At 32.7% G+C, this 115343-nt stretch carries 106 protein-coding genes and 3 tRNA genes (2 of these 109 cut by a window edge); 49 read left to right on the top strand and 60 right to left on the bottom strand.

Going from position 1 to position 115343, the window contains the following annotated elements; genetic code table 11:
- Window positions 1-237 carry the beginning of an ABC-F family ATP-binding cassette domain-containing protein gene (locus FA046_RS11355; RefSeq protein WP_136826644.1) on the bottom strand. Its footprint begins 1680 nt before the window's first position, so the window shows 237 of its 1917 coding nt (coding positions 1-237); the start codon lies at window positions 235-237; the stop codon falls past the left edge of the window.
- Between the two features lie 236 nt (window positions 238-473).
- Here FA046_RS11355 and FA046_RS11350 point away from each other — a divergent pair, with 236 nt between their 5' ends.
- The 8 genes from FA046_RS11350 (at window position 474) to FA046_RS11315 (ending at window position 9061) form a co-directional block, all read left to right on the top strand.
- Entirely contained in the window at window positions 474-1499 is a 1026-nt protein-coding gene (locus tag FA046_RS11350) for a quinone-dependent dihydroorotate dehydrogenase (RefSeq protein WP_136826577.1), read from the top strand.
- 247 nt (window positions 1500-1746) lie between these two features.
- Entirely contained in the window at window positions 1747-4308 is a 2562-nt protein-coding gene (locus FA046_RS11345; RefSeq protein WP_136826576.1) for an FtsK/SpoIIIE family DNA translocase, read from the top strand.
- Window position 4309: 1 nt separating this feature from the next.
- Window positions 4310-4969 (top strand): LolA family protein, encoded by a 660-nt coding sequence (locus FA046_RS11340; RefSeq protein ID WP_136826574.1) that lies wholly within the window; start codon window positions 4310-4312, stop codon window positions 4967-4969.
- A 67-nt stretch (window positions 4970-5036) separates the two neighbouring features.
- Complete coding sequence (locus FA046_RS11335) at window positions 5037-5312, top strand: hypothetical protein (RefSeq protein ID WP_136826572.1); 276 nt, start codon at window positions 5037-5039, stop codon at window positions 5310-5312.
- Window positions 5309-6070 carry an MBL fold metallo-hydrolase gene (locus FA046_RS11330; protein WP_136826570.1) on the top strand — a complete coding sequence of 254 codons (762 nt, stop codon included), beginning with the start codon at window positions 5309-5311 and terminating at the stop codon, window positions 6068-6070. The genes FA046_RS11335 and FA046_RS11330 overlap by 4 nt, the downstream gene beginning before the upstream one ends.
- Window positions 6071-6112: 42 nt before the next feature.
- Window positions 6113-6196: transfer RNA gene (locus FA046_RS11325), tRNA-Leu, on the top strand.
- A 209-nt stretch (window positions 6197-6405) separates the two neighbouring features.
- A complete protein-coding gene (locus FA046_RS11320) occupies window positions 6406-6915 on the top strand; it encodes a nicotinate-nucleotide adenylyltransferase (RefSeq protein ID WP_136826568.1) in 510 nt (169 codons plus the stop codon).
- Between the two features lie 160 nt (window positions 6916-7075).
- Entirely contained in the window at window positions 7076-9061 is a 1986-nt protein-coding gene (locus FA046_RS11315; RefSeq protein WP_136826566.1) for a S9 family peptidase, read from the top strand.
- A 5-nt stretch (window positions 9062-9066) separates the two neighbouring features.
- Here FA046_RS11315 and FA046_RS11310 read toward each other — a convergent pair whose 3' ends face one another.
- Window positions 9067-9435 (bottom strand): hypothetical protein, encoded by a 369-nt coding sequence (locus tag FA046_RS11310; protein ID WP_136826565.1) that lies wholly within the window; start codon window positions 9433-9435, stop codon window positions 9067-9069.
- 419 nt (window positions 9436-9854) lie between these two features.
- Between FA046_RS11310 and FA046_RS11305 the strand changes: the two genes are divergently transcribed.
- Window positions 9855-11072: a DUF2264 domain-containing protein gene (locus FA046_RS11305; protein WP_136826563.1), complete on the top strand. Its 1218-nt coding sequence runs from the start codon at window positions 9855-9857 to the stop codon at window positions 11070-11072.
- Between the two features lie 203 nt (window positions 11073-11275).
- On the opposite strand, the gene aroC is transcribed toward FA046_RS11305, so the two are convergent.
- The 4 genes from aroC to FA046_RS11285 form a co-directional block, all read right to left on the bottom strand.
- Window positions 11276-12370 carry a chorismate synthase gene (aroC, locus tag FA046_RS11300; protein WP_136826561.1) on the bottom strand — a complete coding sequence of 365 codons (1095 nt, stop codon included), beginning with the start codon at window positions 12368-12370 and terminating at the stop codon, window positions 11276-11278.
- A 213-nt stretch (window positions 12371-12583) separates the two neighbouring features.
- Window positions 12584-13831 carry a 3-phosphoshikimate 1-carboxyvinyltransferase gene (gene aroA / locus FA046_RS11295; RefSeq protein WP_136826559.1) on the bottom strand — a complete coding sequence of 416 codons (1248 nt, stop codon included), beginning with the start codon at window positions 13829-13831 and terminating at the stop codon, window positions 12584-12586.
- On the bottom strand, window positions 13831-14934 hold the full coding sequence (locus FA046_RS11290) for a chorismate mutase (protein WP_136826557.1): 1104 nt from the start codon (window positions 14932-14934) through the stop codon (window positions 13831-13833). The genes aroA and FA046_RS11290 overlap by 1 nt, the downstream gene beginning before the upstream one ends.
- Window positions 14935-15064: 130 nt before the next feature.
- Window positions 15065-15895: a prephenate dehydratase gene (locus FA046_RS11285; protein ID WP_205943639.1), complete on the bottom strand. Its 831-nt coding sequence runs from the start codon at window positions 15893-15895 to the stop codon at window positions 15065-15067.
- A 550-nt stretch (window positions 15896-16445) separates the two neighbouring features.
- Here FA046_RS11285 and FA046_RS11280 point away from each other — a divergent pair.
- Both FA046_RS11280 and FA046_RS11275 read left to right on the top strand, forming a co-directional pair.
- Window positions 16446-17807, top strand: coding sequence for a 3-keto-disaccharide hydrolase (locus FA046_RS11280; protein WP_136826555.1), 1362 nt, complete (start codon window positions 16446-16448; stop codon window positions 17805-17807).
- A 12-nt stretch (window positions 17808-17819) separates the two neighbouring features.
- Complete coding sequence (locus FA046_RS11275) at window positions 17820-19178, top strand: Gfo/Idh/MocA family protein (protein ID WP_136826553.1); 1359 nt, start codon at window positions 17820-17822, stop codon at window positions 19176-19178.
- Between the two features lie 375 nt (window positions 19179-19553).
- Here the strand turns inward: FA046_RS11275 and aroB are convergent, their stop codons facing one another.
- A complete protein-coding gene (aroB, locus tag FA046_RS11270) occupies window positions 19554-20621 on the bottom strand; it encodes a 3-dehydroquinate synthase (RefSeq protein ID WP_136826551.1) in 1068 nt (355 codons plus the stop codon).
- On the bottom strand, window positions 20618-20824 hold the full coding sequence (locus FA046_RS11265; protein WP_136826549.1) for an RNA-binding S4 domain-containing protein: 207 nt from the start codon (window positions 20822-20824) through the stop codon (window positions 20618-20620). The genes aroB and FA046_RS11265 overlap by 4 nt, the downstream gene beginning before the upstream one ends.
- A 71-nt stretch (window positions 20825-20895) precedes the next feature.
- On the opposite strand from FA046_RS11265, the gene FA046_RS11260 reads away from it, so the two are divergent.
- The gene (locus FA046_RS11260; RefSeq protein WP_136826547.1) at window positions 20896-22101 is read left to right on the top strand and encodes a proline dehydrogenase family protein; all 1206 of its coding nucleotides are present in this window, start codon (window positions 20896-20898) and stop codon (window positions 22099-22101) included.
- Between the two features lie 73 nt (window positions 22102-22174).
- On the opposite strand, the gene FA046_RS11255 is transcribed toward FA046_RS11260, so the two are convergent.
- From FA046_RS11255 to FA046_RS11220, 8 genes are all read right to left on the bottom strand, one after another.
- Window positions 22175-22804: an HAD family hydrolase gene (locus FA046_RS11255; RefSeq protein WP_136826545.1), complete on the bottom strand. Its 630-nt coding sequence runs from the start codon at window positions 22802-22804 to the stop codon at window positions 22175-22177.
- 306 nt (window positions 22805-23110) lie between these two features.
- Window positions 23111-23647 (bottom strand): DUF3347 domain-containing protein, encoded by a 537-nt coding sequence (locus FA046_RS11250; RefSeq protein WP_136826543.1) that lies wholly within the window; start codon window positions 23645-23647, stop codon window positions 23111-23113.
- Window positions 23648-23723: 76 nt separating this feature from the next.
- On the bottom strand, window positions 23724-24932 hold the full coding sequence (locus tag FA046_RS11245) for an efflux RND transporter periplasmic adaptor subunit (protein ID WP_169303352.1): 1209 nt from the start codon (window positions 24930-24932) through the stop codon (window positions 23724-23726).
- Between the two features lie 2 nt (window positions 24933-24934).
- Complete coding sequence (locus FA046_RS11240) at window positions 24935-26194, bottom strand: HlyD family efflux transporter periplasmic adaptor subunit (protein ID WP_136826542.1); 1260 nt, start codon at window positions 26192-26194, stop codon at window positions 24935-24937.
- Window positions 26172-27443 (bottom strand): TolC family protein, encoded by a 1272-nt coding sequence (locus FA046_RS11235; RefSeq protein ID WP_169303351.1) that lies wholly within the window; start codon window positions 27441-27443, stop codon window positions 26172-26174. The genes FA046_RS11240 and FA046_RS11235 overlap by 23 nt, the downstream gene beginning before the upstream one ends.
- Window positions 27409-29334, bottom strand: a complete 1926-nt coding sequence (locus tag FA046_RS17545; protein ID WP_136826538.1) for an efflux RND transporter permease subunit — start codon at window positions 29332-29334, stop codon at window positions 27409-27411. The genes FA046_RS11235 and FA046_RS17545 overlap by 35 nt, the downstream gene beginning before the upstream one ends.
- Entirely contained in the window at window positions 29327-30628 is a 1302-nt protein-coding gene (locus FA046_RS17540) for an efflux RND transporter permease subunit (protein WP_136826537.1), read from the bottom strand. The genes FA046_RS17545 and FA046_RS17540 overlap by 8 nt, the downstream gene beginning before the upstream one ends.
- Before the next feature lie 81 nt (window positions 30629-30709).
- Window positions 30710-31150 carry an HYC_CC_PP family protein gene (locus FA046_RS11220; protein WP_136826535.1) on the bottom strand — a complete coding sequence of 147 codons (441 nt, stop codon included), beginning with the start codon at window positions 31148-31150 and terminating at the stop codon, window positions 30710-30712.
- Between the two features lie 196 nt (window positions 31151-31346).
- Here FA046_RS11220 and FA046_RS11215 point away from each other — a divergent pair, with 196 nt between their 5' ends.
- The gene (locus FA046_RS11215; RefSeq protein WP_136826533.1) at window positions 31347-31607 is read left to right on the top strand and encodes a low affinity iron permease family protein; all 261 of its coding nucleotides are present in this window, start codon (window positions 31347-31349) and stop codon (window positions 31605-31607) included.
- Between the two features lie 23 nt (window positions 31608-31630).
- On the opposite strand, the gene FA046_RS11210 is transcribed toward FA046_RS11215, so the two are convergent.
- The 9 genes from FA046_RS11210 to FA046_RS11170 form a co-directional block, all read right to left on the bottom strand.
- Window positions 31631-32065, bottom strand: coding sequence for an SRPBCC family protein (locus FA046_RS11210; protein ID WP_136826531.1), 435 nt, complete (start codon window positions 32063-32065; stop codon window positions 31631-31633).
- A 138-nt stretch (window positions 32066-32203) separates the two neighbouring features.
- On the bottom strand, window positions 32204-34237 hold the full coding sequence (locus FA046_RS11205; RefSeq protein WP_136826529.1) for a S9 family peptidase: 2034 nt from the start codon (window positions 34235-34237) through the stop codon (window positions 32204-32206).
- Between the two features lie 277 nt (window positions 34238-34514).
- Window positions 34515-34886, bottom strand: a complete 372-nt coding sequence (locus tag FA046_RS11200; RefSeq protein WP_136826527.1) for a methylglyoxal synthase — start codon at window positions 34884-34886, stop codon at window positions 34515-34517.
- Window positions 34887-34908: 22 nt separating this feature from the next.
- Window positions 34909-36141: a nucleoside recognition domain-containing protein gene (locus FA046_RS11195; RefSeq protein ID WP_136826525.1), complete on the bottom strand. Its 1233-nt coding sequence runs from the start codon at window positions 36139-36141 to the stop codon at window positions 34909-34911.
- A gap of 42 nt (window positions 36142-36183) precedes the next feature.
- A complete protein-coding gene (locus tag FA046_RS11190; RefSeq protein ID WP_136826524.1) occupies window positions 36184-37365 on the bottom strand; it encodes a M14 family zinc carboxypeptidase in 1182 nt (393 codons plus the stop codon).
- A gap of 105 nt (window positions 37366-37470) precedes the next feature.
- The gene (locus FA046_RS11185) at window positions 37471-40299 is read right to left on the bottom strand and encodes a S9 family peptidase (RefSeq protein WP_136826522.1); all 2829 of its coding nucleotides are present in this window, start codon (window positions 40297-40299) and stop codon (window positions 37471-37473) included.
- Window positions 40300-40375: 76 nt separating this feature from the next.
- Window positions 40376-40732 carry a hypothetical protein gene (locus FA046_RS11180; RefSeq protein ID WP_136826520.1) on the bottom strand — a complete coding sequence of 119 codons (357 nt, stop codon included), beginning with the start codon at window positions 40730-40732 and terminating at the stop codon, window positions 40376-40378.
- A gap of 64 nt (window positions 40733-40796) precedes the next feature.
- On the bottom strand, window positions 40797-41966 hold the full coding sequence (locus FA046_RS11175) for a glycosyltransferase family 2 protein (protein ID WP_136826637.1): 1170 nt from the start codon (window positions 41964-41966) through the stop codon (window positions 40797-40799).
- Window positions 41967-41968: 2 nt separating this feature from the next.
- The gene (locus FA046_RS11170; RefSeq protein WP_136826518.1) at window positions 41969-42880 is read right to left on the bottom strand and encodes a glycosyltransferase family 2 protein; all 912 of its coding nucleotides are present in this window, start codon (window positions 42878-42880) and stop codon (window positions 41969-41971) included.
- A 40-nt stretch (window positions 42881-42920) separates the two neighbouring features.
- Between FA046_RS11170 and FA046_RS11165 the strand changes: the two genes are divergently transcribed.
- From FA046_RS11165 to FA046_RS11125, 9 genes are all read left to right on the top strand, one after another.
- Window positions 42921-43463, top strand: coding sequence for a hypothetical protein (locus FA046_RS11165; protein WP_225870921.1), 543 nt, complete (start codon window positions 42921-42923; stop codon window positions 43461-43463).
- Window positions 43464-43466: 3 nt separating this feature from the next.
- A complete protein-coding gene (locus FA046_RS11160; RefSeq protein WP_136826517.1) occupies window positions 43467-44591 on the top strand; it encodes a PP2C family protein-serine/threonine phosphatase in 1125 nt (374 codons plus the stop codon).
- A gap of 1 nt (window position 44592) precedes the next feature.
- Window positions 44593-44931: an STAS domain-containing protein gene (locus tag FA046_RS11155; RefSeq protein ID WP_136826515.1), complete on the top strand. Its 339-nt coding sequence runs from the start codon at window positions 44593-44595 to the stop codon at window positions 44929-44931.
- Entirely contained in the window at window positions 44931-45479 is a 549-nt protein-coding gene (locus FA046_RS11150) for a hypothetical protein (RefSeq protein WP_136826513.1), read from the top strand. Before FA046_RS11155 ends, FA046_RS11150 begins: the two co-directional genes overlap by 1 nt.
- Before the next feature lie 70 nt (window positions 45480-45549).
- The gene (locus FA046_RS11145) at window positions 45550-46443 is read left to right on the top strand and encodes a glycosyltransferase family 8 protein (RefSeq protein WP_136826511.1); all 894 of its coding nucleotides are present in this window, start codon (window positions 45550-45552) and stop codon (window positions 46441-46443) included.
- A 113-nt stretch (window positions 46444-46556) separates the two neighbouring features.
- Complete coding sequence (locus FA046_RS11140; protein ID WP_136826509.1) at window positions 46557-47438, top strand: glycosyltransferase family 2 protein; 882 nt, start codon at window positions 46557-46559, stop codon at window positions 47436-47438.
- A gap of 3 nt (window positions 47439-47441) precedes the next feature.
- Entirely contained in the window at window positions 47442-48410 is a 969-nt protein-coding gene (locus FA046_RS11135; protein ID WP_205943638.1) for a hypothetical protein, read from the top strand.
- Window positions 48410-49771: a flippase gene (locus FA046_RS11130; protein ID WP_136826507.1), complete on the top strand. Its 1362-nt coding sequence runs from the start codon at window positions 48410-48412 to the stop codon at window positions 49769-49771. The genes FA046_RS11135 and FA046_RS11130 overlap by 1 nt, the downstream gene beginning before the upstream one ends.
- On the top strand, window positions 49771-50592 hold the full coding sequence (locus FA046_RS11125; RefSeq protein ID WP_136826506.1) for an alpha-1,2-fucosyltransferase: 822 nt from the start codon (window positions 49771-49773) through the stop codon (window positions 50590-50592). Before FA046_RS11130 ends, FA046_RS11125 begins: the two co-directional genes overlap by 1 nt.
- A 24-nt stretch (window positions 50593-50616) precedes the next feature.
- Here the strand turns inward: FA046_RS11125 and FA046_RS11120 are convergent, their stop codons facing one another.
- From FA046_RS11120 to FA046_RS11090, 7 genes are all read right to left on the bottom strand, one after another.
- Window positions 50617-51717 carry a glycosyltransferase family 4 protein gene (locus tag FA046_RS11120; RefSeq protein WP_136826503.1) on the bottom strand — a complete coding sequence of 367 codons (1101 nt, stop codon included), beginning with the start codon at window positions 51715-51717 and terminating at the stop codon, window positions 50617-50619.
- Window positions 51718-51721: 4 nt separating this feature from the next.
- Window positions 51722-52933, bottom strand: coding sequence for a glycosyltransferase (locus FA046_RS11115; protein ID WP_136826501.1), 1212 nt, complete (start codon window positions 52931-52933; stop codon window positions 51722-51724).
- Window positions 52934-52936: 3 nt separating this feature from the next.
- On the bottom strand, window positions 52937-53554 hold the full coding sequence (locus tag FA046_RS11110) for an acyltransferase (RefSeq protein WP_136826500.1): 618 nt from the start codon (window positions 53552-53554) through the stop codon (window positions 52937-52939).
- On the bottom strand, window positions 53555-55033 hold the full coding sequence (locus FA046_RS11105; protein WP_136826498.1) for an O-antigen ligase family protein: 1479 nt from the start codon (window positions 55031-55033) through the stop codon (window positions 53555-53557). It lies immediately after the preceding gene.
- A 144-nt stretch (window positions 55034-55177) separates the two neighbouring features.
- A complete protein-coding gene (locus FA046_RS11100; protein WP_225870920.1) occupies window positions 55178-56272 on the bottom strand; it encodes a glycosyltransferase in 1095 nt (364 codons plus the stop codon).
- 84 nt (window positions 56273-56356) lie between these two features.
- A complete protein-coding gene (locus FA046_RS11095; protein ID WP_136826494.1) occupies window positions 56357-58555 on the bottom strand; it encodes an exopolysaccharide transport family protein in 2199 nt (732 codons plus the stop codon).
- A complete protein-coding gene (locus FA046_RS11090) occupies window positions 58555-59238 on the bottom strand; it encodes a TolC family protein (protein WP_136826492.1) in 684 nt (227 codons plus the stop codon). Before FA046_RS11090 ends, FA046_RS11095 begins: the two co-directional genes overlap by 1 nt.
- A 415-nt stretch (window positions 59239-59653) precedes the next feature.
- On the opposite strand from FA046_RS11090, the gene FA046_RS11085 reads away from it, so the two are divergent.
- The 3 genes from FA046_RS11085 to FA046_RS11075 are packed head-to-tail and all read left to right on the top strand — an operon-like array spanning window position 59654 to window position 65282.
- Window positions 59654-62203, top strand: coding sequence for a T9SS type B sorting domain-containing protein (locus FA046_RS11085; RefSeq protein WP_169303350.1), 2550 nt, complete (start codon window positions 59654-59656; stop codon window positions 62201-62203).
- 5 nt (window positions 62204-62208) lie between these two features.
- On the top strand, window positions 62209-63147 hold the full coding sequence (locus FA046_RS11080) for a PorP/SprF family type IX secretion system membrane protein (RefSeq protein WP_136826489.1): 939 nt from the start codon (window positions 62209-62211) through the stop codon (window positions 63145-63147).
- A gap of 11 nt (window positions 63148-63158) precedes the next feature.
- On the top strand, window positions 63159-65282 hold the full coding sequence (locus tag FA046_RS11075) for an OmpA family protein (RefSeq protein WP_136826487.1): 2124 nt from the start codon (window positions 63159-63161) through the stop codon (window positions 65280-65282).
- 296 nt (window positions 65283-65578) lie between these two features.
- Here FA046_RS11075 and FA046_RS11070 read toward each other — a convergent pair whose 3' ends face one another.
- From FA046_RS11070 to FA046_RS11055, 4 genes are all read right to left on the bottom strand, one after another.
- Window positions 65579-66661: a sugar transferase gene (locus tag FA046_RS11070; RefSeq protein ID WP_136826485.1), complete on the bottom strand. Its 1083-nt coding sequence runs from the start codon at window positions 66659-66661 to the stop codon at window positions 65579-65581.
- Between the two features lie 3 nt (window positions 66662-66664).
- Window positions 66665-67060, bottom strand: a complete 396-nt coding sequence (locus FA046_RS11065) for a response regulator (protein WP_136826483.1) — start codon at window positions 67058-67060, stop codon at window positions 66665-66667.
- 470 nt (window positions 67061-67530) lie between these two features.
- Window positions 67531-69333 (bottom strand): membrane protein insertase YidC, encoded by a 1803-nt coding sequence (gene yidC / locus FA046_RS11060; protein WP_136826482.1) that lies wholly within the window; start codon window positions 69331-69333, stop codon window positions 67531-67533.
- Between the two features lie 23 nt (window positions 69334-69356).
- Window positions 69357-70970 carry a CTP synthase gene (locus tag FA046_RS11055; RefSeq protein WP_136826480.1) on the bottom strand — a complete coding sequence of 538 codons (1614 nt, stop codon included), beginning with the start codon at window positions 70968-70970 and terminating at the stop codon, window positions 69357-69359.
- Window positions 70971-71204: 234 nt separating this feature from the next.
- Here FA046_RS11055 and FA046_RS11050 point away from each other — a divergent pair, with 234 nt between their 5' ends.
- Window positions 71205-71636 (top strand): hypothetical protein, encoded by a 432-nt coding sequence (locus FA046_RS11050; RefSeq protein ID WP_136826478.1) that lies wholly within the window; start codon window positions 71205-71207, stop codon window positions 71634-71636.
- Between the two features lie 18 nt (window positions 71637-71654).
- On the opposite strand, the gene FA046_RS11045 is transcribed toward FA046_RS11050, so the two are convergent.
- Window positions 71655-72578, bottom strand: coding sequence for a LysR family transcriptional regulator (locus tag FA046_RS11045; protein ID WP_136826476.1), 924 nt, complete (start codon window positions 72576-72578; stop codon window positions 71655-71657).
- Window positions 72579-72661: 83 nt separating this feature from the next.
- On the opposite strand from FA046_RS11045, the gene FA046_RS11040 reads away from it, so the two are divergent.
- From FA046_RS11040 to FA046_RS11025, 4 genes are read left to right on the top strand one after another with little or no spacing between them, the layout of a single operon-like run.
- Complete coding sequence (locus tag FA046_RS11040; protein ID WP_136826474.1) at window positions 72662-72931, top strand: hypothetical protein; 270 nt, start codon at window positions 72662-72664, stop codon at window positions 72929-72931.
- 3 nt (window positions 72932-72934) lie between these two features.
- Complete coding sequence (locus FA046_RS11035) at window positions 72935-74626, top strand: peptidase domain-containing ABC transporter (RefSeq protein ID WP_136826472.1); 1692 nt, start codon at window positions 72935-72937, stop codon at window positions 74624-74626.
- A 6-nt stretch (window positions 74627-74632) separates the two neighbouring features.
- A complete protein-coding gene (locus FA046_RS11030) occupies window positions 74633-75997 on the top strand; it encodes an HlyD family secretion protein (RefSeq protein WP_136826470.1) in 1365 nt (454 codons plus the stop codon).
- Window positions 75994-77382: a TolC family protein gene (locus FA046_RS11025; protein ID WP_136826468.1), complete on the top strand. Its 1389-nt coding sequence runs from the start codon at window positions 75994-75996 to the stop codon at window positions 77380-77382. The genes FA046_RS11030 and FA046_RS11025 overlap by 4 nt, the downstream gene beginning before the upstream one ends.
- 7 nt (window positions 77383-77389) lie before the next feature.
- Here FA046_RS11025 and FA046_RS11020 read toward each other — a convergent pair whose 3' ends face one another.
- The gene (locus tag FA046_RS11020; protein ID WP_136826465.1) at window positions 77390-78319 is read right to left on the bottom strand and encodes an AraC family transcriptional regulator; all 930 of its coding nucleotides are present in this window, start codon (window positions 78317-78319) and stop codon (window positions 77390-77392) included.
- Window positions 78320-78475: 156 nt separating this feature from the next.
- Here FA046_RS11020 and FA046_RS11015 point away from each other — a divergent pair, with 156 nt between their 5' ends.
- Together FA046_RS11015 and FA046_RS11010 are read left to right on the top strand one after the other, a co-directional pair.
- Window positions 78476-79978, top strand: a complete 1503-nt coding sequence (locus tag FA046_RS11015) for an aldehyde dehydrogenase family protein (protein WP_136826463.1) — start codon at window positions 78476-78478, stop codon at window positions 79976-79978.
- 123 nt (window positions 79979-80101) lie between these two features.
- Window positions 80102-80476: a DUF779 domain-containing protein gene (locus FA046_RS11010; RefSeq protein ID WP_136826462.1), complete on the top strand. Its 375-nt coding sequence runs from the start codon at window positions 80102-80104 to the stop codon at window positions 80474-80476.
- A 67-nt stretch (window positions 80477-80543) separates the two neighbouring features.
- On the opposite strand, the gene FA046_RS11005 is transcribed toward FA046_RS11010, so the two are convergent.
- From FA046_RS11005 to FA046_RS10985, 5 genes are all read right to left on the bottom strand, one after another.
- The gene (locus tag FA046_RS11005; RefSeq protein ID WP_136826460.1) at window positions 80544-82094 is read right to left on the bottom strand and encodes a M20/M25/M40 family metallo-hydrolase; all 1551 of its coding nucleotides are present in this window, start codon (window positions 82092-82094) and stop codon (window positions 80544-80546) included.
- Between the two features lie 279 nt (window positions 82095-82373).
- Window positions 82374-82820 (bottom strand): GIY-YIG nuclease family protein, encoded by a 447-nt coding sequence (locus FA046_RS11000; protein WP_136826458.1) that lies wholly within the window; start codon window positions 82818-82820, stop codon window positions 82374-82376.
- A 50-nt stretch (window positions 82821-82870) separates the two neighbouring features.
- Window positions 82871-82955, bottom strand: a tRNA-Leu gene (locus FA046_RS10995).
- A gap of 14 nt (window positions 82956-82969) precedes the next feature.
- Window positions 82970-83045: transfer RNA gene (locus FA046_RS10990), tRNA-Gly, on the bottom strand.
- A gap of 178 nt (window positions 83046-83223) precedes the next feature.
- Window positions 83224-83703, bottom strand: a complete 480-nt coding sequence (locus FA046_RS10985; RefSeq protein WP_136826456.1) for a regulatory protein RecX — start codon at window positions 83701-83703, stop codon at window positions 83224-83226.
- Window positions 83704-83751: 48 nt separating this feature from the next.
- Between FA046_RS10985 and FA046_RS10980 the strand changes: the two genes are divergently transcribed.
- On the top strand, window positions 83752-86205 hold the full coding sequence (locus tag FA046_RS10980) for a bifunctional UDP-N-acetylmuramoyl-tripeptide:D-alanyl-D-alanine ligase/alanine racemase (RefSeq protein ID WP_136826454.1): 2454 nt from the start codon (window positions 83752-83754) through the stop codon (window positions 86203-86205).
- A 9-nt stretch (window positions 86206-86214) separates the two neighbouring features.
- Entirely contained in the window at window positions 86215-86808 is a 594-nt protein-coding gene (locus FA046_RS10975; RefSeq protein ID WP_136826452.1) for a DUF502 domain-containing protein, read from the top strand.
- On the opposite strand, the gene FA046_RS10970 is transcribed toward FA046_RS10975, so the two are convergent.
- The 4 genes from FA046_RS10970 to FA046_RS10955 form a co-directional block, all read right to left on the bottom strand.
- Window positions 86805-87773, bottom strand: a complete 969-nt coding sequence (locus FA046_RS10970; RefSeq protein ID WP_136826450.1) for a hypothetical protein — start codon at window positions 87771-87773, stop codon at window positions 86805-86807. The two genes, FA046_RS10975 and FA046_RS10970, sit on opposite strands and share 4 nt — an antisense overlap.
- A gap of 36 nt (window positions 87774-87809) precedes the next feature.
- Window positions 87810-88472, bottom strand: coding sequence for a VTT domain-containing protein (locus tag FA046_RS10965; protein WP_136826448.1), 663 nt, complete (start codon window positions 88470-88472; stop codon window positions 87810-87812).
- Window positions 88473-88558: 86 nt separating this feature from the next.
- Window positions 88559-89266 (bottom strand): LOG family protein, encoded by a 708-nt coding sequence (locus FA046_RS10960; RefSeq protein ID WP_136826446.1) that lies wholly within the window; start codon window positions 89264-89266, stop codon window positions 88559-88561.
- Between the two features lie 27 nt (window positions 89267-89293).
- The gene (locus tag FA046_RS10955; RefSeq protein WP_136826444.1) at window positions 89294-90793 is read right to left on the bottom strand and encodes a sodium:solute symporter; all 1500 of its coding nucleotides are present in this window, start codon (window positions 90791-90793) and stop codon (window positions 89294-89296) included.
- A gap of 75 nt (window positions 90794-90868) precedes the next feature.
- Between FA046_RS10955 and recR the strand changes: the two genes are divergently transcribed.
- The 9 genes from recR (at window position 90869) to trpA (ending at window position 98614) form a co-directional block, all read left to right on the top strand.
- Window positions 90869-91486 (top strand): recombination mediator RecR, encoded by a 618-nt coding sequence (gene recR, locus FA046_RS10950; RefSeq protein ID WP_136826442.1) that lies wholly within the window; start codon window positions 90869-90871, stop codon window positions 91484-91486.
- Between the two features lie 3 nt (window positions 91487-91489).
- Window positions 91490-92266: a glycosyltransferase family 2 protein gene (locus FA046_RS10945; protein WP_136826441.1), complete on the top strand. Its 777-nt coding sequence runs from the start codon at window positions 91490-91492 to the stop codon at window positions 92264-92266.
- Between the two features lies 1 nt (window position 92267).
- Window positions 92268-93080 carry an SDR family oxidoreductase gene (locus tag FA046_RS10940; RefSeq protein WP_136826439.1) on the top strand — a complete coding sequence of 271 codons (813 nt, stop codon included), beginning with the start codon at window positions 92268-92270 and terminating at the stop codon, window positions 93078-93080.
- Between the two features lie 10 nt (window positions 93081-93090).
- Window positions 93091-93927, top strand: coding sequence for an alpha/beta hydrolase (locus FA046_RS10935; RefSeq protein ID WP_136826437.1), 837 nt, complete (start codon window positions 93091-93093; stop codon window positions 93925-93927).
- 107 nt (window positions 93928-94034) lie between these two features.
- Window positions 94035-94694, top strand: a complete 660-nt coding sequence (locus tag FA046_RS10930; protein WP_136826435.1) for an MCP four helix bundle domain-containing protein — start codon at window positions 94035-94037, stop codon at window positions 94692-94694.
- Between the two features lie 271 nt (window positions 94695-94965).
- Window positions 94966-95964: an anthranilate phosphoribosyltransferase gene (gene trpD, locus FA046_RS10925; protein WP_136826433.1), complete on the top strand. Its 999-nt coding sequence runs from the start codon at window positions 94966-94968 to the stop codon at window positions 95962-95964.
- Window positions 95965-95966: 2 nt separating this feature from the next.
- Window positions 95967-96596: a phosphoribosylanthranilate isomerase gene (locus FA046_RS10920; RefSeq protein ID WP_136826432.1), complete on the top strand. Its 630-nt coding sequence runs from the start codon at window positions 95967-95969 to the stop codon at window positions 96594-96596.
- A 10-nt stretch (window positions 96597-96606) separates the two neighbouring features.
- Window positions 96607-97788, top strand: a complete 1182-nt coding sequence (gene trpB, locus FA046_RS10915) for a tryptophan synthase subunit beta (protein WP_205943637.1) — start codon at window positions 96607-96609, stop codon at window positions 97786-97788.
- A 52-nt stretch (window positions 97789-97840) separates the two neighbouring features.
- A complete protein-coding gene (gene trpA / locus FA046_RS10910; RefSeq protein ID WP_136826430.1) occupies window positions 97841-98614 on the top strand; it encodes a tryptophan synthase subunit alpha in 774 nt (257 codons plus the stop codon).
- A 69-nt stretch (window positions 98615-98683) separates the two neighbouring features.
- Here trpA and nhaA (FA046_RS10905) read toward each other — a convergent pair whose 3' ends face one another.
- The 3 genes from nhaA (FA046_RS10905) to FA046_RS10895 all read right to left on the bottom strand — a co-directional run bounded on the left by nhaA (FA046_RS10905) (window position 98684) and on the right by FA046_RS10895 (window position 102113).
- The gene (gene nhaA / locus FA046_RS10905; RefSeq protein WP_136826429.1) at window positions 98684-99937 is read right to left on the bottom strand and encodes a Na+/H+ antiporter NhaA; all 1254 of its coding nucleotides are present in this window, start codon (window positions 99935-99937) and stop codon (window positions 98684-98686) included.
- Window positions 99938-100191: 254 nt separating this feature from the next.
- A complete protein-coding gene (nhaA, locus tag FA046_RS10900; protein ID WP_136826629.1) occupies window positions 100192-101376 on the bottom strand; it encodes a Na+/H+ antiporter NhaA in 1185 nt (394 codons plus the stop codon).
- 116 nt (window positions 101377-101492) lie between these two features.
- Window positions 101493-102113 (bottom strand): L-threonylcarbamoyladenylate synthase, encoded by a 621-nt coding sequence (locus FA046_RS10895; protein WP_136826427.1) that lies wholly within the window; start codon window positions 102111-102113, stop codon window positions 101493-101495.
- A 202-nt stretch (window positions 102114-102315) separates the two neighbouring features.
- Here FA046_RS10895 and FA046_RS10890 point away from each other — a divergent pair, with 202 nt between their 5' ends.
- Window positions 102316-102807, top strand: coding sequence for a VOC family protein (locus tag FA046_RS10890; RefSeq protein ID WP_136826425.1), 492 nt, complete (start codon window positions 102316-102318; stop codon window positions 102805-102807).
- A 213-nt stretch (window positions 102808-103020) separates the two neighbouring features.
- Window positions 103021-103251, top strand: coding sequence for a hypothetical protein (locus FA046_RS10885; protein WP_136826424.1), 231 nt, complete (start codon window positions 103021-103023; stop codon window positions 103249-103251).
- Between the two features lie 79 nt (window positions 103252-103330).
- Here the strand turns inward: FA046_RS10885 and asnS are convergent, their stop codons facing one another.
- On the bottom strand, window positions 103331-104779 hold the full coding sequence (asnS, locus tag FA046_RS10880; protein WP_136826423.1) for an asparagine--tRNA ligase: 1449 nt from the start codon (window positions 104777-104779) through the stop codon (window positions 103331-103333).
- Window positions 104780-104891: 112 nt separating this feature from the next.
- Window positions 104892-105344, bottom strand: coding sequence for a hypothetical protein (locus FA046_RS10875; protein ID WP_136826422.1), 453 nt, complete (start codon window positions 105342-105344; stop codon window positions 104892-104894).
- Between the two features lie 130 nt (window positions 105345-105474).
- Between FA046_RS10875 and FA046_RS10870 the strand changes: the two genes are divergently transcribed.
- The 3 genes from FA046_RS10870 to rpmA all read left to right on the top strand — a co-directional run bounded on the left by FA046_RS10870 (window position 105475) and on the right by rpmA (window position 107131).
- Window positions 105475-105936 (top strand): hypothetical protein, encoded by a 462-nt coding sequence (locus tag FA046_RS10870; protein WP_136826421.1) that lies wholly within the window; start codon window positions 105475-105477, stop codon window positions 105934-105936.
- 376 nt (window positions 105937-106312) lie between these two features.
- Window positions 106313-106624, top strand: coding sequence for a 50S ribosomal protein L21 (gene rplU, locus FA046_RS10865; RefSeq protein ID WP_136826420.1), 312 nt, complete (start codon window positions 106313-106315; stop codon window positions 106622-106624).
- 51 nt (window positions 106625-106675) lie between these two features.
- Window positions 106676-107131 carry a 50S ribosomal protein L27 gene (gene rpmA / locus FA046_RS10860; protein ID WP_136826419.1) on the top strand — a complete coding sequence of 152 codons (456 nt, stop codon included), beginning with the start codon at window positions 106676-106678 and terminating at the stop codon, window positions 107129-107131.
- 67 nt (window positions 107132-107198) lie between these two features.
- Here rpmA and bioD read toward each other — a convergent pair whose 3' ends face one another.
- From bioD to FA046_RS10840, 4 genes are all read right to left on the bottom strand, one after another.
- Entirely contained in the window at window positions 107199-107810 is a 612-nt protein-coding gene (gene bioD, locus FA046_RS10855) for a dethiobiotin synthase (RefSeq protein ID WP_136826418.1), read from the bottom strand.
- Entirely contained in the window at window positions 107803-108912 is a 1110-nt protein-coding gene (locus FA046_RS10850) for an aminotransferase class I/II-fold pyridoxal phosphate-dependent enzyme (RefSeq protein WP_136826417.1), read from the bottom strand. Before FA046_RS10850 ends, bioD begins: the two co-directional genes overlap by 8 nt.
- Before the next feature lie 71 nt (window positions 108913-108983).
- Window positions 108984-109373 (bottom strand): DUF4890 domain-containing protein, encoded by a 390-nt coding sequence (locus FA046_RS10845; RefSeq protein ID WP_136826416.1) that lies wholly within the window; start codon window positions 109371-109373, stop codon window positions 108984-108986.
- A 60-nt stretch (window positions 109374-109433) separates the two neighbouring features.
- A complete protein-coding gene (locus FA046_RS10840) occupies window positions 109434-110210 on the bottom strand; it encodes an XRE family transcriptional regulator (RefSeq protein ID WP_136826415.1) in 777 nt (258 codons plus the stop codon).
- A gap of 193 nt (window positions 110211-110403) precedes the next feature.
- Here FA046_RS10840 and FA046_RS10835 point away from each other — a divergent pair, with 193 nt between their 5' ends.
- Window positions 110404-110745: a GIY-YIG nuclease family protein gene (locus tag FA046_RS10835; RefSeq protein WP_136826414.1), complete on the top strand. Its 342-nt coding sequence runs from the start codon at window positions 110404-110406 to the stop codon at window positions 110743-110745.
- A 77-nt stretch (window positions 110746-110822) separates the two neighbouring features.
- Here FA046_RS10835 and msrB read toward each other — a convergent pair whose 3' ends face one another.
- From msrB to FA046_RS10820, 4 genes are all read right to left on the bottom strand, one after another.
- Complete coding sequence (msrB, locus tag FA046_RS10830) at window positions 110823-111329, bottom strand: peptide-methionine (R)-S-oxide reductase MsrB (protein ID WP_136826413.1); 507 nt, start codon at window positions 111327-111329, stop codon at window positions 110823-110825.
- Window positions 111330-111400: 71 nt separating this feature from the next.
- Complete coding sequence (locus FA046_RS10825; protein ID WP_317130545.1) at window positions 111401-114166, bottom strand: basic secretory protein-like protein; 2766 nt, start codon at window positions 114164-114166, stop codon at window positions 111401-111403.
- A gap of 14 nt (window positions 114167-114180) precedes the next feature.
- Window positions 114181-114549 carry a hypothetical protein gene (locus tag FA046_RS17585; protein WP_317130544.1) on the bottom strand — a complete coding sequence of 123 codons (369 nt, stop codon included), beginning with the start codon at window positions 114547-114549 and terminating at the stop codon, window positions 114181-114183.
- Between the two features lie 112 nt (window positions 114550-114661).
- Window positions 114662-115343: the 3' portion of a penicillin-binding protein 1A gene (locus tag FA046_RS10820; protein ID WP_136826412.1), read on the bottom strand. The gene runs 1760 nt beyond the window's last position; the window shows 682 of its 2442 coding nt (coding positions 1761-2442); its start codon lies off the right edge, out of view; its stop codon occupies window positions 114662-114664.

The raw sequence follows: 115343 nt of genomic DNA, 5'->3' as shown, positions 1-115343 counted from the left end.
ATGAGAATCATAAGATAACAAATCCTGATTCAGGTAACCAATTTTTAAATCCTTAGACATGGAAATAGTTCCCTGAGAAGGGGCGTATTCGCCAACAATAATTTTAAGGAGTGTAGATTTTCCGGTACCATTAGCACCAATTAAACCAATTTTTTCGCCTGGTTTTATGTGCCAGTTAGCTTCTTCGTATAAGGCTCTAGAGCCAATTAAGAAAGTTAAGTCGTTTATTGCAATCATTTGGGCGCAAAGGTAGCAATTTTGAATCAGCATTTAAGACCCAAAAAAGCTTAAGATTTGTAAGGTTTTTGAAAAGCAAATGCAGCACATTTTTGTTCCGCCAGTCGTGTGTTCTGCTATATCTCCCGTAAAAAAACGGGAGGATGCCGCTGCCACCCACGTTTATTTTACGCAGGGTTGTGGGAGAAAAATCCTCACCATCACTCATGTCAGTAATAAAATTTTAAATTTGCAACATGTATAAACTCTTGAAACCTATTTTCTTTCAATTTGATCCAGAAAAGATACATTATTTTGTAACGGGTACTTTGCAAAATGCGCAAAGAATGTGGGTGATTCCAAAATTAATTCAGTCTACTTTTAAGTTTGAACATAAAAGTTTAGAGCGTGAAGTTTTTGGATTAAAGTTTAAAAACCCAGTTGGTTTGGCAGCTGGGTTCGATAAAAATGGAGAATACATTGAAGAGCTAGCTAATTTTGGTTTCGGTTTTATAGAGGTAGGTACGGTAACACCTTTGCCGCAACCAGGTAATGATAAACCTCGAATGTTTAGGCTTCCACAAGATGAAGCTTTAATTAACAGAATGGGTTTTAATAATAAAGGAGTAGATGTTTTAGCTAAAAAGTTAGAATCGGTAAAAAGAGACGGACTAATTATTGGTGGAAATATTGGTAAAAATAAAAACACACCTAATGAAGAAGCGGTAAACGATTATATTAAATGTTTTGATCGTTTGTTTGATGTGGTAGACTATTTTGTGGTGAATGTAAGTTCGCCAAATACGCCTGGTTTACGCGAGTTACAAGAAAAAGAACCTCTTAAAAATATCTTAAATACACTGCAAATAAGAAATTTAAAGCATAGCATTTCTAAACCAATCTTATTAAAAATTGCACCAGACTTAACCAATTCTCAGTTAGATGATATTGTGGAGATTATAACCGAAACTAAAATTGCTGGTGTAATTGCTACCAATACCACTATTTCTAGAGAAGGATTAGCATCGGGCGAAAGCCAAAAAAAGGAAATGGGTGGCTTAAGTGGAAAACCATTAACCAAGCGATCTACAGAAGTGATTAAATATTTAGCAGATAAATCTGGAAAGTCTTTCCCAATTATTGGGGTAGGAGGGATTCACAATGCTAAAGATGCTCAAGAAAAATTAGACGCTGGTGCGGCATTGGTGCAAATTTATACTGGTTTTGTATATGAGGGCCCGGGTTTGGTAAAGGAAATATTAAAAGGATTGGTGAAAAAGTGATTTTTTAAAAATAAAAAAGGGTGTCAAACCTCAAATGACACCCTTTAGAAACATCAAAACTCAAAACATCATCTAGAAAATCTGAAACGATTACATCAACTAACGATGTTTTTATTTCTTTAGATTTTAAAAATTTAAATAATTTCAAAAACGTTCATCATCTTTTTTATGCTTAGTGAATTATCCTAATTATTTTTAGCATCTACTTAAGCATTAAATTATATTTGTTCGGATAATTAAAGAGCTAATGCCCGTAAAAGGAAATCAATTTAGAACCAATACTTTCAGAGAAGATTCTAGTAATGACTCTGCACCTTTCAAAAAAACAATAATTAAAGAGAAAGGAGAGGGTTTTCCGCAATTTAACTTTAGTAATGATAGAGCAATAAAAATTGTAGGTCTGTTTTTGCTACTGCTTGCTTTGTACTTTTTAATGGCTTTTACATCCTATCTTTTTACTTGGGAAGATGATCAAAGCTATGTGATAGATGCAAATGGAGGTTGGAGTAACCTTTTTAAAACATTACAAGAGTTAAAATCTAACGGCGCCATTGATCCTAATATTCAGAACTGGGCTGGTAAATTGGGCGCTTTACTATCACATCAATTTATTTATGAATGGTTTGGTATTGCCTCTTTTCTATTCGTATTTGTATTTATTGTTTTAGGCTATCGCTTGTTATTTAAGGTACAATTGTTTTCTATCCCAAAAACATTAGCTTATAGCTTCTTTCTGTTAGTTTTTACCTCCATTACTTTAGGTTTTGTACATGCTTTAATAGCCGAATATCCTCATTATTTAGAAGGCGAATTTGGTTTTTATACTAATCAGCTTTTGCAAGCGCAAATTGGGGCAGCCGGAGTTGGTTTTATATTGGTATTTGCTGGCTTAACCTGTTTAATTATTGCTTACAACATTGATTTCAAAATTCCGGAAAGAAAAGTAAAAGAAATTATACCAGTAAACGAAGAACCAGAAACAGAAGACGAACCTATTTTAGAAGAAGAATACCCTTCAAAACCTGTAGAATTTCCATTAAGAAATAGAGTGGCAAATCAACCCCTTCCAGTTCCTTTAAAAACCAGTTTTGAGGTTGAAAACACTTTAAACAAAGAAATTGAAAAAGAAGAAGAGCCAGAAGTTTTTGCGCCAGAAAAAGAGCAGGAGTGGACAGAAATTGCACATGCAAAGCCAGAGCCTAAAGTTGAGGAACAGGAAGCGCCACTAGAATTAGTGATAGAGAAAACAGAGGAGGAAGTAAAATCAGAAAGTTTGGTAGAGCAGTTTGGCGCTTTTGACCCTACTTTAGATCTTTCTTCTTTCCAAAACCCAACTATTGAATTATTAGAACAATATGGTTCTAATAAAGTATCGGTTGATACAGCAGAACTAGAAGCCAACAAGAATAAAATTGTAGAAACGCTTAATAACTACAATATTGAGATTGATAAAATTAAGGCTACCATTGGTCCAACCGTTACTTTGTATGAGATTATTCCTGCTCCGGGAGTTAGAATTTCTAAAATTAAAAACCTAGAAGATGATATTGCTTTAAGTTTAGCGGCTTTAGGAATCAGAATTATTGCACCCATGCCGGGTAAAGGAACCATCGGTATAGAAGTTCCAAATCGTAATCCAGAAATGGTTTCTATGCGTTCTATCATCGCTACAGAGAAATTTCAAAACACCACTATGGATTTGCCAATTGCATTAGGTAAAACCATCTCTAATGAAGTTTTTATTGCCGATTTAGCTAAAATGCCACACATGTTGGTAGCAGGGGCAACCGGACAAGGTAAATCTGTCGGTATCAATACCATATTGGTTTCATTGCTTTACAAAAAGCATCCATCGCAATTAAAATTTGTATTGGTCGATCCCAAAAAGGTGGAACTTTCTGTCTTCAAAAAAATAGAAAGACATTACTTGGCAAAATTACCCGGAGAAGATGAAGCCATTATTACCGATACCAAAAAAGTAATTAATACGCTAAATTCTTTATGTATTGAGATGGATCAGCGTTATGATTTGTTGAAAGATGCAGGCGTAAGAAACCTAAAAGAATACAATGAGAAATTCATCAAGCGTAAGCTAAACCCTAATAATGGACATAAATTTTTACCGTTTATTGTATTGGTTATTGATGAGTTTGCCGATTTAATGATGACAGCCGGTAAAGAAGTAGAAACGCCTATCGCTCGTTTGGCACAATTAGCCAGAGCAATTGGTATTCACTTGGTTTTAGCTACGCAAAGGCCATCAGTAAATATTATTACGGGAACAATTAAAGCTAATTTCCCAGCTCGTTTAGCGTTTAGAGTAACCTCTAAGATAGATTCTAGAACGATTTTAGATTCGGGCGGGGCCGATCAATTGATTGGAAAAGGAGATATGTTATTATCTACAGGTAGTGATTTAATCCGTTTGCAATGCGCTTTTGTAGATACTCCTGAAGTTGACAGAGTGACAGAATTTATTGGTAGTCAGCGAGGTTATGCTTCGGCGTATGAATTGCCAGAATATGTAGGTGATGATGGCGATGGCGGAAGCATTAAAGATTTTGATCTATCAGATCGTGATCCTATGTTTGAAGATGCTGCCCGTTTAATTGTGATGCATCAGCAAGGTTCTACGTCCTTAATACAGCGAAAGCTGAAACTTGGATACAACAGAGCAGGTAGAATTATAGATCAATTAGAAGCCAGCGGTATTGTTGGAAAATTTGAGGGAAGTAAAGCCAGAGAGGTTTTAATTATTGATGAACACGCTTTGGAACAGTTCTTGTCTGACATGAATAAAAAAGCATAAAATGATAAATAAAAACAGAAAAATAGGATTATTGGGTTTGATATTATTGCTTACTTTTTCTGATATATATGCTCAAACAGATGCTCAGGCTAAAGCCATTTTAGCAGGTGTAAGTAAAAAATATCGTTCTTACGATATGGTAAAAGCTGATTTTAGTTATGGAATTAAAAATCCTCAGGCTAAAATTAACGAAACACAAAACGGTACTTTGTACATCAAATCCAAATTAAACAAATACAAAGTTTCGGTAGGTACGCAAGAGTTAATTTCTGATGGTAAAGTACAATGGACTTATTTAAAAAACGATAATGAGGTACAAGTTAGTGAAATAGATAACAGTGCTTCAGCACTTAATCCGGCTCAAATATTTACCATTTATGAAAAAGGGTTTAAATCCGTTTATCTTGGTGAAACTAAATTGAACAATCGTGTTTATCAAAATATAGAATTGGCTCCTTTGGCCGAACGTTCTTTCTCAAAAATTAAATTGAGAATAGATAAGGTGAATAAGCAAATCTCAAATATTGTGGTTTATGATAAAAACGGAAATGTTTATACTTATTTAATAAAAACCTTTACTCCAAATGTGAAAGTTAGCGAGTCTATGTTTTCATTTGATGCCAAAAAATATCCAGGCGTAGATGTGGTAGATTTAAGATAAGAAAATAGAAATTTTTTAATTGGGAGACTTTATTTAAGGTCTCCCTTTTTTTTTGCAAATTTGAGGCATGTCTATTTCTATTACCAACCATACTTTAGAAAAGCTAGAAAAGCTCTTAACCGATTTGGGTTATAGCGTAAGGTATGAGAAAGGCAATTTTAAAACAGGTTCTTGCTTAATGGAAAGCAGTAAAATTGTGGTGGTCAATAAATTTTCTAATCTCGAGAGTAAAATCATTGCTTTAATAGAATTGATTAAAGTATTAGAAGTAGACGAAACCCTTTTATCAGATAAACAAAAGCAATTTTATTATTCACTTCTTCAAACTAGCATCTCGTTTTGAAAGTTACTTTTTTAGGTACCGGAACTTCACAGGGTGTGCCTGTAATTGCTTGTAATTGCGAGGTTTGTACTTCTGTTAATCAAAAAGATAAACGCTTAAGAAGTAGTATTTTGATTGAATCTGCTAATAAAACGGTGGTGATTGATACCGGGCCAGATTTTAGGTATCAAATGCTTAGAGCCAATGTGCAAAAGTTAGATGCGGTGGTTTTTACTCATCAACACAAAGATCATATTGCAGGTTTAGATGATATTAGAGCTTTTAATTATAAGCAAAAAGCGGTGATGGATATTTACGCCACTTTAGCAGTGCAAGAATCGCTAAAACGTGAATTTTATTATGTTTTTTCAGATTTTAAATATCCGGGAATCCCACAAATTGATATGCATGAGATTCACTCAGAACCTTTTTCTGTTGGAGATATTGAGCTTACACCAATAGAAGTCATGCATTTTAAAATGCCAGTTTTAGGGTTCAGAATTAATGATTTCACCTACATTACTGATGCAAAAACCATTAGCGAAAGCGAAATTGAAAAAATAAAAGGAAGTAAAACACTGGTGATTAATGCTTTGCAAAAAGAGAAGCATATTTCACATTTTACTTTAGAAGAGGCCATAGCTTTTGCACAAATGATAAACGCCGAGACTACTTACTTTACTCACATTAGCCATAAATTAGGAAAACATGAAGATGTTGCTGCTTATTTGCCAAAAGGCATTCAACTGGCTTATGACGGACAAGAAATCCATATCTAAAAATTGATTGTTTGTGCTTTTAAAATTTATATTTGCAAATATACCCAGGTGGCGAAATTGGTAGACGCACCAGCTTGAGGGGCTGGCGCCTGTATGGGTGTGGGAGTTCGAATCTCCTCTTGGGTACAAAAAAACATATAAAAACCGCCTTTAAATATATTTAAAGGCGGTTTTTTTGTTTCCTATCAACCTGCGTTTTGAGTTTGATTGACAAAAATCACTTCCTATAACAATCCTAATCAACGCTTTAATAAAGACTAATTTACAATTTTGTTTAAATGTTAATCGTCATATACATGGTTAATTAACTATTTATAACCTTAAAATTGAAAATCATGAAACAGTCAAAATTAATGCTAAGCCTTGGTGTTTTTATTTTTGGATTCACCGCTCTAGCTTTTGCACAAGACACTTTACCCGAAGTAAAAGTAGTTGCTTTCAATTATAGGTATCTCAATTCGGTAGATAACAAAGAATTGGCAATACCTGTAAAACGACTGGAAATGGAAGCGGCTGCTTTTGATCTCAAAAATTCTGAGTATTACGAAGATGTATATGATAATTATTTTATTTCTTTTTACATTCCAGAAGGCTCTATATTAGCTGTTTATGATAAAGAAGGAAAGCTTTTACGTACAGCAGAAAAATTTAAAAACATAAAAATACCAACTCCTGTAGCTGAAGCTGTGGTCAAAAAATATCCCGATTGGAAAATTGCAAAAGATGTATATCTGGTCAGTTATTTTAGTGCAACTGATGAATCAACCAAAACCTATAAACTCTTATTAGAAAAAGATAATAAAAGGCTAAGGGTTAAGACTAATGAAAAGGGTGAATTTCTTTAAAAACAAAAAAGACTGAACAAAAAGCTGCTTGAAAAAGTGGCTTTTTTTATGCAAAAGCAATTCTGCTTGTATAAACCAATTTCTATTTCACTAAAGTGTTACACAGCAATTTTTATTTCTCATCATATTTCTTTTACCTTAAACTCTTATTTTAATCAATATGAAAAAATCAATACTTTTTTGTTCTTTGATAGCATGTTTGGGAGTGGCTCAAGCTCAAAATGCGAAAAGAAAACTCCATCCAAATGATGTTTACCGTTTACAGTCTATCGCAAATCCGCAAGTTTCACCAGAAGGAAAATGGGTTTTATATAGTGTTTCTACGCCCGATTCTGCAAAAAATAAAAAGCAATCAGATCTTTTTATGGTAAGTTGGGATGGTAAAGATAATTTTCAATTGACTTATTCTGAAGAGGGCGAAGGCGCTGCTACTTTTAGTCCTGATGGTAAATACATTTCTTACCTATCGTCTAAAAAAGTAGATTCTGTAGAAAACAGTCAAATTTGGTTAATGGATAGAAGAGGTGGCGAAGCAAAACAATTCACTAAAGTAAAAGGAGATTTGCAAAGTTATTTATGGTCGCCAGATGGTTCAAAAATAGCTTTAGTAATTAAAGATGAAGATTTAGCCGCAAAAAAGAAATCACCAACCAAAGCGCCTATTGTAGCCAATAGATACAATTATAAACAAGATATACAAGGTTATACAGACAGCCGTCCAACGCATCTTTACGTTTTAGACGTTGTTTCTCAAAAATTGACTCAAATTACTACGGGTAATTATGATGAAGGTCAGCCTACTTGGTCGCCAGATTGCTCAAAAATAGCTTTTGTAAGCAACAGAACAGCAGATCCTGACAGAAACGATAATGATGATATTTATGTTGTAGAGGCAAAAGCTGGAGCGCAAATTCAACAATTAACCACCTGGAAGGGTAGAGATAGCCGACCATCTTGGAGTAAAGACGGAAAGTACATTGCTTATTTACGATCAACTTCTGATGAAACTTTCATCAATTATGATCAAAACATTTTAGCCATCATGAATCCAGATGGTGCTAACTCCAAGTTATTAACTAAAGAATTAGACCGCCCGGTTGGTAATCCAAAATGGGATAATGATAGTAAAAGTATTGCTTTTTTAGTAGATGATGACAGGCAATCATATATTTCTTCGGTAGATTTAGCTACCGGAAAAATCACTAAAGTTATTGATGGCGAGCGTAGTTTTTCAGGTTTAGAAAGCCATTCTGCAGGTAAGTGGTTAACCAGCATGAGCGATCCTCAGCATCCGGCAAACCTTTTTACTTTAACCAATGGCGTATTAAATCAAATTACTCATGTGAATGAAAAATGGTTAAGCGGTATTGATTTAGCAACAGTTACAGGTTTTAAATCTAAAAGTAAAGACGGAACCATAGTATCTGGCTTGCTTTTAAAACCATCTGATGCAGGGATTAAAAAATTACCATTGATTTTGTTTATACATGGCGGTCCGGTTTCTCAAGACGAATTTTCTTTTGATCTCACCCGTCAGGTTTTAGCAGCTGGTGGTTATGCCGTTGCAGCGGTAAATTATAGAGGAAGTAATGGCAGAGGCATAGCTTTTAGTAAAGCCATTTATGGCGATTGGGGAAATTTAGAAGTACAAGATTTACTAGGTGCTACAGATTATTTGGTAAAACAAGGTTTGGTTGATGGTGATAAATTAGGCATCGGCGGTTGGAGCTATGGTGGTATTTTAACTGATTATACCATTGCCACTGATACCAGATTTAAAGCTGGAATAAGCGGTGCTGGCAGCGCAATGCAACTTTCTATGTACGGAATTGATCAATACATGTTACAATGGAATGAAGAAATTGGTTATCCTTGGGTAAAGAAAGATTTAGAAAGATATATGAAAATTTCTTATCCATTTACACATGCAGATAAAATTAAAACACCAACTTTATTTATGGTGGGCCAAAATGATTTTAATGTGCCATCAGAAGGAAGCGAGCAAATGTACGCAGCCTTAAAAACTTTAAATATCCCAACAGAATTAGTGATTTACCCAAATCAGTTTCATGGAATTGGGATTTTAAGTTACCAGGCAGATAGATTGAAAAGATATTTAGATTGGTACGCTAAATATTTAAAATAAATAATTTATACAGCGCTTAAAGGAAACCTTTTAACCGGCCAATCTTTTGGCTGGTTAAAATATTCATAAGCTAACTGATTTGCAGCTATTTCAACAGGATGAAAAGCATGTTGATGATGATTAAAAATACTTTGTTTAGCGGCACTACATAAGCTTTTAATCGCAATTTGAGTGTAGAATTTGAAATGGCCATATTTTGCTTTTTGTAGAATATGGCCATATTCATGTTTAATTAACCAAGGATCTTTGTTTTTAGAGAAAATTTCTTCTCCCACAATAATCCCAATTCCAGGAATAGTTAAACCCGTCCCTTTTCCAAATAATTTAGTCTCATAAATGGCTGTTTTCTCAAATTCACCTTTAAATTTAAACATGTGTGAAAGCTAAGTATTCATTTTAAAATTTAAAGTAAAAACGACTGAATAGTATATTTATTTGGGCGTTCGGGCGGGCTTTACACTATATTTTTTTGGCAGAAAAAGCCAAAAAAGATGCCGTTCCAATCCCTAACGCAAAACCTTGTAATGGGTATTTAATACTATAAAATTTAAATCCATAAAAAAGCACAAGTTTTTTCCAGCTATTGAATTGCTTCTCAAGATTTGCGTTAGTGAATTTTTTTTATTTAAAGATTTGTCAACTCTCTTGCGTTTTTATAAAAGAGTTGACAAATCTAAAACAGATAGCTTAATCAAGCTTAAATTCATCGTATTTTGAAGTATTAAAATAATTGTTCAAAATGTGATTGATATTCAATGAAAAATAAATCAATAGAAAACATAAATTTGATTCAATGAAAAAGATATTTTCCCTTATTATTTTATTTCTGCTAACCTTTAATGTTAACGCTCAGGATTTGGATAATCCTGCAGCACAAAGAGCTTATATGGTACAAACCATGTTGCGCATTGCCGATCCGGTTTTAAGTGCTTTAAGTAAAGGTGAGTTAAGAAAAACAATGCCGATAGAGGCTAAAACTTCAAACGCCGTAAAGTATACTCATCTTGAAGCTTTTGGGAGAACTTTAGCAGGTATATCTCCTTGGCTAGCACTAGGAGTTGATGAAAGCCCCGAAGGAAAACTCAGGAAAAAATATATTGAAATGTCTCAGTTGGCTCTTAAAAACGCAACCGATAAGACTTCTCCAGATTTTCTAAATTTTAATAAAGATGGAGGTCAGCCATTAGTTGATGCAGCTTTTCTTGCTCAAGCATTATTAAGAGCACCAAATCAGTTATGGAAACCACTTGATGAGCAAACAAAAAATAATGTAATAGCGGCATTAAAATCCACCAGAGTAATTAAACCTGGTGAAAGTAATTGGCTTTTGTTTAGTGCAATGGTTGAAGCTGCTCTTTTAAAATTTGATGGAACTTATGATAAAACCCGAGTTGATTATGCCATTAAACAACATTTAATTTGGTATAAAGGGGATGGTGCTTATGGCGATGGTGCAAATTTTCATTGGGATTACTACAATAGTTTTGTGATACAACCCATGTTTTTAGAGGTGTTAAAAACTTTAAAAGAAGAAGGGATTAATGATTTTGAAGATAATGGTTTAGCATTAAAAAGAGCCATTAGATATGCCGAAGTGCAAGAGCGTTTAATAGCAAGTGATGGCACTTATCCGCCAATTGGCAGATCACTAGCTTATAGATTTGGAGCTTTTCAGCTGCTTTCTAAAATAGCATTAATGGGAGTTCTTTCAAAATATATACAACCTCAACAAGTAAGATACGCCCTATACACCATGGTGAAAAAGCAAGTAGAAGCGCCCAATACCTTTGATAAGAATGGATGGTTAACTATTGGTTTTTATGGACATCAACCCGAAGTTGGCGAAAGCTACATTTCCACAGGAAGCTTGTATTTATGCACTCAGGTTTTCTTAATTCTAGGATTGCCCGATACCGATCCTTTTTGGGTAGCACCAAATGAGGATTGGACAGCTCGTAAAATATGGAATGGAAAAACTACACTTATAGATAAAGCGTTAAAAGACAATTAATAGCTGATTAATTATTATTTTCTTAACCTAGGTTTATGTACTCATCGATTGAAACAAAAAAATGGTCTGTGAGGACACAGACCATGGAAAAAAATGTTTTTATTGTTGATATAACCATGCTTCGGTCTGTGTACTCATAGATCGAAATACAAAATAAAAATGGTCTGTGAAGACACAGACCATGGAATTAAGGTTTCTTAATCTTATGAATTTTGATACAACTGGTTTCTTAAATAGTGATCTATAATTACCAAAGCAGCCATAGCCTCTACAATGGCAACTGCTCTTGGTACCACACAAGGATCATGTCTGCCCTTGCCTTTAATTTCTGCCGCTTCACCATCTTTATTTACCGTTTCTTGGTTGCTCATAATGGTAGCAACGGGTTTAAAAGCCACTCTAAAGTTAATGTCCATTCCGTTAGAAATACCACCTTGTACACCACCAGAAAAATTGGTTTTAGTAGAGATTTTTCCGTTTTCATCAGATGAAAAAATATCATTATGTTGAGAACCTCGCATGGTTGAACCATCAAAGCCAGAACCATAATCAAAACCATGTACGGCATTAATGCTCAACATAGCTTTTCCTAAATCAGCGTGAAGCTTATCAAAAACAGGCTCACCTAATCCCACAGGGCAATTTTTAATATAACAAGATATTTTGCCGCCTACGGTATCACCTTCTTTACGGATACCGTCAATCAATTCAATCATTTCTACGGCTACGGCCGCATCAGCACATCTTACAATATTTGCTTCTCTTAAATTGATAAATTCTTTTGCCGAATTAATGGTAATTTCTGGGGCATCTATTTTTCCAACGCTACTTACATGGGCTAAAACTTCAATTCCTTTTTGTTGAAGAAATAATTTTGCAATGGCGCCAGCTGCTACTCTTGCCGCAGTTTCACGAGCCGAAGAACGGCCTCCACCTCTGTGATCTCTTATCCCATATTTAGCTTGGTAGGTATAATCAGCATGTGAAGGGCGAAAAGTATCTTTATTATGATCATAATCTTTTGATTTCTGATCTTCGTTTGGAATAATAATAGCAATTGGAGTTCCTGTTGTTTTACCTTCAAAAACACCGGATAAAATTTGAAAAGTATCTGACTCTTTGCGTTGTGTGGTGATTTTAGACTGACCAGGTTTGCGTTTATCTAACTCATCCTGAATGAAATCTAAATCTATAGAGATATTAGAAGGACAGCCATCAATAATTACACCTATGGCTGCGCCATGAGATTCTCCAAATGTGGTGATTTTAAATATTTGTCCGAAGGAATTTCCTGCCATGTTAAAGTATTAAGTAGTGAGTATTAAGTAGTGAGTATCAAGTATCAAGATCTACCTACCATACATTATTTAATTTTATTTAATGATTAGAGCTATTGATAAAAATTTTGACGTATTAAGTATTAGTATCGAGACTTAATTCCAACTCAAACATAGTTTTTTAAGTTCTTGATACTTGATACTAATATCTTGCTGCTTAACACTAATATCTTGTTACTTAATTGAAAACCCTATCTTTTTAAAATCTTCCCAAAAATGTGGGTACGATTTTTCTACTACTTGGGATTCTTCTATTTTTACTTCCCCAATAATCATTGCCAAAGGTGCAAAAGCCATTGCCATTCTATGATCTTCGTAGGTTGTAATGCTAATTTCTTCGGGTATAACCATATCCAAACAATCTAACTGATAAATGTCTGCTTGTGTTTCAATTAATTTTACGCCAATTTTTGCTAGCTCTGTTTGTAGGGCAAAAATACGATCGGTTTCTTTAATTTTTAAGGTTTCTAAGCCTGTAAAACTAAACTCTTTTCCTAAAATAGCAGCGCAAACAATAACAGTTTGAGCCAAATCGGGACATTCCCTAAAATCTAATAACTGAGGTTTAATTTCTTGATGAATTTTCTCAATCACAATTCCGTCTTGCTCAAAAGTGGTATGCACTCCAAATAAAGTCATGATTCCAGCAACAGCGCTATCACCTTGTAAACTATCTTTTTTAAGGTTTGGAAGATGAATTTTAGCATTTTCTGCTAAAGCTGCCACACTGTACCAATAAGAAGCGGCACTCCAATCTGGTTCTATAGTAAGCGTTGTAGGTCTAAATTCCTGAGGTTGAATAGAAATAATATCGTTCTCCCAAGTATGGTTTATGCCGCATTGTGCCAACATGGCCAAAGTCATGTCTACATAAGGTTTTGAAGTTAATTCATCAATAATTTCTAATTCTAAGCCTTTTGGCAGCGAACTGGCTAATAAAAGCAAAGCGGTTAAAAATTGAGAACTAATGTCTCCTCTAATGGCAACACGAAGGTTTTTTTGCTCAAAAGGACCGTTAATAAAAACAGGAGGGAAGCCGTCGGTTTCTAGATAAGATAGATCGGCTCCTAAATTGGTTAAAGCATTTACTAAGGTGCCAATTGGGCGCTGCTTCATCCTGTCAGAACCGGTAATCTCTACTTGCTCTCCTTTAAAAGAAAAATAGGCGGTTAAAAAACGCATGGCAGTACCCGCTGGCCCAACGTTAATTACTTTTTTATCAGATTTAGATTCCCTATCCTGAGTTAAAATTTTATTCAGGGTCACCGTATCAGCAGCAGACGAAAGATTATTGATCATCACTTTTCCTTGGCTCAAAGCCGATAGAATAAGCGCTCTGTTACTTTCGCTTTTAGAGCCGGTTAAATTAATAACCTGCTCTTCTTTAAAATCTGATTTCTTTATAACAATAGCAGCAGACATTAGCTTAATGTAGCTTTAGTATTCATAATTGCTGTTTGTTTGCGGATAGATTCGCTGTGAATTAATTCCAGAATTTTTTCTGTAAACTCTTTTTCTAGTTTTAAAACAGAACCGTAAGCTGTTCTTTTATGTAAAATTTCATCCCATCTAGAAACCTGAAGAATGGTCACATCATTATCTCTTTTGAATTCTCCAATTTGCTCAACAATTTTCATTCTCTCGCCTAATTTTGTAAAAATCTGATCATCAAGCTTGTCAATTTTTTCTCTTAAAGAAGCCAGTTTATCAGTAAATTCTGGGTTTTTAGATTCGGGTTTACGTAAAACAAAACCGTCAATCATTTCGCTTAAAGCGGATGGGGTAACTTGTTGCTTAGCATCTGTCCAGGCTACAGAAGGATCTATGTGAGATTCAATCATTAAGCCTTGCATATCTAAATCTAATGCTTTTTGAGAAATGAAAGGTAATAATTCTCTATTTCCACAAATATGACTCGGATCATTAATAATAGGCAAATCAGGAACTAAAGTTTTTAAGCTGATGGCTAAATCCCACATTGGCTCATTTCTAAAAGCAGATTTTTCAAAAGAAGAAAATCCTCTGTGAATAGCTGCCAATTTAGTAATACCAGCTTGGTTAATACGCTCTAAAGCACCAATCCATAAAGAAAGATCAGGATTAATTGGGTTTTTAACCATTACCGGGATATCAACACCTTTTAAAGCGTCAGCAATTTCTTGTACTGTAAACGGGTTTACGGTAGATCTTGCACCAATCCAAAGAATATCAACACCAGCAGCTAAGGCTTCTTCCACATGTTTTGCAGTAGCAACTTCAACCGCAATAGGCAAACCGGTTTCTTGCTTAGCTCTGTTTAACCATTGCAAACCAATACTTCCAATACCTTCAAACTCTCCTGGGCGAGTTCTTGGTTTCCATATTCCGGCTCTTAAAACGCTTACTTTTCCGGTAGCTTTTAATAAATGAGCGGTGGCTACTAATTGCTCTTCGGTTTCGGCACTACATGGGCCAGAAATAATAAGTGGCTCATGAGTTACTTTAACCCAGCTACTTAATGGTTGTATATTTAGATTTAGTTTCATACTAGTTTGATTTGATCTTTGTTGATTTGTTGATTGTTAATTTGAAAATTTGATGATTAACCTATTTATCTTTTCTTTTTTTATTCATTCAGACTGCCGTCTGCGGACTACACACTGTGGACTTCTTAAATTAAACCTTATCATTCTTTACATATTCGCCCATGATGCTAAAGTTGATAGTGTGCTTTACAATTCTACGGATGGCATCTTCGTAATTTTTGGTGTCGTTCCATTCTATGTCAACATAAAAGTTGTATTCGTTTCTTCTACCTAAAACGGGCATAGATTGAACTTTACTCATATTGATATCTAACTCGGCTAAAATATTTAATACTTTAACTAAAGAGCCTGCATCATTTGTAACTTGAAAACATAATGAAGCTTTATTGAAATTTTCTACCTCCGTTTGTTTATCTGTTAAGATTAAAAAACGGGTATAATTTTTTTTGTTTGATTCTATTCTTCTCTCCAGAATTTCTAAACCATAAAGTTTAGCGGCTAAAGTGTTGGCAATGGCAACGGTATCAGTTAATTGCTCTTCTTTTATTTTTTTAGCGCAGGCTGCGGTATCGCTACTTTCAACCACTTTTAAATGTGGAAATTCATCTAAAAAATCATTACACTGGCGTATCGCAATAGGGTGTGAGGTTACTGTTTTAATGTCCTCAAACTTTACTCCGGGTAAAGCCATCAAATGAAGTTGGATAGGTAAATATACCTCGCCAATAACAGGGAAATTATATTCCCTTAGTAAAGTGTAATTGGGTAATAAGCTGCCGGCAATACTATTTTCTATAGCCATTACCACAAAATCAGCTTCTTGTTGTTCTAATTTTTGAAAAGTTTGTTTAAAAGAATTGCATTCTATGGTTTCTATATCCTCTCCAAAAAATTTAAAAGCAGCTTCTTCGTGAAATGAAGCTCTAATTCCTTGAATGGCAACTCTTTTTTTTATTTCCATTTTTTTATACAAAAAAACCCGGCCTGTTGGGCCGGGTTCGTTAATCTTTTATATTTTACAACATAAATCCCCGGCTCTTATTTTTTATAATAAAAGTAACCGAAGTAATATGTAGTGTTTAATTTCATTTTTGTTTTCTTGTTGTCAAATGTACACACTTATCATTAACCTACAAGTAAAAAGTAAATTTTTTTTATATTTTTTTAATAAGTGCAAATTTCAATTTGAACATAAGTTGCTTTTAATAGTATTTATTGAAAGAATTTAGACTTTTTTCTAATAGGGTTTTGTGTATAAAAAATGAGATTAACTTATTTTATTGACTGAAATTTTATTGAAAAATGGATGCTTTATATTGAAGCTGATTTATTTGATTTAGTTTCAATTAAATGCTTTTTTAAGTTTCGCAAAGGGTTGCGTAGAAAACAAGGATTTAAATAGCTATAACAGAAACTTTTTATTTTATTTACTTTATTAATAACCAATTATTCACAAAAACGATAACCTTATCATTTTGTGTTAAAAACAAAACAAATTATTTATATAAAACATGACGAAATTTAAATCGGTAACAAGCATTTTATTCTTGTTGTTTTGTGTGTCAGTATCGGCACAAGGCCAAGTAAAATGGCAAAATCTTTTCAACGGCAAAGATTTACAAGGTTGGAAACAACTTAATGGTAAAGCCAAATATGAAGCAAAAAATGGCGAAATCATTGGAACAACAGTGAGTAATGAGCCTAATTCTTTTTTATCTACAGAGAAAACTTACGGCGATTTTATTCTTGAATTTGAGCTATTGGTTGATAATTCTATGAATTCTGGCGTACAGTTTAGAAGTTTAAGCAAAGCTGATTATAGCAATGGAAGAGTGCATGGTTACCAAGTAGAAATTGATCCATCAGACAGGGCTTACAGCGGTGGTATTTATGATGAAGCCAGAAGAGGCTGGTTGTACACCATGGATATTAATCCAGAAGGGAAAAAGGCTTTTAAGAAAGATACATGGAATAAATACAGAATTGAATGTATTGGAACCAGTATTAGAACATGGGTAAACGGCATTCCAACGGCACATGTAATTGATGATGTAACTACTGAAGGTTTTATTGCTTTACAAGTTCACTCGATAGGTAAAACTGATGTACCCGGAAAGCAAATTAAATGGAGAAATATTAGAATAGCTACAGAGAATTTAAAATCATCTCCATTAGATCATATCGCGGTAGCAAATTTTGTAACCAATGATTTATCAGCACAGGAAAAGAAAAATGGTTATAAATTTTTATGGGACGGAAAAACCACTAAAGGATGGAGAGGAGCTTATAAAGCTACATTTCCAGAAAAAGGATGGGAAATTAAGGATGGTATTTTAAGTGTTCAAAAATCTGGTGGAGCCGAATCTACCAATGGAGGAGATATTGTAACAGAAAAAGAATACAGTGCCTTTGAAATGAAGTTTGATTTTAAATTAAGTGAAGGTGCAAATAGCGGGGTGAAATTTTTTGTAACAGAAGCTGAAGGAAATAAAGGATCGGCAATTGGGTTAGAATATCAAATTTTAGATGATGCCAAACATCCTGATGCTAAATTAGGTAGAGATGGCAACAGAACTTTAGCATCATTATATGATTTGATGACGGCTAAAAAACCAGGGAATGGAATAAAACAAATTGGGCAATGGAACCAAGGAATTATTAGGGTTAACCCCGATAATAAAGTGGAATATTTTTTAAACGGATTTAAAGTTTTAGAATTTGTTAGAGGTTCTAAAGAGTTTTTAGATTTAGTAGCGATTAGCAAATATAAAGATTGGCCAAACTTTGGAATGGCATCAAAAGGACGAATCCTTTTACAAGATCATGGAGACAGTGTAGCTTTCAAAAGCATCAAAATTAAAGAACTTAATTAAGCCTTTATATTAATGGAAAATTCAAGAAGAAAATTTATCAAGCAAACGGCTGTGGCATCAGCAGGAGTTTATTTAGGGAGTTTAGGATTTAGCGCAAAAAGTTATGGTAGAATTTTAGGCGCAAATGATAGGGTAAGGGTAGCTGCAGTTGGTTTTTCTGATCGTTTTAAACAAACCTTATTACCTTGTTTTTTAAATCATAACAAAGAATTAAATTTTGACATGGTAGCAGTTTCAGATTTATGGAAACTAAGAAGAGAAGAGGGGCAAGCTTATTTAAAAGAAAAAACTGGCAACGATATTAAAGCTTTTAGAAACAATGATGAGCTGTACCAAATGAAAGATTTGGATGCCGTTATAGTCAGCACTGCCGATTTTCAACATGCTTTACATGCCATAGAAGGGGTGAAAGCAAATTGTGATGTTTACTGCGAAAAGCCTTTTGCAGAAACTATGGATGATAATAAAGCTGCTTTTAAAGCCATTAAAGCATCAGATAGGATTGTTCAAATTGGTTCTCAAAGAAGAAGCGGCAGTAATTATATGGCGGCTGAAAAATTCATCAAAGAAGGAAAATTTGGAGACATAACCATGGTAGAATTAACTTGGAATGTAAACCAACCCGGCAGATGGCGAAGACCTGATTTAGTAGCAAAATGTAAGGAAGAAGATACTGACTGGAAACGTTTTTTAATGAACCGACCTTATGAAGCTTGGGATCCTAGAAAATATTTAGAATATAGATTGTTTTGGCCATATTCATCAGGAATGCCTGGGCAATGGATGTCGCACCAGATTGATACCGTACATTGGTTTACAAACTTGCAACATCCAAGAAGTGTGGTAGCTAACGGTGGAATTTATCAGTGGAAAGATGGACGAAGAAATTGGGATACCACAACCGCAGTATTTGATTATGGTCCACAAGATGATTTAACCAAAGGTTTTCAGGTAACTTTTGGGTCTAGAATGCATAATGGTGATGAGCGCCCAGCAGAGATTTATTATGCTAACGGTGGTGAATTAAATCTTATTACCAATAAAGTTTCTCCTTTAGGTGGATTGTCTGAAAGACATGCATCAGCAATGGGAATGAAACCTAATTTGCTTCCAGAACTAAATTTGACCGAAAAAGTTGAAAAAGTTGTGGCATCAGCAAACACAGGTGCTGATCCTTTAACTTCTGGTCATGTGCGTAATTGGATGGAATGTATAAGAAGTAGAAAACAGCCTAATGCGCCTGTAGAAGCTGGTTATTACCATTCTATTGCTAATATTATGACTAATGCGGCGGTTAGAACCGGCGCTAAAGCTACTTTTGATGTTAAAACGCAGGAAGTAATTGCTAATGGTAAGGTTTTTAAATATTAATTGATTACTAAGTTATTTTTTGCCACGAATTTCACGAATGAACACTAATCTGGGTATAATCAGATGTAAATGTGTCATCTGTTTTTATAGGTAAAGTTTAAAACACAAAGGACGCAGAGCGTAAAATCTTTGCGTCCTTTGTGTTTCCCTCCGCGTTCTTTGCGTGAAATCAAAAATTTTGTTGTTTTTCTTTTATAACAAAGAGTAAAAATTTTTTTGCCACGAATTTCACGAATGAACACTAATCTGGGTTCAGACCTAGTGAAATTGAGAAATTTTTTCTTATAGGCAAAGTTTAAAATAAAAGGACGCAGAGAGTTAAATCTTTGCGTCCTTTGCGGTTTAATTCTTAGCGTTCTTTGTGTTAAACAGAAACTAAAACTCTAGATTTCTATAAAACTCTAAACTTTCTTTAATCAAATTGTTATCAACCAACAAATTAATTTGGCAGTTGCCAATTTTATTAGGTAAAGAGAAATTGATGTTTCCAGATGTGTTTTTCTTGTCTTGTTTCATGATTTCTAGCAGTTGCTCATCAATACCTTGTTTCATTTTATAATGATCAAAATACTTTAAGAAAGCAGCACTAATAGCTTCTAAATCAGTTTCGGGTAAACCAATTAATTCTTTAGCTAAGTAAGCTTCGCAAATCATTCCAATGGCAATAGCTTCGCCATGTAAAAGAGAATTTTTCTCGTTACTTAACGACCATGATTCTATGGCATGACCAATGGTATGACCATAATTTAAGGTTTTTCTGATTCCTTTTTCAAAAGGATCTTCTAATACAACCTTATTTTTAATGGCTATAGATTTTTGTATTTGATCTTCAGATATTTCACGAGCATTTTCTAATTGAATAATCTCTTGAAAGAAATCTGCATCAGCAATAATTCCGTGTTTAATGACCTCGGCAAAGCCAGAAGTAATTTGTCGGTCTGAAAGTGTTTTTAAGAAATCTGTGGCAATAATTACAGCTTGGGGTTGTGCAAACGTACCAATCACGTTTTTCACATTTTCCATATCTATACCTGTTTTTCCGCCAACAGAAGCATCAACCTGAGAAAGTAAAGTGGTTGGAATTTGTAAAAAATCTATTCCTCTTTTAAAAGTAGAAGCGGCAAAACTTCCCATATCAGTCACTACTCCACCACCTAAATTAATTAATAAAGCGCTTCTATCAGCTTCAAAATCCAGCAACATTCGCCAAATTCCTATGCAAAAATCAATGGTTTTATTTTCTTCGCCATTAGGCACTTCTATAATGTCGAATTCGGTTAAATCTGGTAATTTAGCTTGTAAAACGGGTAAACAATGTTCGCCAGTTAACTCATCTGTCAGAATAAATATTTTAGAATAGTTTCTTTCAGCCAATAAATCAGTTAAGCTTTGTAAGCTATTATCAAAATATATAGTGTAATTATTGCTTTCTATGGAGTTCATATTACTTTGATTTTCTGATTGTTAAATTCAATGATGTCTCCTTTTCTAACTTTTAGTCTTTTACGGTAATCGGTAACACCATTGTATTTTACCATACCATCTAAAACTACCATCTGTGCTTCTCCACCAGATGAAACCAAATCAGTAGCTTTTAAAAGCTGAATGAGGGGGATAAATTCTCCTTCTAAAATAAATTCTATCATGTTGGGCAAACTTACAAAAAACAGAAACGTTGTATGCTATATTGAGAAATGATTTTATAATTTTACCTTTTATGTCTAATCCAATTATAGTGAATTCAGTAAATAAAGCAAACTTATCATTTGATGATACAGCCATCGCGTTTAAGCATCAAAATAATAAAGATTTAAAGCAGTCTTTTTGGTTATTTAAATTGATTAGCAATAACCTCTTGGTAAAAATAGGTCCGTTTTTTACTAAAGCGGCTTTGGCCATTAAATTGCCAATTTCTGGGTTAATTAAGGCTACCATTTTTAAGCAATTTTGTGGTGGAGAAACCATTGCCGAATGCACTCAAACCATAAAAAAGTTAGCTGATGCAGGTGTAGGAACTATTTTAGATTATTCGGTAGAAGGTGAGGATGAGGAATTAGTTTTTGATTTAACGGCGCAAGAAATTATTAATACCATAAAAAAAGCTGTAGAAATGCCAACGGCTATTCCCTTTTGTGTGTTTAAAGTTACCGGAATTGCTAGGTTTGGATTGTTGCAGAAAATAAATGCCAAAGAAGAGCTTAAAGATTATGAAAAATTAGAGTGGGAAAAGGCTTTAAGCCGAGTGGAAAATATTTGCAAAACAGCTTATGATGCGCAAAAACATTTGATGATAGATGCCGAAGAAAGCTGGATTCAGGAAGTAATTGATGATTTGGCTTTACAAATGATGCGAAAGTTTAATAAAGAGAAAGCCATTATTTTTAACACTTATCAGTTATACAGACATGATAAATTAGCCGATTTGATTAGCGATACCACTTTAGCCCAAGTAGAAGGTTTTTTATTGGGTGCAAAACTAGTACGTGGGGCTTATATGGAAAAAGAGCGTAGAAGAGCAGAAGAGATGGGTTATTCTTCTCCAATACAGCCTGATAAAGCCAGTACAGATAGAGATTATGATTTGGCAGTAGCTTTTTGTGTGGATCATTTAAACCAAATTTCTTTTGTTGCCGGTACACATAACCAACACAGCTGTTTGTTATTGACTGAAAAAATGGAGCAACAACAAATTCCGCATCACCAAAGCCAAGTTTATTTTTCTCAGCTTTTAGGCATGAGTGATAATTTGAGCTTTAACCTTTCCAACGCTGGTTATAATGTGGCTAAATATGTGCCTTATGGGCCAGTTAAAGCTGTTTTACCTTATTTGTTTAGAAGAGCGGAAGAAAATACCGCCATTGCAGGGCAAATGGGAAGAGAGTTGAGTTTGATTGCTAAGGAAATGAAAAGGAGAGGTTTGTAGGGATAATCCTTGGATTATCCTTAAATATATAAGCAGGTAAACAAATAAAAAAGGGATAATCCGAGGATTATCCCTACGAAATTTTGTCTTTAAAGAACTCCTGTATAGTATCAGGATACGTCATTAAATAAGTTTGAATTCCCATGTTTGTGGCAGTTTCTAAATGTTGCGGACTATCATCGATAAACAAGGTCTCTTGTGGATCAAGATTGTTTTCGCTAAGTAACTGTTCAAATATTTCTTTGTTTGGTTTACGTTTGCCAACTAAATGAGAGTAATAAATCTTTTCAAAAAAGACTTCATTTCCATCTATATTAAATTGTCTTTTTAGATAATTATTGATGTAATCTAAGTGAATTTCATTAATGTTACTCAATAAGAAAGTGCGGTATTTTTGCTTGACTTGAAGTAATAATTCATGGTTTCCTTTGGGAACGCCAATTAATAAAGAATTCCAAGTATGGTCTATTTGTTCATCAGTGAGGTTAGGATGTTCGGAGATTTCTCTAATTCCATCTCTAAATTGTGCAGCTGTAATTTCTCCTTTTTCAAACTGATTAAATATAGGATGCTGTGTTTTATGCGCATAAAAACTCTCTACATTATTAATTCCCAAAGCATTGAAAGCAGCTTGAGTACGTTTAAAATCAATAGTAAAAATTACGTTTCCGTAATCAAAAATTACGTTTTTAATATTTTGCATTAATGTTTTGTTTTAAACCACAAAGTAAACAGAGAAATTCACAAAGTACGCAGAGAGATAAAATCTTTTACATTTCTTAATTCTCCAATAATCTGTCAAATCCTTATAATCCGAGTTAAAAATTAGTGAAATTAGCTTAATTCGTAAAATTCGTGTTAAACCACAAAGTAAATAAAGAAATTCACAAATTACACAGCGTTAAAAGTTAACTGAAATTCAACTGTGTAATCTGTGAAATCCTTATAATCCGTGTTAAAAAATTCGTGGAATTCGGTTAATTCGTGAAATTCATGTCTAAAATTCGTGTTACTTAATTTCTTCTTCTACACTTCCACATTTTAACATAGAAGCACCATAATAAGGATTGTTAATTTTACTTTCGCTAGCTAACCAATAACCGCCTTTACCATCATTTGCCATTGGGCAAAATTGCTTGTAAACCACTCCAGATTCTATTTTTGCCTTCTTTAAAGTCTCGGCTAAAGCAATAGATAAAGGATTTAATTTTTCTCTTTTAGATTTAACATCAGCAGCCTTAGTTAATTGACTGGCTAACGCAGCTTCAGTTTTCATACCTGCATCCGTTAAAGCTTTTTCTAACATTTTAGCACCCATATCAGCTTCTTTAGCATCGTTATTTACTAAAGCAGTTTTTAAATGGATATAATGCTGATAAACTTCATTCACTTTTGCATCAGCAAATTTAGGATTGATACTCTGTTCAGCGCTTTCTTCAGTTGCATCTACTTGTTTGTTTTCTGCTGTTTTATCAGTTGCATTAGTGCAACCAACCGCTGTGTAAACCATACTTGCCAGGGCTAAACCCATTACGTAATTTTTCATTTTTCTATTATTTATTAGTTAGTTATTTTTTGGTTTGTTAGGTGTCTTCAAATCAACACATCATCAAATTTTCAAATCAATTCAGCTCTAATTCAGCTATGCCACCTTTTTTTAATATCAATTCACTGCTCAATAAATATGCCCCAGTTATTACTACTTCATCACCATTTTTTATTCCGCTTTTAACGATTACAAATTTTTCATTTTCTGAACCAATTTCTATCATCCTAATTTCAAAAGTGTTATTTCCGGTTTTTACCCAAATATAATTTCCTTTTTCGTCTCTTAAAACAGCATCATTAGGTAAAGATATGATGTTATTTTTACTGAAATAAGGTAAACTTAAATTAGCCTGCATGCCAGGTTGAAACTTGTTTCCCAAATTATTGATATTGGTTCTTATAGTAATAATTTGACTGTTACTTTCTAATTGCGGACTAATGAATTCTATTTTTGATTTGATAGGCTCGTTTTCATATCCCAAAACACTAATATTAATGCTCTGACCAATTTTTACATCTGCAATTTCTGATGGATAGATATCAGCTTCTACCCAAAGTTGATTTAAATTTTCGATTTTAAAAACCGGAGAACCTTCTGCAACATATTGCCCTTCGCTAATGTTTATTTCTGAAATTACGCCACCAATTGGAGCAAAAACCGTGATATAAGGATTGGTTTGTTGGTTTACAGATAATTTATTAATTTGATTTTCTGAATAACCATAAAGCTTTAGTTTATTTTTAGAAGCACTGAGTAGGTTTCCATAAATATTTTCTTGAGGAAAAGCTTTTTGCTGCTTGATATTTAAGATATAGTCTTTTTGCAGCGTCAGTAATTCCTCACTATAAATCTTATAAATAGGCTGGCCTTTATTAATTTTTACGCCAGCTTCCTGGTAGAAAAGTTGATCCACTCTACCTGCAAATTTACTTGATACAATAGCTGTATTTAAAGGATTAATCACCAAACGGGCATTAATTAATTTAGCATTTTCAAAGTTAGAGCCGCCAATTTTTTGAGTTTTAATATTGGCTAGTTTAATTTGAGCATCGCTTAGCATCAAACCTTTACTTTTTCCTTGAGCGTTTACTTTTACTAAATCCATTCCGCAAATAGGGCAAGTGGCCGGATGATCTTCCACAATTTGAGGATGCATTGGGCAAGTGTAAGTTTCTTTTGCTTCGGTTGTTTTAGCTTCATCAGTTTTCTTCTTTTGATCATTAGAGCAAGCCAAAAAACTCAGAAATAATATCGAAAACAAAATATATTTTAAAATTTTCATCTCTAGTTGGTTTGAATAAAACTTTCGGTATCAATTAAATAACTGGCATTAACTGCAATCTCATCACCTTCCTTTAACCCAGTTTTTATTAAAAAATGAGTTCCTGCTTTTTCTGAAATACTTACTTCTAAAGGTTTTAAAGTATTTCCATTTTTAATGAATACAATATTTTTTTCGCCAAGCTGATAAACTGATTTTGCAGGAATCCAACGGCCAAAAACTTGAGGCTTTACAATGGTTGCTTTTAATAATTCGCCAATTCTGAATTCATTAGCCATGTTTTTAAGATAAACTCTAATAACACTATAATTTTGTCCGTCGTTATAAAAAGGCTGAATTAAATCTATTCTAGCATTCGTTGTTTTTCCGTTTTTACTGGAAATTTGAATAAGGTTTTTCTCTTTAATAAGATGAGATTCATCAGGATTGCTATAAAATTCGGCCCAAACTTCTTGCTGGTTAAATAGTTTAAATAGCACTTGTCCTAAACTCACATATTGCCCTTCTACCATATTTACAGGCTTGTTGTCTACAATTGTTGCGCTTGTTTGTTGCCCCATTTCATCAGAAGAAATCGCTTTTGTTGTTGATGAAATAGATGCAGGATTTACTAAATAACCCGAAGCAGGACTGTAAACTGCAATTTTATAATTGGTTTTCCCTGATCTTAATACCTCGTTAATTTGATTTTCTGAAACACCTAATAAACGAAGTTTTGTTTTAGCTTGTTCTAAAAGCGATAAATCTCCTTTTGTTTTTAAGTACAATAATTCTTGTTGGGCAGCGGCTAAATCAGGACTATAAATTTCCATAATTTTTTGGCCTTTACTCACCATTTGATAATTATACTTCACATATAATTTTTCAATTCTGCCGTTAATACGAGAAGAAATTGTTTTCATATTATTGGTGTTATAACTCACCACACCATTTAAAATTAAAGTGTCACTAACTGTGGATGAACTAACTTTAAAGGTTTTTATATTACTCACTACTGCTTCATCAGAAGGTTGAAGCAAAGCGGCTAAGTTGGTATCTACCTCTAATTTTAAATCTTGCGAATGCATAGGCACTAAATCCATTCCGCAAATAGGGCAGGTGTCAGGTTGGTCCTTTATAATTTGCGGGTGCATTGGGCAAGTATATTGTTGTGCATCCTTGTTTTCTGAAGTTTTTTTATCCCCATTACAAGCTATCAAAACAAAAGTTGCCAGGCATAAAATTGCGATGATGTTGAATCTATCTTTCCACATTTTTTTCATATTCGGCTAGTGTTTGATAATAATTGTTTAGCAACATCAGGTATTCTAACTGGCTGTTGTTAATCTCTTTCCAAGAATCTAAAACCATGGGTAATTCTTCTTTATTTTCTTGATAGTTGAGCAAAACCACATCGTAGCTTTTTTGCAAAGCAGGTATTAATTTACCTTCAAAAAGCTGAAGTTGGTGCTGAATATTTGCTAATTTTTCTTCCTGACTTTTAATCATTCCGGTTAAATTATTCATTAAACTTTCCTTTTGTAATTGCATGGCGGCAACATCAAATTGGTTGGCTTTTAGTTTTGATTTGTAAGATTTAGCCGCCCAAGGTGCAATTGGAATACTTACGCCTCCCATTAATGAAAACTGGTTGGGCATGGTATTATTATAAGTAATCATGTGGTCAAACTGAATGCTAAACTCTGGTTTTGCCTCGCTGGCAATCATTTTATTTTCTAATGCTAAGCTTTTAATTTGTGCATCAACTTGTTTTACATTACTTCTGTTCTCAACTATGTCGCTCACGTTTTTATTGAGCTCATTTAAACGGTAATCTTTAAGGCTATCTAACTTAAAATCAATGTTTTTAGGCCTGTTCATTAAGGTGTTTAATTTTATTTTTCCTATCTGGATATTAGCCTCCGTATCACTCAACTTATTTTGAAGTTCAAAAATTCGAGCTTCCATCATAAAAATCTGACTTAAACTAGCCTTGTTATAAGCATATCTTATTTCGGCCAATTTTTTTAGGTTTTGGAGAATTTGAAGATTTTTTAAAAAATAATTCAACTGCTTTTGAGCTATTAAAACATCAAAATAAGTAGAACGAGCCATTGCTCTTAATTCGTTAAAATTCTCGGCTTTAGCCTCTGAGGTAATTGCCGATTGCGTATTTAAATAATTTTCAAAAGCTTTAATTTTTGCTTTACTTGGGATTTTTTGTTCGGCGGTAAGCATAAAAGAACCGTCTTGCTGATTTCTAGGTTGTGAAAAATTATTATAAGGAGTCATAAAAGTAGAAACGCCAACCATGGGCGCCATCCAAGCTGATGCACCACTTACCAAAGCATTCTGACTATTAATTTGTTGATCATACATTTTAAGTTCAGGATTATGCTGTTGAATTTTACTCAAAACAGAGTCTAGAGTCAACACTTCTTGCCCAAAACTAATTGCCGATATGCAAATCATCAGCGTAAGCGAAAAAAGAGATTTTTTAATGTTTAACATCCAACACCTCCAGCTTTCCATATTTTTTAAGTTCATATTCTTTGTTCATTAAAAATATTAAAGGGGTCACCAATAAAATATGAGTAGACGAGGTTAAAACTCCGCCAATCATTGGTAAAACAATGGGTAGCATCACATCGCTTCCCACACCGTTACTCCATAAAACAGGAATTAAACCAAATAACGCAACACAAACGGTCATAATTTTTGGCCTTAAGCGTTTAGCTGCACCCATAATTACATATTGTTTAAGATCTTCTTTGGTAATGGTTTCTTTAGAATTTCCTTTCTCTTTAACCAATTGTTGCATGGCATCATTTAAATAAATGACCATTACCACGCCGGTTTCTACGGCTATTCCAAAAAGGGCAATAAAGCCAACTGCTACCGCGATGGATAAGTTTACACCATAAAAGTAAACCATGTAAGCCCCGCCAATTAAAGCAAAAGGAATGGTGATTAAGCTTAAAAACGCTTCTCTGATAGATTTAAAGGCTAAATAAAGGGCTAAAAAAATGATGATTAAAACAATGGGCAAAATCATTAATAATGTTTTTTCTCCTCTGATCAGGTTTTCATACTGGCCGCTCCATTCAATAAAATAGCCTTTTGGCAGGTTTAATTCACTGTTTAAAACATCAATAGCTTCTTGAACGGTAGTTCCTAAATCTCGATCTCTTACATTAAACATCACTGCGCCTCTTAATAAAGCGTTTTCAGAAGTAATCATTGGTGGGCCATCGGCAAACTTAAAATCTACAACCGATGAAAGCGGAATAATACCTGCATCTGGCGAGTTAATGGGAATACGTTTTAGTTTCTCTAAACTGTTTCTGTAATCTTGCCCCAATCTCATAGAAATGCCAAATCTTTGTCTGCCTTCTATGGTATTAGCAAAAGGAACGCCTCCAATTGCAGCTTCTACAGTCTGGTTTACATCATCAATATTTAAACCGTAGCGAGATAGTTCATCTCTTTTGATGTTGATTTCTAAATATTTCCCTCCGGTAACTGGTTCTACATATAAATCTTTTACTCCGGTAATATTTGCTAATTGCGCTTTAATTCTTTCTTCAACCTGGTAAATACTATCTAAATTTTGTCCGTAAACTTTTACGCCAACATCTGTTCTAATACCTGTTGAAAGCATGTTTATACGATTAATGATGGGTTGAGTCCATCCGTTTACCACCCCCGGGATTTGCAGTTTGGCATCTAACTCCTCAATAATTTTTTTCTTAGTCATGCCTTCACGCCATTCATTTTTGGGCTTAAGCATAATAATGGTTTCAATCATACTAATAGGAGAGTTGTCTGTAGCGGTATTGGCTCTGCCAGCTTTTCCTAAAACCTGTGCAACTTCTGGTGTGTTTTTAATAATCTTATCCTGAACCTGCAATATTCTTTTGATTTCGGCATTAGAAACATCAGGAAGGGTGACAGGCATAAATAAAATAGATTGCTCGTCAAGCGGGGGCATAAACTCTCTTCCCAAACTAAATAATAGAGGAATACTGATTAATAAAGCCAAAATATTGATTCCTAAAGTGGTTTTTCTATATTTTAAACAAGCTTTAATTGCAGGCTCGTAAATACGTTCTAAAAACCTGTTGATTGGATTTTCATGATCTGATTTAAATTTTCCTTTCATAAAAAAGGAAATTAAAACCGGCGCTAAAGTGACCACTAAAAGCGCATCAACCAAAAGAATAAAAGTTTTGGTGTAGGCTAAAGGATGAAATAGTTTTCCTTCTTGTCCACCCAATAAAAAGACAGGTAAAAAGGATGCTATAATGATGATAGTTGAATAAAAAACACCTCTTGAAACTTGTTTACAAGCCCTTTCTATGATATTTAAACGTTCTTGATTGTCAAGTTTAACGTAATCTTTATTTTTTGATTTCTTAAACATCGCTCTTATTCATTAAGTGTTCCTGATTTAATTCTGCTTGTCTTACAGCCAGTTGTTTGTAAGCATTTTCTGCCATGATGATTCCGTTGTCAACAATAACACCAATAGCCAAGGCAATTCCGGTTAAAGACATAATGTTAGAACTGATATCAAAAGCATTTAAGAAAATGAAACTTGCCGCAATGGTAATTGGAATTTGAATGATGATGCTGATGGCACTTCGCCAATGCAATAGAAATATGATAACGATGAGTGAAACCACTATCATTTCTTCAATTAATGTGTTTTTGATACTGCTGATAGATTCTTTAATTAATCCGCTGCGGTCGTAAACAATATTAAAATTTACGCCTTCTGGTAATCCTTTAGCTGCCTCCGTCATTTTTGCTTTTACATTGGTAATTACTTCATCGGCATTTTCGCCATAACGCATTACCACAATTCCGCCTACGGCTTCGCCTTTTCCATCTAAATCAAAAATTCCTAACCTGCTTTCGCCAGCCATCTGAACATTGGCTATGTCTCTTATTTTTACAGGGATGCTATTATTAGTTTGGATAGGAATATTTTCTATCTCTTCGATAGATTTTAGGTAGCCTGATGTTTTAATGATATAGCCCATATCACTCTGCTCAAATTTTCTTCCACCGGCTTCGTTATTATTGCTGTTTACGGCATTCATTACTTGCGGAATTCCTAATTTGAAATAGGCCAATTTATTTGGATCTAAAGTAATTTGATATTGCTTTTGAAAGCCACCAAAAGAAGCAATTTCACTTACGCCTTCAACATTTTGCAGGGCAAATTTTACATACCAATCTTGAATGGCTCTTTGTTCGCCTAAATCCATTCCGTCTGTTTCTAAAGTGTACCAAAGAATGTGGCCAACGCCAGTACCATCAGGACCTAAAGAAGGTGCAACATCTTTTGGAAGCGTACTTTTTACGGTACTTAATTTCTCTAATACTCTAGATCTTGCCCAATAAGTATCCACATCATCTTTAAAAATAACGTAGATAAAGCTCATTCCAAACATAGAATTGGCTCGTACATATTTCACCTGCGGAATACCTTGTAAGCCGGTAACTAAAGGATAAGTGATTTGGTCTTCAATAATTTGCGGACTTCTACCTTGCCATTCTGTAAACACAATCACTTGGTTTTCAGATAAATCAGGAATAGCATCAATCTTGTTGTTTTGGATAGCAAAAATTCCGAATCCAAATATGATGGCGGCTACCAACAGTACCACAAATCTATTGCGAAGTGATAGTGAAATCAGTTTCTCAATCATTTTAAAAAAATAAAGTAAAAAATAAATGGAGGATAAACGCTAAGGAATTAGCTATTATCAGTAATATAGAATAGGTGAAGTCTAATTACGAAATTGTTGGAATAAGATATAAAGGCCTTTTTGAAGTAAAGGAAAGAGGGAATAGTCGTTTTCTTGATCATCAGATTCTTCTTCGTTACCAAAAGAAAACAAGGAGATGAAATAACTTTTTAAGAAGGTTATAGAAGTTAAAATTGAGCCTTCTTTTTTTGCTTTGGTATCAGTAATTTTAATTTCTGATTTAGCTTTAATTTGCTGGTTTTGGCAGCAGGTATCAACCTTTTTTAGAGAGGTTTTTTGAGCTTTCTCATCGCAAGCAACTTTAGAAGTTGGCATTGCCATCATACAATCTGAAGCATCTTGCTTCATGCTCACATTTTGTAATTGCCCGGCACAATAATGTAAATTCACTGTTAACCCAGATGATGTGGTAAACACCATCAAGCAAAGCAGAAGAATTAAACTGTGACGAAAAATTTTCATTGTTACAAAAATAAACTAATTTATTTTATTTAACACAATTTTTTATTTAGAACAGGTGTTAAAAATTGTTAAGCATTATTATGGCACATTAAATGCATGGTGAACGTTAAATTAATGTTAATTCTTAGTGGTAATTAAGTTATTGTTAAGGATATGTTAATTAGCGTTCTTGTTTTATGCAACCTATTTTTGTCAAATGCCATCAACAAACATCCATTTAGATGCTTTTAAGAATGATCTTATTTATTTAATTAAAAAGGTTAAAGATATTCAACCAAATTTAGGTGCTTATATAGAGCATTTCCATTATAATGAAAATGTGATTATTATTAAGTTAACCAATGGCTTTTTAAAGGTTAATGAATTGATTTTACAAAATCACCAAATTGGAATAGAAGATATTACTGAAAAGGAATTGGTTCAAATTGGCGCAACTTTTGAAAAAACCTTGTTGTAAAGAAACCGAAGGTTTCTTTTTTATCATCTCTCCATAATTAGTTTTATACTTTCTATAAACTCGTCCATTCCACTTTTAGAATGCTGATAAACTTCCTCATTAGCATATCCTTCTTGAATCCAAGTAAATTCTGTTTGATTGTTTCTCTTGTCGGCTAATAAGTAAGTTACTTTTGAATAGTTTTCGGGTTTATCTTCCATTCCAGAAAAGCCACTCCAATAGCTATAACTCAATTTTGTTGTTGGAATGTTTTCAGTAATTACCCCATGATCTTTGTATTGGTGACCATCATAATCTCCTTGGAAAATAATTTCACTCCCAACTTTCCAATCAGTGATGGTCTCTGTCCCAAATAAATATTCCTTTATAATTTGAGGGTTTGTTAATACCTCCCAAACTCTATTTCGGTTGGCATATACAATTACAGATTTTGATACTACTAAGTTGTGATTCATCATTTATTTAAATTTTATGGAAGCGTTATTTCTAACTATATTTTTAGACTTAAAGCTTAATTATACCCAATTTCATTTATTGTTTGCATAAAAAACGCTGCCAATATTCAAGAATTTGGCAGCGTAAATTAATATTAAAAGTTATAAAGTTTCTTTTAACCAGCTAAAGAATTCTCGTTGCCAAACTATTCCATTCTGACCGCTTAAAACCCAGTGGTTTTCTTCGGGTAAATAAAGCAATTTACTTTTGATTCCTTTGAGTTGAGCTGCCTGAAAAGCTTCTAAACCTTGTTCAATAGGTACACGATAGTCTATCCCGCCTTGTACAATCATAATTGGAGTGTTCCAGTTTTTTACAAATTCCATTGGATTAAAATCTTTGTATGATTTTGGAGAATTATCACCCCAGTAAGGTCCACCAATGTCTTTATTTGCGAAAAATAATTCTTCAGTAGTACCATACCAGCTTCTTAAATCAAATAATCCATCGTGAGAAATAAAGGTTTTAAATCTGTTTTGGTGAATTCCGGCTAACATAAAAACCGAGTAGCCTCCATAACTTGCACCCACACAACCTAACCTGTTTTTATCTACATAAGGTTCTTTTGAAATCTCGTCAATTGCAGATAGGTAATCTTTCATGGCTTGGCCACCCCAATCTCCACTAATTTGTTTATTCCATTCAACTCCATTTCCTGGCATTCCTCTGCGGTTTGGCGCTACAACAATATAACCTTGAGCAGCCATTAATTGAAAATTCCATCTAACAGAATAAAACTGAGATAAGGCAGATTGCGGCCCACCTTGGCAATATAAAAGTGTTGGATATTTCTTAGCAGGATCAAATCCAGGAGGGTAAATTACCCAAGTTAACATGTCCTTACCATCTGTAGTTTTAATGGTTTTGGCTTCAATTTCACTCATGGCCACACCCGCATAAGTTGCTTCATTTACTTTGGTTAAGGCACTGAGGTTTCCGGTTTGTAAATCAACTTTAAATAATTCTGCGGCATGGTTCATATCTGTTCTAGAAACTACCATAGTGTTTCCACTTTGCCCAACAATTCCGTTAATGTCCCATCTGCCTTGTGTTATTCTCTTAATGTTGGCGGCTGTATTTCTAGAAAGGTCTTTGTTTAAAGTGATCTCAAAAAGTTGTTCCGTACCTTTTTCTACAGCTAAAAAGTAAATTTTAGATTGATCTGTACTCCAAACAAAACTAGCCACCGTTTCATCCCAATCTTTGGTTAAATTATGGCAAACATTGGTTTTGTAATCAAAAACCATAATGTCGTTTTTATCTGCTTCGTAACCATCTTCTACCATACTTGTCCAAGCTAAACGAGAACCATCTTTATTAAAAAGTGGTTGCGTATCATAGCCCAACATTCCATCAGTTAGGTTATAAGTTTGTTTATTGGCAATATCATATTTGTAAATATCTGTATTGGTGCTTTGTGCATAAGCTTTGCCATATTTCTTTTTGGAAACATAAATAATCGATTTTCCATCTGGCGACCAAGTGATATCTTCAATTCCTCCAGAAGGTTTTTGAGGTGTATCATAAGGCTCATCTTTCATAATATCTACAGCTTCGCCAATATTTCCATTATTAAAAGGAGCATAAAACACATGTGAATACTTTCCATCTTCCCAAGTATCCCAATGGCGATAATTTAAATCTTCGTAAATTAAAGCGTTGGCTTTAGGTAAATCCGGATATTTCTCATTTCCTACATTTTTGATAATGGGAACATCTTTTGTGAAAAGGATATAATCTTTATTTGGCGAAAGTATTACATTTTCTAATCCTTCTTTTTCATTAGTCAATTGTTTAATGGCAGAGCCATCAGCGTTCATATCAAAAAGCTGACCTTTGTAGGTGTAGATTAATTTACCAGTTTTTTGATCTACCGTCAAAATTGATTCACTTCCTGCGGTTGTTGTAATTTGTTTAGCTACGCCTCCAGTTAATGGAATGCTGTATAAATTTCGTTCACTTTTGTTGGCCGCTAAATCATAATTAGAAACTCCAAAAAGTACATTTTTTTGATCGGCAGTTAAGGTTTCACCACTTACTCGTCCTAATTTCCATAACAACTCTGGTGTCATGCTTTTTTGTGCCCAGCTTTGTTGGGAAAGGAGGAGTAAACCTGCAAAAAGTATTTTTTTCATGTGATTTTAATTTGAGTTAGCATTTAAAATGGTGGAAATAAAGTTAAGGCTTAATTTTAACTAATCTTTTAAAATGATTTTTGTAATCTTTTAACCACTGATTAAGGGTTAAAAATAATGCCAATAATGGTTTGTGATAATTGATGAATGTGGTAAATAGCAGTGCCGCGGCCCGGATAGTAAGGGCAGCCATGCAATGGCTGGTTAAGCTTTTTTTCAAAAAGCTTAACGGCACCCCTGAACAGCCGGTTAAGCCGCCCAAATATTTATTTAAAATTTATTGCTGCGCTAAACCATATAATAAAAGTGCTGCAGTTGCAGGGTTAGTAGCTAAAGGGACATCGTGGGCATCGCATATTCTCATCAGCATTTGAATATCTGGCTCATGCGGATGTTTACCCAAGGGATCTCTAAAAAACAAGATGGCATCTAACAAACCTTCGGCTGCCATGGCTGCAATTTGTGCATCGCCACCGTTAGGGCCGCTTAATTTTTTATTTACCTGCAAACCAGTTTGTTCAATAAGTCCTCCTGTAGTGCCGGTTGCGGTTAATGCCATTGTTGAAAAAATCTCGAAATGCTCTTTTACAAAGGCAACAATTTCGGCCTTTTTACCATCATGAGCAATAAGGGCAATTCTTCTTTTCATTTCTTTATTCTTTTAATATTAACTAGCCAAAAAACATATATGATATGGCTATGGCAGCGGTTACTCCGGCTAATTCTGCCAAAAGAGCTGCTGGTAAAGCATGTCGGGTTTTTTTGATGGCTACCGAACCAAAATAAATAGCTAAAACATAAAAAGTAGTTTCTGTAGAACCTTGAATTACGCAGGCTACTCTTGATGGAAAACTATCAGCCCCGGTGGTATTCATTAATTCTACCATTAAGCCACGGGCACCACTACCACTTAAGGGCTTCATAAATGCGATGGGTAGTGCAGGTACAAAACCGGTATCGAAACCTAAAAAAGCTACAAAAGAGCCAATTCCCTGCACTATAAAATCTAAAGTTCCTGATCCTCTTAAAACACCAACAGCAACCAATATTCCAACCAAATAAGGAATAATTTTTACCGAAATTTCGAAACCTTCTTTTGCACCGTCAATAAAGGTTTCAAACACATTTATTTTTTTGAAAAGTGCCAAAGTAATAAAGGAAATGATGATACTGAACAACATGACGTTGCCAACAACGCCAGAAACCACGTTAATTTGATCTGGTGATAGGGTAGTGAAATAGTATAATGTACCACCAATAATTAATGCTGCTGTGCCTAAATAAGCCAGAATTGTTTTTTGAAAAAGGTTAATTCTTTGATAAATGGCAGTAACTATTAAACCTACTAATGTAGAAAAGAAGGTTGCCAGTAAACAAGGAATAAAAATATCTGAAGGATCTGCCGCTCCTGCGGTTTTTCTGAACGCCATGATACTGGTTGGAATCAATACTAAACTAGAAGCGTTAAGCACCAAAAACATGATTTGCGCATTGGAAGCAGTTTCTTTATCAGGATTTATTTCTTGCAGCTCTTTCATAGCTTTTAAACCTAAAGGAGTGGCTGCGTTGTCTAAACCTAACATATTGGCCGAAAAATTCATTAAAATGGAACCTAATGCAGGGTGATTTTTTGGGACTTCTGGAAAAATTTTACTGAAAAAAGGACCTACAATTTTGGCGAAAATGTTAATCATCCCACCTTTTTCTCCAATTTTCATGATGCCTAACCAAAAAGTCATTAAGCCAATTAAGCCTAAAGAAATTTCGGCACCTGTTTTAGACATCTCAAAAGTGCTGCTCACAATGGTTTGAAAAATTTGGTAATCTTGAAAAAAGATGAGTTTAACCAGCGCTACTACAAACGAAACCAAAAAGAAAGCAATCCAAACGTAATTTAAAGCCATATTTATTAATTGTTTCTAAAGGTTATAAAGATTTTGTGAATTTCAAACTCTAATTCCGGCTTTCCACCATATTATAGTTTGATGATTGGTGTTTTTTAATTCTAAATTGGCAATTTGTTCAAATTTTGGTTCTCCAATTAAAATTAAACTTGTAGCATCTATGGTTTCAAAGGCGTTATAGTTAGATAAATTTCCAATATCTGCAACCTGATAATGTTTTTGGAGTGTTCGGGTTTTTTGATCAAAAATATCGGTATAATTTAGCCCAATATCTATTTTATAGCTTTTATCTGAATTTTGTATGCTGCAATTTTTAAGCAATACGTGGAAGAGTTCCTTTTTTTGAACCGGAATCATAAAGTAATTAATCAAATCTTTTTCTTGATAAGTTTGATTGCTGATGACTTCTAAAGCTGATAAAAGAGCATAAAAATTGAGTTTTCTAATTTCTTGCTTTTCAGGATCATTGATGAGCGATCCGGATTCTATGAGGATAGTTGCTGCGCCAGCTTTCTGAAAATTATCTCCAAATGCTCGTGGTTCAAATTCATCATTAAATCTGCCTACTTGTTGTGGAACAAGCTTTTGTAAAGCTTCATTTATGCAAATAATTACTTTTATGGCTTGTTCTCTGTTCCAATTTACGGCTAAAGTTTCATCAAAAGCTGGGGCTAATAAGGAAATGGCTACTGTTTTTTTTGATTTGGGGATGCTGTATAAAGAATCCTGATCATGAAGGTTAAAAGCAAAATTGGGTTTTATTTTTTCTCTGATTGTTCTAAGTATTTTTCCTTCTGGCGATTGTTGTGCTAAAAAATCTCTGTTAATGTCAATTTGCTGAGCGTTTCTTCTGGTAAATTTTTCCATTCCATCAGGATTAATTACTGGAATGAAATATAAAGTGCAAGAAGTTAAAATGTTGTTTTTTAATTCTTGATGATGAATAGCATCCGTAAAGAAATTAATCAAATCAAATATTGCTGCGGTAGCTGTTGGTTCATCTCCATGCATTTGACTCCACAGTAAGATTTTTATTTTTCCTCTTCCAATTTTTACCATTCTAATCGGAAGATCTTCAAAAGAAAAACCTAAAGTTTCCCAGTCTAAGTGTACTAAATCTGAGTTAATGATTTCATCAACTAAAGAAAATCCAAAAGTTTTGTTGGTTATTTTTGTTTGACAAAATTGTTTCCAATCTATTTGATGAATAATTGATGAAGACATATTAATTGATTATCGATTAAATTAACGTCTTTAAATGCTAAAAAACAAAAGCGGAGCCTGATAATTTTCAGACTCCGCTTTTGCAATTCAAAAAGTAAAAAAAATCTATTTCTCTGTCACCAAATCAAAGCCCCAGTTTTTGCCTTTTTCTGTTGCCGGTACACCTTTAGCCATCCAAACGGGTTGCGGTGCGCCTTTTAAAAAGTGATCAAAAAATTGTTGCTCTCTTATTTGAATGTCTTTTCTGTTTTGGCGCAATACTAAATTATGGTCATCGCCATTGTAATTCAACATCCAAACAGGTTTTCCTAATCGGCGTAAGCCTGTAAACATTTCTATTCCTTGGTACCAAGGCACAGAACCGTCGCCATCATTTGCCATAATTACCACCGGAGTTTGCACTTTAGGGAAGTGAAATAAGGGAGAGTTTTCTATATATAATTCTGGTTTTTCCCAAAGTGTAGCACCAATTCTGCTTTGTGTTTTTTCGTATTGAAACTGACGGTTTAAACCTGATGTCCAACGAATTCCACCATAAGCGGAAGTCATGTTAGCAACCGGAGCGCCAGCCCAAGCGGCAGCGTACATATTGGTTCGGGTAATTAAATGCGCAATTTGATAGCCACCCCAACTTTGGCCTTGTAAACCTATTTTTGTGCCATCAACCCATGTATTTTTCTTTAATTCTTCTACACCAGAATTAATAAATTCTTCGGCAGATTTACCCGGATAGCCAATTTCATAAGAAATATCTGGAGCAAAAACCAGGTAACCATTACTCACAAAAAACGAAATATTTAAGCGAGATGGAGTAGGAGCCGGAGCTTGATAGCTGTACAATCCGTCTGATAGTTTTTCGTAGAAATAAACAATCATTGGGTATTTTTTATTGGCATCAAAATTCTCTGGTTTGTATAAAATACCTTCAGATTTATAGCCTTTTGGCGTCGTCCATTTTACCAATTCGGCGGTTCCCCAATTGTAGTTTTTTTGTTGAGTATTAATCTCACTCAATTTGGTTTCTTTAATGAAGTTTGAAGAAACATACAAATCTGGCGAGGCTTGATAGTTTGATTTGCTGTAAATAAATACATCCGCGTTTTGGGCTTTTCTTGGGGCGCTAAAATTATAAGTGGTTAAAATTACTTTTTCTGGATTTTTAGCGTCAGCCAAATTCTTTTTAAACCAACCTTTTTGCTTGTCTACATTGTTTAAAGTGCTTAACCAAATGGTTTCTTTTGCAGAGATACTTCTCTTTTCAGGATCTGGATTGGCATAACGGAAAGTAAGTAAATTGCTTCTTCCATATCCGTTGGTGATGTTTTTTCCTTTTCCTGTCGCAGGATCAAAGCTCCAAATATCATAACGATCATAAATTAAAACTTGTTGATCATTATCTGTCCAGGCGGCTAAACCATAAGGATTTGCAAAGTCTGGTACATCATTATCTTCTTCTCCAAATTTAATGGGATCTGGTGTTTCTAATTTTACTGTTTGAGCAGAATTTACATTGTAACTGTACCAGTTTTGATCTTCTTTATCAAACCAAACTACATAATTTCCTTTTGGCGATAAAGCGTATCTGGAAACATTTTTATTAAGATTGACTGGTTTTTTACTGCCATCAGCCAAAGAAATTAAAAAAGCCGATTCTAAAGTAAAACCCTGCCACTGCATGGCAATTTTATTTCCAAAATCGGTAATGCCTAAAGCATAGTTGCCTAAGCCATCTTGTGGTAAAAATACATCAGAAATTTCTTCAGTAGCCAATTGCATCATTTTATTATTTTGTGCAGGTAACCACATTGCTAAATAACTTTTCTTTAATTCTCTGCTTAAATTAGCCAATTGCATAGGTTGTAATTCATCATCTTTATAGTTCCAGATATCTAATTTGGCAACTTCAAAATCTACTATGGTGGTGTCTTTTGGACTAAGAATAGGAGCGGTGCCAAAAAATAATTTGGCGCCATCTTTACTAAAATAAACTCTTCCGTTTTCGCTTACGCTGAATTTTTTGGGCATCCCTTGAGTGCTTTCTTGAGCAATTACAATGGCCGAATCAGTTTTGAAATTATAGTAGTATAGTTTTGGGATTTTAACTAATGCTTTTTCGGGAGTTTTATCTGCTGTAAAAGCAATTTGGTTTCCTTTTTCATCAAAAATTAAATTCTTGTAAACACCTTTTCCGGTGGTAAGACTAGTGGTTTGCTTTTTTTCTAAATCGTATAAAAAAGTACCTGCTTTTAGGGTTGAATCTTTTTTGATAGCAGTAGTAGCAAACAATAAAAATTTTCCATTCTCACTAAATTCATATTCAGTAACCGCTTTAAAGGTTATTTCTGATTGCGATTTAAGGTCTCTTAAAATTAATGAATTTCCCTCTTTAGCTGTTGCTGATACAGGCTCATCAGCAAACAAAAAATCAGCATCATCTTTTTTTGCAGGAGCTTTTTTCTTGCTGGTATCTGCTGGCTCTTTATCTAAAAGGTAAGCCATTACATTTCCTGCTTTTTTAGGAAACTTGTAAGACTTTACTCTTGGGATTTTCCATAATTGAGAATTAGCTAAAGACACAATTCCTAATGAATCTTTAGGCATATCATCGGCTTTTTTCTTTTTAATTTTAGCTAAACGAGTGTCTTTAAAAAAAGGCTTAATTAAAAATACGGCAAACTGATTATCAAAAGAAAAATCAAAACCAGCCGCTCTTTGATAATTGAAAAGCGTATTTGTTTTTAAGTTTTTGATGAATAAGTTATTATCACCTTCTTGCGGAGTAACCGCATAAGCAACATATTTACCATCGTTGCTTATTTTTTCTCCGTTAATAGATTGCCAACTGTCATAAACAGTGTGATCTAAAGGTTTTTTTTGAGCAAATGTGAAGAATGTAGAGAAAACTAATCCTCCCAAGAGTAAGATTTTACGCATAGCTAAAGTTTAATCTTTAAATATGGGTAATTGTGATATTAAAAGCTAAAGAGGAACTAAAATTTTACAATCTCTTTTAATCGCTTTTCTTTTTTAAAAGCCAATGAGTAGTGCTGTCTTTATCATAAATGGTTACGTATGCTTGTACAAATTCCCATCCTTTTTCACTCATGAAATTTAATGCATCAACCATTGAATTAAAGGTTTTTATTTTTCCAGACTCATCTAGCAATCTTCTTTCTTTTGATTTAGGATTTTCTAGACCAAAATCAACCGATACTTTGGTTTTTGTATTTAAACTAGAGCTACTAGCTACCAATTCGCAAAATACAAATGCCCTGTATTCATTAGTATTTGATGCTTCTTGAGCAAATGATGTGTTATTAAATCCGGTAATAAAAATAATGAGTAGTGAATAAATTATTATCTTCATTTTTTTAAGTTTAGGGTTAAATTTTTTTTATTTATTGTTGTTTTAAAGTTGGACTAATCCAATTTTATTTCCTTTTAGATTTTTCCCAAGCGGCAGATTGTTTCCCTTTAAAATATCTAATTGCACCAGCCATAGCTGCATAATTCATCATCGAGAAATAGAAAGGGATAAATAAAACTTTAATTTTTATCTTTTTGCTTTCTAATAAATAACCTGAAATAGAAGCCATATAAAATAGAATTTGCCCCAATAATAGGAGCTGATAAAGCCATAAATTAGGATTTTGAATGCAAATGATAATATTTAATATCAAAACCAAAAGCATTAACCAAGGAGTAATAGCCCATCTTAACACTCGGTGACTAATGTATTGAAAAGTAAGTATGGGATTATAAAACGGATTGGCAGATTTTTTTAATCTTAAAATAGATTGTATTCCACCGGCTGCAATTCTCACTTTTCTTTTCAACTCTTCTTTGCTATCTGCAGAGGCAGTTTCCATAGCGTAAGCCGCAGGTTCATAGGCAATTAAATAGCCTTTTTCTGCAATGCGCATGGCAATCATGTGATCGTCTATGATGGTGTCTGATTCTACTGGTTGGTATAAATTAGTTCTGATACTAAACAACTCGCCGGCAGCACCAACGTTAGAATACAACTCGTAATCCCATTTTTTTAATGCCGATTCATATTTCCAATAAAAACCTTCCCCAGCAGCACTTGCATCAGCTTCTTGATCTACCATAATGCGTTTTTCGCCGGCAACAGCACCTACTTTATGGTTTTGGTAATGTTTTACCAATTCTTTAATAGCCAAAGTGTTTAAAAAAGTATTGGCATCAGTAAAAACGGTAATTTCTCCTTTTATATGAGGGATAGCTCTTTTGATGGCGGCCATTTTACCAGCTCTTACGTTTTCATGTAAAAGCTCAATATATTTAAATGCTGCAATAAACTCAGGCGTTCTATCAGATGAGCCATCAGTAATAAAAATGATTTGAATTTTTTCTTTGGGATAATCTAAGGCTAAACAGTTTTCTACTTTTTCTTTGATGAGATCTTCTTCATTAAAAGCCGCAATTAATAAAGTAACGGAAGGTAGGGGAGCATCAGACTTAAAAATAAAGGGACTTTTAAAAAGCCTTTTTATTCTAATGATAAAATATAACAATACGCCATAACCTAAAAAAGTATAAAAGATGATAAAAAGGCAAATCCAGAAAAGTATAATCATCATTAATTAATTTTAAAGCCTAAAGATTTACTGTTTTTGTTGTGCGTAAAATTCCATATCAACGCCTTAAATACCCATTTAATTAAATCTGTTCGGCCATTTTTGGCATAAGTAAAAATCATTTTTGGGCAAGCAACTAAGGTATAATAAAGACTGAAAAATATGGTATTCAATAAACCAGTGTTTTTTCTGATGAAAAGCATTCGGTTTCTGGTTAAAAAGTATGTTTTTATATCACTTTCTTTTCCTACAGAAATAGATTCTTTGTGATAAATAAAAGTTTTCCCGGTAAAATTGATGGTTTTCCCTAAGCGTTTAAATTTTTCGCACCAATCTAATTCCTCGTAATACAAAAAATAGTTTTCTTCCATTAAACCGGCTTTTAATAAATCTTCTCTTCGGCACATCACAGCTGCTCCATGGCAAAAACCAGTTTCGTAACTTAAACCATCATACTGACCCTTGTTTTTTTCAAACTGTCCAATTTGAGAATTTCTGGCTGTAAGATAGTTTAATGGGGTGTAACCGGCATATTGAATCATGCTTTTATCGTCATCATAAATAATTAAAGGAGAAAGTAAGCCAATATTGGGTTGTGCTTCAAACTCGGCTACCATGGTTTCTAAGCAACCCGCCGGAACTTCTGTATCATTGTTTAACAAGAAAATAAAATTTCCTTTAGCAGCTTTTATTCCTAAATTGTTGCCGCCAGCGAAACCTAAGTTTGATTCTGAACGAATAAAGACTAGGTTGGGTATTATTTTTTTGAAATCAGCTTCGTGATTTACATTACTGGCATTATCTACTAAAATTATTTCTATTTCATCTTTATAACTTTTATTTAAAGATAATAGCAATTCAATAGTAGCTTTAGGCTGATTGAAATTTACCGTAATTATTGAAACTGAATTCATAAAGCACATTGAATATTTTACAAGAGCAAAATAAAGTAAATTGTTAACAGATAAGAAAATATTTGATGATTTGGATAGCTTCTCTCTTTTAGATCAGAAGCAGTTAACGTTAGATGAGAAATTAAACGAACTGATTAGCTTATTAAATAACAGTGAGATTGACTCTGAAAACGTTAAACAAATACAAAGTAAATTTAATAATGCTATAAGTCAAAAATTAAGTGAGGCAGATTTAATTGCCGAATTTAAGAAGGTAGATGACGTGGAATTATCTCGTTTAGAAAAACTAGATAAAATTGAAATGCTTTTAAAATCTAATTACATTGATACTAAAGTGGTTAAATCTTTTGCTTTTAAACGCTTTATAGAAATGATAGTGCCTGTTTTTATTGGTATTGTGATGGTTACTTTGGGTTTTGCGATGATTATTTTACCTGCGCCTAAGTATTTTGAGATGTTTACTATATTTCATTTTACATTAAATGATGGGTTTACATTAATGGATTTAATCTCATTAATTATTATCTTAACAGGTATATTTGTAGCCATAAAATCATACTTTAAATTTGCTAATCAACAATAAACCGTGGGAAGAAAAATTTTACTTGTAGACGACGAGTTATTACAGTTAGTTTTGATGGATAAGCTACTTAAAAATGCAGGTTTTCTTCCTATGAGAGCCAATTCTGTAGATAATGCATTTAAGATTTTAGAAGACGAAATACCCGATCTGATTATTTCTGATATTGAAATGCCTGAAAAAGATGGATTTGATTTTAGAAAACTAATATTAGAGGACATTAGGTATAAAGACATTCCATTTCTATTTCTCACCTCACATAACGATCAAATTTTTATTCAGCGTGGGTTAGATTTAAAAGCCATAGATTATATAGATAAAGATATTCCTCAAAGTCAATTGCTTTCTAAAATCAACAATATTTTAGTGACCGTTAGAGAGCAAAAAGAAAAATCTATAAACGATTTAAAAATTGTTGCCGATAAGCTGAATCTTAAAAACGTACCCAATAAAAGTTTAAAGCTTAAGAATTTTGAAGTTGATTTTTTTCATATGACTTATCAGAATCATCCAGGAGGTGATTTTATAGATTTTATAAAAATAAATGACCGTTTTACATTCATTGTTTTAGGAGATGTAATGGGAAAAAAATGGGGAGCATGGTTTTTTTCATTTAGTTTTTTGAGCTATATCCGTTCGGCTATTAGGCTTTGTGTTTTTGATGGAAATTTATCTGTTGCTCAAATTATGCAAAGGATTAATCAGGTGATACATGCTGATGATTTTTTGGATGATATTTTTGCAACCCTTAGTTTAGTTTTGATAGATGATGAGGAAGGGAAAATTACCTACTCTGGCGCAAGTGATTTACCTGTTTTAAGGTATCAATCTACAGAAAAAAAAGTACAGCAATTTAAATCTAAAGGCTTATTATTAGGCTTTTTTGAAAACGGAAATTACACTGAACAAGTAATAGAGAACAGCAAAGGAGATCAATTATTTTTATTAACTGATGGAGCTATAGATTATGAATCTAACGGAGTTAAGAAAACCGATATCAATTTCTTTATCCATCAATTAGAAGATTTATTGATAGAAAAGTCGACTTTTAAAGAAATAACGACTGGTATTTTTAATCAAGAAAAGTATCAGGTTGATGATTGCAGTTTAATATCCATAAAAAGAATTTAATATGAATTATAAAAAACAGGTTTTAGACAATGCAACGCTAATAACGGTTAATCTTAGTGAGGCCGGTTTAAATCAGTCAGAAGAATTTAAGAATTTCATATATGATAACAGCTCAGCCTCTGAACCAAAATTGGTGATAGACATGAGCAATATTAAATACATGGATAGCTCTTTTATTGGTGCGTTGGTTGCAGGGTTAAAGCATGTATTGTCTAAAAATGGCGAAATGGGTTTGGTAAATATTCAAGATGATGTTTTAGCACTTTTTGAATTAACCCGCTTAGATAAAGTTTTTAAAATATATGATAGCGTTGAAGACGCTCTTATAAACCTAAAATAATGGTTTTAAAACCAAATCATCTTTCATTAGAAATCCCATTATTTATAAACGAATACAAATTGTTTATAGAAAGCTGCTGTGATTTTATTAAGGATGTGCCGGAAATAAGTAGCGATTTTAGAAAAAGTGCTAAATTTAAATTGGTGATTATGGAGTTGTTAACCAACGCCATGAAACACAGTAAAACCACCTCTTTTATTCATGTGATAAAAGAAAAACAGCAATTGGTGATTAAAAAAATTGATTATGGGAAAAGGTTTTATTTTAAAGATGCAATTACCAACAAAGATTACGATTTCCCTATCAACGACTTTAGAAGTATAGAAAAAATAAAAGCCTCATTAGGTAATAACTATGAACTGCATTTATTAGTAAAAAGCAATTGTAAAGTTGAATTTTTGAAGGAAGAAGAGGTTGTTTATGAATCTGTATTTGACATTCCCGAACATTTTGGTTTAAAAATTATCAGACAATGTTCTGATTCTTTTCATTACCATTTTGATGAAGCTCAAAATCAAAATATTTTTGAAGTAATATTTGAAATCTAATTTTTTTATCTGGTTAATAATATTCCTTTAAAATTAATGCTGATTAACTACATTTACTTTTTTTTAAATAATGTCTCAAAAAGAAACTATCCATATTTCTGTAGCAAGTAATAATAATTACGCAGTGCTTACTGCCGCTCTCTTAAAATCTGTTATTTGCAACCATCATTCAAAAGAATTGATAGTTTTTTATGTGATTAGTGATAAAATTTCTAAAAGAAATAAAGATAAAATAAACACTTTAGCCTCAACTGAAATCCAAATTAAATGGATAGATGCTGATAAAATTTTAAAAGAAAAAGTTGAATTTCCTTTAGATAACTCTTCTTACCCATCTACCGCATTTTTAAAATTGCTTTCTCCTTATATATTGTCAGATGAGGTAAAAAAAATTATTTATTTTGATGTAGATATGATTGTGTTGGGAGACGTATCAGAACTATGGAATACAGATATTAAAGGATACCCCGTTGCAGCGGTAGTTGATATTGTAAAAGTGGTAAGTTGTTCTTGGGGTGGATTAAAAAATTACCAACAATTAGGTTTGCATCCTGAAACAAGATATTTTAATTCGGGTTTAATGATTATTGATGTACAGCAATGGCGTGATAATCAAATTCCTGAAAAAGTTCTCAAAGTAATGCATGATAATTTAGAATACGTTAGCTGTGCAGATCAATATGGTTTAAACGTGATTTTTGCTAATAATTGGTTTGAGATAAGTCCACTTTGGAATTGGTTCGCACATAATTATCATCCAAAGCCAAAATGTATTCATTTTTTAGAGATAAAACCTATATTTAAGTCTTATAAGTATGATAAATCTTTTCAGAAAGAGTTTTTTAAATATCTAAATATGACTCCTTGGATAAATACTCCTTTAAAAGGAGATTATTTAAGGTTATTTAATAAAGCATACATAAGAATTAGAAAAAAATTAATCAAAGTAATTTTATCAAAGTAATTTTTTTTGGAATAAATAATTGGCACTTATTTTTATTTCTTTATTAGTCATTTATATAAATATTTAAGATTCCATTCAAAATTGTTAATCTTTAAAACAAGAAATTAAAATTAATGGCTGTATCTCTACTTTACCTTCCAAATTGGATAAAACAACATTTATTCATCGATAAAAATTTTATAGATTTAACTGATGCAGAGATTCAAGACATTAAATCAAGAATCAGTAAATTTCAAGATGATAAGCCAGAAATATCTATCATGATTCCGGCATGGAATGAAGAAAACAATATTTATAGAGCATTATCTTCATTGGCATCTTCTAATACTAAAAGGCGAGTAGAAATTGTTGTTATTAACAATAATTCAACAGATGAAACGCAAAAAGTGTTAGAAATTTTAGGCGTCAGAAATTACCTTCAACCCATTCAGGGAACTCCATTTGCGAGGCAGCTAGGCTTAGAAAACGCAAAAGGTAAATACCATTTATGTGCAGATTCTGATACCTTTTATCCGCCAGATTGGATAGATTGTATGATAAAACCAATGGATGAAAATAAAGATATAGTAGGCGTTTATGGTAGATATGCTTTTTTACCGCCGCATAAAAACGGCAGATTTTTACTGTGGATTTATGAGCGTTTAACAGGTATCATTATAAGAATTAGGAAGAAAAAAAGAGAATATATTAATGTTTTAGGATTTAATATGGGCTTTTTAACCAATGTTGCCAAAAATAATGGCGGTTTTAAAGTTACTGATGTAAGGAAATTTGATAATGCTTTAGGAAGTGAATATTTTGTAGAAGAAGCCGAAGATGGAAGAATGGCTTTGAATCTGATGAAATCAGGAAGGTTAAAGTTGGTAAAATCTAACCAAGCCAGGGTATTTACTTCATCAAGAAGATTAGTTGCCGAAGGTGGCATATTCACATCGTTTATTAATAGATTTAAAACACATACGCAAAGATTCTCTGAGTATGTAAACGGAAAATAGGAATTGGAAAAAGATAAGATCCCCAACAATATCATTACTAAACTAATCAGTTTTTATGTTAGACTAAAATTTGGCAAATTACACTGGGATGTAAGATATTTTTATAGAGACACCTATTATTGTCAGTTTGTACAATTAAAATACATTTTTAAAGATTACTTTTTTAAGAAAAAATATAAGGTGATTTCTTTTGATGGAGAATTTGCACCAGAATTAGAGTTTGTGATACCATTTGCTTATTGGCACTACAAAAATGGCACATTATTGAGAACAGAAGGCGCCAAGTTTACCAAAGAAATGTATTTCTTTTCTGAACAACACAGCGAAGTTTATGATGTGCGAACCAATGAAGGCAATTATAATTATGAAACTCCACGTATTCTATACAGTCATAATTACGACATGAAAAAATGGGAGAAGGTCCCGTTTAAAGCCCATTTTAAGAATGATGTTTATGTTTTTGATAAGCCTGCATTGGTGATTGCAAATAGATACAATACAGAATGGGAAGGCCCTCCAATTAGTTTTTATAGTATAGAGATGTTGGAGTACATGATTGAAAAGCTAAAGGATAAATATACTATAGTTTATAACAGACCACGTCCGCAAAATATTACATCAGATACCAGCGATGTAAGTGAGCTAAATGAATATGATTTTATCAGAGAAAAATATCCTGAAGTAGTTTTAATGGAAGATTTGTTTGATGAAAACAAGATGAACGCCAATAATTACAATCATTTTCAAATGTTGGTTTACGCCAATGCCAGCAAATTTATTTCTATACATGGCGGAACTGCCGCATTAGCCAGCTGTTTTGAAGGATCAAATATTATTCTGTCTAAACAAGGTCCAGAACATCATTTTGGATGTTTTCAAAAGCTTTTTCCTAAATTATCTGGAGCTAAAATATACCATGCAAAAAATAATGAAGAAGTGAAAAAGTTTATAGATGATCATTATCTTAACTAATGGAAGAGAAAGCTAAAAGCAATTATTGGTTAAAATCAGGGATCATTAACATATTGCAAAATATGTCTGGAGTGTTATTTGGTGTAGGTGGATTTGTTTTTTTAGTGAGAATATTATCACCACAACACTACGGTACTTGGATATTATTTACAACCACCACAACTATTTTTAGTTTAGTAAGAGATGGTATGATAAGAAACGCCTTGATAAAGTTTTTATCTAGTGCATCAGATCAGGATAAGCCAAAAATACTTACTGCTGCTTTGGTAATAAACCTTCTGATTAGCTTATTTTGTGTATTGTTAAATTTATCATTAGCTCATTATTTGGCAAAAGAATGGGATAATCCAGAAATTGAAAACGTATTTTATGTTTTTAACATAGTATATATTGTGAATGGAATTTTAACACAGTTTAATTGTATTGAACAAGCAAATTTAAATTTTAAAGGAATATTTTTAACAGGCTTTATAAACCAAGCCATTTTCTTTTTGTATATTTTCTATTGTTATATTTTCAAAATAGAACTTCCGCTTATTAATTTAGTTTTGGTGCAAATTGTTGCTGTTATTACCAGTACTGTAGTGGCTTATTTTTTTGTTAAAGATTATTTAAACTTCGCAAAAGAAATTTCTAAAGAATGGATAGCCAAGCTCTTTAATTATGCAAAATATAGTTTTGGAACATCGGTTAGTTCTATATTATCTGGTACGGTTGATAAAATGATGTTAGGTGGTATCATTAATTCGGCAGCAGCCGGAGCTTATGATATAGTAATAAGAATAATAAATTTGGTTGATATACCTACCAATGCTATGGCTACCATTGTTTTTCCACAAAGTGCTAAAAGGATAGAAACAGAAGGAAAAGATGCTATTAAGTATTTGTATGAAAGATCTGTTGGCGCAATTTTAGCCATCCTTTTACCTGGTGTTATTTTTCTTTATTTTTTTGCTGATTTTGTGATTTTTATATTGGCTGATGGTAAATTTCCTGAAGCAGTCCCCATGTTAAAAGTAACCTTAATATATATAGTTTTACTCCCTTACGGAAGACAATTTGGTGCAATTTTAGATTCTATTGGTAAAACAAAAATTACTTTTTACATGGTGATTTTTATTACCGTTTTTAATCTGGTAATGAATTATGTTTTTATTAAAAATTATGGAATGATTGGCGCTCCATACGCTACTTTATTAGCAAATGTGGTGGGTTTTATTATTGCTCAAGTAATTTTGAAAAGAGAATTAAATGTAAATGTGATTAACCCATTTATTTATGCTTATTACTTCTATCCAGAAATGTATAAAAAGTTTGCTGAACCCATTTTTGCTAAGTTTAAAAACAAAAAATCTGAATAATGGTAGGAGTTGAGTTTAAAGGACGATTAGGGAATCAGTTTTTTCAGTACACTTTTTTAAAGTATCTAAAAACAAGAAGAAAGGGATTAATTTATTTTTTTCCAAATCCTCATCATGCTTATTTAGCTAAGTACTTTAAACTACCAGGTTTAGATAATTTCTTATTAGAATCTAAAGTTTATTCTGCCATTACCAGAATTATACCCGCAATTTTAGGTTTAAAGGATTTGAATTTTCACAACTGGGTTGCTCCAAAACCTGTTGATGTAAAGAATTGGGTTTATTATAAAGGGTATTATCAAACAGCGTATTATTATGAACAGCTTCCTCATAAAATTCCTTTTGAGTTGAAAGATAAATTTAAACTTGATTTTGAGTCGAAATACGGGCAACTTTTTAAGGAGAATCAAACTGTAGTGGTACATATACGTAGAACAGATTACATGAATTATGGTGAACGTAGAAAGAGAGACATTTCTCTGCCATTGGATTATTTTAAAAAGTGTTTGGCTAATATAAAGGACTTAGACAGCTATAAAGTAATTTTTGTAAGTGATGACGTAGAAAAGGTGAAAGAAGTTTTTCCTCAACAGCCTAATTATATTTTTTCGAACAATAGTGAAATCATTGATTTTCAAATTATCCAAAATGCCGATATCAGTATTATTTCTAATAGTACATTTGCTTGGTGGGCAGCTTATTTAAGCCCTAAGAATAATACAGTTTATGCGCCAAAATACTGGTTCGGCTTCAATTTGGGTCGAGAACATCCAAAGGGAATTATGACCGAAAAGTTTATTTGGTGTGATGTAAAATCTTAATTGGACTTTTTTAAAACAATAGCATTATTTTAATGCGCTATAAACTGCTAAAGTTTCTTTTACCGATTTTTCTATCGGAAAATCTAAAAGCCTTAAGTTTCCTTTAGCAATTAAAACCTCCCTCTGTTTTTTATCTAAAATTAAATTTTCTATTTTAGAATATAAGTCATCTGCTGAATGAGGACTAAAAAATTCAGCCGCATCTTGTGCAATTTCTTTAAAACAGTCCGTATCACTCAAGAGCATAGGGCACTGCGCCTTAAATGCTTCTAAAATGGGTAATCCAAACCCTTCATGCAAAGAAGGGTAAACAAAAAGTAAGGTGTTTTTATACAAAAAATTCAATTGTTCATCGCTCACGTTATAATGGTGAACTTTATCTTTTATTTTTAACCTGTTAACAATTTCTACATCAGCACCAACCAGTTTGCCTCCTCCAGTTAATACTAAATGAATATCCGGATATTTTTTATTCAGTTTTTCAAAGGTATTAAGGAATAAATAGAAATTTTTATAACCACTTCTATCACCTACAAAAAGTAAATATTCTTTAGGTAAATTTGCTACCTCATCAAATTTTAAGGGCGTTTCAATATCAATTCCATGATAAATAACTTCTACTTTACTTTCATCGGTATCAATATATTTCAGTAAATCTTTTTTAGTAGTTTCTGATATGGCAATAATTTTATCAGCTCTTTCCACACTTATCCTCTTTTGATAGGTTAATGGGTCATTCACCCAAAAATATTCGGGTAAACGCTCATAAGTCATATCGTGAATGGTGGTTACTAAAGGTTTTTTTAAATTCTTAATAAAATAAGGATCGTAATAAGTAGCGTGAAAAATATCGTAGTTGTTTTTTTTGAGTAAATAATCGCAATACCACTCATTGGCTTTATATCTTTTTGCGCCAGAAGCCGAGTTTAATAAACTATTGCCTAAAGTATTGTTAAGCAATTGAGGCTCATCTTTAATATAATGATTGGGAGAATTTAAAACACCAAGTAAATAATCAAAGTCATCATTCTTTTTTATTTCTTCAATAATATTTGCAAAATACCTACTAATACCTCCAAATTTTTGGGTACTAAATTTTTGATGATCAAAAAATATTTTTAGCATTTTTTTATTGATGAGTGTTTAATTTTAAATATTGATCTAATAAATTAGAAAATTCTTTCATTCGCTTTTCCCAAGTATTTTCTTCTGCTACTGCAATTCTATCGTTTTGTTTTTCTAAATTGTCATTCATTAAAGCATCATTTATTGCTTCGGAGAACTCTTTAGCATCAGCACAATAATTTACCGTGTTACGGGTGAAATCTTTAAGATCAGCGTTAAAATTTGTTGATACCACAGGTTTTCCACTACCTAAATATTCAAATAGTTTAAGTGGAAAAATGGTATCACTTACTTTATCTTTTTTAAATGGGATGATAGCCACATCAAAACCTTTTAAAATAGAGGGCATTTCTGCAAATGGTACCCTTCCTATAAAATGAATATTTGCAGTTTTATACCAATGAGGTGGAATAAATTCTTCGGTAACGGGGCCAACAAAAACAAAGTTTTTATCTAAATTGGTTTTAAAAAGTTCTTCTAAAAGGCTGTAGTCCATGCGCCTTTCTATGTTTCCAAAATAACCAATAATAGGTTTTTTAATGTCTTTTAATTTTGGATGAACCTGAGTTTCTGCTTGTCTTACTTTTTGGCTGTGAGAAATATCGGCAGCATTGGGTACAAAGTAAGTATGAGGATGCTGTTTTTGCTTTTCTACAAATAATTGCTTGCTGGTACAAATCACCAAATCGCTATTTTTTAAAATTATTTGTTCTGATACAATGCCATGTCTTCTATCAAAACCTACAATTAATGGATCAACACAATGGTAAACATTAAGAGCTGAGGGAATTAATTTTCCAATATTTGGATAGTAAATGTTAAAAGAGTTAACAAATACAAAATCTTTAATCTTATACTTTTTAAGTACTTTTTTTATTCTGTTGGCAATTAAGGCTTCATTATATTTTAGTAATAATCTATAAAGAAAACCTTCGGGTAAAAAGTTTATAGATAATAGGAGAGGAGTGATGAGTATTTGTAAATTGGATTGGTCTGTGGCTAATAAACCATTAGATTTTTTAGAGAAAAAGTTTTTTCTTTTTATAAAATCAGGATCTTTTTTGTGCTTTAAATAATCTTTGTAGGTGGCAGGATACTCTATATAAAATACCTGATTGTATTTAGCTAAATGTTTGGCAGCCGTAAAACTTGTAGATTCAAAAAGACCATCATATTTGGCATTACTTAAAATAAAAACGACAGAATTTTTAAGCATCTTTTAAATTACTTTCTCCCAATTTTGACTTTCAAAATTGTACTTTTTTATCACTTTAGCCGGATTGCCTACTGCTATACTATAATCTGGAATATCTTTAACAACTACGCTTCCTGCGCCAATTACAGCATGTTTTCCAATATGTACTCCGGCTGTAATCACTGCGTTAGCACCAATCCAAACATCATCATCTATTGTAATTAGTTTTGTACTCACGGGTTGTTTACTTGGCGAAATATCTATGGCTTCATAACCATGATTTAAGCCCGAAACTACAATATGCTGAGCCAGCATCACACCATCACCAATTACAACGGGACCAATAATTACATTACTTAAGCCAATAATGGTGTTGTTTCCAATTTTCACATCTCCAACACCATTATTAATAGTCGAAAAATCTTCTATTAATGATTTAGAACCAATCTCAAATTTATTAAATGGAAGAATATCCATTCTAGTACTAGATCTTATAATGGTGTTTTTACCAATTTTATTTCTAACTGGATTTACAAATAACCTTATCCATAACCTAGGTCTAAAATCATTTGATGGAATAATCATCCAGTGAATAAGTTTTTTTAAAACTGGATTAGATTTTATGATTTTGGTTACAGACATTTATATAAGTCCTTTTATTTTTTTCTCTGTTACGCCTTGTTCTTCTTTAAATTTTTTATCGTCTAACACTTTAGTCACTTGAATTAAAGCTAAAAAGAGATAAAAAAATATGTTTAAAGGATATTGAACTATAGCTTCTTGTGGGAAATTACCAACTGCAATAGCGAATATAATTAAAATCATGGCAAAACAATAGGTTTTAAGTTCAGGATCTCTCATGTTGAAATAATTCTTAATCCCCATGTATAAGCCGGTAAACATAATGCTGCAAATGATAAATAATCCTATCCAACCCAATTCCATTCCTACTCTTAAATAGCCACTATCAGGAGGGAATTTTGCGAGAAAAGAGTTGGGGGCAAACCTTACTCCCCAAACTCCGGTAGCTCCTAAGCCACCGCCAATTGGATGTGCTTGAATATAAGGTTGAATTTTTTTCTGATTAGCTTTCCTTACATTATAAGAAGCGTCATTATTTGGTTTAAAAGCACTTTGAAACCTGTATAGAGTGACATTGCCTGTAGGGATGTTGATCACCACAAATAAGAATAAACCGGCAACTATTGCTAAAAAGAATAAAGACTTGTTAAGTTTTAAAACTAAAAATAGAATTCCAGCGGCGGGTAAAAGCACATAAGCTGCCCTAGTGCCAGAGTAAAGCATCACGGTTAAAAATAGCAACATTAAAAATCCAAAAAAAACTTTTAATCTTAACCTAAAAGGACCAGTTATTAATGCTAAGCAAAGAATACTACATACCACCATGTTGTATGAAAAAGCCACAGGATCTGAAAAAATAGAATTCTTACGCCAGTGTCCATCAATAAAAAGTAAAGATTGTATGAGAGGATCAAAATGGTTCCATTCTTCGAATGGGAAAAAGCCTATGTATTCTTGTTTAATTGCATATAAAGCAGCAAAAAAAGCAAGTGATAACCAAACAATTAAAATAGTTCTGATAAATTTTATGGAGATAATATAATAGCTAAATATAAAATACGAGAGCATCACTACAGCAACGCTTCTGATAGTATATACCCAAGCTAGTTGTGAGGCTGCATTAGGGTTAAAAACTTGTATAAGATTATAAACTACCCAAACTAAAATAAGATAAGCAACAGGGTTTTTAAATACTTTAAAATTCTTATAATATTTTTGCTGGATAAAAAAACCAATCACCAAGAGTGCAAGCATACCATCCATTATTGTGCCTAATGGGAATTCGGTAAAACCCATACTAATAATAAACATAATGAAGTAGGCCATTACCAGTAAAGCCAAAACGCCAAATCGTGGTAATCTTAATACTGCATAAACAAAAAGTAAACCAAAGGATAAAATAACGGGCATTACGCCGCCTTTTAAACCGTATATTTTTATAACAAAAGCAGCTACAATAGAAACTAAAATTAACGTAACGGCAATAGCTATATAAAAAATCTTCCCTTTATTGTTTATTTGAAAATTTATATTTCTCATTACCTTTTAGAAGAATAATATTTTTAAAAAAAAGAAAAAGGTAGTTACAAAACAGATGGCTATAGCTAACCATTTTTTGAAAAGTAAAAAATTTTGAGCTTTTCTTTTACCAACATTTAAATCAGGGTTTATTCTCATTTATTTTTAGTTTTTAAAGCTGCCATTTTGTGTGTGTTTTGTTGCCACCGATATTTTATTTGCTTGTTTAACCTTGGTTAAGGATAAAATTTGAAAGAAAATAAATTTTGGGATATTAATTAATGAGGCATAAATTCTTTTATCTGTTTTAGAGTTAATTAATGACAAGAAAAAGCTCACCACAAAACAAATTATACCGGCTAACCAAATCCAATAATTGAGGCCAAAAATTATATTGATGAATGTAGCTAAAACAGACAATATTAGAAAAATAAATAAGGGAGGTCTTAACAAAACTAATCCAAATAATAACTGGTTAACAGATAAGTTTTTGATTCCTTTAAAGGTGATGGTAAAACCAAATTTAAAGTATTTAAACCAGGTATTTAACCATCTAGATCTTTGTTTTACCAATTGATCTGAATGCGTAGTTTTTTCGTCGTAAACAATAGCTTTCTCATTAAATGCTATTCTTAAATTTTGGTTAAGTAACCAAGCTTGTAATACTTTATCAAAACCAGCGCCACTTACTTTATTTTGTTTTAAAAATGAACTATATAAATCGCTTTTAAATGCCATACCAGAACCAGCTAAAGTAGCAGAAGAGCCACTTTTGAATAGTATTTTGCCATCATAAAAATGATAATAAATATCTCTGGCGGCATCTAAACAAGCATAAGTGCTATTTAAATTTTTAGCAGCCCTAATACCTTGAACGGCTACAAATTCATTCTTTATTGAATAGGTCAACTCCTTTAAATAATCTTGATCAAGAATATTGTCACTATCAATAATGGTAACGTAATTGTGTGCCCTTTTAAAATGATCAATTGCATATTGATGAGAACCTGTGTTGCTCCCAATAATGGTTTCTGGTCTTAACAAAATTACTCGTTCATCATCAAAAAATAAATTTGTAATGTCACATTTATCAGCAACTACATAAACTAAAAATTGTTGATGACTTTGGTTTAATATAGAAGCAACTACTTTTGGCAAATGATCTGTTTCTTCATAAGCAGTAACAATTACAGCAAAGTCTAAGTCTGTTTGCTCAAAATTATTTAATGATTCTTCCTTTTTAGAAATTTTACTAATCAATAGTAAAATCAAAGGAAAAAAAAGATGAAATCCAATGATGATTTGGATCGCAAACCAAATAATTTCAAGATATTTCAAAATCATTTACTCAATGAAGTTAGTATTAATTGCACCATCAGTTTTGTTGTACGAATCTACAGAAACTTTGTTGATTACCCATCCAATAAACTGCCCATTTAGCTCTTTTAAATAGTTAATATGCTGTTTTTTGCTTCCAGATAAAGTCTGGTTTGCTTCAAAAACTCCCATTACTTTATCGGCAATTAAATTCCATTCTTTGGCTTTTCCTAAAGTTTCCAAAGACGGGGTTTCAACCAAAATAATATCAAATTTAGTGCGTAATAAATCAAATCTTTCTTTAATGGTTTTTTCATCGGCAACTTCAAACAAAGAGGTGTCTTCTCCTTTATTTCCCATCACCATAATACCAGTATTAAACTCGGCCGAACCTAAATTTCCACTTTTTAAATAATCTTCAATAAAAAATTTAGTGTTAGAGTTTTCTGTAATACTTGGATGATCAAAGTTACCATCAATTAATAAAACCTTTTTGCTAATTACTACATAAGAATAAGCTATACAGGCAATTAAAAGTGTTTTACCTTCAGAGTCATTCATACTCGTAATATTTAATACCTGGCCTTTGGTATCTTTAGTAGGCACCATTTCTCGGCTTATCTCATACCTAGCAGAACGTAATTGTTTTTTAAGTTCCTGCATTTCTGGGTTTGCATGTAAATTACTCCAAATTTCTTTAAGGGCTAAATTAGCTGAGTTTACTCTGTTTATTTTTCCTAAAACAGGTATTTCTGTAATCTGAGCTAACTCTCTAGGGCTTCCAACTCTATTGTCAAAATAGAAGATGACAAAGAATACCAACAAACAAAATATAAAGCTGATGATGCCGCTTAGTATAATTAAGAGCATTTTTTTAGATGGAAGTTGTACCCCTGGCATAGCAATTTGAACCTGTCTTAGTTTGGTTGAAAGACTAGCTTCTAAGCTTACATTATTATATTTATCTAAAATATCTAGGTATTCTTTACCTGCAATATCTATTTTTCTTTCTAATGATTGTATTACCGCTTCATGAGGTACAAGTTTTTCAAACTTATTGTTCATTTCCTGTAATTCTCTTTTTAAGGAGTTAAGGCTGTAACGGGCAATGTCATATTGAACCTGTAAACTCATTTTTTGAGTCACCAAACTTTCTTTTCTACTTAAAGGGCTAGTAATGTATTTATCTGATTGATCTAGTATTTGAGCGTTAATAACCTGTTTTAATGAATCTATTGATCTGTTATATTTTGGATCAAATTCATTTCTAATTTGGAGTTCGCTAAGTGCGGTAAGCTCTCTTTTTGATTGCGTAATGTCTTGATTTACTTTAACAAGCGAAGCCTCTAAATATTTCCTTTGAGAAGGGTCAAACTGTTTGTCAATATTATCAATTGTTCCTTTTAATGAAATAATATCTTTTTCTGCATTTTGCTTTCTGGTTTCATATTCAGCAGTTAGCTCATACATTTTTCTAGACTGCTCACCTAAATTCACTATTTTATTATCAATCTTGTACTTTCTTAAAGCTTCAACTTGTTTGTTTAAGGTGTCACTTTTAACCTTGGCTAAATTTGATAAAAACTTAACTGATTTGTTTTGATTGTCTCTTAAAATGTTGGTGTAATAATTAATAAATTCAGAACAAAGTGAATTAACTACAAATGCAGATAACTCTGGGTTTTCTGATGTGAATTTAACCGAAATAAAATCACTAATTTCTAATCTGTCTGTGTAAATATTACCAGCAATAAAATCTTGATTATAGCCCATAGAGCTTAATAAATCATAAAGATTTCTATCATCGGCATTAAACTGATTTAAGGTCTCTTTATAAGTGTATTTTCTTTTAAAGGCATTTAATGCTTTTCTTCTTTCTACTTCAGAAAGTTCTTTGATTTTAGTACTGATTTCTCTAAACGGTTTGTCGGTTGTTAAATCATGAATAATTAATTGATAGGAAACCAAATTAATTATTTTTTGAAGTTTCATAATCTCAATCAGGTTACTAAACTCTCTGTTTATACTAGCTTCTTGTTTATCAACATTAGAAACTAAGTTTTGAGTCTCATCAACAATACCTGTTGCAATTTGTCCTTCAGCAATATATTCATCAGGAAGATTTCTTACCAAAAAATAAGCAATAATAATTGTAATTAGCGGTACTGCTATAACTATTAATCTAAATCTGTACAACAGATAATAAAACTTTTTTAACTCTTCCATTATTTTATATCTTCAATTTTTGTGATGATGAGTTCTTCTAATCTTGCTTTTGCGATAAGAAAAGCGGCTTCCGACTCTATTTTTGATTTGCTAATGTTACTAAAACTTATTAAACCCTCGCTATAAATCCCAAAGGTTACTTCGCCTCTTTCATATCTTACTTTAAGGTCGTTTAATAATCCTTCAGCATCTTGTAAAGATGATGTAAATAGTTTTACATTATTTAGTTGCTGTATGTAGGCGAAGTATCTTACTTTTACCTCAGCTTCTAAGCTTAAAGCATATTCTTTAGATTCTTCAACCATAAATCTTAAATCGGCTTTAGTTTTCTTAATATTTAAAGGTTTTTGCATAAATGTTCCAACATTAACATTTATCCCAAACTGGTAACCTGAAAAAAATTGAGGGTCAATAAAATTAATTGTTTTATTTGGGACCGAAACATAAGAAACTGCTATAGGGTCGAGCCAATTTAGTTTTTCCCTTTTAATATTTATTTCTGCTATTTCTTTAGCTATTTCGTACTGTTTAATTTTTGGATAATTTTGTTTAGCAGTCGCTATCAATTTTTCTAAAAATAAATATGAAATATCAGGAATAATGGTTTGCTGAGCTTTTGCTTCAAATTGCATGCTTAAACTCAAACAAGCAATCAGTAAAACCGATTTAAATATTTTGTTCATTATAATATGTCTTAAAACTTTAAAATGTCAAATTAATTAAAAATAAAACCTAATAGTTTTCAACACTTATAGGCAATTCTATGCCAGAAACTAATTCTAAAGGTTTCAAGGGCTGTAAATACCGTTTAGAAGATCATAAAGGTATGTTTATTTAAATTCTAGTGAGTATTATTAAAATTAAAGCATGTGTATTCTTAAATTTTATTTGAGGAAATATTTGCCTGACTGTGGAAATAATTTCGCTAATTTAAAATCAGAAAATATTTGAGAAATACAACTAAAAATAAAAATATGTTTGTTTGGAGTGCTTATAGGGATGAATAACACGCTTAGTTAATTTATTATTTGAACTGGATTGATATTTGGATAATGGGAAATGCAGCTTCAACAACTGTGGAATATTAAAGCAATCATTATGAAACTAAAATTTTACCCAAATCTATTTCTGACTTTGGTTTTTATATTAGTAAGTTTTTTAACAAAAGCTCAATTACCTTATTTCGAAAGTTTTAGAAATGCTTCGGCTTCAGGAATTGTTTTTGGAGGTTCGCCTACAGCGTTTTTAACAGCTTCGTCATCGGCTAGTTTAGATCCAGATGGAGATGGTTATTTAAGACTTACTAATAATAACTTTGATCAAAAGGGTTATATCTATAGTCAAAACAATCTTACATCTGCGCAGGGTTTAAGAATGCAATTTGAATATTATACTTACGGTGGAAGCGGTGCAGATGGGATTAGTTTTTTCTTGTTTGATGCTACGGCTAATCCGTTTGTAATTGGTGGTTTTGGAGGTTCCCTAGGATATTCACAATTTACATTAACAAATCCCACTTCGCCGGGTGTAAGTAAAGGATATATAGGAATCGGAATTGATGAATATGGTAACTTTTCTAACCCAATAGAAGGTAGGCAAGGTGGTATTCCTGGTCCTACGCAAAACGGTTTAAGACCTAAATCTGTAACTATCAGAGGTAAAGGAGATGGTAACGCTTTAACAGCCAATAATTACCCGTTTTTAGCTACCGCACAAACTTCTGATTTTAATTTTTCATTAGTAAATGACGGAAATACTCGTTTCCCAGATAGCACTACAATAGGATACAGAAAAGCTTATATAGACTTAAAACCTAATCCTATTGGTGGCTATAATATAACTGTGAGAATTACCGTAGGTGGTACACCAACCAAAACATATACTGTAATTGATAATTTTTATTATTCTGAACCAGCACCTGCTTTGTTACGATACGGCATTGCCTCTTCAACAGGTAACTCTACAAATTTTCACGAAATAAGAAATGTGTTTATAGATATTTATGATAGAGGAAATTTATTAAATCCAACTGCATTAAATGATCAGATTGTAGAATGCTCTGGCAGACCTTCTATTATACCTGTTACAAATAATGATGTTTCTCCTAACCCAGGCGGAGTAATTCAAAATAATTCTATAGATCTTAATCCAAATTTAACAGGGTTACAAAAAACTTTTTTAGTTCCCGGTAAAGGAACTTTTACTGCAAATAATGACGGAACAGTTTCATACAATCCATTAAGTGCTTCGGTATCTGGGCTTGTATCTGTTCGTTATGTGGTGAATGATAATTACGGTATTGTTTCTAATATTGCCACAATTACTATTAATGAGCCTATTTCTGCAACACCTTCAAATGCCGGGCTAGATCAATTATTAAGTATTTCTACCGCTACCGGAAGTGTGACTTTACAAGGTAATTCGCCTTCTAATTCTACAGGGCAATGGACACAAGTTTCGGGTCCTTTAGGTGCTGTTATTGTTAATCCAAATTCGCCTAATACTACGGTAAATAATATGTCGCTAGGAACTTACTTATTTAGATGGATATTAAATACTACCGGGCAATGTATAGCTTCTGATGATGTTCAAATCATAATAAATGCCATACCGGTTGCTGTTAATAACAATGTAATAGGTATTTATAATAAACCTATACAAATCAATATCATAAGTAATGATACTGATAGAGATGGAAACAATACGATAGACAATAAAAGTGTTGTGATTAAAACTAATCCATTAAATGGGATTGTAACTGTTGATCCCAATACTGGTATTGTAACTTACACACCAAACCCTGGTTACAGCGGACCAGATAGTTTTACTTACACCATTAAAGACATTACCGGATCAGAATCTAATGTAGGTACGGTTGAAATTATTATTCCAATACCACCTAAAATTGGATTAGCTAAAGCTTTGGTGAGTACAGATAAACTTCTTGATGAGTCTTATAATCTTAAGTTTTTATTTACAATTATAAATTATAGTGCCATTACATTAGAACAACTTTCTCTTAAAGATGATTTGAGTGTCACTTTTGCAGGCGCTACTTATACAGTAGTTAGTCTTAAATCTGTTTCTCCTGCAAATTTCAATGTAAATAATGCCTATAATGGCAGAGCGTTTACTGAAATGCTTTTAGGAAACAATCAACTGCAAGCTCAGCAAACAGCTATTATAGAATTAATTGTAAACGTAAAACTCACCGGTACCATCATTGATTTTACCAATACAGCATTTGTAGAAGCAATTTCATTATTAGATGCTGCAAAAGTAACAGATCAATCAACAGACGGATTAAAACCTGATCCAATAGCGCCTTCAGATATTACGCCTTTGGTGCCTACACCTATTAATCTTTCTATTACTAAACTGTTTATTCCAAAAGGTTTTTCACCTAACGGAGATGGAATTAATGATTTCTTTGTTGTTCAAAACACTTCATCTGGCTTACCAGTAGAATTAGAAGTCTTTAACAGGTGGGGAAATGCAGTTTACAAATCAACAAATTACACTAATAATTGGAGTGGTAAATGTTCCGAGGGAATTTACATCGGTCAGGATTTACCGCCCGGAACCTATTACTATATTGTTAATTATAATTTCAATAAATACGTGGGATATCTTACCTTAAATAGATAGAAATCATGAAAAAATATATTTATTCAATTGTAGGATTAATATTCTTGATTTCTTCTTCTCAAGAATCTAAAGCTCAGCAAGAAGCTATGTACACACAATACATGTTCAATGCTTTGGCTTTAAATCCCGCTTATGCTGGAAGTAGAAATGTGATATCCGCTACTGGTTTATACAGGTACCAATGGTCTGGTATAGATGGTGCGCCAAAAACCACCACCTTTACCATTGATGCACCCATAAATAATAACAAAATTGGCTTGGGTTTGCAGGTATTTAATGATAAACTAGGAATCACCAATACAACAGGTGCTGTTATAAGTTCGGCTTATAGAATAAGAATGGAAAAGGCAACCCTATCATTTGGTATGCAAGGAAGCATAGCAAACTTTAAAGCCAATTTTAGCTCGGTAGAACTTGATGAAACGGGTACATCTTACGATCCTGCTTTTCAAGAAAATGTAAACAGTATGCAGTTTAATATTGGAACTGGTATTTATTACAACTCAGATAAATTCTATTTTGGAGTTTCTGTTCCTACACTTGTACCAAACCGATTGTCAAAAGGTTCAAACGCACAAACTAACAATCCATCAAAACAAGAAATGCACTTGTTTGTGAGTTCAGGATATGTATTTGATTTAAATACCGATTTTAAATTTAAACCATCTTTTTTATTAAAAGCGGTTAAAGGAGCGCCAATAGAAGGAGATATTAATGCTACCTTTTGGATAAAAGAAATTGTTGGTTTAGGAGCACAGTATAGAACTAATGCAGATGTTTCTGGATTGTTAGAACTTCAAGTTAATCCTCAAATTAGATTTGGATATGCTTATGATCACAGTACCACCAAGCTTAGAAATTTTAATGGCGGCAGCCATGAGATTATGTTGCGTTACGAGTTTGGTTTCGAGAAAAACAAAGTTGTTTCTCCTAGATATTTTTAAGGATACACATTATGAAAAAGATTTTTACATCCATATATCTTTGCACTTTATTACTGGTGTTTTACCATCAAGTATTGGCACAAGATCAAAATGCAGATAAGAAATTAGGCGTTGCTGTTACTTCATACAATAACCTAAAGTTTGCGCAAGCTATTGAAGATTTGAAGCCAATTTTAGCTAAAGATCCAGAGAATATTGATGCTATGGAGATGATAGCTAATTGTTATAGGTTAACAAAGCAATATAAGCAAGCATTAAGTTGGTATGAAAAATTGAGTAAACAAAGTTTCACCAAACCAGATTGGGCTTTAAGATATGCCGAGGCTTTAGCTAATAATAAAGAATATGAGAAATCAGAGCAATGGTATAGAAAATACTTAAGCATGGTTCCTTCAGATAGAAGAGCAGCTTTATTTTCTGAAGCAGATTTTGATAAATTAGGTAAAGGAGTAAGTTGGGATATAAAATATTTGAGCATCAATACTTCCGCTTCAGAATATAGCCCAATGCTTTATAAAGATGGATTAGTTTTTACAAGCAATAGACAGGATTCTAAACCAGTTAAATATGTTTTTGGTTGGAATAATACACCTTTTTCTGATTTGTATGTGATTAAGGATAGAAAAAAATTGAAGTTTGCTGATGAAGATACTGCCGATACCTCATCGCAAAAGCTAAATCTAAGTAAGAAAAACATCAAGTTAAATGATGATAACACTCCTGTAACCAGTAATGATAGTAAGATATTGGGTATTTATGATCCAAAAGTTTACGCAACAATTTCTGCAAGTGATGAGCTTAATGGTGTTGAGAAATTAAAAGGAAAAATTAACACCAAGTTTCACGAAGGGTCTTCTACAATTTTGCCAGATGGCTCTATCATGTTTACCAGAAACAACTATTTTAATTCAAGATCAGCACAAAGTAGAGATGGTGTAACTAAGTTAAAACTTTATACAGCCAGTGGATATGATCTTAGAAAAATAAAACCTTTTTATTATAATAATGATGAGTATTCTGTTGGACATCCTACGGTAAGTAAAGACGGAAAAATTCTTATTTTCTCTTCAGATATGCCAGGTGGAATGGGTGGAGTAGATATTTATTATTGCATTAGGTTGTCTAATAAAAGTGAATGGAGTAGACCGGTTAATTTTGGAAGAAAAATTAATACCGAAGGTGATGAAGAATTCCCATACTTAAATAATTTTGATACACTATATTTTTCATCAAATGGTTTAGCTGGTTTAGGAGGTTTAGATGTTTTTACTATTGAATTAAATGATTTAAAACCAGTTGGAAATCCTTTGAATTTAGGTGCTCCGTTAAACTCTCCCTTTGATGATTTTGCAGTTGCTGTAACCGAAGGTGAATCTGGTTATTTTAGTTCAAATAGAAAAGGTAGTGATGATATTTATACCTTTAAAAAGAAACAATTTAAAATCATATTAAAAGGTCAAGTAGTAGACGGATCTACAGGTTCGCCATTAATTAACGCTACGGTTTCATTAAGAAATGGTGAAAATTTAGAGGGTTTAAGTGTTGATGCTAATGGGGAGTTTGAAAAAGAATTACCCAAAAACACGGGTTTTGAATTAAGTGGTTTACTTAAAAATTATCTTCCCGATAGGAGATATATTGGGACAGATGGAATAACTAAAGATACCACCATATATGTAACATTAAGTCTTAAAAAAGCCAATAAAATACAACAGTATGTTTTAAATAATTGTGATTCTTTAAAAAGGGTATTCAAAACCGAAAATATTTATTATGATTTAGATGAGTATTATATTAGAACAAGCTCTTTTGAAGCTCTTGATAAATTGGCTGCCTTATTAAAGAAATACCCTGATCTTAAAGTACTCACCAGTAGTCATTGTGATAGTAGAGCTTCTGAAAGTTATAATAGAACACTCTCATTAAATAGAGGTGAGTCGGCTAAAGCTTACTTAGTTTCAAAAGGGATTTCGAAAAGTAGGGTGATAGTAGAGTATTACGGGAAGAGTAAATTAGTGAACAACTGTATTGACGGGGTTTTATGTTCTGAAGAAGAACAGCAAAGGAATAGAAGAACAGAGTTTGAAATTATATATAATGGAATCAATTTATCACAAATAGATTGTAAACAGTAATCACAAAGCACTTTCTAAAAAGGTCCAGATATATTTATATGTCTGGACCTTTTTTATTATCTGAAATTTTGAATTTAAAATTGAAGTTGGCTAACTTGAAATTGATTTTAAAGTTTGAAGGTTGTTCCCCTTTTGGGGATGAAGATTTTACTATTTGATTTAAGCAGAGTGAATTGTTTTAAAACGGATAATAAATTTCCTTATTAATCTTAGTTCTATTTAATGATAACCAACCTAGAGGAAAATCTTTAAAAGCGAAAATAGGGATGGGGATTAGGAAAAAAAATAGAAAAATCTTAAACTTTCTCTTTTTGTAGTAAAGCAGGAATAGTTTTAAAGATAATTTTAATATCCAGCCACAAAGAATAGTTTTTAGCGTAAAAGTTATCTAACTCTTTTCTTTCTACTTCAGACATATCTTTTTTACCTCTTTTACTTATTTGCCATAAGCCAGTTAAACCAGCCGGACCTAAAAAACGCATAGACCATTCATTAGTAGTTAACTGTTCTGCTTCATAAAGCGGTAAAGGTCTGTTGCCAACTAAAGACATATCGCCTTTTAAAACATTTAATAATTGTGGTAATTCATCTATACTGGTGCCTCTTAAAAAAGAGCCTAGCTTTGTGATTCTTGGATCATTTTCAACCTTAAAAAAGGTTGAATTACCATATTGGTTTTTATGAGCAAGGCTGGCAACCTCAGCTTCTGCTCCAACTCTCATAGATCTAAACTTGTAAAAATTAAATATCTTATATCCGGTTCCTACTCTTTTACTGGTGTAAAAAATGGGTCCTGGAGAGTCTAATTTAATAATAGCAGCTACCACAAGAAGTACAGGAGATATGCAAATTAATGCCAAAGAAGACAGCGTAATGTCTAAAAATCTTTTTCCAACTGGGATATGATATTCTACATGAGTTACCTGAGATAATTGATTAACCTGTGAACGTAAAACCTTATAAAAGGTTAAGAATTTTAATCTTTCTTTTACATCTTCAAAAGGAATGGGTGAAGTATAACAATCACTTACACCAAGTTCTAAAGCTTTTTTTACTATAGGAGGGTTTTTTTCTGTTAAAAGAAAAATAGTGATTAAGTTTTTAGTAATCCAATTATTTTTTAGAAGGAGAATAAATTCCTGAATTTCCAAAAATTTAGAAGGGTCTACTTCTAATAAAATAATAGTACTTAAATCATTTATTGATAGCTTTTGGGTTAAAAGCTTTAAATTAGAAATGCTATCGGCTTTTTTTAAATTGAACTCCGAATTATCAAAACCTGATAAAAGATCAGTTTCTATAAGATCAGAAAAGTAAAGAACATTAATTTTAGCGTCATTAAAAGAGTTGTTAGAAACGTTAACGTTCGAAAATTGCATTTGCTAATTTAATATAATTTTTATTTTTTCCTTTAATATTCCTGGATTAAAAGGTTTAGACATTAATTCATTAATTGGGTAAGGAATTCTTGTTTTAATGTTTTCTAAAGAATCAGATCCAGAAAGTACAATAACAGGCACATCTCTAAAGTAACCACTTACTTTTAAAGATCTTACCAAATCGGCGCCATTAAAGTAAGGCATCTCCATATCAGATATAATTAGATCAGGAATGTTGCCGCTATCTAACCAAGTTAAGGCATCAAATCCATTATCTTTTATCACCAATTCATAATCTTTTTTTAGAATGAATTCTAACAATTTAAGTATGGCAATTTCATCATCAACAAGAAGAATTCTTTTTCTAACTGGTACAGTGGTTTTTTCTACTAGTGTCATAATTCTATTTCTTTAACTATTATTATATAGACATAAAAGATGCCGAAAGATTGGTATACGAAAGTATATTTTAATTAGTTGTAAATTTTTTGATTTTAAATCATCAGATGAAAAGAAGTCTAATAAATTACCTTCAACAAGATTAAATTTTAATCATTTTAAATTGATGTTTATTTTCTATAAATAGCTAATAAACAAGTTTTTATATTTTTTATATTCGTTTTTTATTGAATAATAATCACATTTTTTCGTTTTATTTTTGCTTTTTTATTTTTTGCTTTCATTAACGATTTTTATCAACATTTAGATTGAGAATAGAAAGAATGTTTTTAGATAGCTTTAGTGGTGTGTAATTTTTTCTCGTTATGAGGAAATTTATTCTTGTTGGGGAATTAATGAGTGATTTGGGTCAAAAAAAAATCCCTGAAACATTTTAAACGAATCAGGGATTTTAAAAAACTACCTATAGTTTATTTTTTCTTTTGTTGTTGTATTTGTTGTTGTTGGCGCATCATATCTTCCATTTTCTTTTGAAAGCCACCTTTCTTTTTAGCTGATTCGGGCTTCTTTTTATTTTCCTGAATTTGAGCATGGATTTTATCATCATCAACAAATCTTCTGATAAAATATTGCTGAGTAAAGGTTAAAACGTTAGCTAAAAAGTAATAGTAATTTAAACCAGCAGGGTAGCTATTTAAGACACCAAAAAATATAATTGGAGTGATGTAGCCAATATATTTCATTTGCCCCTGTACGCCCGAAACTTGGTTGTTAAAGTAAGTATAAATAAGGGTGGAGATGGTCATCAATAAACACATTAAACTAATGTGATTCCAGCCTAATAGTGGAATGGTTGGGAAAGTGATTAACTCATCAAAAGTAGAAAGATCTTTCATCCATAAAAAGCTCTCTTGTCTTAATTCAAAAAGGTTAGGAAAGAAATAGAAAAAGGCAAGAATAAAAGGCATTTGAAAAACCATTGGTAAGCATCCGCCTAATGGGTTTACACCTGCTTGTTTATAAAGTTTTAGATACTCTTGTTGAACCAGTGCTTGATTTCCTTCACCTACTTTTTTCTTGATCTCATCCATCTCAGGTTTTAACACCCTCATTTTAGCCATAGATAAATAAGACTTGTAAGTAAATGGAAATAAAACAGATTTTAAAATAACAGTTAATAAAAGAATAATTAAGCCATAACCTAGGTTTAAAGTTTCAAAAAAGTTAAAAATAGGCAGTACTAAAAATCTGTTAATCCATTTTAAAGGACCCCAACCCATTTTTACCTGAGCATCTAAATCATGTCCTTGATCTTTTAACTGACTAAACTTGTTAGAACCAAAATAGAACTGCATTTCATAACGACTGTTATCTTGATTTTTATAAGGTAAGGTTAACTGGGCTGCGTAAGCTTTAACTGCTGAGCTATCAGCAAGTGTTTTTATTTTTACTTCAGCTTTGCTAAAACCATCTTTAGAAATTAATGCTCCAGAAAAAAAGTGTTGTTTAAATGATACCCATTCAATTTTCCCCTTATCTAGTATTAGCTCTTCATCTTCACTTTCGCTTAAATAATCTACACCTTCTACTGTTTCTTTGTAGTAAGTTGTAGAGTACATTCTTTCATTCTTAATATCTTTTTCTTGTTGTAATAGTTTTGTATCCCAATTTAACAACAAATTAGTGTCTGATATTTTGTTTTGAAAGCCTTTTAATTCAATGTTAAAATCAACTTTATTAGAGTTTGGAGCTAAAGAGTAGATGTAATTAATTGCAGATCCATCAACGTTAAGCATTTGCATTACCACTCGCTTGTCATCAGTACTTATTTTATTAAAAAGTAAGTTGTTGGTATTTACGGTAGCAACGTTGGTTTTGTAGCTTAAGCCAAAATTAGTGTCTTCATTATTAAAAAGAACTACTGGTTTGCCTGCAAAAGTTTTTTCGTTTTTGATTTCAACACTTGCTATTCTGCCACCTTTGTTAGAAATGCTTAATTTAATAAGGTTGTTTTCTAAAGTGATTAATTCTTCATTAAAGTTAGTAGAACTAATTTTTGAAGAATCATTTATAGCTAAAGTTGCTGTAGGTGTTGTAGCAACATTTTTTGAAATATTGCTTGGCTTTCCTTGAGATAAAGCTATAGAATCTTGCTTCGCTTTTGTCCTTGCTTCTTCTAACTTTATTTCTTCTGATGATGGTTTTAAAAGAAAGGTTGATCCTACTAAAATTATTAATATCAGGAATAATCCTGTAAATGTATTTCTATCCATTATTGTTGTTTAAATCCTCTTTTTTAATTTTTCTTTCTAGCGTATTCTATTGAAGCGGCGACAAATTTAACAAAAAGTGGGTGAGGATTAGCCACTGTTGATTTTAATTCTGGGTGAAATTGTGCGGCTACAAAATAAGGATGACTTTTAAGCTCTATTATTTCTACCAAATTATTCTCTGGATTAATCCCAGAGGCTATCATACCAGCATTTTCATATTGAGTTAAGAAATCATTATTAAATTCATAACGGTGTCTATGGCGCTCAGTAATTTTAGATTTTCCGTAAATAGCATGTGCTTTTGTTCCTTTTTTAAGCTCGCAAGTATAAGAACCTAGTCTCATGGTGCCACCTTTTAGGGTAATTTTTTTCTGTTCTTCCATCATAGAAATAACAGCATGTTCTGTGCTTTCATCCATTTCTGTACTATGAGCATGAGTAAGACCCAAAACATTTCTGCCAAATTCAATTACAGCACATTGCATTCCTAAACAAATTCCAAAAAATGGGATGTTGTTTTCTCTTACAAACTGAATAGCAATTATTTTTCCTTCAATTCCTCTGTTTCCAAAACCTGGGGCAACCAATACGCCATCTAAATGGCTCAATTTAGCTTTTACATTTTCTTCTGTAATGCCTTCAGAGTGAATGCATTCTACTCTAACTTTGCACTCATTTTGTGCGCCAGCATGAATAAAAGATTCTGTAATAGATTTATAAGCATCAGGTAATTCTACATATTTACCCACTAATCCCACTCTAATTTCAGCAGTAGGGTTTTTAAGTCGGCCTAAAAAATCTTTCCAGCTTTCTAAATCAGGCTCATTTTTTAAAGGAAGTTTTAATTTAGAAAGTACAGTACGGTCTAATTGCTCTTTTAACATCAGTAAAGGCACATCATAAATGGTTTTAGCATCTATAGATTCTATTACTGCATTAATGTTTACGTTACAAAACAGGGCTATCTTTTTTCTGATGTCTTGAGAAATATGATGTTCTGTACGGCAAACTAAAATATCTGGTTGAATACCATATTCTAACAACATTTTAACCGAGTGTTGTGTAGGTTTAGTTTTTAATTCTCCGGCTGCAGCCAAAAATGGAATTAGGGTTAGATGAATAACAATTGCATTATTAGAGCCTACTTCCCATTTCAACTGTCTTACTGCTTCTATAAAAGGTAAAGATTCAATATCACCTACGGTTCCGCCTAATTCTGTAATTACAATATCATAATCGCCACTTTCGCCTAAAAGGCGCATATTTCTTTTTATTTCATCGGTAATATGAGGTACTACTTGTACAGTTTTACCTAAGTAAGCGCCTTCTCTTTCCTTATTAATTACGTTTTGATAAATTCTACCGGTGGTAATGTTGTTGGCTTGTGTGGTTGGTACATTTAAGAAACGTTCGTAATGCCCTAAATCTAAATCTGTTTCGGCACCATCCTCGGTAACATAACATTCGCCATGTTCATAAGGGTTTAAAGTTCCTGGATCTATATTAATATAGGGATCAAATTTTTGGATAGTTACGCGGTAACCTCTGGCTTGTAAGAGTTTAGCTAATGAAGCGGAAATAATACCTTTTCCTAAAGACGATGTAACGCCTCCCGTAACAAAAATATACTTAGTCATGATGAATTTTGTGTTTTAAAAATTAAAAAGAAGCGCTAAAAAGGCATTTTTTAAATTTGTTTGTACGGGATTCAAAATTAGATATTTTTTTCGATTCTGTACTACATGTGAGCAAATAAGAAATGTTGAAAACCTGTTTTTATGATTTTTTTACTTTGCTTGAGCCATTATTAATCGTTTTAAGCAAATAGAAAAACCTTAAATAATATTACTTTTGGAAAAAATAAATTAGAGATGAATACCATTTACCGAAGTCTGCTTACTCGCTATCAAAATTACTTATTAGAGTTTTATCAATTGATAGAAGACAAAGAAATTATTACACCAAATGAATTGGCAAAATCTACGATGGTAAAAGATTTTTTGGAAAACTTACCCGAGTTTTCTGATTCCTTTGAAATTGAGTTCCAAATTCAAACTTCAATAGCTAATTTAACAAGTATATGGTTGGCACAATTTAATGAAGACGGCTTTAGTGTAAGGTCTTATACTTTAGATGGTTTAGATGAATTAGAAGAATGGTATTTTCATTATCATGATGAAATTAGAGAATACGAAGGGAATTTATTTACCGATGGAGATTGGGATTTGTTTTTAGAAGAAGTGGCAGAGATTGATACTTTTGGTGAAAAGAAAGTTCAAGCATCTTTTGTTTATAATGTTTAACACAACATTTAATTAATTCTAAATATCATTTAACCAGCTAAAATGTTTTTCAAGAATTTGTGTTTTGTTTTCTCTGGTATATTCTAAAAAACTTTGTGCTACTGGTGATAGTTTTTTGTTCTTTAGCCATATTAACCTCCAATTAGAAGTAATAGGTAATCCATCAACTTTAATAATTTCTAAATCACCATTAACTAACTCATTATGTATGCCAATTAAAGGCATAATAGAATAACCTAAGCCGGCAATAACAGCTTGTTTAACAGCTTCATTTGAGGTTAATTCTATTTTTTTTCTAATATTAACTTTGCTGCTTTCAAAAAAGCTTTCCATAATTAATCTGGTTCCAGATCCCAATTCTCGGTATATAAGAGGGATCTCATTAAAGATTGATTTTTTCTGAATATTTTCTTTGAATTGATGATTTCTGTTTCCTACTAAGTGAAGTTGATTAGCCATCAATATTTCTTCATTAACCTTTATAGTATATGGAAGTAAGGAAACTAAGGCAAAATCTACTTCATTGTTTTCTAAACTTTCTAAAACTTTGGATTTGTTGGTTACATCCATACTCAAATCAATTCCTTCATTTTTTTTTAGAAAATCAGAAAGAAAGTAAGGCATAATATATTTACCGGTAGATACTATTGCAAGTTTTAATCTGCCAGATAAGATGCCCTTATATGCCAGTGTTTTATAATTTATGGTGTAAACTTCATTAATAATTCTTTCGGCCATTTTAGCTATCTCATTGCCAAAGTCTGTAATATGTATTTGCTTGCCAATTACATCTATTAACGAAATCTCAAATTGATCTTGAAAATTTTTGAATTGAATAGAAACAGCTGGTTGACTAAGAAAAAGCTCTTTGGCTGCTTTTGTAATACTTTTTGTCTCTACAATCTTTAAAAAAACTTGTAACTGATGTAAAGTGTAATTCATAAAATTTATTAATGATTTGCATAACAAATATAAATAATAATATATGGATAGTCTGATTTACATTTGGTGAATATTAAAAGGAAATGATTTTAGATATTTTAAATGACGAGTTTTTAACTAAAGATGCTGAGAGAATAATTATTCAAATCATTCATGTCGCAATTAAATATCACGAGCAAAAAATAATAGCTCATTCAGATGATGAGGAATATGTAAGATCAAGGGAAAGTAGAATTATTGAGCTACATAAATATTTATATGAAACTATTGAATACATTAGCCAAGCTACTTATCAAATTGATTTAAAAGCACAAATTATCTTATCAAATTCAAGAAAAAATATACCTGGTTAGCGCATGATATCGGAAAAAGAAAATTATTCAATAAGAAAGGCAGTTAAAAGATTTTATCAACTGGTTAGTTTAGAGCGAAAAGAAATAGGCTTTGTTTATTTTTATGCAATTATAAGCGGTTTTATATTATTATCTCTTCCATTAGGTATACAAGCAATTACAAATTTATTATTTGGTGCAACCGTAAGTACATCATTAATTGTTTTAATAGGTGTGGTTGTACTTGGGGTGCTTTTTACGGGCATTTTACAAGTTGCACAAATGCGAGTGATAGAACGCATTCAACAAAGAATATTTACCAGATTAACTTTTGCTTATGCTTATCGCATTCCAAAAATTAGCCTTATTAGTATTGATGATTATTATTTGCCTGAGTTAGTGAATAGGTTTTTTGATACCGCTAACCTCCAAAAAGGTTTCTCTAAGCTTTTATTAGACTTTCCGGCTGCCAGTATACAAATCTTGTTTGGTTTAATATTGTTATGCTTTTATCATCCGGTATTTATTGTTTTTGCGTTGATAGTTTGCAGCTTAGTTTACATGATTTTTTACTTTACCAGCGCTAAAGGATTTAAAACTAGCATGGTAGAGTCTGATTATAAATATGATGTAGCTCATTGGTTAGAAGAAGTATCAAGAGCAATAAAAACATTTAAATTTCACCAGCATAATGAACTTCATTTAGAAAAAACAGATAAACTGGTGTCTGGCTACTTATCATCAAGAACCTCACATTTTATGGTTCTTATTTTACAATACAGGGTGCTTATCATTTTCAAAGTGTTAATCACGGCCGCCATGCTAATTATTGGTTCTTACTTGTTTATAGAGCAACAAATTAACTTAGGGCAATTTATAGCTTCAGAAATTATCATCATCACTATTTTAAACTCTATAGAAAAGCTCATCGTTAATTTAGAGGTGGTTTATGACGTTTTAACAGCTTTAGAAAAACTTAACAAGGTTTTAGATAAGCCTCAAGATGAAAGTGCTGATTTAGTACTAAATCAAAATATTCCTAAAAAATTAGGTGTAAGCATTAAAGCCAATGATTTGTCATTTGCTTATCCAAACAAAAGACCTATTATTAAAAACGTAAATTTTGAGATTAAAGAAGGTGAAAAAGTTTGTATAACAGGCTTAGAAGGTACAGGAAAATCTACTTTATTGAAACTTTTAGCAGGCATTTATCCAGATTTTTCTGGAAATATTTTATTCAATGGCTTGGCTATTAAAATGGTACCTAAGAAAATTCTTTACCAAAATATTGCTACGCTTTTTGCTGATGATGAGTTGTTTAGTGGAACACTTTTAGAAAACATTACAATAGGCAACAAAAACGTAAATTTTAATGATTTAGACTTAGTTTGTAAAATAGTTGGGTTAGAAGAATTTATAACTGGTCAACAACAAGGTTATCAACTTCATTTAGATCCGCAAGGTAAAAAGCAATCTTACAATACAGTACAAAAGATTTTATTAGCTAGATGTTTAGTAAATAAACCATCGCTTTTATTAGTGGAAGATACTTGGGGAGGTATTGAGCCTAGCATCAGAAAGCAAATTATTTCATATTTAACAAACGAAAATCAACAATTTACCTTGTTAGTTGTCACTAATGATGAAGATTTTATTAGCAAATGCAATAAGAAATTATATTTAGATAACGAAATATTTAAAACTAGTACAATTTAAAATTAAATGTTTTTAGAAAATAAAATACCAGCTGATGCTTTTGGCAAATTCAAATCATTAGAAACTGTAATGATTGAGCCAAAAGGATATGGCAGACGAAATAGATGGATAATTTTTACGATTGTTGGTTTGGTTATCGTTTTATGTTTGCCATGGACCCAAAATATACAATCTACAGGCCAAATTTCTACCTTAAACCCTAAACAGCGCCCTCAGCAAATAAACAGCATTATTGCTGGTAGAATTTCTGAATGGAGAGTAAAAGATGGCCAATTAGTACAAAAAGGAGATACTTTAGCATTGATAACCGAGATTAAAGAAGATTATTTAGATCCATCTCAATTAATTAGGGTTGATGAGCAAATAAAAGCTAAAGATGCTTCTATAGATTTTTATCAAAATAAAGCAGATGCCACAAGCTCTCAAGCCGTTACTTTAGAAACTTCGCGGATTTTAAAATTAAATCAGTTGGCTAACAAAGTAAAGCAATACACTTTATTGGTACAATCTGATAGTATTAGTTATTTGGCAGCACAAAATCAATTAAAAATTGCTGATCAACAATTGGCCCGTCAAAAGCAATTATATGATGCAGGTTTAAAATCATTAACCGAGTTTGAGCAACGTCAACAAGCTTATCAAGATGCTTTATCCAAAAAAATTGGAGCTGAAAACAAGTTTTACAATAGTAAAAACGAACTTTTAAACGTTAAAATTGATAGGGCAGCTATTGATCAAGAATATGCCGAAAAAATTCTGAAAACAACGGGTGATAGATTTTCTACATTATCAGAAATGGCTACTACGCAAAGCGAAATTGCCAAATTAAAAAATCAATTAAGCAATTATAGTATTAGAAGAGGCTTTTATGTGATTATTGCGCCACAATCTGGTCAGGTAATTAGAACAAGTAAATCGGGCATTGGCGAAACTGTAAAAGATGGAGACCCGCTATTAGAAATAGTACCTGTTCAATTTGAAGAGGCAGTAGAGATTTTTATAGACCCATTTGATTTACCCTTAGTAAACAAGGGCCAAAAAGTAAGGTTACAGTTTGATGGTTTCCCAGCTATTGTTTTCTCGGGTTGGCCAAATTCATCTTATGGAACTTTTGGAGGTAAAATAGCAACTGTTGATCCTTCTATCAGTATCAATGGTAAATTTAGAGCTTGGGTTATACCCGATGAAAATGAAAAACCTTGGCCTACCATGCTTAGCTACGGATCTGGAGCTAAAGGAATTGCCTTACTTAAAGATGTACCAGTTATTTATGAACTATGGCGTAAACTAAATGGCTTTCCGCCAGAATATTATACTTCTGGTAATAATAATAACAATGCAACTTCTAGCGCTAAGGAGGCTAAAAAATGAGAAAAAGTATCATTTTAATTTTATTATTACTCACCTCTTTTCTAACTGTTTGTGCGCAACAAAATACAGACACTTTAACTTGGAATCAGTTTAAAGAAATTATTAAAAAGTATCATCCGGTGGCTATGCAAGCTAATTTGGTAGAAAGTTTGGCTAAAGCCAGGATGAAACAAGCCTGGGGAAATTTTGATCCTAAACTATCTGCCAATTTTGAACAAAAAGTTTATGATGGAACAGAATATTATCAATTTTTAACACCAGAAATAAAATTGCCACTTTGGTATGGTTTAGAGTTAAAAGGGAATTATTCTGAAGCAGAAGGTGTTTACATTAACCCAGAAAGTAGGTTGCCAGCAGAAGGTTTAAGTTTTATTGGTTTAAATATGTCTTTAGGTAAAGGTTTGTTAATAGACAAGCGTAGGGCTGCGGTAAAACAAGCAAATATTTTTAAAGAAGCAAGTGCCAACCAACAGTTATTAATTATTAACGATTTGATTTTGGATGCCGGTGAAGCTTATTTATACTGGCAAAACAGCTACCAAATCACTTTAATTTATGAACAAGCTTTAAAGTTAACCGAGGTAAGATATGAAGCTGTAAAAAACAGTGTTATTGGCGGAGATAGACCAGCTATTGATACTGTTGAAGCAGTTACTCAAATTCAACAAAGGCAAATACAATTACAACAAGCGCAACTTAATTTAAAAAGCGCATTATATGATTTAGGTTCGTTTATGTGGTTGCCCCAAAATCAACCTGTTGATATAGAAAAGTTAAACATATTGCCTCAAAAACAAGAAATAGAAATTCCTCAAACGTTAAATCCAGCTATTACAAACAACCCTAAATTATTAAGTTATGGGTTTAAGCTTAGAGATTTAGAAGTTGAAAAAAGATTGAAAGCAGAAAGTTTAAGACCAACTTTGGATTTACAAGTTGGGCTTTTAAATACTGGGCAAAGTGCGTTTAGAAATATCAATAGAAATTATTGGGAAAATAATAATAAAATAGGGTTGCAATTTTCTTTCCCACTCACTTTTACAACTGCCAGAGGCGATTTAGCAGAAGCTAAGCTCAAAATTAAAGATACCGAGTACGAACAAAGTTTGGTGCGTAATAATTTAGAAGTAAAATTTAATCAAAACAGGGCAGAGGCTACTACTTTAAAAGCTCAGTTAGTCATTATTAAACAATCTGTTGAGGCCAATAAAAAGTTAGTAGAAGGAGAAGAAATGAGATTTAAGTTTGGTGATAGCTCACTGTTTTTAATTAATGCCAGAGAAAGTAAGCTGATAGAAACTCAGGAAAAACTAATAGAAACAGAAAATAAAATCAGAAAAAACAAGCTTAAAGCCGAGTGGATATTAGGCGCTCTAACTAACTAAAAAAATATTAGTTATTAAAGTTCGAAATCACTTTAGCTTTATATAAACTTGGTGTAGTTCCTTCTAATTTTCTAAAAACCCGACTAAAATAATGCTGGTTATTAAAGCCAGCTTTAAAGCAAGCATCAGAAATACTGCAATAAGGATTTTTTAGAAATTGTTTGGCCAACTGAATACGTTCTTTGATTATAAAATCTACAGGTGAAATTCCCAATTCTAATTTAAATATTCTAAAAAAACTAGCCTTACTCATATAAGCCATCTGACTTAAAGCATCAATACTTAATTTTTCTGTAAGGTGAGCTTTTATGTATTGAATAATGTAAGCAAATCTATTTCCGGTAGATAATTGGTTTAGGTTATCTTTTATCTCCTGTAAATTTTGCATTTGCATAATTCTAACCAGCAATTCCTTAAGCGTTAAATTGGCTAAAATATCTTTAGTAATATAATCTCCGGTACTAATGCTAATCAACTTGTTTATCAGTTGTGCTAACTCATAATTATTAAAAAAATGGAATTGCTGATAATTCAATTGCCATAAATCACCATCTGCTTTAGCATAACTTTCATTTAAAAAATCTAAAGTGTTTTTGATTTCTTGATGATTTATAGCTAAGGCAGTACATTGAGATGGATTAAGTTCTGAAGCCTCCGGGAAATCAATAGTCATGGTAACATTTGGCGGTACAATTACAGTTTCACCAGGCAAATAATCAAAACCCGGTTTATCAAATAAATGCATCACTTTTTTACCTCTTAACATGCTGGTAATTACCAAATCATTAAAAGTTAGTGGAACTAATTCGCTGCGCTCATAAGTTTCAAAAATATTAAGCTCACAATGGTTTAAAGTGTAGGCTTTTCTGTTTTCTACCAGCGTTTGAAGTCCTTTTTTATCCGATAAGTTAAATGGTGAAATTAAATTCCCTCTCATTCATAAATGGTTTATATAACCACAAGTTAGTAATTGTTTTAGCAAATTAGAATACAATTTAAAATTGAAACTATTGTGCTAGTAATTGATACCATAATGCACAAATTTTAAGAAGTACCTGCATAACTTAGTGTTACCAATTAAAAATTTTAAATTATGAGTATAGCGAAAAGACCTTCTTTTAAAGAGAAGTATGACAATTTTATTGGAGGTAAATTTGTTCCACCAATTAAAGGCGAGTATTTTGATAACATTTCACCCATAGATGGTAAGGTATTTACCAAAGCGGCAAGATCAACAAAAGAAGATATTGAAGCCGCTGTAGATATTGCCAATGTAGCTTTTAAAACCTGGAGCAAAACATCTGCAACTACCAGAAGTAATCTTTTATTAAAAATTGCTCAAATTATTGAAGATAACTTGGCTTACTTAGCCACAGTAGAAACTATTGATAATGGTAAAGCCATAAGAGAAACCATGGCTGCCGATTTACCTTTGGTGGTAGATCATTTCCGTTATTTTGCAGGGGCAATTAGGGCCGAAGAAAGTTCTATTTCAGAACATGATGAATTTACAGTAAGTATTAATTTACAAGAGCCTTTAGGTGTTGTTGGACAAATTATTCCCTGGAACTTCCCATTATTAATGGCTACTTGGAAAATTGCACCCGCTTTAGCTGCCGGATGTTGCATAGTTGTAAAACCAGCCGAACAAACGCCAACTAGCATTATGTGCTTAATGGAGTTAATTGGAGATGTTTTACCAGCAGGAGTGTTAAACGTAGTTACAGGTTTTGGGCCAGAAGCAGGGAAACCATTGGCTACTAATCCAAATATTAGTAAGGTAGCTTTTACAGGAGAAACCACCACAGGCCGTTTAATTATGCAATATGCATCAGAAAACTTAATTCCGGTGACGATGGAATTAGGAGGAAAATCGCCAAATATTTTCTTTGAATCTGTTGGTGCGGCTGACGATGCCTTTTTTGATAAAGCAGTAGAAGGCGCTGTAATGTTTGCTTTAAACCAAGGAGAAATTTGTACTTGTCCGTCTAGAATTTTAGTTCATGAAAATATTTATGATAAGTTTATGAAACGAGTGATTGAACGTACAAACGCTATTAAAATGGGTAATCCTTTAGATTCTGAAACCATGATGGGCGCACAAGCCTCTAATGATCAGTTTGAAAAGGTATTAAGCTACATGGATATTGGTAAAAAAGAAGGTGCAGAGCTTTTAGCTGGTGGCGAAGCCAATAAATTACCTGATGAATTGGGTGGAGGTTATTACATTAAACCAACCATATTTAAAGGGCATAATAAGATGCGTATTTTCCAGGAAGAGATTTTTGGTCCGGTAGTTTCTGTTGTCACTTTTAAAACCACAGAAGAAGCTATAGAAATTGCAAATGATACGCTTTACGGATTAGGAGCCGCCGTATGGACTAGAGATGCTCATGAGATTTATCAAGTACCAAGAGCCATTCAGGCAGGTAGAGTTTGGGTAAATTGTTACCATAATTATCCGGCTCATGCGCCTTTTGGCGGATACAAAAAATCTGGTTTTGGTAGAGAAAATCATAAAATGATGTTAAACTACTATCGCCAAACAAAGAATATGTTGATTTCTTATGACAAGAATAAACTTGGATTCTTTTAATTGAATTGGCATTTTAAGAACAGACTTGGTTTTGCGTTAACGATGGAAGCGGCATCCTTTTTGGTTTTTTCCCAAAAAGATACAGCGGACAGCGTATTAAAACGCCCATATTAAATATTTAAAATGATTAAAAGAGTAGATGTAACTCCAGCAGCAGTTAAAGTTATTGATGATTTAAAAGGTAGGTTTGGCGAATTAATGTTTCACCAGAGTGGAGGCTGTTGCGATGGTTCTTCGCCTATGTGTTTTGAAAAAGGTGATTTTAAGATTGGAAGTAGCGACGTTAAGATAGGAGAGGTAGAAGGCTGCGAGTTTTTTATGAGCATTTCTCAATTTGAATACTGGCAACATACACACTTAACTTTAGATGTTACTCCCGGCAGAGGCTCAAGTTTTTCGATTGAAATTCCAATGGGTATTCGTTTCCTCATCAGATCTAGATTATATACTGATGAAGAAATGAAAGATTTAGAACCTGTTCAATACTATGAATCTTAAAAAACAAAAAAAGCTCGATTTGAATTTCAAATCGAGCTTTTTTTAAATTCATCTTCATCAATAAATACTAATCTAATCCGCCTTTTCTGGTTGGAGAAGTTACTTTTGGCCATGTCATTTGCTGGCCTGTTCTTGGGTTTACAGGTAAAACAATTTTCTCTCTTGAAGTAGTTTGAGGATCTTCGCAAGCCATGTAAACTAAAATAGCGGTTAAAATTGCATTGTTTCTAACATCATCAAAAACAATTTTATCATAAGTATCTCTGTTAGTGTGCCAAGTATAACTTCCGTAAGACCAGCTTAGCGAGCTTAATGAAAACGCAGGCACTCCAGCAGCAACAAAAGAAGCATAATCAGAGCCACCACCACCTGGCGAGCCAGGGAAATTAGTTTCAATTTGGCTTCTAATCTCAGCAGGCACTTTATTTAACCATCGGCCTAAATAATCATAAGAATTTAAAAATCCTTGTCCAGCTAAATTAACTACTCTACCTGTTCCGTTATCTTGGTTAAATAAAGCCTGAATATTTTTTACAATTTCTGGATGATCCTCTACAAAAGCTCTCGAACCGTTTAAACCTTGTTCTTCGCTACCCCAATGCCCAACTAAAATGGTTCTTTTTGGGTTTGGATAAACTTTTTTAAGAATACGCATTGCTTCCATCATGGTAATAGTTCCGGTTCCATTATCAGTAGCACCGGTTCCACCATCCCAAGAATCAAAATGTGCAGATAGCATCACATATTCCTCTGGTTTTTCTGTCCCTTTAATTTCTGCTATTGTATTAAAAGTAGGCACCACACCTAAATTTTTAGATTCGGCAGTAATATTTAATGTTGGTGCATTTCCTGATTCGGCTAAACGAAACAACATTCCGTAATCTTCTAAGGCTACATCAACAGAAGGAATTTTTTTAGTGTAAGCACTGAAAATCTTATTTACTCCAAATCCTGCCGACCAGTTACTGGTAATTATTCCAATGGCTCCCGCTTTTTCTAAAGCAAGTGGAAGTGTACGAGCAGTATATCCGGTTTTTCTAATTCTTGCAGCCCAAGACTGAGTTTTTTCTGTTCTATCTTTCTTCATTTTTTCGATAGATTCTTTGGTTCCAAATTCTGTCCAGTTATAATCTGGTCTTCCGGTGGGTTGAGCCATAGAAATTAAAACAATTTTTCCTTTAACATTGGGTAACCAGTTTTGGAAAGCTATAGAATCAGCTAAATCAGGGATGATCACCACACTGCCGGTAACTCCTTTTGATGAAGTAGAAGGACTCCAAGCCAATTGCATCCCTTCTAAAGATTTTATTCTCGGCGAAAGCATATCAATATGCGTAATTCCTCTTTCCCAGCCACGCCAATCGCCCCATTTTTCATTTTTAGCACTAATTCCCCAATCTGCATATTTTTTAACAGCCCAATCATTCGCCATTTTCATTTGAGGCGTTCCCACTAAACGTGGTCCAACTTGGTCCATCAATTCATGACCTAATTTTTCTAGCTGAGAGTTTTCTGTAGCCTCTTTAACAATGGCTTCGGTAATAGGGTCTTTTGTTTGTGCAAAAGAAATGCTGTAGCTAAACGCTAAAGCTAAAAGTAGGGGTTTAGTTATTTTCATATTTCTGATTTTGTTAAATGAGTTTCTACAAGAATTATTTGATTCAAATTTAAATGTAGCGTTTCTGATAGATAGATGAATAACCTAAACGAGTTAAATAGTGAAATAGGCGTTTATCTAACGAGATTTTTACTTAGTTTACCAGTGTTTAGCCCCAAAAGCAATAAGCATTATGGCTTAAGCAATATAGGTTTGAGGTGCATGGTGATTTTAATAAACCAGCTTTTCAATGTTTTGTAAAAAGCCGCTACTTACTCTAATTTTAAAATCTAATTGGATTTAAAGTGATGTTCTTGAAGTATGCCCAATATAATATCGACCAGATTTTAAGGATTGTAAAATATAGGTGTGAAACATAGAAAATGCTTTAAAACAAAAAAACTCCTTAAGGGCATGTAAGAAGTTTATGTACTCAGAGCTCCGAATGAAAATCGGGGCACTCCCTAATAAAGAGACATTATTAAATTTTGATGAATTTAGTTTCCATTTTCTGCAATCAATTTTTCGATGTAAATCCTGCTTTTTAGATTTTATTTCAAGTTCTCTACGGTTTGCTTCAATTTTTGTATTGAATTCTTCGGTGTAAACTATTTTCCAAGGACCTTTATTTTTAGTTGCAGTAACTTTTCCTGATTGATGTCTTTCTAATCTTTCCTCAAGATTTTGAGTATGCCCAATATAATATCGACCTGATTTTAAGGATTGTAAAATATAGGTGTGAAACATAAGAATTGCTTTAAACAAAAAAATCCCTTACGGGCATGTAAGAGATTTTGTACTGAAAGCGGGAATCGAACCCGCACTCCCTTAACGGGAACAGGATTTTAAGTCCTGCGTGTCTACCAGTTCCACCATTTCAGCAGCTTTGATAGCAATGGAGCGAAAGACGAGGTTCGAACTCGCGACCTCAACCTTGGCAAGGTTGCGCTCTACCAACTGAGCTACTTTCGCATTATTATTAAGACTCTTATAATTGTTAGTGACCTTCCCGAACTTTCTTCGGGACGCTCTACCAACTGAGCTAATTCGCATTTTATTATTTGTGTTAAAGAACTATCCCTTGCGGGTTGCAAATATAGACAGAAAAATATTCTTTGCAAGATTGAATTGAAAAAAAATCAGCAACATTTTATAATTCGCTATCTTTCAGCATAAAAAAAATTAAATCACGCTCAAAACCTCGGCTCAAAGCGTATTGTGTGAGCTTAAAATTCCTTTGATAAGCTGTTTTTTCTTTAACGCTTTCATTTTTTTTATCTAAAACTTCCTTTAATTTTTCTAAATATTCTGTTTCGTCTAAATTTTTTAATGCTTTTTTAACTAGCGGTAATGATACCTGCTTAAATTTTAGTCCCTGGGCTATTTTGTTTTTACCCCAACCTTTAATTCTTAGTTTCCCTCGGGCATAAGCATTTGCAAAACGCTCTTCGTTTAAAAAATTATTTTCTATCAAATAAGCTATAATTTCTTCTAACTCATCATATCTCATTCCTAAGTCAAGCAGTTTGCCCCTAACTTCGTATTGGCTTCTTTCTTGGTAAGCGCAATAAGATTCAGCTTTTAAAGTGGCCGTTTGTTTGTCAATATATTGAGGTATTTTTTTCTCCATACGCTATAAAATTAGTGATATTCGTGAATAATCGTCAACTTTGTGGCAATGTCTCAAATAGCTTATCAAATTCAAGATTTATCAAAAATTATTGCTGATAAGCTGGTGCTTCCTCATCCCGATCAAATTATTCGTCATATTTTAACAGATAGTAGAAAAGTTTCAGAAGCAAGTTCTTCGGTATTCTTTGCTTTAAAGGCTAGAAGAGATGCTCATCAATACATTCCGCAACTTTATGAGATAGGCTTAAGGTCTTTTGTAATCACTGATGAAAATTTTTCTGTCGCAAATTATCCCGATGCTAATTTTATTTGGGTTAAGGATAGTTTAAAGGCTTTGCAACAGTTAGTAGCTTATCATCGCAGTCATTTTCATTATCCGGTAATAGGTATTACGGGTAGTAATGGAAAAACTATTGTAAAAGAATGGTTATTTCAACTTTTAGCTGCCGATTTTAAACTCATTAGGAGTCCTAAAAGTTATAATTCTCAAATAGGTGTTCCTTTATCTGTTTGGGAAATGACCCATGATTATGATTTAGCCATATTTGAAGCTGGCATTTCTACCGTTCAAGAAATGGATCATTTAGAAGAAATTATTAAGCCTACCATTGGCATATTAACCAATCTGGCTTCTTCTCATGATGAAGGCTTTGAAAGCAGGACTCAAAAATTGCAAGAAAAATTAAGACTTTTCAAAAATTCAGAAACCTTAATCATCAATTCAAAATATATTTCAGAGCTTTCTGAAGCGAAAAAAATCTTTACCTGGAGTTTTGATCAAGATGCCGATTTAAAAATTACCGATATCAGTACCCACAATGGAAATTCGCTGATCAAAGGAATTTATAAAAACATAGAGATTGCTATTCGCATCCCTTTTACAGATAAAGCTTCAATAGAAAATGCAGTAATTTGTTGGGCTTCCATGCTTTATTTAAACTATCATCAGCAAGTAATTGCGCAAAGAATAGAAAAGCTTTTGGTAGTAAAAATGCGTTTAGAACTTAAAAGTGGCATCCATCAAACTGCCATTATTGATGATTCTTATAACTCTGATTTTTCTTCATTAGAAATTGCCATCGATTTTTTGAATCAGCAAAGTCAATATCTTACCAAAACGCTCATTCTTTCTGATATTCACCAGAGCGGAATTCCAGCTGTTCAGTTGTATCAAAAGGTTGCTCAATTAGTAGAAAACAAAGGAATTGATAAGTTTATAGGCATCGGCGAGGACCTTCAAAAACATCAGGGTAACTTTAAAATGAACAAATGGTTTTTTAAAGACACTGATGATTTTTTAGAACGATTTGATAAGCAGATATTTAAAAATGAAACCATTTTATTAAAGGGAGCAAGGCATTTTGAGTTTGAGCGCATCAGCAAAATACTCACCCAAAAAGTGCATGATACCGTTTTAGAAATTAATCTGAATGCTTTAGTGCATAACCTAAATCATTATAAATCTAAGCTAGCTCCGGGTGTAAAGTTAATGGCTATGGTAAAGGCTTTTGCTTATGGCAGTGGGAGTGATGAAATAGCTAATATTTTACAACATCATAAAGTAGATTATTTAGCTGTGGCTTATGCCGATGAAGGTGTAGCGCTAAGACAAGCAGGAATTACCTTGCCAATTATGGTTTTAAGCCCCGAAGTTTCATCTTTTGAAGCTTTAATCTCTAATCAGTTAGAACCAGAATTATATAGTTTTAGAATTTTAGAGGCTTTCGCCGATTACCTATCAGATCACCAAATAGAAAGCTATCCGGTTCATATTAAGTTAGATACAGGAATGCATCGTTTGGGTTTTACCGATGAAGATATTGCTGAACTGATTTCTTTTTTATTATCACATAAGGCTTTACAAGTGAAAAGTGCACTTTCTCATTTGGCGGCAAGCGAAAGTGATGTTCACAACAATTATACGCAACATCAAATTCAACTTTTTGATAAAATTTCTAATCGTTTATCTGAAGCTTTAGGTTATACATTTATCAAACACATTGCTAATACCGCAGCCATTAGCAAATGGCCGCAAGCACAATTTGATATGGTGAGGTTAGGAATTGGCTTATATGGGATAGAAAGTGTGATTGCTGAAAGAGCCGCACTACAAAATGTAGCCACCTTAAAAACCACCATTACCCAAATTAAAGAATTAAAAAAGGGAGAAACAGTAGGTTATGGCCGAAGTGGGATAATGAAGAAAGATGGAAAAATTGCTACCGTTAAAATTGGATATGCAGATGGTTATCCCCGAGCTTTAGGAAATGGGGTAGGATATATGTTAATTAACGGTAAACGGGCTTATACCATAGGGAATATTTGTATGGATATGACCATGCTTGATATTACCGGATTAGCAATTAAAGAGGGCGATGATGTGATTATTTTTGGGGAAGAACTTTCTGTTTATGATTTATCAAAACAGTTAAATACCATTCCTTATGAAGTAATTACAAATATATCACAAAGGGTAAAACGTGTTTATTTTTACGAATAATTTAGAAAGATGAAAAGGATATTAAATGCATTATTAAGGTATTTTGCAAAAGGTTTATTGGTAGTTTTACCTTTAGGAGCGGCTTTCTTTGTTATTTTTTGGGCTTTTTCTTCGGCAGATGATGCGCTAAATTTTAGTGAAAAGTTTTTGATTAATCCAGCCACAGGGCAGCCGTTGTATATACCAGGCTTGGGTATTCTATCGGTAATCATCATTATTTTGGTTGCAGGTTTTATTGCTACTTATTTAATTACTGAGCCTATTTATAATTGGTTTAATAGATGGTTAAACAAGATTCCTCTCTTCAAGTTTATTTATTCTTCCATCAAAGATTTAACCGAAGCTTTTGTTGGTGATGATAAAAAATTAAGCGAGCCTGTTTTGGTAGAAGATTCACACGGCTTTAAACGCATTGGGTTTTTAACTCAAAAAGACCTTGGTTCTTTTGGTTTAAAAGGCGATGTGGCTGTTTATTTTCCTTGGTCTTATTCTTTTGCTGGGCAAGTGCTTATTGTAAGTGCCGATAAGGTAAAACCTTTAAAAATATCATCGGCGCAAGCTATGAAATTTATAGTTTCTGGAGGGGTAAGCTCTATCCATTAATTGATATTATACTTTATAAAACCGGTAGAAATCCCAAATCTGGTATAAGCATATTTATCATTAAAGTAAATGTTGTAAGGATCTTCTCCGTAGTATCCGGCGGCAGCCATCAAAAAAACATTGTTCATAAAAGGTAAACTGTAATGGATAGAAAGTTCGGCATTTAAACGCTTTTTTGGCGCAATTAAGCCGTAATTTTGAATTTTATTTACCGCATAAGAAATCTCGGTATTAAATCTTAAATATTCTTTTTCTAGTTTTTGAGCTTTTGGCTCATCATTCGCTTTTCTTTTCCAGCCATTTTTCTTTTCCGAAAAATAGAAAGCATATCTCCGCCAAGAGAAATTGTATAACAATCTGGTAAAACCATAATTATTATCTAAAGCTTTTTCATAAGCAAACCATTTATTCCATTGTAAACCTATTCTATGGTTATTGGAGCTATAATCTTCATCTTGATTTTTATTAGAAAAGCTCCCAAAACGGTAAGAAGTAGTTAAATAATTAGTGCTAAAATTACCATTATAGGTGTTAATAGTACTGTTAGCGTTTACAGCTTCTCCATCTTGTCCGTTAGAATGATGGGTAAAACTTAGCTCGGCATATTTATAATTATTGATGTTTTTGTTTAAACGAATAAAGGTGCTGCCTCCCAATTTAAAACTTGGTGTTCTTACGCCAGCAGATTGCTCATTTCTAACCCTAACGGTAAATTCTGGAATTACCGCAAAGGCGATGGGAGAGTTTTTAGTGCCTAACAACATATAAGTGGTTGTTAATTTACCTGAAATGATATATTTTGAGGGAGCGCCTATTTCGCTAAGTGGTGAGGTATAAGATAGCTCTCCATTTTCTTTATAACGATCAACAAATTGTTGATTTATTAAATTAGAATCTAATTGCTGCGCAAATAAACAAGGAGATATAAATAGAAAAACAGTTAAAAACAAGCAATTTAAAGACATGCTTTTAACAACGTTTAAATTAGAAAATTGGATGTTTTAAGATTGAATTATAGCTTTTTTAGGACTGTATTTAGAATATAATGCACCAATGACTGGAGGTAGAGTTGTGAAAATACTAATAATTAAAATTACCCAACTAAAGTTTTCTTTTACAAAAGGTAAGTTTCCAAATATGTAACCCAGCATCAAAAAGCCAATTATCCATAAAAAGCCTCCCGTAATGTTATAGTAAGAATATTTGTAGAAAGGCATTTTTATTACACCGGCTACAAAAGGCACAAAAGTTCTTAAAACAGGAAAAAACCGACTTAATACCACAGATTTACCACCATGTTTGGCAAAAAATGCTTGTGTTTTGTGGTAATAGCTAAACTTTAAAAATTTATTCTCGGGCTTAAAAACTTTGGGCCCCAAATAGTGGCCTAAGCTGTAATTTACCTGATTTCCGGCTACGGCTGCAACAAATAAAATTAATGCGAGTAAATAAATGTTTAATCCGGTACCACCTCCAGCAATTAATGCTCCGGCTGCAAATAGTAAAGGATCGCCAGGTAAAAAAGGAGTAACAACAAAGCCAGTTTCTGCAAAAATAATGATGAACAAAATAAGATAAGTCCAAAATTGATAATTAATGATCAGTAAATTTAGATGTTGATCTATGTTTAAGAGCACATCAAAAACGTTGTTAATAAAATCCAAAATAGTTAAATAGTATAAAAATTCATCAAGCAGATAGCAATAAGCCTACCGCAATTGAGGTAACAAAAAATTATATGTAAAGTTTATTAGAAGTTAGGTTTCAGTACGTATTTGTCATAGAACCTAAAAATATGCTCTGCAGCTTCTTCAGCAGTATCAACTAGTCTAAAAAGATTTAAATCTTCGGCGTTTATGTTTTTTTCTTTTTCTAACATGGTGCCTTTAATCCAATCTATTAATCCGCTCCAATAATCTGTACCTACCAGTACAATTGGAAAACGAGCGATTTTACCAGTCTGAATCAATGTCATGGCTTCAAAAAGTTCATCCATGGTACCAAATCCTCCTGGCATCACAATATAACCCTGTGAGTATTTCATAAACATCACTTTTCTGATGAAGAAATAATCAAATTCCAGTATTTTATCTCTGTCTATGTACCGGTTATGGAACTGCTCAAAAGGCAATTCAATGTTTAACCCTACAGACTTTCCACCAGCTTCAAAAGCACCTTTGTTACCAGCTTCCATAATACCTGGGCCACCACCTGTAATTACACCGTAGCCACGTTCGGTTAATAATCTGCCGGTTTCTACCGCCATTTGGTAGTATTTGTTTTCGTTTTTTGTTCTTGCCGAACCAAATATAGATACACAGGGTCCAATTTTAGCCAACTTCTCAAATCCATCAACAAATTCAGCCATGATTTTAAAAATCTGCCAAGAGTCTGTTACTTTAATCTCTTGCCAGGTCTTATTTTCAAATGCACTTCTTATTTTTTCTTCACTTGTCATATTCAGCTGCTAAATTCTATTATAATGCTACGCAATTTTAGCTTGTTTGTTTGAAATTATAAACAAGCCCGCAAAAGTAATCATTCCGTTTATTAAAATAAGTTCGTTATCAAAAACATAGCCACCTAATAATGAGGCCGAATTTTGGTTTAAGAAATAACAAATGGCAGGAGATAAAATACAGATAAACGGAACCAATTTATCATAAACTCCTCTTTTCTTTAAAAACAACCCAAAAGCATATAAGCCTAACAATGGCCCATAAGTGTAGGATGCTACTGTGAAAATAGCGCTGACTACGGCTTTGTTGTTTACTTCATTGAATAATATTACCGTAAGAAACATTAATACCGAAAAGCCTACATGCACCCAATGCCTAGTTTGGATACTTTTTGGAGAATTTATGTCCGCTTTTTTATTGAAGCCTAAAAAATCTACACAAAAAGAAGTGGTTAAAGCTGTTAATGCCGAATCTGTGGTAGCAAAAGTTGCCGCTGTGAGGCCTAACATAAAAACAATTCCAGGGATAAGTGTTAAATGATTTAGGGCAATTTCTGGAAACAAAAAATCTGTTCTTACCGTTCCATTGGCATCAACCGGAATAGCGATACCATTTTTATTGGCATAAACGTAAAGTAAAGCACCTACGCTTAAAAAAAACAGGTTGATAATTACAAAAATTGCGGTAAAAGTGAACATGTTTTTTTGTGCTTCGCCAATGTTTTTGCAGCTTAGATTTTTTTGCATTAAATCTTGATCCAATCCAATCATGGCAATGGTCACAAACATCCCACCTAATAACTGCTTGCTCACATGAAATTTATTAGTTAAAAAATCTTCGTAAAAGAAAATTTTAGAATAGCCACTGTTTTTAATAGTCTCAAAAGCTTCAAAAAAGTTTAAGTTTAAACTACTGCAAATAAAGTAAATGGTTAATATTACTGATAAAACCAAGAAAGTAGTTTGCAAAGAATCAGTAATGATAATGGTTTTTAAGCCACCTTTAAAAGTATAAAGCCATATCAGCGTAAGCGAAATTAAAACCGTTGCCCAAAACGGAACACCATAGCTATCAAATATAAATCGTTGTAAAACAATAACAACCAAGTATAATCTAAAGGCAGATCCAATGGTTCTGCTCATTAAAAATATACCGGCAGCAGTTTTATAGCTCACCACGCCTAACCTTTTTTCTATGTAACCATAAATAGAAGTAAGATTCATGCGGTAATACAACGGAAGCAAAACCGTAGCTACTACAATAAAACCTATGGCATTCCCTAATACAAACTGAAAATATTCAAACTGATGACCAGCTAAAGAACCTACTTGCCCAGGCACAGAAATAAAGGTAACCCCACTTAAAGCAGTACCAATCATTCCAAAAGCTACCAAATACCATTTAGAATTTCTGTTGGCGATAAAAAAAGTAGAGTTATCTGATGATTTTTTGGAGGTCATAAAGGAGACAAAAATCAAAAGAAGGAAGTAGCCAATAATAAATGATAAAAGAATATTTGGAGACATATTTAATGTGAGTTAAAGATGGGGTTAAGGTATAAAAATCATCGCTAATTAGCATTAAATTTTTAATTTAGCAAAATGAATTTTTCCTCTAAATTATTAGAGAATGCAGTAAATGAATTTGGAAAACTACCTGGAATTGGGCAAAAAACAGCGCTCAGGTTGGTTTTACATTTGCTCAATCAAGATTATGCCTCAGTAGAAAAATTTGGAAACACTTTTATACACCTAAAAAACAACATCAGGTTTTGTAAAAGCTGTTATAATATTTCTGATTTTGAAATTTGCGAAATTTGTGCATCTCACAAAAGAGACCATTCTTTAATTTGTGTGGTTGAAGATAGCCGAGATGTAATGGCTATAGAAAACACCAATCAATATAATGGTTTGTATCACGTTTTAAACGGTTTAATTTCTCCAATGGATGGCGTTGGACCGTCAGATTTAACGGTAGATTTATTGGTAGAAAGAGTGAAAGCTGGTGAGGCCGTAGAAGTAATTTTTGCTTTAAGTGCCACAATGGAAGGCGATACCACCATTTTTTATCTTCATAAGCGATTAAAAGAATACCCTTTAAAAATAAGCACTTTGGCTAGAGGAATTGCCTTTGGTGGCGAAATAGAATACGCAGATGAACTTACTTTAGGGAGGTCTATCACTACCAGAGTACCTTATGAAAACTCCCTTACAAAATAGCCTTTGAAACTATCTATTATCATTGTAAGCTATAATGTTAGAGATCTATTGCAACAAGCATTAGACTCATTAATAGACTCTGCCGAAGGTTTTGAGTATGAAATTTTTGTGGTAGACAATGCTTCTAAAGATCAAACGGTAGAAATGATTGAGGCTAAATATCCAACTATTAAGCTTATCGCTAATCAAAAAAATATTGGTTTTTCTAAAGCTAATAATCAGGCAATTTTAATGGCTAAGGGAGAGTATATTTTGGTGATTAACCCTGATACTATTACCAGTGCAGATACTATCCCAAAAGTTTTATCCTTTATGGATACCAAAGAGCAAGCAGGAGGCTTAGGTGTAAGAATGATTAATGCCCAAGGAAAATATTTAAAAGAATCTAAAAGAGGCTTACCAACTCCTTGGGCAGCTTTTACAAAGTTTAGCGGGGTTTCAAAAGTGCTCCCAAAATCTAAGTTTTTAAACAGATATTATATGGGTTGGATTAATGAGTTTGAAACTGCCGAAATAGAAGTTTTGGCTGGAGCTTTTATGTTGTTAAGAAGTAAAGCCTTAAAAAAAACAGGTTTATTTGACGAATCTTTCTTTATGTATGGTGAGGATATTGACCTTTCTTACCGATTAACCTTAGCAGGATATAAGAATTATTATTATTCTGATACATATATCATTCATTTTAAGGGGCAAAGCACAAGAAAATTGAGTTGGAGATATATTCAAAGTTTTTATGGTGCGATGTACATCTTTGTAAGAAAATATTTTTTAAAATTTTAATATGGATTTAAAAGATAAAGTAGTAGTCATTACTGGCGCCTCTAGCGGCATTGGTAGAGCATGTGCCATAGAATTTGCAAAAAGAGGAGCACATTTGGTTTTGGCTGCAAGGCAGTATGTGAAATTATGTGAAATCACCCAAGAAATTCATGAAAAATACAAAGTAAAAACTTTAGCTGTACAAACAGACGTAAGTAAAGAACAAGATTGTAAAGAATTAATTGCTCAAACCATAAGTACCATGGGTAGAATTGATATTCTGATAAATAATGCAGGAATTTCTATGCGGGCATTATTTAAAGATCTTGATTTAGAAGTTCTAAAACAGGTAATGGATATTAATTTTTGGGGAACAGTTTATTGCACAAAATACGCTTTACAGGAAATATTAAACAACGAAGGCTCAATTGTTGGGGTATCTTCTATAGCAGGTTTTAAAGGTTTACCCGGTCGTACCGGTTATTCGGCATCTAAGTTTGCAATGAATGGTTTTTTAGAAGCTTTAAGAACAGAAAATCTAAAAAATAATTTACATGTAATGTTGGCTTGTCCGGGTTTTACGGCTTCTAACATAAGAAATGTAGCGCTAAACAGCGAAGCCAAATCACAAGGTGAATCTTCTATGGAAGAAGATAAAATGATGACAGCGGCAGAAGTAGCCATTAGAATTGTTGACGGAGTAGAACAAAGAAAAAGACAACTGATTATGACCGGACAAGGAAAATTAACAGTTTTAATGCAAAAGTTTTTTCCAAAATGGTTAGATCATTTGGTTTATAATCATTTTAAAAAAGAGAAAGATCCATTAATTTAATAAATTAATTTTGAGAGCTATAGTATTGATTTCTGCCTTTTTAATAAGTTTTATAAGCGCTTTTGCGGGAATAAAAAAAGAAAAAGATTTGGCTTACGCCGATGCTGGGCAGGCAAACTTATTAGATGTTTATTATGCTGATGAAGTTGAAAAAGAAAAAGACGTTATTGTTTTTATTCATGGTGGCTCATGGAATAGAGGTTCTAAAGACATCTATTGGTTTTTAGGAAACAACTTTGCCCGCAAAAATAAGGTAGCCGTTATTATTAATTATCCATTATCTCCAGCAGCTCAATACAAAGAAATGGCTTTTGCTTGTGCTAAAGCATTAGCTTGGGTAAAAAGTAATATTGCTAAATATGGAGGCAACCCCAATAAGATTTTTTTGATGGGGCATTCAGCAGGAGCACATTTGGCCGCTTTAATTAATCAAGATCCTCAATACTTTGCTGCCGCTAAAATAGAGAATCCCATTAAAGGAGTAATTTTGAATGATCCGTTTGGCTTAGATATTCATGATTATATAAAAGCCCAAATCAATACCACTGATAAATATATACCGGGTTTTTTAAAAGTTTTTAGTGACGATGAAAAAAATTGGATAGCAGCATCACCAATTTTTACAGTTAATCAAATTACAAATCCATACCAGTTGTTTTTAGGAGGTAAAACCTATCCATCTATAAAAATTCAAACTCCCGCATTTTATCAGGCATTAAAAGAAAATCGTAAAGAAGTATATTTTCAAAGAATTAAAAACAAAAAGCATGTAGCTATGATTTCTCACATGGTTTTTGGATGGAATAATCTTTACGATGAAATCATCGGTTTTATGAACAAGTATTAATGCCATTGCCAAAATCATATTCTAATTATTTCTTTGATAATCAAAACGGGTAACTCAATTCCTCAAAAGAAATTAGTATTTTTATAATTAACCTAAATTTTCTTTTTATGAAGTGGTCTTTGATGTTTAAAGAAAAAATGAAAGCAGCTATCATTCTTTCTGTTTTAATGATAGCCATCATTATTAGCAATGTTTTTGAGAAAAGAATACTACAAAATAGCAGCGATAAGTTTGCCTCCATTTATGAAGATAGATTAGAGCCTTCTAGCTATTTATATGAAATGCGAGAGGCAAATGCTAAAAAAATAATATTATTAAATCAGTTAAGTGAACAAAATTCATCAGTATCAAAAGCAGCATTAAATAAAGAACTTTTGGCAACTGTTAATGAGTTTAACGGCTTACTTTATAAATATGAGCGTACTTTTTTGGTTAAACAAGAAAAGCAACTTCTTAAGCAGTTAAAAACAGAAGTGGTGAGTTTTAATAGCCTTACGGCGAATTTTCAAAATTCAGACGCTCAATATTTAACTTCCATTAAATCACTTTCCATATCTATAAATAAAAAATTGAGCGAATTAAATAAGATACAACCTAAAATAGGTCAGGAGCTTTTAAGGGATTATAAAAATGACACCTACCATTCTAGCCTTCTTAACAGTATTCAAATTGTGATTTCTATCATCTTAGGTCTTATCATTCTTAATATGGTAGCTCATTCAAGAATGCTCAATAATTTAGATCAAAAGAAATTCAACTTAAATTAAGTTTTAGCTTTTGGAGGTGTTTGTAGAAACCTTCATTTTAAAAGAGTTAGGCAATAAATTAAATTCGGTTTAATTTGCTTTTAATTTTTAGATATTTAAAAACTTTGCCATATTTGCTGTACAATCATGAGAAATTTAAACACAAACAAAATAGGATGGTGGCATTACGAAATATCGTAAGGCAAACCTCATTTCTATTTTAAACAAGATATATAAAAGGGTTGCCATTTGGTAACCCTTTTTTTATGAATTATAATATCAAATACTAAGCATGAAAGCGATTTTAAATCACTTATTTGAACAAAAAACATTTAGCAGGTCACAATCTAAAGAGATATTAACCAACATTACGCTTGGTAAATACAATACTTCTCAAATGGCAGCTTTTATGACCGCTTATTGTATGCGAAATATCACTGTTGATGAGCTGCAAGGATTTAGAGAAGCAATGACAGAGCTTTGTGTACCCATTAATTTAACATCAGATTTTAATTTGATAGATCTTTGCGGTACCGGTGGAGATGGGAAAGATACTTTTAACATTTCTACATTAGCATCTTTTGTAGTAGCCGGAGCGGGTTACCACGTTGCCAAACATGGTAATTATGGCGTTTCCTCTGGTTGTGGGTCTTCAAATGTAATGGAGTATTTGGGTTATAAATTTGTGAATGAAGAAGATTTATTAAAAAAATCTTTAAATGAAGCAGGTATATGTTTTCTTCACGCCCCTTTATTTCACTCAGCTATGAAAACAGTAGCGCCAATTAGAAGAGAATTAGGTGTAAAAACATTTTTTAATATGTTGGGTCCAATGGTAAATCCGGCGCAACCGCAAAATCAAATTGTAGGTGTTTTTAGTTTAGAGTTAGCTCGTTTATACGCCTATTTATATCAACAATCTGATAAAAATTACACCATTTTACATGCTTTAGAAGGTTATGATGAAATATCCTTAACATGCGATTTTAAAACTTTTTCTAACGAGGGAGAACAAATTCATCAAATAGCGGGTTTAGGATTTGAAAAGATAGATGCAAGTGCCATCTCTGGTGGAAGTACTGTAGAAGAATCAGCCAAAATATTTACCAGTGTTTTAGAAAGAAAAGGTTCTGTTGAACAAAATAATGTAGTGCTGTGTAATGCGGCAATGGCCATAAAAACAATCAATCAACAAAAGCAGTTTTCAGATTGTTATTACGAGGCAGAAGTATCTTTAACTTCAGGGAAAGCATTAACCTCTTTCAAAAAATTATTAGCATTAAGTAATTAAAAATGAGTTTAAAAATTAAGGTATGCGGAATGAAATACTTAGCTAATATTAAAGCTTTGGCCGAGTTAGAACCAGATTTTATGGGCTTTATTTTTTATCCGCCTTCCCAAAGGTTTATTGGTGTAGAATTTGAAAGAAATGATGTTGCTAATCTTCCACCAGAAATTCAAAGGACAGCAGTTTTTGTAAACGCACACCTTCATGAGGTTATAGAATTTGCAAATTTGTATGGGATGAAAACCATTCAACTTCACGGACAGGAAAGTCCAGAGTTTTGCGGAGAATTAAGGGCTAAAGGTTTTAAAGTGATTAAAGCTTTTGGAGTAGATGAAAACTTTAATTTTGAGATATTAAATGCTTTTGTAGAGCATGTTGATTTCTTTTTGTTTGATACAAAAACCAGTGCCCACGGCGGATCAGGATTGATATTTGATTGGCGTATTCTTCAAAAATACAATTTAGACAAACCTTTTTTATTAAGCGGAGGCTTAAGCCCCGATAACTTAGCAGAGGTTTTAAAAATAGAGCATAAAAATTTTTACGGAGTAGATCTTAACTCAAAATTTGAGATTGAACCTGCATTAAAAGACATAGAAAAGTTAGAAAAAGCATTTGAATTGATTAGAGCTTAAGATGAAAATTATGGATTATCGTGTAAATGAAAAAGGTTATTATGGTGATTTTGGAGGAGCTTACATTCCAGAAATGCTGTATCCAAATATTGAAGAATTGCGCAATACTTATTTAGATATTATTGCTCAGCCAGAATTTCAAGTAGAACTTCAGAATTTATTAAAAGATTATGTTGGCCGTCCTTCGCCTTTGTTCTTGGCCAAAAGATTATCGGCTAAATATGGGGCAAATATTTTTCTAAAGCGTGAAGATTTAAACCATACAGGAGCACATAAAATTAACAATACGGTTGGTCAGATTATTTTAGCCGAAAAACTGGGTAAGAAAAGAATTATAGCCGAAACCGGAGCAGGGCAACACGGCGTGGCAACAGCTACTGTTTGTGCGCTTAAAGGCTTAGAATGCGTAATTTATATGGGCGAAGTGGATATTAAAAGACAAGCGCCAAACGTAGCCAGAATGAAAATGATGGGTGCAACCGTAATACCTGCAACATCAGGAAGTAAAACATTAAAAGATGCTACTAATGAAGCGATGAGAGATTGGATCAACAATCCGGTAGATACTCATTACATTATTGGCTCTGTGGTTGGCCCACATCCTTATCCAGATATGGTTTCTTTGTTTCAATCGGTAATTTCAGAAGAAACCAAAAAGCAATTAATAGAGCAAACAGGATCAGATCAACCTGATTATGTTTTGGCTTGTGTAGGTGGTGGTAGCAATGCCATGGGGATGTTTTATCATTTCTTGGAAGATGAAAAAGTAAGATTAATTGCTGCCGAAGCCGCTGGTTTGGGCGTAAATTCTGGACATTCTGCTGCAACCTCTGTTTTAGGAAAAGAAGGCGTTTTGCATGGATCAAGAACTTTATTGATGCAAACAGAAGACGGACAAGTGGTAGAACCTTATTCTATCTCTGCTGGTTTAGATTATCCAGGAATTGGGCCGCAACATGCTCACTTACATAAATCTAAAAGAGTAGAATATGTAAGCATTACAGATGATGAAGCCATGCAGGCTTGTATGCTGCTTTCTAAATTAGAAGGGATAATACCTGCTATTGAAACCGGTCATGCTTTGGCTCAATTAGAGAAAATGGAGCTAAAGAAAGACGATGTAGTGGTGATTTGCCTTTCAGGAAGAGGAGATAAAGATTTGGATACTTTTATGAAATATTTTAACCTGTAAATACAACTAAAAACTGTCAACTGAATAACTTGCAACTGATAACCGAACACAAATGAACAGACTGAAAGAACTTTTCGATCAAAAGAAAAACAACATATTATCCATTTACTTTACTGCAGGTTACCCTGAAATTGGTGCGACTTTAAAAATTGCCGAAGCTTTAGAAAAGGCTGGTGCCGATTTTTTAGAAATAGGCTTCCCTTATTCAGATCCTTTGGCTGATGGACCCGTGATACAAAACAGCTCACAGGTAGCTATTGAAAATGGGATGACCTTAAAAATTCTTTTTCAGCAATTAAAAGACTTAAGAAGCAGAGTTTCTATTCCTATTTTGTTAATGGGTTACGCCAATCCGATGATTCAATACGGTGTGGCAAATTTTTGTAAGGCTGCCGCCGAAGTCGGAGTAGATGGGGTAATTGTACCCGATTTGCCTTTATCAGAATATGAAGAATTATATAAAGATGATTTTATCAAAAACGGTTTAAGTAATATATTTTTGGTAACCCCACAAACTTCAGAAGAGCGAATCAGAAAAATAGATAGCCTTTCTACTGGATTTATTTATCTATTATCATCATCAGCAACAACAGGTAAAGATTTAAACGTTTCTGATGCTATTGGAGATTATTACCAAAGAGTAAAGGATATGAATTTAAACAATCCTTTAATTATAGGATTTGGAATTTCAGATAAGCAAAGTTTTGATAGAGCAAATAAATATGCGGCAGGCGCAATTGTAGGTACCGCATTTGTTAAAACACTAAGCGATTCTACAAATTATTTAGCTCACATTCCATCTTTCATCAAAAAAATTAAAGGCTAAGTTTTTAATTTTTTGGTAGAGACTTGTTGAGCATTGTACGGATTAAGAAGTTTCTACCAATAAAAAAAATTAAAGAATAAATTCTAAGTCATTAGTAGCAACTTGTTGAACGTTTACCGTTTTAGAAGTTTCTACTTGGGGTACTGCTTTTTGTTTTTTACTTAAATAGCTAAGCAAAATGTACCCAGCTGATGCCGAAATAATAGAGGCAACTAGAATTGAAAATTTAGACTCTAGTTGAAAAAGTGGGGATGCAAAAGATAAAAGTGAAACAAATATAGACATTGTAAAGCCAATTCCTCCAAGCAAGCCAACTCCAAAAACTTGTTTCCAATTTGCTGCCCTAGGTTTTTTAGCAAATTTTAATTTTATCGCTAACCATGATGCTAAGGTAATGCCTATTGGTTTACCTACAAATAATCCCATAATAATGCCTAACCCAAGCGGGTTGGTTAGTGCGCTTAGCATTTCAGATTCAAACTTAATATTTGTATTTGCCAAAGCAAATAAAGGCATAATGATATAGCTAACGGGTTTGCCTAATAAAGATTCTAACTTTTCTAAAGGAGAATGTTTTCTTTTACTACTTGTTGATGGAATAGCAATGGCTGTTAAAACACCAGCAATGGTAGCATGTATTCCACTATGATGTATGAAATACCATAAAGCCAACCCAGGAATGATATAAAAGACTAGTTTTTTAACTCCAAAATAATTTAAAGCCATTTGCAAAGCAAAAATACCCAAAGCAAAAAATAAATAAATAAAGTGAAGATCTGAAGTGTAAAATACGGCAATCACCAAAATAGCTCCTAAGTCATCAACGATAGCAAGTGCTGTCAAGAAAATTTTCAAGGAATTGGGAACTCTACTACCCAAAACAGATAAAATACCAATAGCAAACGCAATATCGGTAGCCATAGGTATTCCCCATCCTGTGGCTGTATTAGATTTGTAGTTAATGATAGCAAATAATAATGCTGGAACTAGCATTCCGCCTACTGCCGCAAAAATTGGTAGTGATGCTTGTTTAATAGAAGATAGCTCTCCTGCAATAACTTCTCTTTTTATTTCCAATCCTACATATAGGAAGAAAATAGCCATTAAGCCATCATTAATCCAGCTTAATGAACTGAAATTAAGATCAAAATTTAGGGATGTAAGATTAAAACCTATTTTTAAATTTAGAAAGTCATTAAAATAAGCGCCAAGGAAAGAATTCGCAATGAAAATGGAAATGAAAATGCATAAAATTAAAATTATCCCAGCTTTCGACTCATTTTGTATGAATTTATTGTAAATATTTATGCTAATCTTTCTCATAACAGTAGTTTAATACTAAATATGAGTATAAAATTATAAAAATATTTTTTCAAACATGTTTAATGTTAAGAAAATAATATAATTAGCTGTTATTTTGCGATTATTTTATAAATAGCTGTTTAATTTTGATTTGTATAAATAATAAACAGGAATAGCATAGTTTTTTTTGATAAAAAATTAAATATAAATAGAGAATTAATCTATTGATTTTAATAGAAATTTCATTTTTCTTAATTATTTAACCAGATTTTAACCTAATCTTCTTTTAATTCTTGTTTCTTATGGAAGTATCTTAATAAGATATAACCAATACTACCAGATAAAATTGACGCTAACAGGATAGAAAATTTTGCTTGGGTTTGAAATTCAGGTTCAGAAAAGGAGAGCAATGCAATAAATATAGACATCGTAAAACCAATACCGGCTAATAAACCTAAGCCTATCATTTGTATCCATTTTGTTCCATTAGGGAGCTCACTAATTTTTAGTTTCACAGCTAAATAAGACATTAAAGCAATTCCAATGGGTTTTCCTAAAATAAGACCTAAAATTATACCCAAACTTAAATTGCTAAATAAACCATTAACCATTTCACTTTCAAATTTTATATTCGTGTTTGCGAGTGCAAAAATGGGCATAATTAAAAAATTCACAGGTTTTACCAAACCGTGTTCTAATTTCTCTAATGGAGAATAAGCATCAACATCATTTGTAGGTAAGAAGAAAGCAGTTAAAACACCTGCTATGGTAGCATGAACACCAAAACCATGAACAAAGTACCATAAGAAAATTCCAGGTATAAGGTAAAATATAATAGACTGTACGTTAAAATAATTTAAAGCAAATAGAAAAATTAAAGCTCCAAAAATGTAAGGTAAATAGCTTAAATCAAGTTCATTGGTATAAAAAAATGCAATCACTAATATGGCTCCTAAATCATCTACGATAGCTAACGCAGTTAAAAATATTTTTAAAGCTAAAGGAACCCTTTTCCCTAATAGAGAGATAACAGCGAGTGCAAATGCAATATCTGTTGCCATTGGTATTCCCCAGCCATGTGAAGTAGAGCTATTAAGATTTACTAATGCATAAATTAATGCAGGCACTAACATTCCTCCAATTGCGGCAAAAATGGGTAAGCTAGCCTGTTTTATGCTAGACAATTCGCCCTCTAAAAGTTCTCTTTTAATTTCTAAACCAACCAATAAAAAAAAGATAGCCATTAAGCCATCATTTATCCAAATAAGAATAGGATATTTAAGATGAATACTAGAGCTTTCAAAACCTATGCTTTGTGTTAAAAAGTTTTCAAAATTTGCTCCTAAACCAGAGTTTGCAATAATTAGTGATGCAACTACACACAACATTAATAAAATGCCACCAGCCGTATTAGATTTAAAGAATCTTTTGAAAATTTCAAGGTTTATCACTTTTACCATACTTACAATGATAGCAAAATTTGAATATTTTAAAGTCAAATAAGGGTTAAAAAGGCTTTCGTTATGGTTAATTGACCTGGTTAATATTATAAAAACCTAGTTTTTATAATATTAACCTATATAAACGCTTCAATTTTTCCTTTACCTTCTCTTATAATCTCAAAATCACCAGAAGTACAATCTACCACGGTAGAAGGAACATTGTCGCCGTAGCCGCCGTCAATAACCAAATCTACTTTGTCTTGATATTTTTCAAAGATTAATTCAGGGTCGGTAGTGTATTCAATAATGTCATCGTCATCATGAATAGAGGTGGATAGGATAGGATTACCCAGCATTTTTACAATGCCTCTGGCAATATTATTATCGGGAACACGAATACCAACCGTTTTTTTAGAGCTGGATAACAATTTTGGAACATTGTTACTAGCATTAAAAATAAAAGTAAAAGGTCCGGGTAAAGCTTTTTTCAAAACTCTAAAAACCGTGTTATCAATAGGTTTGATGTATTCAGATATATTACTTAAATCATAGCAGATAAAAGAGAAATTAGCTTTTTCAGGCTTTATACCTCTTAATTTAGCAATCCTTTCTATGGCTTTTTGGTTGGTAATGTCGCAACCTAGGCCATAAACAGTATCGGTAGGATAAATCACAATTCCACCTTTTTTTAAAACAGTTACCACTTGTTCTAAAACTTTTTCATTAGGATTTTCTTCGTAAAGGCGAATTAACATACGCAAAAATAAATAATATATATAAGAGCCTGTTTAAATTTATCTAATAATTTGTTTATGCTTCTTTTTGGCTGCAACTTCGTTAAATTTTTCGAGATAGAATCCTTGCTATCTCTACAAAATTAGCCTCATTTCGCTCAAAAATAAGCTATAAACATTTTCACGATATAATTTTAAACTGGCCCTAAAGGTTTTATCTTTAATGATGAAATACGAAATTCCATCCGAAACCAGAATAGGTCATGTACACCTAAAAGTGAGTAACCTAGATAAATCTTTAGCTTTTTATGCTGATTTATTAGGTTTTAAAATTACCCAACGCTATGGAGATCAGGCTGTTTTTCTTTCAGCAGGAGGTTATCACCACCACATTGGATTAAATACTTGGCAATCTAAAGGGGTAGCACCTGCTCCAGAAAGAGCTCCCGGACTTTTTCATACGGCAATTTTATTTCCGCAGCGTAAAGATTTAGCCAATATTCTTAAACGATTAATGGCGCATCACTATCCATTAACAGGAGCAGCAGATCATGGGGTTTCTGAAGCCATTTATTTAAATGATCCAGATCAAAATGGAGTAGAATTGTATTGGGACAAACCTAAGGAACAATGGCCATTAGACAAAGATGGAGGATTAAACATGATAACTGAGCATTTAGACCTTCCAAAACTTTTGGCTTTAGCTGATGATTAATTATTCTGATTTATTTTTTGATGATCATACAATTGTATGTATTAGTATACAGTTTTAAAATGTTATAATCTATACTTAAAGTAGCTTAAAGATGCATTTCATGCTTAAATATTCAATATTTCAACTTTTTTAAATGATTTGATAAGAGTAGGATGTATTTTTTAAATAATGGCATTTATTTGGATTACATTATTTTAAATTAAAATGAATTTTATGATAAAGACTACAGCTAAAATAGCCAGCCAAATCATCAACAATGTTGATCAAGAATTATTAATGATATTAAAAGCAGATGTCCAAATTCAAAGAGCTAAAATCAAAACTAAGTTGATCAATTTGGCTACTATAAATTTTGACAAAGCATTATATCAATTAATTAAAGAAGATATACAGTTTGTAAAAGCAAAATTAAGCAATCAACAGAATTTGGCAATCGCCATTTAATTCTGCTCTATCATATATGTAGAATAAAAAAGGGTTCCGATTATTCGAAACCCTTTTTTGTTTTTTATCAAGCTGGAGATTAAAACTCAGCATTTTTAGGAAATCTTGGGAAAGGAATCACATCTCTGATGTTGGTCATTCCGGTTACAAAAAGAACTAATCTTTCAAAACCTAAACCAAAACCAGCATGTGGTGCGGTTCCAAATTTACGGGTATCTAAATACCAGTACAATTCATCTTCCGGGATATGCATTTCGCCCATTCGGGTTTTTAGGTAATCTAAACGTTCTTCTCTTTGCGAGCCACCAACCATTTCTCCAATTCCAGGAAACAGAATATCCATTGCTCTTACCGTTTTTCTGCCTTGTTCATCAGGCTCATTCATTCTCATGTAGAATGATTTAATGTCGGCTGGGTAATCTGTTAAAATTACTGGTTTTTTAAAATGCTTTTCTACCAAATAACGCTCATGTTCAGATTGTAAATCGGCACCCCACTCATCTATCAGGTATTTAAACTGCTTTTTCTGATTTGGTTTAGATCGCTTTAAAATCTCAATAGCTTCTGTATAAGTTAAGCGTTCAAAATTATTATCTAAACAAAATTGAAGTTTAGCCATTAAATCTAAATCGCTTCTTTCTGCCTGAGGCTTATTTTTCTCTTCTTCTGCTAATCTGTTGGTTAAAAAAGCCAGTTCTTCTGGGCAATGATTAATAGCATATTTGATTACATATTTTAAAAGATCTTCGGCTAAATTCATGTTGTCTTCCAAATCGGCGAAAGCCACTTCTGGTTCTATCATCCAAAACTCGGCAAGGTGACGCGTAGTATTAGAATTTTCGGCCCTAAAAGTTGGCCCAAAAGTATAAACCTCACCTAAAGCCATTGCACCTAATTCTGCTTCTAACTGGCCGGATACCGTTAAATTTGCAGATCGTCCAAAGAAATCTTCTTTGTAGTTGATGCTATTATCCTCATTTCTTGGGGTAGCATCAAAATCTAAAGTAGTTACCCTAAACATTTCGCCAGCGCCTTCGGCATCTGAAGCTGTAATAATTGGGGTATGTAAATACACAAAACCTTTGTCGTTAAAAAACTGATGAACTGCAAAAGCCAGTTTATGTCTTATTTTAAAAACGGCATTAAAAGTTTGGGTTCTGAAACGTAAATGGGCAATTTCTCTTAAAAATTCTAAACTGTGTTTTTTAGGTTGTAAAGGAAATTTTTCTGCGTCACTTTCTCCTAAAATTTCTATAGCTGTTGCTTTAACTTCTACGGATTGACCTTTACCTAATGATTCTACCAATTGGCCTGTGATGCTAATTGCCGCACCTGTGGTAATTTTTTTAAGAATGTCTTCTGAAGTATTGGCAAAATCAACAACAATTTGAATGTTAGACATGCAAGAGCCATCGTTTAAGGCAATAAACTGGTTATTTCTAAAAGTTTTAACCCAACCTAAAACGGTTATTTCTCTATTAAACACGGTAGATTGAAGGATATTTACAACTTTTTCTCTCTTTATCATAAACGAATGGATCTTATATTGAGGCGTAAAAATACAAACCTTTCTCTTATTTTAAACAGAAAATAAGGATTAGGTAAATGAGGCGATGATTTAAGAGAAATGAAGAAGGTTTTTAAAGGGTTTTACAATCCGCCGGATCAAAAATAAATCCTTTTCCTTCTTCGGCTTTGTTAGCGCCATAAATCTCGTAAATACGATTTTTGGTAATCAAGAATTTTAAGGGTCTGGTAGAAGTTGTACCTTCAGATTGGAAAGTATAATCTAAAATTAAAGTATCTCCATTTAACGTTCCTTTTAAGCTTCCTTTGTTATTGTCTTTTTCATAAAACTGGTAAATTAAATCCCCTGATATTGCTTCCCCATTCTTTTTTAAGCTTAAGAAAGCCGAATCTTTTCCTACAAAAGCTAAAAAACATTTTTCTGTTTCTTTTAATAAGGAAGAGTCTAAATTAATTTCTTCGTTCGGATTGTCTGTAGGATTTTCTTTTGATGTTTTATCAGTTTGATTACAAGCGGTAATTATTATAGCAGCCAATGTGTAAAAGGCTAAACGAAATGAATTCATATTTTATAGGGTTTTAAATTAGTTAAATGTTAATAATTGTTAAATATAGGTAAGATAGAATAGTTGCCTTAAACCTTAATTGAATAATAACATCATAACTAAAATTAAAAACAATTAATAATTTAAGAATATGAGAAATTTAAAGAAAATCATCAGCTCAACAGCAATTTTATTAGTGGTATTTGCTTTTAATAGCATGGCACAAACAACATCAACAGCCAAACCAGTTCAAAAAGCTAAACATCATGCCAAAGGTAAGATGGCAGAAAATTTAACAGAAGAGCAAAAGGTGCAAATGAAAGAAAGCCGTGAGAAAGGAAAGCAAGCTCAAGAAGCGTTTAGAGCTACATTAACAGCAGAACAAAAAGCAATAACAGACAATAAGAATTTAACGCCTGAAGAACGAAAAGAAGCTTTATCTAAGACTTTAACGAGTAGCCAAAAAGAGATGATGAAAAATAACATGATGGCAAGAAAAGAAAATGCTAAAAATTTTAAAGAATCTTTAAGTGACGAACAAAAAGCCCAGATGAAGAAAATGGGTGAGAAGAGAAAACAAAAGCATGCTGGAGATGCTGGTAAAAAAGAATAATAAATTTTGGCTTTAAGCCGAATCCATTAAAAGTCGAGTAAAAATCTGAAATGTTTAACAACAAATTGGATTATTATTTGGCTTTTTTGTTTTTGAAAATACCTGAGTAAATAAACCCAACTTAAACGCCCGACGTACGGAAGTTATACCGCTCAATTGTGACTAATGCCAAGCTAAAGGAATGTGTAATGGGGGCGGAGGCTGAGTGTGAATTGGGATTAGTGTAACTGCAATGTTAAAACCTAGCTTTTCTAATTGTTAATGCCTTAAAAACTAAAAATAAGAGACTAAAATTTAACATTTGCTGAACATTTGTTTAAGTGAATTTAATTCCTATATTTGCACCTCAATTTTACAAACAATAAAATATTAAAACATGTACGCAATAGTAAGTATAGCAGGACAGCAATTTAAAGTTGCTCAAGACCAGCACCTTTTTGTACACAGATTACAAGGAGATGAAGGCGCTAGTATTGAATTTGACAATGTTTTGTTAGTTGAAAATGACGGCAAATTTACTGTAGGTACGCCAGCAGTTAAAGGAGCTAAAGTTTCGGCTACGATCTTGTCTCATTTAAAGGGTGATAAAGTTATTGTCTTCCACAAAAAGAGAAGAAAAGGATATAAGAAAAAGAATGGTCACCGTCAGTCTTTTACTAAAATTCAGATCAGTAGCATTTCAATATAATTTTACAATGTTCAATCGCTGAGTTTTACTTAGCAAAAAAGATATAAAACCATGGCACATAAAAAAGGAGCCGGTAGCTCGAATAACGGTAGAGAATCACAAAGCAAGCGTTTAGGTATTAAAATCTTTGGCGGTCAAGCGGCTATTGCAGGAAATATCATCGTTCGTCAACGTGGTACTAAACACCATCCAGAAAAAAATGTAGGTATTGGTAAAGACCATACTTTATTTGCATTAGTTGATGGAAAAGTAGCTTTCAGAAAGAAAGCTGATAATAAATCTTATGTTTCAATTGTACCTTTTGATTTTTCTGCACCAGTAGTTAAAGCAGCACCTGCTAAAAAAGTAGGTGTAAAAAAAGTGGCAGCAGTTGTTGAGGCTAAAGTAGAAAAAGTAACTAAAGCAAAAGCAGAAACTGTTGAAGTTGCTGAAGAAAAAGTTGAGAAAAAAGCACCTGTAAAAAAAGCAGCAGCTAAAAAAGCTGATGATGCTGAAACAGCAGAATAATTCTTAATATAAGATATAAAAAAAGTCTTAGAGATATTCTCTAGGGCTTTTTTTTGTAGAACAAATTTTATAGTTGAATAGCCGAAGTGGCTTCTTTTATAGAAGTTTGATCTATCTTTGAGAATTCAGGAATTCTTCCTAATACGGTTAAGCCTGATATGTTAATAATGATTTCTTCACTTGATTTATTTTCGACACCATTAAAAATCAATCCTTTTATAGCAATTCCTCTGTTTTTTAAGGCCTCAATAGATAGTAAAGTATGGTTAATGCTGCCTAAATAGTTTTTAGATACCAAAATAACTTCAGCACTTAGTTTAACAATCAAATCAATCATTAAATCTTTAGCATTTAAGGGAACCATTAAGCCACCTGCTCCTTCAATAATAAGAGCGTTGTTTGTTTTGGGTAAGTTGATTTGATTTAAACTAATGGATAATCCATCTAAAGCTGCCGAATGATGTGGAGAATAAGGCTGTGTTAATTGATAAGCTTCTGGATGAAATACAGAAACCTCATTACTGATTAATGATTTTACTTTGTGCGTATCAGAATTGTCTAATTCTCCAGATTGAATAGGTTTCCAATAATCTGCATTTAGTTTTTCTACCAATACAGCCGAAACTATTGTTTTTCCAATCTCCGTTCCAATACCGGTTACAAAATATTTTTTACTCATAGTTAGCTAATAAATTTATTAAGCTTTTAATTTGGTTTGGCGTATGGTATGCATGTAAACAAATTCTTAATCTTTCTTTCCCCTCTGGTACGGTAGGGCTCAATATGGCCTTAACATCAAAGCCATTAGCCTGAATTTGATTGGCCATATTTTTACATTGTTGGTTACCAGATACTATCTTACATTGAATAGCACTTTCACTTTTTATAAATGAATTTTTTAATGTTGATGATCTGAATAGTTCAATATTAGTAGCCAATTGTTTAATGGCTGGAGTAGTTTTTAACAATTCATAAGCATTTTTTACACTAACCAAGCTATGAAAGGGTAATGCGGTAGTGTAAATAAAAGATCGGGCAAAGTTAATCAGGTAAGTTCTTAATTCTTTAGAGCCTAGTATAATGGCGCCATGGCAGCCTAATGCTTTTCCAAAAGTATGTATCCGGGCAAAAACTTCATTTTCGAGATTTAAATGATTGACTAATCCTTGTCCGTATGCTCCAAAAACTCCGGTGGCATGGGCCTCATCAACAATTAAATGAGCTTCGTATTTCTTAGCTAAATCGCTAATTTCTTTGAGGGGAGCAAAATCGCCATCCATAGAAAAAACACTTTCGGTAACCACAAAAATATTGCCTTTGCTGTTTTTTAGTTTTTCTGCTAAGCTTTCTAAATCATTATGCTTAAATATATAGCGATTGGCATTGCTTAATCTTGCGCCATCAATTAAACTAGCATGAATCAATTCATCGGTAATAATGGTATCGCCTCTTTGTGCTATAGAAGATAACAAACCAATATTTGCATCATAACCAGAATTAAAGATTAATCCAGCTTCGGCCTGATGGAAAATAGAGATTTCTGCTTCTAATTCTTCTACAAATTGGCTGTTGCCAGATAATAATCTGGATCCTGTAGCTCCAATAAAGTAAGATGGGTTGTCTTTTGTAAAGGTTTCTATTTTTTCTTTTAATTCAGCTGATTTGGCAAAGCCGAGATAATCATTTGAAGAAAAATCAATCAATGAATTAGGTATTTTGAGTTCTCTTAAGGAATTATTTTGAACTCTTTGATTGATTTTGTTTATCAGAAAATTGGTCAAGATTGTTTTTTTTGTAAAAATAAAAAAAGCAGGACAAATATCCTGCTTTTAAAATTCAATTATTATAAACGTTATTGAGCACCACCGGGTCTTGGGGCATTGTTGCCTCTTTGCGATCTCATTTCTTCATATTTTGTTTTTTGTTCAGCAGTTAAAGTTTCTGCAACAACTTTCTCAAACTTGTCATTTAAAGCTTTCATTTGAGCAGCATCAGGTCTGTTTCCTTCACCAGCAGCTTTTCTTAACGCTTCCATAGATTTTCCACGCTCTAAACTTGCGGCATAAATTTTAGTTTTTTGATCAGCATTTATAGAAAGATTTTTTTCCATCATTTCAACGCTTCTTTTTGCTCTTTCTTCTGGTGTGCCTTGCTGTCTTTGACCTTGACCTGGCGCTTGTTGAGCTAATCCTATTGTTACCATGGAAACAAAAAGGATAAAAGTTAAAAAGTATTTTTTCATTTTATTTAAGTTTTTTGTTGTTTGATGAAATTTATAGAATAAAGTTTAATCTCAAAAAAATTAATTTTTATCGTCTTTTAATTGGCTTATTGATCTTTGCATTTGTGCCATCATGGTGGTTAAGCTTTCCATGGTAGGTTCTGGATTTGGATGTGGTAAATCTGTAGATATATAAGCTTTTGCTTTCCAAATTTCCATAATATCTTCAACAGGCACAAAATATGGATCGTATATAGGATTGTCTGATACTAATTTTAAGCCCTTATCAGCTTTAAGTTTAGCGCCCATTCTTTTATATACCACACCTTCGTTTTTACTAACTACCACAGCAGTTTCTCCAGGTTTAAGATCATTCCAGTTTTCTACATATTCTGATATGATAATGGAACCAGAGGTAAGTGGGAGCATAGAATCTCCTTTTATTTCAAAAGCTCTGTAAGTACCTTGTTTAAAAATAGGTAAAGAAAATTTTGGTAAAGTACTTACAAATTCAGGGTCACCGTAACCATTTAAATAACCTGCGCTAGCTTTTACTTGTACTAATTCTATGTTCTCATTATCATCTTTATCTACCGTTATACTTAGTACCCTTACGTTAGAGGCATCTCCTTTTGGTTTAGGTTTCCATTGCGCATCAATTTTTTCGTTGATGAGTTCGTCTATACTCAATTCAAAAAATTCGGCAAATTTTTGCAGCAAATCATACTTTGGCTCTGCTCTTTCTTCTTCGTAAGCGCCAACTAATGATCTTTTGATTTGCATGGCATCAGCAAATTGCTGTTGAGTGAAGCCTTGTTTTTTTCTGAGGTACTTGATATTGTCTGATATTTTACCCATTTCAAAATAAATTTGGAATTACTAAAATTATTAGTATTTTTATGCTCATAAAATTAGTAATTTTCTTTCAATAAAAAGAAACAAATTTTAAAAGGCTTTATTATCAAACAAATAAAATAAACGCCTTATGTTTTTGGAGAGGAAACCAATAGAATTTAAAAATAGTTTATTAAGAAATTTAAATAGATAGGATATGAAAAAGTTTGTATTCATTGTAACAGATAGAAACAGAAATAACTTACATGTAGGTTTAAGTACTAACATTATTAGTACAATGGATTTTTATAGAAAAATGCCTAATCTTTTTTTTGATGCTGGGCAGCAATTAACAAGGTTGGTTTATTTTGAAGAATTAAATTCTGAAGCTAATGCCGAACAAAGATTTAAAACTATTAATAGGTTTACCAGGTCTCAAAAAGAAAAAATGATTAGAGCAGTAAATACAGATTGGATTGATTTAACGTTAGGTTTGAATTATGAAAATAGAGCAAAAGTGAGTATGGTAAGGCAATCGTCTTTAATGTTTATGTCTTAAATAAGGTGTTGCTCATAAAGCAAAAAGGCTTCAATAAATTTTATTGAAGCCTTTTTTATGGTTGTTTCTAAGCCTGTTTATTTAGATTCTATAAATTTTAAAGCTGCCGAATTAATGCAATATCTTAAACCAGTAGGGGCAGGACCATCATTAAATACATGACCTAAATGTAATCCTGTTTTTGCTTCCACAACTTCATCTCTTGTCATTCCATAAGAAGTATCTTTTATCCAAATTACTCCTTTATCGTTAAGTGGTTTAGTAAAACTTGGCCATCCTGTACCCGAATCAAATTTATCTTCTGAACTAAATAAAGGTTCTCCGGTTGCCGCACTTACATAAATACCTTTTTTGTGGTTGTTATGATAAGGGTTTTTAAAAGGAGGTTCGGTACCTTCTTTAACCATAACCTCAAATGCTACAGGACTTAGAATTTTTTTCCATTCCTCTTCTGATTTTGTAATGGGAAATTTCTCTTTTCTTGCATTTACAAGCTGGTTAGTTGAGCCGTTTTTTGAAGTTTGACTGCAAGCCGCAAAAGTTGAAACCGTAAATATTGCTAATAATATGAATATCTTTTTCATGTTTTAATAAACGTTGTTTTATAAAGTTAAGTTTTAAACTATTAGTCTTTTAAATATCATAAACCTTACACTTACCAACCCGGAGAAAAAGCTAAACCAAATACTGGCTTGCTTACATCTGTTCGGTTAAAAGGAAATGCCAAATATGGCTCCAATACAAAATAGCCAAATACGTTAACTCTGGTAGAAATACCAGCACTTAATGCCGGAACTCTCACACTTTCATAAATTGGAAATCCATTATTATTTGTTCCAATTTGTGCCGGTGATTTTTTGCTTAAATCAATTTTATCGCCTTTATCCCAAGCTAAACCAGCGTCAAAAAATAAATTGACTTCAGAGAATAAAAATTTAGATTCTACAACCGATAATTTTTTTGGACCAGTAAATGGCAACCTCACTTCAAAATTGACTACTGCTAATCTATTTCCAATTAACTGATCTATGGTAAATCCGTTTGATGATGAATTGGTGCTTCCGCTGTTGTTATAAAAACTATTTGCTTCATAACCTCTAATTAAATACGGATAGCCAATAAAAATTGGAAAAAGTTGTTGGTTATTCACATTTCCAAAACGGCCATAGCTATAAATTCTACCTGCAAAAGTAACCGGCTTAACTCTTACATATTTCCTTAAATCTACAGTTGGTGCAGTATATTGGAAAGTTCCAAAGTATTGTTCAATTCCTATTCTGTATCTGTATCCATTAAGTGGCGAAGCAACTCCAGAAAAAGAATTATCACCAACCAAAGCTGTATTTATTTGGAAAATAGTGTAAGGGTCTAAATTGTATCCAGCAGTTTGTGCATATTCTGTAGTAGATACTTTTCTTCTGTCTTGATAGATTGGGAAAAATGTAGAACGATCATAGTAAGTACTGTATCTATCTATTCTATAAGAGTAACTAGAAACACCCGCACCAAACTCTGCTCTGGTTATTTTAGAAAATGGGTAAGAAGTAAAAGCTTGAGCCGATTCTTCAAATATTCTGATGATATCATAAAATTCTTCTACAGTAGGTATTGTGCCCTGAGCAGTATTTAAGTCGGTGTTTTGTATGCCGTAAGTTCCAAACTGATAAGGAATGTGCGATAAAGAGCCACCCCAATTCCATCTGCTTTGTTGGTTTACATAGGCAATTTGTGCTCCAAAGTCATAAATTTCTCCGTTTACGGCAGCAGAAGCAAATATTTGATCTCTACTTAAAATATCACTAAATATGGCTTGTACACCACCAGATAAACCTGTTCCAAACCTGCTGGTAGAAACTCCTGCGCCATTATTAGCAATATAATCTAATTTAAATTTTGATTTAAATGGAACAGTTTTAATAGAATCCAAAGGTAAATCATCATAAGCTAAAAAGTTTTCTAAATTTTTATTTACAATGTTCACTCCCACAGATTTTGGTGGAGGAAGTGTGGCTGCTGCAAAATCTACAAACTCTGGGTCAACAACTTTAGGTTTAAATTCTTTAACCTTAGCATTATACAAGGTGTATTTTTGAGATCTGTAATAAGAATAAAGAATATCATCATTGTTTGAAATACTTAAAGCAGGGGAGTTTTCTGTAATTCCACTAATACCGGTAAAGTAATCTGTAAGCTGCTCTACTTTTCCGTCTGCTAAATCATATCGGTATAAATTTCTAAATCCATCTTTATTAGAAAGGAAATAAATTTTAGAATCTTTAGATGCAAAAACAGGATTGAAATTGTTAGCACCCGGAAAAACACTTATGTTTTTGATGGTATTGGTTGTTAAATCTAAAACAGCCATCCCCATTGGAATGGCAGCAGTAATTGATTCACTTTTTTGACTTGCTCTATCGCTAGAAAAAACGATTTTTTTTCCATCTAAAGAATAAGAAGGTTGATAATCTGTATAAGCGTCATTTGTTAATTGTTTAATCTCTGAAGTAGTGATATTATAGCTAAATAAATCATTTTGTCCATCTTTTAAGCCCGAAAAAGCAATGTTTTCTCCATCAGGAGACCAAGTAAGGTTGCTAAATTGCTCTACCTTTCCCATGTCTTTTTCTAAAACTGTTTTGCCATTTTCTACATCTACAATAATTAATTTATTTCGGCCTTCACTAATTACACTAAATGCAAATTGTCGGCTATCTGGTGACCATGCGCCAGCAGATTCTATGAAATTAAATTCATCAATATGAGAATTGCTGATTTTTGAGGTCAGTTTTCGGATGATTTTCCCAGTCTCGGCATCAGCTAAATATAAATCAATTGAAAAAACATCTCTTTCGGATAAATAGGCTAAATACCTGCCATCAGGACTAATTGCAGGTGCCACATTCATTTCACCTCCATTAGTTTCATCAACTATTAAAGTTCCTATTGGAGTTTGTGTGGTATCTTTTAAGTAGGGTAGGTAAGCGTTTTCTAAAGAACTTTTCCATAAACTAGATAAGGTTTTGTCATCATAACCAAAAGTTCTTCTGATAGCCATTTCATAACCATATTTGGCTGTTGATTTAAAAAACGGAAAAATGGTAGTATCGCCATAAGTAGAACCAATGAATGACCAAAAGGCTTGTCCATATCTGTATGGAAAATACTTACTGTTGGTGGTTAAATCTTTAAGCGTTGGAATGTCTTTGTTTAATACCGCATCTCGCATCCACATAGCGGTATTAGCATCTACTTTTCCTAAAGATAAATATTCGGCCATCCCTTCAATCATCCATAAAGGTAAATTTCCTATGTTTTCTAGTTGAGTAGAATCCCCCTCAATAAGAGAATGATACTGAAATGCGTGAACCAATTCATGTCCTAGTACATGCCTTGTTTGCCCATTTATTTCTTGCAAAGGCATCACCACTCTATTCTTTAATCCTTCCCACCGGTTCCTACTCCAATTTCGCCACTTATGGTAGTGGTTTGTTGAAATTCTGGGGAGTTACCATAAAGTATAATAGGGTTGGGCTTTTTAAAAGTATCTCTAAAAATTTGTTGATGCAAAGCGTACCAAGCTTCACTTTCTTTTGCAAAGTTTTTTACCACACTATCATTTTTAGTATAATAATATAACTGAAAATGAGGAGTTTCATAAACTTTAAATTTCAGGTTTTTATACCTCACCTTATTTTGTCCAAAATACTGAGCTTGGGTATTTAATGAAACCAATGAGATGACTAGTATAAACAATAAGCGAATCAATTGGATAGACCTATTATTGGAAAATAAACTACTTTTCATATGTGCGTTTGTTTGGACTTTATCATAATTACGAAAAAATAAGAAAACAATTTTTTTGTTAATTAAGAATTACATTAAGATGATTTGTTGCGCTTAATCTCTTACCTAATACTTAATTTCCTTTATTTTTTTCTCTTTTTAGTTTTCGTTCTTCTTGCTTGCTTAATTCTTTATTAACTATAGTACCTGGTGATGGATCTGGTGTATTACTTTTTTCTTTTTTTGGATCTGTGGCTTCTACAGATGGCTTATTCTCTTTTATTTCTGGTTGAACCGTTGGATCTTCTATTTGTTCTGTGAAGATAGAATCTGTTAACAAACTATCAGTTGTTAAAGTGTCAGCTTCGTATCTAACTGTTGGACAAATATAAGTTTTGGTAATTTCAACATCTGGTTTTGGAAAAGGGCCTAAGGTTATTCCTGTTGATGGATCTTTGTACACTTTTTCCATAAACTTAGCAAATATTGGTAGCGCAGTTCTAGATCCTTCTCCTGTTTGCGAAGTTTTAAAGTGAACGCTTCTATCATCTGCACCTACCCAAACTCCAGTAACTAAATCTTTTGTAATGCCCATATACCAACCGTCTACATAATCCGACGAAGTACCTGTTTTACCCCCAATTTGATTATTTTTTTTCCATAAATCCCATTCCCATAACGCCTGAGAGGTTCCGCCTGGCTCTTCCATGCCTCCTCTAAACATATAAAGCATCAACCAAGCAATTTCTTTGCTTAATACTTCAGTATGTTTTGCTGTAAACTCCTCAATAATATTGCCATCTATATCTGCAATC

Source organism: Pedobacter cryophilus (genome assembly GCF_005116455.1).
Lineage (GTDB): Bacteria > Bacteroidota > Bacteroidia > Sphingobacteriales > Sphingobacteriaceae > Pseudopedobacter > Pseudopedobacter cryophilum.
Note: the sequence above shows the minus strand (reverse complement) of the source record. Positions and strands in the feature narration are given on the sequence as shown.

Coding starts and splice junctions, on each gene's coding strand:
- FA046_RS11350 (WP_136826577.1), top strand. CDS start 474: ATGTATAAACTCTTGAAACCTATTTTCTTTCAATTTGATCCAGAAAAG.
- FA046_RS11345 (WP_136826576.1), top strand. CDS start 1,747: ATGCCCGTAAAAGGAAATCAATTTAGAACCAATACTTTCAGAGAAGAT.
- FA046_RS11340 (WP_136826574.1), top strand. CDS start 4,310: ATGATAAATAAAAACAGAAAAATAGGATTATTGGGTTTGATATTATTG.
- FA046_RS11335 (WP_136826572.1), top strand. CDS start 5,037: ATGTCTATTTCTATTACCAACCATACTTTAGAAAAGCTAGAAAAGCTC.
- FA046_RS11320 (WP_136826568.1), top strand. CDS start 6,406: ATGAAACAGTCAAAATTAATGCTAAGCCTTGGTGTTTTTATTTTTGGA.
- FA046_RS11315 (WP_136826566.1), top strand. CDS start 7,076: ATGAAAAAATCAATACTTTTTTGTTCTTTGATAGCATGTTTGGGAGTG.
- FA046_RS11310 (WP_136826565.1), bottom strand. CDS start 9,435: ATGTTTAAATTTAAAGGTGAATTTGAGAAAACAGCCATTTATGAGACT.
- FA046_RS11305 (WP_136826563.1), top strand. CDS start 9,855: ATGAAAAAGATATTTTCCCTTATTATTTTATTTCTGCTAACCTTTAAT.
- aroC (WP_136826561.1), bottom strand. CDS start 12,370: ATGGCAGGAAATTCCTTCGGACAAATATTTAAAATCACCACATTTGGA.
- aroA (WP_136826559.1), bottom strand. CDS start 13,831: ATGTCTGCTGCTATTGTTATAAAGAAATCAGATTTTAAAGAAGAGCAG.
- FA046_RS11290 (WP_136826557.1), bottom strand. CDS start 14,934: ATGAAACTAAATCTAAATATACAACCATTAAGTAGCTGGGTTAAAGTA.
- FA046_RS11285 (WP_205943639.1), bottom strand. CDS start 15,895: ATGGAAATAAAAAAAAGAGTTGCCATTCAAGGAATTAGAGCTTCATTT.
- FA046_RS11280 (WP_136826555.1), top strand. CDS start 16,446: ATGACGAAATTTAAATCGGTAACAAGCATTTTATTCTTGTTGTTTTGT.
- FA046_RS11275 (WP_136826553.1), top strand. CDS start 17,820: ATGGAAAATTCAAGAAGAAAATTTATCAAGCAAACGGCTGTGGCATCA.
- aroB (WP_136826551.1), bottom strand. CDS start 20,621: ATGAACTCCATAGAAAGCAATAATTACACTATATATTTTGATAATAGC.
- FA046_RS11265 (WP_136826549.1), bottom strand. CDS start 20,824: ATGATAGAATTTATTTTAGAAGGAGAATTTATCCCCCTCATTCAGCTT.
- FA046_RS11260 (WP_136826547.1), top strand. CDS start 20,896: ATGTCTAATCCAATTATAGTGAATTCAGTAAATAAAGCAAACTTATCA.
- FA046_RS11255 (WP_136826545.1), bottom strand. CDS start 22,804: ATGCAAAATATTAAAAACGTAATTTTTGATTACGGAAACGTAATTTTT.
- FA046_RS11250 (WP_136826543.1), bottom strand. CDS start 23,647: ATGAAAAATTACGTAATGGGTTTAGCCCTGGCAAGTATGGTTTACACA.
- FA046_RS11245 (WP_169303352.1), bottom strand. CDS start 24,932: ATGAAAATTTTAAAATATATTTTGTTTTCGATATTATTTCTGAGTTTT.
- FA046_RS11240 (WP_136826542.1), bottom strand. CDS start 26,194: ATGAAAAAAATGTGGAAAGATAGATTCAACATCATCGCAATTTTATGC.
- FA046_RS11235 (WP_169303351.1), bottom strand. CDS start 27,443: ATGGAAAGCTGGAGGTGTTGGATGTTAAACATTAAAAAATCTCTTTTT.
- FA046_RS17545 (WP_136826538.1), bottom strand. CDS start 29,334: ATGTTTAAGAAATCAAAAAATAAAGATTACGTTAAACTTGACAATCAA.
- FA046_RS17540 (WP_136826537.1), bottom strand. CDS start 30,628: ATGATTGAGAAACTGATTTCACTATCACTTCGCAATAGATTTGTGGTA.
- FA046_RS11220 (WP_136826535.1), bottom strand. CDS start 31,150: ATGAAAATTTTTCGTCACAGTTTAATTCTTCTGCTTTGCTTGATGGTG.
- FA046_RS11215 (WP_136826533.1), top strand. CDS start 31,347: ATGCCATCAACAAACATCCATTTAGATGCTTTTAAGAATGATCTTATT.
- FA046_RS11210 (WP_136826531.1), bottom strand. CDS start 32,065: ATGATGAATCACAACTTAGTAGTATCAAAATCTGTAATTGTATATGCC.
- FA046_RS11205 (WP_136826529.1), bottom strand. CDS start 34,237: ATGAAAAAAATACTTTTTGCAGGTTTACTCCTCCTTTCCCAACAAAGC.
- FA046_RS11200 (WP_136826527.1), bottom strand. CDS start 34,886: ATGAAAAGAAGAATTGCCCTTATTGCTCATGATGGTAAAAAGGCCGAA.
- FA046_RS11195 (WP_136826525.1), bottom strand. CDS start 36,141: ATGGCTTTAAATTACGTTTGGATTGCTTTCTTTTTGGTTTCGTTTGTA.
- FA046_RS11190 (WP_136826524.1), bottom strand. CDS start 37,365: ATGTCTTCATCAATTATTCATCAAATAGATTGGAAACAATTTTGTCAA.
- FA046_RS11185 (WP_136826522.1), bottom strand. CDS start 40,299: ATGCGTAAAATCTTACTCTTGGGAGGATTAGTTTTCTCTACATTCTTC.
- FA046_RS11180 (WP_136826520.1), bottom strand. CDS start 40,732: ATGAAGATAATAATTTATTCACTACTCATTATTTTTATTACCGGATTT.
- FA046_RS11175 (WP_136826637.1), bottom strand. CDS start 41,966: ATGATTATACTTTTCTGGATTTGCCTTTTTATCATCTTTTATACTTTT.
- FA046_RS11170 (WP_136826518.1), bottom strand. CDS start 42,880: ATGAATTCAGTTTCAATAATTACGGTAAATTTCAATCAGCCTAAAGCT.
- FA046_RS11155 (WP_136826515.1), top strand. CDS start 44,593: ATGAATTATAAAAAACAGGTTTTAGACAATGCAACGCTAATAACGGTT.
- FA046_RS11150 (WP_136826513.1), top strand. CDS start 44,931: ATGGTTTTAAAACCAAATCATCTTTCATTAGAAATCCCATTATTTATA.
- FA046_RS11145 (WP_136826511.1), top strand. CDS start 45,550: ATGTCTCAAAAAGAAACTATCCATATTTCTGTAGCAAGTAATAATAAT.
- FA046_RS11140 (WP_136826509.1), top strand. CDS start 46,557: ATGGCTGTATCTCTACTTTACCTTCCAAATTGGATAAAACAACATTTA.
- FA046_RS11130 (WP_136826507.1), top strand. CDS start 48,410: ATGGAAGAGAAAGCTAAAAGCAATTATTGGTTAAAATCAGGGATCATT.
- FA046_RS11125 (WP_136826506.1), top strand. CDS start 49,771: ATGGTAGGAGTTGAGTTTAAAGGACGATTAGGGAATCAGTTTTTTCAG.
- FA046_RS11120 (WP_136826503.1), bottom strand. CDS start 51,717: ATGCTAAAAATATTTTTTGATCATCAAAAATTTAGTACCCAAAAATTT.
- FA046_RS11115 (WP_136826501.1), bottom strand. CDS start 52,933: ATGCTTAAAAATTCTGTCGTTTTTATTTTAAGTAATGCCAAATATGAT.
- FA046_RS11110 (WP_136826500.1), bottom strand. CDS start 53,554: ATGTCTGTAACCAAAATCATAAAATCTAATCCAGTTTTAAAAAAACTT.
- FA046_RS11105 (WP_136826498.1), bottom strand. CDS start 55,033: ATGAGAAATATAAATTTTCAAATAAACAATAAAGGGAAGATTTTTTAT.
- FA046_RS11095 (WP_136826494.1), bottom strand. CDS start 58,555: ATGGAAGAGTTAAAAAAGTTTTATTATCTGTTGTACAGATTTAGATTA.
- FA046_RS11090 (WP_136826492.1), bottom strand. CDS start 59,238: ATGAACAAAATATTTAAATCGGTTTTACTGATTGCTTGTTTGAGTTTA.
- FA046_RS11085 (WP_169303350.1), top strand. CDS start 59,654: ATGAAACTAAAATTTTACCCAAATCTATTTCTGACTTTGGTTTTTATA.
- FA046_RS11080 (WP_136826489.1), top strand. CDS start 62,209: ATGAAAAAATATATTTATTCAATTGTAGGATTAATATTCTTGATTTCT.
- FA046_RS11075 (WP_136826487.1), top strand. CDS start 63,159: ATGAAAAAGATTTTTACATCCATATATCTTTGCACTTTATTACTGGTG.
- FA046_RS11070 (WP_136826485.1), bottom strand. CDS start 66,661: ATGCAATTTTCGAACGTTAACGTTTCTAACAACTCTTTTAATGACGCT.
- FA046_RS11065 (WP_136826483.1), bottom strand. CDS start 67,060: ATGACACTAGTAGAAAAAACCACTGTACCAGTTAGAAAAAGAATTCTT.
- yidC (WP_136826482.1), bottom strand. CDS start 69,333: ATGGATAGAAATACATTTACAGGATTATTCCTGATATTAATAATTTTA.
- FA046_RS11055 (WP_136826480.1), bottom strand. CDS start 70,970: ATGACTAAGTATATTTTTGTTACGGGAGGCGTTACATCGTCTTTAGGA.
- FA046_RS11050 (WP_136826478.1), top strand. CDS start 71,205: ATGAATACCATTTACCGAAGTCTGCTTACTCGCTATCAAAATTACTTA.
- FA046_RS11045 (WP_136826476.1), bottom strand. CDS start 72,578: ATGAATTACACTTTACATCAGTTACAAGTTTTTTTAAAGATTGTAGAG.
- FA046_RS11040 (WP_136826474.1), top strand. CDS start 72,662: ATGATTTTAGATATTTTAAATGACGAGTTTTTAACTAAAGATGCTGAG.
- FA046_RS11035 (WP_136826472.1), top strand. CDS start 72,935: ATGATATCGGAAAAAGAAAATTATTCAATAAGAAAGGCAGTTAAAAGA.
- FA046_RS11030 (WP_136826470.1), top strand. CDS start 74,633: ATGTTTTTAGAAAATAAAATACCAGCTGATGCTTTTGGCAAATTCAAA.
- FA046_RS11025 (WP_136826468.1), top strand. CDS start 75,994: ATGAGAAAAAGTATCATTTTAATTTTATTATTACTCACCTCTTTTCTA.
- FA046_RS11020 (WP_136826465.1), bottom strand. CDS start 78,319: ATGAGAGGGAATTTAATTTCACCATTTAACTTATCGGATAAAAAAGGA.
- FA046_RS11015 (WP_136826463.1), top strand. CDS start 78,476: ATGAGTATAGCGAAAAGACCTTCTTTTAAAGAGAAGTATGACAATTTT.
- FA046_RS11010 (WP_136826462.1), top strand. CDS start 80,102: ATGATTAAAAGAGTAGATGTAACTCCAGCAGCAGTTAAAGTTATTGAT.
- FA046_RS11005 (WP_136826460.1), bottom strand. CDS start 82,094: ATGAAAATAACTAAACCCCTACTTTTAGCTTTAGCGTTTAGCTACAGC.
- FA046_RS11000 (WP_136826458.1), bottom strand. CDS start 82,820: ATGTTTCACACCTATATTTTACAATCCTTAAAATCAGGTCGATATTAT.
- FA046_RS10985 (WP_136826456.1), bottom strand. CDS start 83,703: ATGGAGAAAAAAATACCTCAATATATTGACAAACAAACGGCCACTTTA.
- FA046_RS10980 (WP_136826454.1), top strand. CDS start 83,752: ATGTCTCAAATAGCTTATCAAATTCAAGATTTATCAAAAATTATTGCT.
- FA046_RS10975 (WP_136826452.1), top strand. CDS start 86,215: ATGAAAAGGATATTAAATGCATTATTAAGGTATTTTGCAAAAGGTTTA.
- FA046_RS10970 (WP_136826450.1), bottom strand. CDS start 87,773: ATGTCTTTAAATTGCTTGTTTTTAACTGTTTTTCTATTTATATCTCCT.
- FA046_RS10960 (WP_136826446.1), bottom strand. CDS start 89,266: ATGACAAGTGAAGAAAAAATAAGAAGTGCATTTGAAAATAAGACCTGG.
- FA046_RS10955 (WP_136826444.1), bottom strand. CDS start 90,793: ATGTCTCCAAATATTCTTTTATCATTTATTATTGGCTACTTCCTTCTT.
- recR (WP_136826442.1), top strand. CDS start 90,869: ATGAATTTTTCCTCTAAATTATTAGAGAATGCAGTAAATGAATTTGGA.
- FA046_RS10940 (WP_136826439.1), top strand. CDS start 92,268: ATGGATTTAAAAGATAAAGTAGTAGTCATTACTGGCGCCTCTAGCGGC.
- FA046_RS10930 (WP_136826435.1), top strand. CDS start 94,035: ATGAAGTGGTCTTTGATGTTTAAAGAAAAAATGAAAGCAGCTATCATT.
- trpD (WP_136826433.1), top strand. CDS start 94,966: ATGAAAGCGATTTTAAATCACTTATTTGAACAAAAAACATTTAGCAGG.
- FA046_RS10920 (WP_136826432.1), top strand. CDS start 95,967: ATGAGTTTAAAAATTAAGGTATGCGGAATGAAATACTTAGCTAATATT.
- trpB (WP_205943637.1), top strand. CDS start 96,607: ATGGATTATCGTGTAAATGAAAAAGGTTATTATGGTGATTTTGGAGGA.
- trpA (WP_136826430.1), top strand. CDS start 97,841: ATGAACAGACTGAAAGAACTTTTCGATCAAAAGAAAAACAACATATTA.
- nhaA (WP_136826429.1), bottom strand. CDS start 99,937: ATGAGAAAGATTAGCATAAATATTTACAATAAATTCATACAAAATGAG.
- nhaA (WP_136826629.1), bottom strand. CDS start 101,376: ATGGTAAAAGTGATAAACCTTGAAATTTTCAAAAGATTCTTTAAATCT.
- FA046_RS10895 (WP_136826427.1), bottom strand. CDS start 102,113: ATGTTAATTCGCCTTTACGAAGAAAATCCTAATGAAAAAGTTTTAGAA.
- FA046_RS10890 (WP_136826425.1), top strand. CDS start 102,316: ATGATGAAATACGAAATTCCATCCGAAACCAGAATAGGTCATGTACAC.
- FA046_RS10885 (WP_136826424.1), top strand. CDS start 103,021: ATGATAAAGACTACAGCTAAAATAGCCAGCCAAATCATCAACAATGTT.
- asnS (WP_136826423.1), bottom strand. CDS start 104,779: ATGATAAAGAGAGAAAAAGTTGTAAATATCCTTCAATCTACCGTGTTT.
- FA046_RS10875 (WP_136826422.1), bottom strand. CDS start 105,344: ATGAATTCATTTCGTTTAGCCTTTTACACATTGGCTGCTATAATAATT.
- FA046_RS10870 (WP_136826421.1), top strand. CDS start 105,475: ATGAGAAATTTAAAGAAAATCATCAGCTCAACAGCAATTTTATTAGTG.
- rplU (WP_136826420.1), top strand. CDS start 106,313: ATGTACGCAATAGTAAGTATAGCAGGACAGCAATTTAAAGTTGCTCAA.
- rpmA (WP_136826419.1), top strand. CDS start 106,676: ATGGCACATAAAAAAGGAGCCGGTAGCTCGAATAACGGTAGAGAATCA.
- bioD (WP_136826418.1), bottom strand. CDS start 107,810: ATGAGTAAAAAATATTTTGTAACCGGTATTGGAACGGAGATTGGAAAA.
- FA046_RS10845 (WP_136826416.1), bottom strand. CDS start 109,373: ATGAAAAAATACTTTTTAACTTTTATCCTTTTTGTTTCCATGGTAACA.
- FA046_RS10840 (WP_136826415.1), bottom strand. CDS start 110,210: ATGGGTAAAATATCAGACAATATCAAGTACCTCAGAAAAAAACAAGGC.
- FA046_RS10835 (WP_136826414.1), top strand. CDS start 110,404: ATGAAAAAGTTTGTATTCATTGTAACAGATAGAAACAGAAATAACTTA.
- msrB (WP_136826413.1), bottom strand. CDS start 111,329: ATGAAAAAGATATTCATATTATTAGCAATATTTACGGTTTCAACTTTT.
- FA046_RS10825 (WP_317130545.1), bottom strand. CDS start 114,166: ATGCCTTTGCAAGAAATAAATGGGCAAACAAGGCATGTACTAGGACAT.
- FA046_RS17585 (WP_317130544.1), bottom strand. CDS start 114,549: ATGAAAAGTAGTTTATTTTCCAATAATAGGTCTATCCAATTGATTCGC.